The 115,343-nt window shown below is 61.8% G+C and carries 89 protein-coding genes, 1 tRNA gene and 2 rRNA genes (2 of these 92 only partly in view); 46 read left to right on the forward strand and 46 right to left on the reverse strand.

The window, feature by feature from the left end:
• From R3F07_04990 to R3F07_05005, 4 genes are all read left to right on the forward strand, one after another.
• A 23S ribosomal RNA gene (locus R3F07_04990) occupies nucleotides 1-44 on the forward strand (it extends 2,881 nt beyond the left edge of the window).
• 88 nt (nucleotides 45-132) lie between these two features.
• Nucleotides 133-248 (forward strand): 5S ribosomal RNA (gene rrf / locus R3F07_04995).
• A 164-nt stretch (nucleotides 249-412) separates the two neighbouring features.
• Complete coding sequence (locus R3F07_05000; protein ID MEZ5275716.1) at nucleotides 413-1,954, forward strand: glycosyltransferase family 39 protein; 1,542 nt, start codon at nucleotides 413-415, stop codon at nucleotides 1,952-1,954.
• 245 nt (nucleotides 1,955-2,199) lie between these two features.
• Nucleotides 2,200-3,039 carry an HDOD domain-containing protein gene (locus tag R3F07_05005; protein ID MEZ5275717.1) on the forward strand — a complete coding sequence of 280 codons (840 nt, stop codon included), beginning with the start codon at nucleotides 2,200-2,202 and terminating at the stop codon, nucleotides 3,037-3,039.
• Here R3F07_05005 and R3F07_05010 read toward each other — a convergent pair.
• The 3 genes from R3F07_05010 to R3F07_05020 are packed head-to-tail and all read right to left on the reverse strand — an operon-like array spanning nucleotide 3,029 to nucleotide 6,193.
• A complete protein-coding gene (locus R3F07_05010; protein ID MEZ5275718.1) occupies nucleotides 3,029-3,886 on the reverse strand; it encodes a carbohydrate ABC transporter permease in 858 nt (285 codons plus the stop codon). The two genes, R3F07_05005 and R3F07_05010, sit on opposite strands and share 11 nt — an antisense overlap.
• 22 nt (nucleotides 3,887-3,908) lie before the next feature.
• On the reverse strand, nucleotides 3,909-4,799 hold the full coding sequence (locus tag R3F07_05015; protein MEZ5275719.1) for a sugar ABC transporter permease: 891 nt from the start codon (nucleotides 4,797-4,799) through the stop codon (nucleotides 3,909-3,911).
• Nucleotides 4,799-6,193 carry an extracellular solute-binding protein gene (locus tag R3F07_05020; GenBank protein ID MEZ5275720.1) on the reverse strand — a complete coding sequence of 465 codons (1,395 nt, stop codon included), beginning with the start codon at nucleotides 6,191-6,193 and terminating at the stop codon, nucleotides 4,799-4,801. The genes R3F07_05015 and R3F07_05020 overlap by 1 nt, the downstream gene beginning before the upstream one ends.
• A gap of 158 nt (nucleotides 6,194-6,351) precedes the next feature.
• Here R3F07_05020 and R3F07_05025 point away from each other — a divergent pair, with 158 nt between their 5' ends.
• The 8 genes from R3F07_05025 to R3F07_05060 all read left to right on the forward strand — a co-directional run bounded on the left by R3F07_05025 (nucleotide 6,352) and on the right by R3F07_05060 (nucleotide 15,349).
• Entirely contained in the window at nucleotides 6,352-7,272 is a 921-nt protein-coding gene (locus R3F07_05025) for a hypothetical protein (protein ID MEZ5275721.1), read from the forward strand.
• An 87-nt stretch (nucleotides 7,273-7,359) separates the two neighbouring features.
• Nucleotides 7,360-8,727 (forward strand): sigma-54 dependent transcriptional regulator, encoded by a 1,368-nt coding sequence (locus tag R3F07_05030; protein MEZ5275722.1) that lies wholly within the window; start codon nucleotides 7,360-7,362, stop codon nucleotides 8,725-8,727.
• Between the two features lie 116 nt (nucleotides 8,728-8,843).
• Nucleotides 8,844-10,211: an ATP-binding protein gene (locus R3F07_05035; protein MEZ5275723.1), complete on the forward strand. Its 1,368-nt coding sequence runs from the start codon at nucleotides 8,844-8,846 to the stop codon at nucleotides 10,209-10,211.
• Between the two features lie 207 nt (nucleotides 10,212-10,418).
• Nucleotides 10,419-10,613 (forward strand): hypothetical protein, encoded by a 195-nt coding sequence (locus R3F07_05040; protein MEZ5275724.1) that lies wholly within the window; start codon nucleotides 10,419-10,421, stop codon nucleotides 10,611-10,613.
• Between the two features lie 186 nt (nucleotides 10,614-10,799).
• Nucleotides 10,800-11,507, forward strand: a complete 708-nt coding sequence (locus tag R3F07_05045; GenBank protein ID MEZ5275725.1) for an ABC transporter ATP-binding protein — start codon at nucleotides 10,800-10,802, stop codon at nucleotides 11,505-11,507.
• Nucleotides 11,504-13,966 (forward strand): ABC transporter permease, encoded by a 2,463-nt coding sequence (locus R3F07_05050; protein ID MEZ5275726.1) that lies wholly within the window; start codon nucleotides 11,504-11,506, stop codon nucleotides 13,964-13,966. The genes R3F07_05045 and R3F07_05050 overlap by 4 nt, the downstream gene beginning before the upstream one ends.
• A gap of 202 nt (nucleotides 13,967-14,168) precedes the next feature.
• On the forward strand, nucleotides 14,169-14,399 hold the full coding sequence (locus R3F07_05055; GenBank protein MEZ5275727.1) for an SWIB/MDM2 domain-containing protein: 231 nt from the start codon (nucleotides 14,169-14,171) through the stop codon (nucleotides 14,397-14,399).
• Nucleotides 14,400-14,461: 62 nt separating this feature from the next.
• A complete protein-coding gene (locus R3F07_05060; protein MEZ5275728.1) occupies nucleotides 14,462-15,349 on the forward strand; it encodes a tetratricopeptide repeat protein in 888 nt (295 codons plus the stop codon).
• Nucleotides 15,350-15,449: 100 nt separating this feature from the next.
• On the opposite strand, the gene R3F07_05065 is transcribed toward R3F07_05060, so the two are convergent.
• From R3F07_05065 to R3F07_05075, 3 genes are read right to left on the reverse strand one after another with little or no spacing between them, the layout of a single operon-like run.
• On the reverse strand, nucleotides 15,450-17,030 hold the full coding sequence (locus R3F07_05065) for a phospholipase D-like domain-containing protein (GenBank protein MEZ5275729.1): 1,581 nt from the start codon (nucleotides 17,028-17,030) through the stop codon (nucleotides 15,450-15,452).
• Complete coding sequence (locus R3F07_05070; GenBank protein MEZ5275730.1) at nucleotides 17,027-17,824, reverse strand: class I SAM-dependent methyltransferase; 798 nt, start codon at nucleotides 17,822-17,824, stop codon at nucleotides 17,027-17,029. The genes R3F07_05065 and R3F07_05070 overlap by 4 nt, the downstream gene beginning before the upstream one ends.
• Complete coding sequence (locus R3F07_05075) at nucleotides 17,821-18,576, reverse strand: single-stranded DNA-binding protein (protein ID MEZ5275731.1); 756 nt, start codon at nucleotides 18,574-18,576, stop codon at nucleotides 17,821-17,823. The genes R3F07_05070 and R3F07_05075 overlap by 4 nt, the downstream gene beginning before the upstream one ends.
• A 116-nt stretch (nucleotides 18,577-18,692) precedes the next feature.
• On the opposite strand from R3F07_05075, the gene R3F07_05080 reads away from it, so the two are divergent.
• The 4 genes from R3F07_05080 (at nucleotide 18,693) to R3F07_05095 (ending at nucleotide 23,606) form a co-directional block, all read left to right on the forward strand.
• Nucleotides 18,693-21,173, forward strand: coding sequence for a DEAD/DEAH box helicase (locus R3F07_05080; GenBank protein ID MEZ5275732.1), 2,481 nt, complete (start codon nucleotides 18,693-18,695; stop codon nucleotides 21,171-21,173).
• A gap of 155 nt (nucleotides 21,174-21,328) precedes the next feature.
• On the forward strand, nucleotides 21,329-22,189 hold the full coding sequence (gene modA, locus R3F07_05085) for a molybdate ABC transporter substrate-binding protein (protein ID MEZ5275733.1): 861 nt from the start codon (nucleotides 21,329-21,331) through the stop codon (nucleotides 22,187-22,189).
• Nucleotides 22,189-22,863: a molybdate ABC transporter permease subunit gene (gene modB / locus R3F07_05090; protein MEZ5275734.1), complete on the forward strand. Its 675-nt coding sequence runs from the start codon at nucleotides 22,189-22,191 to the stop codon at nucleotides 22,861-22,863. Before modA ends, modB begins: the two co-directional genes overlap by 1 nt.
• Nucleotides 22,860-23,606 (forward strand): ATP-binding cassette domain-containing protein, encoded by a 747-nt coding sequence (locus tag R3F07_05095; protein MEZ5275735.1) that lies wholly within the window; start codon nucleotides 22,860-22,862, stop codon nucleotides 23,604-23,606. Before modB ends, R3F07_05095 begins: the two co-directional genes overlap by 4 nt.
• Before the next feature lie 80 nt (nucleotides 23,607-23,686).
• Here R3F07_05095 and R3F07_05100 read toward each other — a convergent pair whose 3' ends face one another.
• The 3 genes from R3F07_05100 to mog form a co-directional block, all read right to left on the reverse strand.
• Nucleotides 23,687-25,786, reverse strand: coding sequence for a TonB-dependent receptor (locus R3F07_05100; GenBank protein MEZ5275736.1), 2,100 nt, complete (start codon nucleotides 25,784-25,786; stop codon nucleotides 23,687-23,689).
• 102 nt (nucleotides 25,787-25,888) lie between these two features.
• Nucleotides 25,889-26,215: a hypothetical protein gene (locus R3F07_05105; protein MEZ5275737.1), complete on the reverse strand. Its 327-nt coding sequence runs from the start codon at nucleotides 26,213-26,215 to the stop codon at nucleotides 25,889-25,891.
• A 61-nt stretch (nucleotides 26,216-26,276) separates the two neighbouring features.
• Nucleotides 26,277-26,813 carry a molybdopterin adenylyltransferase gene (gene mog / locus R3F07_05110; protein ID MEZ5275738.1) on the reverse strand — a complete coding sequence of 179 codons (537 nt, stop codon included), beginning with the start codon at nucleotides 26,811-26,813 and terminating at the stop codon, nucleotides 26,277-26,279.
• A gap of 77 nt (nucleotides 26,814-26,890) precedes the next feature.
• Between mog and R3F07_05115 the strand changes: the two genes are divergently transcribed.
• Both R3F07_05115 and R3F07_05120 read left to right on the forward strand, forming a co-directional pair.
• Nucleotides 26,891-27,328: a hypothetical protein gene (locus tag R3F07_05115; protein MEZ5275739.1), complete on the forward strand. Its 438-nt coding sequence runs from the start codon at nucleotides 26,891-26,893 to the stop codon at nucleotides 27,326-27,328.
• Nucleotides 27,329-27,373: 45 nt separating this feature from the next.
• On the forward strand, nucleotides 27,374-29,953 hold the full coding sequence (locus tag R3F07_05120; protein MEZ5275740.1) for a pitrilysin family protein: 2,580 nt from the start codon (nucleotides 27,374-27,376) through the stop codon (nucleotides 29,951-29,953).
• Here the strand turns inward: R3F07_05120 and R3F07_05125 are convergent.
• On the reverse strand, nucleotides 29,950-30,759 hold the full coding sequence (locus R3F07_05125) for a phytanoyl-CoA dioxygenase family protein (GenBank protein ID MEZ5275741.1): 810 nt from the start codon (nucleotides 30,757-30,759) through the stop codon (nucleotides 29,950-29,952). The two genes, R3F07_05120 and R3F07_05125, sit on opposite strands and share 4 nt — an antisense overlap.
• A 266-nt stretch (nucleotides 30,760-31,025) precedes the next feature.
• On the opposite strand from R3F07_05125, the gene R3F07_05130 reads away from it, so the two are divergent.
• Nucleotides 31,026-32,327, forward strand: coding sequence for a porin (locus tag R3F07_05130; protein MEZ5275742.1), 1,302 nt, complete (start codon nucleotides 31,026-31,028; stop codon nucleotides 32,325-32,327).
• Between the two features lie 2 nt (nucleotides 32,328-32,329).
• On the opposite strand, the gene R3F07_05135 is transcribed toward R3F07_05130, so the two are convergent.
• The 6 genes from R3F07_05135 to R3F07_05160 form a co-directional block, all read right to left on the reverse strand.
• Nucleotides 32,330-33,424, reverse strand: coding sequence for a hypothetical protein (locus R3F07_05135; GenBank protein ID MEZ5275743.1), 1,095 nt, complete (start codon nucleotides 33,422-33,424; stop codon nucleotides 32,330-32,332).
• Nucleotides 33,390-34,367, reverse strand: coding sequence for an ABC transporter ATP-binding protein (locus R3F07_05140; protein ID MEZ5275744.1), 978 nt, complete (start codon nucleotides 34,365-34,367; stop codon nucleotides 33,390-33,392). Before R3F07_05140 ends, R3F07_05135 begins: the two co-directional genes overlap by 35 nt.
• 18 nt (nucleotides 34,368-34,385) lie before the next feature.
• Complete coding sequence (locus R3F07_05145) at nucleotides 34,386-35,606, reverse strand: FtsX-like permease family protein (GenBank protein ID MEZ5275745.1); 1,221 nt, start codon at nucleotides 35,604-35,606, stop codon at nucleotides 34,386-34,388.
• Nucleotides 35,607-35,613: 7 nt separating this feature from the next.
• The gene (locus tag R3F07_05150) at nucleotides 35,614-36,858 is read right to left on the reverse strand and encodes an FtsX-like permease family protein (GenBank protein MEZ5275746.1); all 1,245 of its coding nucleotides are present in this window, start codon (nucleotides 36,856-36,858) and stop codon (nucleotides 35,614-35,616) included.
• Between the two features lie 9 nt (nucleotides 36,859-36,867).
• Nucleotides 36,868-37,647 (reverse strand): outer membrane lipoprotein-sorting protein, encoded by a 780-nt coding sequence (locus tag R3F07_05155; protein MEZ5275747.1) that lies wholly within the window; start codon nucleotides 37,645-37,647, stop codon nucleotides 36,868-36,870.
• 70 nt (nucleotides 37,648-37,717) lie between these two features.
• Nucleotides 37,718-38,977, reverse strand: coding sequence for a uroporphyrinogen decarboxylase family protein (locus R3F07_05160; protein ID MEZ5275748.1), 1,260 nt, complete (start codon nucleotides 38,975-38,977; stop codon nucleotides 37,718-37,720).
• 139 nt (nucleotides 38,978-39,116) lie between these two features.
• Here R3F07_05160 and R3F07_05165 point away from each other — a divergent pair, with 139 nt between their 5' ends.
• From R3F07_05165 to R3F07_05195, 7 genes are all read left to right on the forward strand, one after another.
• The gene (locus R3F07_05165) at nucleotides 39,117-40,211 is read left to right on the forward strand and encodes a M14 family metallopeptidase (GenBank protein ID MEZ5275749.1); all 1,095 of its coding nucleotides are present in this window, start codon (nucleotides 39,117-39,119) and stop codon (nucleotides 40,209-40,211) included.
• A gap of 7 nt (nucleotides 40,212-40,218) precedes the next feature.
• Complete coding sequence (locus tag R3F07_05170) at nucleotides 40,219-40,923, forward strand: hypothetical protein (GenBank protein ID MEZ5275750.1); 705 nt, start codon at nucleotides 40,219-40,221, stop codon at nucleotides 40,921-40,923.
• Nucleotides 40,924-41,300: 377 nt separating this feature from the next.
• The gene (locus R3F07_05175; protein ID MEZ5275751.1) at nucleotides 41,301-43,493 is read left to right on the forward strand and encodes a molybdopterin-dependent oxidoreductase; all 2,193 of its coding nucleotides are present in this window, start codon (nucleotides 41,301-41,303) and stop codon (nucleotides 43,491-43,493) included.
• A gap of 3 nt (nucleotides 43,494-43,496) precedes the next feature.
• Complete coding sequence (locus R3F07_05180) at nucleotides 43,497-44,036, forward strand: 4Fe-4S dicluster domain-containing protein (GenBank protein ID MEZ5275752.1); 540 nt, start codon at nucleotides 43,497-43,499, stop codon at nucleotides 44,034-44,036.
• Between the two features lie 39 nt (nucleotides 44,037-44,075).
• A complete protein-coding gene (gene nrfD / locus R3F07_05185) occupies nucleotides 44,076-45,086 on the forward strand; it encodes an NrfD/PsrC family molybdoenzyme membrane anchor subunit (protein MEZ5275753.1) in 1,011 nt (336 codons plus the stop codon).
• A 29-nt stretch (nucleotides 45,087-45,115) separates the two neighbouring features.
• Nucleotides 45,116-45,640 (forward strand): YeeE/YedE thiosulfate transporter family protein, encoded by a 525-nt coding sequence (locus R3F07_05190; protein ID MEZ5275754.1) that lies wholly within the window; start codon nucleotides 45,116-45,118, stop codon nucleotides 45,638-45,640.
• Nucleotides 45,637-46,905 (forward strand): YeeE/YedE thiosulfate transporter family protein, encoded by a 1,269-nt coding sequence (locus R3F07_05195; protein ID MEZ5275755.1) that lies wholly within the window; start codon nucleotides 45,637-45,639, stop codon nucleotides 46,903-46,905. The genes R3F07_05190 and R3F07_05195 overlap by 4 nt, the downstream gene beginning before the upstream one ends.
• A 92-nt stretch (nucleotides 46,906-46,997) precedes the next feature.
• On the opposite strand, the gene deoC is transcribed toward R3F07_05195, so the two are convergent.
• The 3 genes from deoC to R3F07_05210 all read right to left on the reverse strand — a co-directional run bounded on the left by deoC (nucleotide 46,998) and on the right by R3F07_05210 (nucleotide 49,998).
• A complete protein-coding gene (gene deoC, locus R3F07_05200) occupies nucleotides 46,998-47,747 on the reverse strand; it encodes a deoxyribose-phosphate aldolase (GenBank protein ID MEZ5275756.1) in 750 nt (249 codons plus the stop codon).
• A gap of 118 nt (nucleotides 47,748-47,865) precedes the next feature.
• Nucleotides 47,866-48,783, reverse strand: coding sequence for a sugar phosphate isomerase/epimerase (locus R3F07_05205; GenBank protein ID MEZ5275757.1), 918 nt, complete (start codon nucleotides 48,781-48,783; stop codon nucleotides 47,866-47,868).
• 42 nt (nucleotides 48,784-48,825) lie between these two features.
• Entirely contained in the window at nucleotides 48,826-49,998 is a 1,173-nt protein-coding gene (locus tag R3F07_05210) for a Gfo/Idh/MocA family oxidoreductase (protein ID MEZ5275758.1), read from the reverse strand.
• A gap of 207 nt (nucleotides 49,999-50,205) precedes the next feature.
• Between R3F07_05210 and R3F07_05215 the strand changes: the two genes are divergently transcribed.
• Nucleotides 50,206-51,084 carry a helix-turn-helix transcriptional regulator gene (locus R3F07_05215; GenBank protein ID MEZ5275759.1) on the forward strand — a complete coding sequence of 293 codons (879 nt, stop codon included), beginning with the start codon at nucleotides 50,206-50,208 and terminating at the stop codon, nucleotides 51,082-51,084.
• Between the two features lie 262 nt (nucleotides 51,085-51,346).
• Here the strand turns inward: R3F07_05215 and R3F07_05220 are convergent, their stop codons facing one another.
• Nucleotides 51,347-52,423, reverse strand: a complete 1,077-nt coding sequence (locus R3F07_05220; protein MEZ5275760.1) for an aldose epimerase family protein — start codon at nucleotides 52,421-52,423, stop codon at nucleotides 51,347-51,349.
• Between the two features lie 19 nt (nucleotides 52,424-52,442).
• On the reverse strand, nucleotides 52,443-54,395 hold the full coding sequence (locus R3F07_05225; protein MEZ5275761.1) for a sodium/solute symporter: 1,953 nt from the start codon (nucleotides 54,393-54,395) through the stop codon (nucleotides 52,443-52,445).
• 216 nt (nucleotides 54,396-54,611) lie between these two features.
• Between R3F07_05225 and R3F07_05230 the strand changes: the two genes are divergently transcribed.
• Together R3F07_05230 and R3F07_05235 are read left to right on the forward strand one after the other, a co-directional pair.
• Entirely contained in the window at nucleotides 54,612-55,835 is a 1,224-nt protein-coding gene (locus R3F07_05230; protein MEZ5275762.1) for a fumarylacetoacetate hydrolase family protein, read from the forward strand.
• On the forward strand, nucleotides 55,832-57,424 hold the full coding sequence (locus tag R3F07_05235) for an aldehyde dehydrogenase (NADP(+)) (protein MEZ5275763.1): 1,593 nt from the start codon (nucleotides 55,832-55,834) through the stop codon (nucleotides 57,422-57,424). The genes R3F07_05230 and R3F07_05235 overlap by 4 nt, the downstream gene beginning before the upstream one ends.
• 47 nt (nucleotides 57,425-57,471) lie before the next feature.
• Here the strand turns inward: R3F07_05235 and R3F07_05240 are convergent, their stop codons facing one another.
• The 6 genes from R3F07_05240 to R3F07_05265 form a co-directional block, all read right to left on the reverse strand.
• Entirely contained in the window at nucleotides 57,472-59,070 is a 1,599-nt protein-coding gene (locus tag R3F07_05240) for a sulfatase (GenBank protein ID MEZ5275764.1), read from the reverse strand.
• 139 nt (nucleotides 59,071-59,209) lie between these two features.
• Complete coding sequence (locus R3F07_05245) at nucleotides 59,210-60,688, reverse strand: glycosyl hydrolase family 28 protein (GenBank protein ID MEZ5275765.1); 1,479 nt, start codon at nucleotides 60,686-60,688, stop codon at nucleotides 59,210-59,212.
• 132 nt (nucleotides 60,689-60,820) lie between these two features.
• The gene (locus R3F07_05250; protein ID MEZ5275766.1) at nucleotides 60,821-62,560 is read right to left on the reverse strand and encodes a sodium/solute symporter; all 1,740 of its coding nucleotides are present in this window, start codon (nucleotides 62,558-62,560) and stop codon (nucleotides 60,821-60,823) included.
• Nucleotides 62,561-62,751: 191 nt separating this feature from the next.
• Nucleotides 62,752-63,591: a hypothetical protein gene (locus R3F07_05255; protein ID MEZ5275767.1), complete on the reverse strand. Its 840-nt coding sequence runs from the start codon at nucleotides 63,589-63,591 to the stop codon at nucleotides 62,752-62,754.
• A gap of 271 nt (nucleotides 63,592-63,862) precedes the next feature.
• Nucleotides 63,863-64,789 (reverse strand): aldo/keto reductase, encoded by a 927-nt coding sequence (locus R3F07_05260; protein MEZ5275768.1) that lies wholly within the window; start codon nucleotides 64,787-64,789, stop codon nucleotides 63,863-63,865.
• Between the two features lie 271 nt (nucleotides 64,790-65,060).
• Nucleotides 65,061-66,758 carry an FAD-dependent oxidoreductase gene (locus R3F07_05265; GenBank protein ID MEZ5275769.1) on the reverse strand — a complete coding sequence of 566 codons (1,698 nt, stop codon included), beginning with the start codon at nucleotides 66,756-66,758 and terminating at the stop codon, nucleotides 65,061-65,063.
• Nucleotides 66,759-66,940: 182 nt separating this feature from the next.
• Between R3F07_05265 and R3F07_05270 the strand changes: the two genes are divergently transcribed.
• Nucleotides 66,941-69,856, forward strand: a complete 2,916-nt coding sequence (locus R3F07_05270) for a dienelactone hydrolase family protein (GenBank protein ID MEZ5275770.1) — start codon at nucleotides 66,941-66,943, stop codon at nucleotides 69,854-69,856.
• 8 nt (nucleotides 69,857-69,864) lie between these two features.
• Here R3F07_05270 and R3F07_05275 read toward each other — a convergent pair whose 3' ends face one another.
• Entirely contained in the window at nucleotides 69,865-71,274 is a 1,410-nt protein-coding gene (locus tag R3F07_05275; GenBank protein MEZ5275771.1) for an OFA family MFS transporter, read from the reverse strand.
• Nucleotides 71,275-71,347: 73 nt separating this feature from the next.
• Nucleotides 71,348-72,649: a DcaP family trimeric outer membrane transporter gene (locus R3F07_05280; GenBank protein ID MEZ5275772.1), complete on the reverse strand. Its 1,302-nt coding sequence runs from the start codon at nucleotides 72,647-72,649 to the stop codon at nucleotides 71,348-71,350.
• 229 nt (nucleotides 72,650-72,878) lie between these two features.
• Between R3F07_05280 and R3F07_05285 the strand changes: the two genes are divergently transcribed.
• Entirely contained in the window at nucleotides 72,879-73,670 is a 792-nt protein-coding gene (locus tag R3F07_05285) for an SDR family NAD(P)-dependent oxidoreductase (GenBank protein ID MEZ5275773.1), read from the forward strand.
• A 16-nt stretch (nucleotides 73,671-73,686) separates the two neighbouring features.
• Here the strand turns inward: R3F07_05285 and eda are convergent, their stop codons facing one another.
• Entirely contained in the window at nucleotides 73,687-74,352 is a 666-nt protein-coding gene (gene eda, locus R3F07_05290) for a bifunctional 4-hydroxy-2-oxoglutarate aldolase/2-dehydro-3-deoxy-phosphogluconate aldolase (GenBank protein MEZ5275774.1), read from the reverse strand.
• A 176-nt stretch (nucleotides 74,353-74,528) separates the two neighbouring features.
• Between eda and R3F07_05295 the strand changes: the two genes are divergently transcribed.
• A complete protein-coding gene (locus R3F07_05295) occupies nucleotides 74,529-75,050 on the forward strand; it encodes a hypothetical protein (GenBank protein MEZ5275775.1) in 522 nt (173 codons plus the stop codon).
• Here R3F07_05295 and R3F07_05300 read toward each other — a convergent pair.
• Both R3F07_05300 and R3F07_05305 read right to left on the reverse strand, forming a co-directional pair.
• Nucleotides 75,044-76,168, reverse strand: a complete 1,125-nt coding sequence (locus R3F07_05300) for a uroporphyrinogen decarboxylase family protein (protein MEZ5275776.1) — start codon at nucleotides 76,166-76,168, stop codon at nucleotides 75,044-75,046. The genes R3F07_05295 and R3F07_05300 overlap by 7 nt on opposite strands.
• A gap of 88 nt (nucleotides 76,169-76,256) precedes the next feature.
• Complete coding sequence (locus R3F07_05305) at nucleotides 76,257-77,312, reverse strand: fatty acid desaturase (protein ID MEZ5275777.1); 1,056 nt, start codon at nucleotides 77,310-77,312, stop codon at nucleotides 76,257-76,259.
• Between the two features lie 89 nt (nucleotides 77,313-77,401).
• Between R3F07_05305 and R3F07_05310 the strand changes: the two genes are divergently transcribed.
• Nucleotides 77,402-79,522, forward strand: a complete 2,121-nt coding sequence (locus R3F07_05310; GenBank protein ID MEZ5275778.1) for a carbohydrate binding domain-containing protein — start codon at nucleotides 77,402-77,404, stop codon at nucleotides 79,520-79,522.
• An 80-nt stretch (nucleotides 79,523-79,602) separates the two neighbouring features.
• Here the strand turns inward: R3F07_05310 and R3F07_05315 are convergent, their stop codons facing one another.
• Complete coding sequence (locus R3F07_05315) at nucleotides 79,603-81,264, reverse strand: glycoside hydrolase family 43 protein (GenBank protein ID MEZ5275779.1); 1,662 nt, start codon at nucleotides 81,262-81,264, stop codon at nucleotides 79,603-79,605.
• 459 nt (nucleotides 81,265-81,723) lie between these two features.
• Between R3F07_05315 and R3F07_05320 the strand changes: the two genes are divergently transcribed.
• A complete protein-coding gene (locus R3F07_05320) occupies nucleotides 81,724-82,137 on the forward strand; it encodes a hypothetical protein (GenBank protein ID MEZ5275780.1) in 414 nt (137 codons plus the stop codon).
• Between the two features lie 55 nt (nucleotides 82,138-82,192).
• Here the strand turns inward: R3F07_05320 and R3F07_05325 are convergent, their stop codons facing one another.
• The 4 genes from R3F07_05325 to R3F07_05340 all read right to left on the reverse strand — a co-directional run bounded on the left by R3F07_05325 (nucleotide 82,193) and on the right by R3F07_05340 (nucleotide 90,302).
• Nucleotides 82,193-86,599: a glycoside hydrolase family 127 protein gene (locus tag R3F07_05325; protein ID MEZ5275781.1), complete on the reverse strand. Its 4,407-nt coding sequence runs from the start codon at nucleotides 86,597-86,599 to the stop codon at nucleotides 82,193-82,195.
• A 32-nt stretch (nucleotides 86,600-86,631) separates the two neighbouring features.
• Nucleotides 86,632-88,170: an alpha-L-arabinofuranosidase C-terminal domain-containing protein gene (locus R3F07_05330; protein MEZ5275782.1), complete on the reverse strand. Its 1,539-nt coding sequence runs from the start codon at nucleotides 88,168-88,170 to the stop codon at nucleotides 86,632-86,634.
• Nucleotides 88,171-88,231: 61 nt separating this feature from the next.
• Nucleotides 88,232-89,791, reverse strand: coding sequence for a carboxylesterase family protein (locus R3F07_05335; GenBank protein MEZ5275783.1), 1,560 nt, complete (start codon nucleotides 89,789-89,791; stop codon nucleotides 88,232-88,234).
• A 434-nt stretch (nucleotides 89,792-90,225) separates the two neighbouring features.
• Nucleotides 90,226-90,302, reverse strand: a tRNA-Met gene (locus R3F07_05340).
• 257 nt (nucleotides 90,303-90,559) lie between these two features.
• Here R3F07_05340 and rpsB point away from each other — a divergent pair.
• The 3 genes from rpsB to R3F07_05355 all read left to right on the forward strand — a co-directional run bounded on the left by rpsB (nucleotide 90,560) and on the right by R3F07_05355 (nucleotide 92,633).
• Complete coding sequence (gene rpsB / locus R3F07_05345; protein ID MEZ5275784.1) at nucleotides 90,560-91,534, forward strand: 30S ribosomal protein S2; 975 nt, start codon at nucleotides 90,560-90,562, stop codon at nucleotides 91,532-91,534.
• Nucleotides 91,535-91,559: 25 nt separating this feature from the next.
• Nucleotides 91,560-92,153 (forward strand): translation elongation factor Ts, encoded by a 594-nt coding sequence (tsf, locus tag R3F07_05350; GenBank protein MEZ5275785.1) that lies wholly within the window; start codon nucleotides 91,560-91,562, stop codon nucleotides 92,151-92,153.
• Nucleotides 92,154-92,231: 78 nt separating this feature from the next.
• A complete protein-coding gene (locus tag R3F07_05355) occupies nucleotides 92,232-92,633 on the forward strand; it encodes a DUF983 domain-containing protein (GenBank protein MEZ5275786.1) in 402 nt (133 codons plus the stop codon).
• Between the two features lie 301 nt (nucleotides 92,634-92,934).
• Here the strand turns inward: R3F07_05355 and R3F07_05360 are convergent, their stop codons facing one another.
• The 4 genes from R3F07_05360 to R3F07_05375 all read right to left on the reverse strand — a co-directional run bounded on the left by R3F07_05360 (nucleotide 92,935) and on the right by R3F07_05375 (nucleotide 97,202).
• Nucleotides 92,935-94,032: a hypothetical protein gene (locus R3F07_05360; protein ID MEZ5275787.1), complete on the reverse strand. Its 1,098-nt coding sequence runs from the start codon at nucleotides 94,030-94,032 to the stop codon at nucleotides 92,935-92,937.
• 196 nt (nucleotides 94,033-94,228) lie between these two features.
• Nucleotides 94,229-95,371 carry a uroporphyrinogen decarboxylase family protein gene (locus R3F07_05365; protein MEZ5275788.1) on the reverse strand — a complete coding sequence of 381 codons (1,143 nt, stop codon included), beginning with the start codon at nucleotides 95,369-95,371 and terminating at the stop codon, nucleotides 94,229-94,231.
• Between the two features lie 109 nt (nucleotides 95,372-95,480).
• Nucleotides 95,481-96,161, reverse strand: a complete 681-nt coding sequence (locus R3F07_05370; protein ID MEZ5275789.1) for an HAD family hydrolase — start codon at nucleotides 96,159-96,161, stop codon at nucleotides 95,481-95,483.
• 162 nt (nucleotides 96,162-96,323) lie between these two features.
• On the reverse strand, nucleotides 96,324-97,202 hold the full coding sequence (locus R3F07_05375) for a DMT family transporter (GenBank protein ID MEZ5275790.1): 879 nt from the start codon (nucleotides 97,200-97,202) through the stop codon (nucleotides 96,324-96,326).
• Nucleotides 97,203-97,572: 370 nt separating this feature from the next.
• On the opposite strand from R3F07_05375, the gene R3F07_05380 reads away from it, so the two are divergent.
• Entirely contained in the window at nucleotides 97,573-98,502 is a 930-nt protein-coding gene (locus R3F07_05380; protein MEZ5275791.1) for a dihydropteroate synthase, read from the forward strand.
• A gap of 72 nt (nucleotides 98,503-98,574) precedes the next feature.
• Here R3F07_05380 and R3F07_05385 read toward each other — a convergent pair whose 3' ends face one another.
• Genes R3F07_05385 through R3F07_05400 form a run of 4 tightly spaced genes read right to left on the reverse strand, consistent with a single transcriptional unit; the run spans nucleotide 98,575 to nucleotide 102,793 of the window.
• Entirely contained in the window at nucleotides 98,575-99,426 is an 852-nt protein-coding gene (locus tag R3F07_05385; protein ID MEZ5275792.1) for a carbohydrate ABC transporter permease, read from the reverse strand.
• Nucleotides 99,423-100,370 (reverse strand): sugar ABC transporter permease, encoded by a 948-nt coding sequence (locus R3F07_05390; protein ID MEZ5275793.1) that lies wholly within the window; start codon nucleotides 100,368-100,370, stop codon nucleotides 99,423-99,425. The genes R3F07_05385 and R3F07_05390 overlap by 4 nt, the downstream gene beginning before the upstream one ends.
• A gap of 18 nt (nucleotides 100,371-100,388) precedes the next feature.
• Nucleotides 100,389-101,981, reverse strand: coding sequence for an extracellular solute-binding protein (locus R3F07_05395; protein MEZ5275794.1), 1,593 nt, complete (start codon nucleotides 101,979-101,981; stop codon nucleotides 100,389-100,391).
• Nucleotides 101,978-102,793, reverse strand: a complete 816-nt coding sequence (locus R3F07_05400; protein ID MEZ5275795.1) for a tetratricopeptide repeat protein — start codon at nucleotides 102,791-102,793, stop codon at nucleotides 101,978-101,980. The genes R3F07_05395 and R3F07_05400 overlap by 4 nt, the downstream gene beginning before the upstream one ends.
• Nucleotides 102,794-103,213: 420 nt before the next feature.
• On the opposite strand from R3F07_05400, the gene R3F07_05405 reads away from it, so the two are divergent.
• From R3F07_05405 to R3F07_05425, 5 genes are all read left to right on the forward strand, one after another.
• Nucleotides 103,214-106,522, forward strand: coding sequence for an ABC transporter substrate-binding protein (locus R3F07_05405; protein ID MEZ5275796.1), 3,309 nt, complete (start codon nucleotides 103,214-103,216; stop codon nucleotides 106,520-106,522).
• Nucleotides 106,523-106,554: 32 nt separating this feature from the next.
• Nucleotides 106,555-107,715: an ABC transporter permease gene (locus R3F07_05410; protein MEZ5275797.1), complete on the forward strand. Its 1,161-nt coding sequence runs from the start codon at nucleotides 106,555-106,557 to the stop codon at nucleotides 107,713-107,715.
• A 115-nt stretch (nucleotides 107,716-107,830) separates the two neighbouring features.
• On the forward strand, nucleotides 107,831-108,874 hold the full coding sequence (locus R3F07_05415) for a hypothetical protein (protein MEZ5275798.1): 1,044 nt from the start codon (nucleotides 107,831-107,833) through the stop codon (nucleotides 108,872-108,874).
• A gap of 25 nt (nucleotides 108,875-108,899) precedes the next feature.
• Nucleotides 108,900-109,469 (forward strand): D-lyxose/D-mannose family sugar isomerase, encoded by a 570-nt coding sequence (locus R3F07_05420; protein ID MEZ5275799.1) that lies wholly within the window; start codon nucleotides 108,900-108,902, stop codon nucleotides 109,467-109,469.
• Nucleotides 109,466-110,509, forward strand: a complete 1,044-nt coding sequence (locus R3F07_05425) for a carbohydrate kinase family protein (protein ID MEZ5275800.1) — start codon at nucleotides 109,466-109,468, stop codon at nucleotides 110,507-110,509. The genes R3F07_05420 and R3F07_05425 overlap by 4 nt, the downstream gene beginning before the upstream one ends.
• Before the next feature lie 321 nt (nucleotides 110,510-110,830).
• Here the strand turns inward: R3F07_05425 and R3F07_05430 are convergent, their stop codons facing one another.
• On the reverse strand, nucleotides 110,831-111,079 hold the full coding sequence (locus R3F07_05430) for a hypothetical protein (protein MEZ5275801.1): 249 nt from the start codon (nucleotides 111,077-111,079) through the stop codon (nucleotides 110,831-110,833).
• Between the two features lie 152 nt (nucleotides 111,080-111,231).
• On the opposite strand from R3F07_05430, the gene R3F07_05435 reads away from it, so the two are divergent.
• The 3 genes from R3F07_05435 to R3F07_05445 all read left to right on the forward strand — a co-directional run.
• Nucleotides 111,232-112,314, forward strand: coding sequence for an ABC transporter ATP-binding protein (locus R3F07_05435; GenBank protein ID MEZ5275802.1), 1,083 nt, complete (start codon nucleotides 111,232-111,234; stop codon nucleotides 112,312-112,314).
• Nucleotides 112,315-112,547: 233 nt separating this feature from the next.
• Nucleotides 112,548-113,555 carry an ATP-binding cassette domain-containing protein gene (locus R3F07_05440; GenBank protein ID MEZ5275803.1) on the forward strand — a complete coding sequence of 336 codons (1,008 nt, stop codon included), beginning with the start codon at nucleotides 112,548-112,550 and terminating at the stop codon, nucleotides 113,553-113,555.
• A 12-nt stretch (nucleotides 113,556-113,567) separates the two neighbouring features.
• Nucleotides 113,568-115,343, forward strand: partial view of a YjhG/YagF family D-xylonate dehydratase gene (locus R3F07_05445; protein ID MEZ5275804.1) — the 5' portion only. The gene runs 204 nt beyond the window's last position; only the first 1,776 of its 1,980 coding nucleotides appear in the window; the start codon lies at nucleotides 113,568-113,570; its stop codon lies beyond the right edge, outside the window.

Genomic DNA, 115,343 nt, shown 5'->3' on the forward strand with positions numbered 1-115,343 from the left:
CGTATTGAGCTAACCAGTACTAATGACCCGAATGGTTTATTTTGCAGAAACGTTTTTCCGGGCGTTTGTTTCACCCCCTAAGTTCTTACCCTGAACTGATACTTTTCCCGACCCCGTGTCGGGATCCCAATTTCTGGTGACCATAAGCGAGGTGCCCCACCCGTTCCCATTCCGAACACGGCCGTGAAACCCTTAGCTGCCGATGGTAGTGAGACGCTAGGTCTTGTGAGAGTAGGTTGTCGCCAGGATCTATAGGCCCGGTTCTTCGAAAGAAGAACCGGGCCTTCTTTTTGGTGCAGCCCGGCAGGCCGTTTCATTACAGGGCGTCCTCGACCTTTTGTTCAAACGAGGGGAAACCCTTGACCTTCATCAGCCGAACGCCATCGGTGGAGGCTCGGGTGGTCCCGCGAGCATGAACACAAGATATTCAAGTGATCGATTCTTCTGGCAGGTGGTCTGGCTGACGCTCGGCCTCAAGGTCCTGCTGGCCTGGCTCCTGCCCATCACCGGGGACGAGGCCTACTTTGTGGTCTGGGGGAATCATCTCGACTACGGCTATTACGACCATCCCGGGATGACCGGCTGGTGGATCTGGGTGACGCTGTTGATCGACCAGAGTGTCCTGGTGGTGCGCTCGCCGGCGATCCTGGGGCCGATCCTGATGGCCTTGCTTATGCGCGGCTTCCTGCGGCGCATTGACCAGAAAACCGGGAATCTGGCGGCCGTCCTCTTCCTGCTTTCCCCGTTGAACGTGGTCAACGTACTCATGACCACGGACACACCGATTTTTGTCCTCTCCCTGGTTTCCGGCTGGTTTGTCTGGCGGGCGGAGCGGGGCGCGTCGAAGTGGAATTACCTCTGGGGAGGACTCTTTCTCGGGGCGGCCTTCTTCTCCAAGTACTTTGCCGTCCTGCTCGGACTTTCCTATGCGGTCTACCTCCTCTTCCGCCGGAAACCCAGGATCATCGAGCTGGGTCTCATCTTCCTCGGAGTGATTCCCTGGGCGGTGCTCAACATCACCTGGCTCTACTATCACTGCTGGACGAATATCATCTTCAATGTCTACAACCGGAATGAAAACGCCGGGTTCTCCCTGAACGGGGTGGGGCTTCTCGCGGCCAGCATTCTGATCCTGCTGGGTCCGGGCATCGTCGTCTTTCTCCTGCGAAGAGGCGCCGGAGTGGATCGGAAGCCGTGGCGGGAGGTCTGGAACCGGCTGAGGGAAACGAAGCTCGACCTCTTTGCCTTTTGCTTTGTGCTCCCTCAACTGGTTTTCCTGGCGGTTTCACTGGGCAAGATGGTGGGGCTGCACTGGTTGTTATCGTTCTACCCGTTCGTCTACCCGGTCCTGGCCCTGGCGTTCGGGACAAGTGGACTGGTGAGGCTGGTCCGTTGGACGGGCATCTATACTCTCGGCCTGACCGGCATCATCCTGCTTCTGCTCCTCGTGCCGAGGCATTGGGCGAAGTGGCACCAGTCCTATGATTCGATCGCCATGGGCAGCTGGCCGGATCGAGTCCTCTCCGCGGCCATCGACGCGGCGCCAGGGGCGCCCCTCGCCACAACCAGTTATGCCAAGTCGGCCCTGCTGGAGTTCCATGCCCGCGAACACGTCATGGTGATCGGTCCGAGTTACCTCCACGCCCGTGAGGACGACATGGTGACCGACTTCCGGCAACTCGAAGGCCAGAGCATTGCCATCGTCACTGCCGACCTGGACGAGGTGGATTCGTTCAAACCCTGGTTTGATCAGTCACAGGTGGTTCCGATCGAGGTGGAGGGGGCCCACTTTGTGGTCTTTGTCGGCGAAGGTTTCCGTTATGCCGATTACCGTGAACTGGTGCTTCGACCCGTGGCGGAGATGTACTACACGCTGCCGCCATGGTTGAAGCGTTTTTCCGGCTCCTGCTACTTCTGCGAGAAGTACGACCTCTGTCAGGACCCGGAACCGTAGATCGGAGCGGGCCGGACGGCGGCTGAGGGCGCGCGTCAATGACCGCTTCACGGTGCTTCGCATCGGGGTGCAAAGGCTCTCCTGCGGGTCATTCCCCGAAGACTCCAGGATGAGGCAGGGATTCTCCGCGGGGCATTCCCTCCATGCAGGGTCAGCGATCTGTGAAAACCCGTCTTCGAGTCACGGGGTGGTCGAGCTGCTTCCTGGTCATCCGATAGTCGTAGGATCACTGGCGCGACATCATCATGACCCGGCAACTCACCAGAGAAGGCATCCTGTTCGATATGGAGCGTCTGCCGGCCTCTCCCCAGCTCATTCCGCGACTGCAGCGGCTCGTCTTTGACGTGAACCTCAATCCCGATGATGTCCTGGATTCGATCAAGCTCGATCCCGGCCTGGCGGCGAAGATCCTCGGGGCCTGCAATTGCGCCGCCTTTGCTCCGGCCTGCCGCGTGGACAGCATTTCCGATGCGGTCACGCGCCTCGGCTTTGACGAGGTGTATCACCTGGTCAGCCTGTCTGTCCTGAAGGATGGGTTTCCCCGTTCTCTTCCGGCCTATCGGACGACGGCGGCTGCGATCTGGCATCAGTCATTGACGGCCGCCTTCCTGATGGAGGCGCTGGTCCGGGATGGGTCGGCCGAACCCAGTGTCGGCTACACCCTGGGACTCCTGCACCGGGTGGGTGCGTTCTTCATCGATGGTCACCTCAGGCGGCAGAAACAGACGGTCCGCTTCCAGATCGACGATCCGGCCTACCTGGAATGGGAGGAAAATGAAGTCGTCGGATTGAGCAGTGCGGAAGCCGGCAGTCTGGCCATGGAGGCCTGGGGGTTCCCGCCCTCACTTTACCAACCGGTCCGCTTCCAGGGCGATCCCGGGGGATGCCCCGATTTTCCTCTTTTGGCGGGAAAACTGAATCTTGCGGCCAATGTAGCCGCACTCCTCGAGCAGGGCGACCCGGGTCCGGGTGGCGTCCATCCCCTCGTAGCCCATCTCCTGCATTCCAGGGATGAGGCGCTCATGCGCCTGGTCGATGAGGTGCGCCGGAAAGTGGCCCGGGTGGAAGCGGCACTCAACCTTTGACCGCACCGCTGGTCAGGCCGGAGATGAACTCCTTCTGGAGGAGCAGGAAGATGAGCATGACCGGGGCGATGGAAACAAGGGTGCCGGCTGAGATCATCCCGTAATTGGTCTGGTAGAGCCCGCGCAGTTGCGCGATGGCCACGGAGAGCGGGAACTTGTCGGGATCCTGGAGGACGATCTGCGGACCGATATAGTTATTCCAGGCGCCGAGAAAAGTGATCATGAGAAAGGCGCCCATCATCGGGCGGACGATCGGCATGACCACGGAGAAGAAAATCCGAAACTCGCCGCATCCGTCGATCCGGGCTGCCTCGAGCAGTTCCTTGGGCACGGAATTGAGCATGGCCTGTCGGAAAAGAAAGAGGCCGAAGGCCGGTGCAATCGCCGGGAGGATGATCCCGGCGTAGGAATTGATCAGGCCGAGGTGATAGAGGAGCTGGTAACCGGGAGCGATCAGGAGCGGTCCCGGGATGATCAGGGCGGAGAGGACAAGGGCGGTGATGAAGGTGCGGCCCGGGAACTCGAATTTCGAGAGGGAATAGCCGCCCATCGCTCCGCAGATGGTGGCGAGAATGCTGATTGATGAGGCCAGGAAAATCGAATTCGTGATGTTCGTGGCGAAGTTCAGCTCGGTGAAGAGGCTGTGGAAATTCTCCAGCGTAAGGCGGTCCCAGGCCACCCCGAGAAAGCCCTCACCCATGGGCAGGAACATGAAGGTGAAGTAATCGGCCTGTGACTTGAGCGCACCGCAGATCAGCCAGAAAAAAGGAATGACCGTGATGATGGTGAAGAAAATCAGGGTCGCGTAGAGCAGGATGGTGGCGAGCTTCTTGGCGGAAATGGGCATGGGGAAAGAAAGAAGGTCGGGGTCAGTTCTCTTCCTGGCGACTCAATCGGCGCTGGACCATGGCGAGAAACACGAGGATCAGGGCAAGGACCCAGCCGATGGCGCTGGCGTAGCCCAGGTCGCCGGTCTGGAATCCGGTCTGGTAAAGATTCATCACGATGGTCAGTCCGGACCTCTCGGGGCCGGCGCCCTGGCCGAGCAGCAACCAGGGAAGCTCAAAGAGCTGGAAGGCGCCGATGATGGAAAGAAGCACGACAAAGCTGGCGATCGGTTTGATGGCGGGAAGGGTCACGTGGTAGAACTTCTGCCACGCGGTCGCTCCATCGATGGTGGCCGCCTCCTCCAATTGTTTGTCCACATTCTGCAGGGCGGCCAGGAAGTAGATCATGTTGAAGCCGACCCACATCCAGAGCGACGCCAGGATGATCGCCGGCATGACGAAGTGCGGATCCTGAATCCACGGGAAATCCAGATCAAATCCGATGAGGCGGTAGAGGATATTGTTCAGCAGACCGGTCCGTTTCTGGAAGATGACACCGAAGATGACGCCGACAAATACGGCGCCCACCAGGGCGGGCGAGAAGAAGACCAGCCGGAAGAACCCACGCCCTTTCATGTTTGGCCGGTTCAGCATCAGGGCAAGGCCGAGAGAGAGGGGCAGTTGCAGCAGGACGGAAGCCGCCGCAAAGATGACCGTGTTGCGGGTCGCGACCCAGAAGATGGGGTCGAGCATCAGGTTCTTGAAATTGTCGAAAAAGACGAATTCCGAATAGCCCGGACCGAATGTCTGCTGGGTGGCCAGTATGACCGACTGAAGCAGCGGGTAGATGACGAAAGTCCCGAAAACCAGGATGAAGGGCGCGAGGAAGACATAGGGAGCCCAAACGCTGTGTGTGCGGTAGTTTTTCGCCATCAGGATTCGTCCTTTTTCAGGAAGACGTCGCGATCGACCTGCCGCGCCACGTTCTCGTGGGCGATCTTGAGCAGTCGATGAGCCTCTGGAATCAGTGCTTCCGGGTCCGTGATTCCTGCATTGCCGGCATGCTGGATCAAGCGGCTGAAGGCGATGCCGACTTCGTCGGTCGCCAGCTCGAGAAATGGCGATGAGGAACGAATCGGGACATTCGGCGCCTGATTGACGAAGAGCCGGCCGTTGGGCTGGTTCGAGTAGAAGGGATCGGGTTGATCGTAGATCGGATCGTCCCAGATGGTCTTGACCGGAGAGATGATATTGGCGATCCGGAACAACCCGCGGGCAATTTCCCGGTCCGAGTAGAGCTTGACCGCGACCCGCAAGGCATCGTCCGGATGGGGATTTGATTTCGGAATGCCGATCATAGTCCCGCCCATCACCGTGGTTCGTCGGCCACCCTCTTCCCAGGCGGGCAAAGGCATCAGTTTCAGTTTGCCCGAGAGAACCTCCATGTAGGCCTTTTCGGATCCAGCCCTCCAGTCCGGCGTCAGCCAGGCCAGCACATAGCCGTCCATCTGCAATTTGCGTCCGGGACCATCATTCAGGGTCTTGTCTGCACTGAGCTTCCCGGGTCCGGCCGCCGCCCAGACCGCAAACTTGCTCAGCACGCGGGCGTTGAGTTCGGTATCCACCGTAATGTTGCCTTCAGTATCGAAGAGGTCACCCCCTGCCTGCATGATCAGTGGAACGATGATGCCGCCGTTGGTCTCGGGCATCTCGAGAACGAACTGGTCGGGCCGACCATCCCCGTTGAGGTCTTTCACCAGCGGCCGCATCGCCTCCATGAACTTGTCCCACGTGTCGAGTTCGTCCACGTTGATCCCGGCCGCTTCGACGATGTCCGAGCGGTAGGTCAGCAGGACCGGGTGGACGTCGTGAGGCAGGCCGAAGATGTGCCCCTGGGCGGTCCACCCGGAAAACGAGGGCTCATTGAACATCTCGTAGAGGCCGGTCTCGTGCAGGATGTCGGTCAGGTCGGTGAAGCCGACGGCCTCGATCGGCCCGCGCCATGCCTTCTTGGCGATGCCCGTATGAACCTCCAACAGGTCGGCGATCGGCGTGCCCGTGAAGAAACTCGACATCATCCGCCTTTCGAGCGCCTGACCTTCAAGGAGAAGCACGGTCACGTTCTCTTCCCCCGTCTCCCGCCAGTGATCGGTCACGGGCTTGTAGAGGTTGTAGTGCAAGTCGGCAAAGACCCAGAACTCCATCCCTTCGATCTCGGTTCCCTTCCGGTTCAGGACGATGAGTGTCGATACGACCGCGAGGACGGCGATGACAATGAATCCCGCGGAAAACCGGTCGGTGATCTTGTCGAGTTTGAAGGCGGACATGAAGGCAATCAGCTGGCGGGCGGAGGTATCGCGGGGTGAACGGGGCGGAGTTTGGAAACCGTCCGGGCGTAAGGCGAGTCTGAAAAATCGCCGGCCGGTCGAGTGGGTTTTTTCATTTTCCTTCCACCGACCGTCGATGCGGTGCATAACCAGGCACCATGAACGCGTCGCTCCCGATAGCCGTTTGCATCCTGGCGACGTTCCCGGCGGAGACGGGATTGACGATGGAAGCAGTCTGGAAGGAAACGGTGTGGAGGGGAGAGGCCGCCCATGAGGCGCGGACGGAGGAATGGCGTGCGATCGTCTCCTCCCACCGCGGCCGTCTTGTCCACTTTGGACCTGTCGAGGACGGATCCAATCTCCTCTACGAGAGTCCGGAGGCGGCGGCCCTCCTCCCGGGGGGTGATTTTCCGGAATGGGGTGGTCACCGTTTCTGGCTCGGCCCCCAGAAATCCTGGGAGTGGCCGCCGCATCCAGATTGGGAATACAGCCCGGCCGCGGAGGTCGTTGTCGAGGGAGAACGGCTCGTCGTGGTCATGCCACGCACGGACGATCACTATCCGAAGCTGACCCGCGAGTATTTTTGGAGCGGGGATCGACTCGGGTGCCTTGTTCGCTGGTCGGTCACGGATCGTCCCTATTATGCGATGCAGATCTTCGCGGTGCCTTCCTCGACCCGGGTGGAGGCTGAACCGGTGCCAACCGTCGACGTGCCCCTCGGGTTTGTCCGGGTGACCTGGGACTTCCCGGAACGACCCGCCGTCCTGCCTCCCGGTGCGGTGGCGGAACCGGGAGGATTGCTTGTTCTCAGGCCGGCGGGGGAATCGGTGAAACTGGGGTTCCCGCCACAGAAACTGCGGGGTGTCTCCGATCGATTCATTCTCCAGGTATCCCCGGCGGCAACGACCGGCCGGGTTATTCATCCACCGGATGCCGGGTTTCTCTCCCAGGTCTGGGTCTGTTCGGCGGGCGGAGCGGTGGTTGAGATCGAGCAGATCTCACCCTACCTGCTTCCGGATGGGGACGAGGCTTCGAGCCTGGTTTTTCTCGAAGGGATTCCGACGGAGGGTTCCTCCTGATTGCAACAGGCGTTTCCTGCGTTCTTGCCAATCGCCGCCCATCCTCGTTCTCTCGAATCTGCGTCACCATCCGGGATCAATCTTAAAATGGCAAAACCATCCCAACGCCCCTCCGTTCTTGTCGCGGACGACCAGGAAGATGTTCTCAAATCGCTTCGCCTCATGCTCAAGGCGGAAGGGTATGAGGTGGTTTGTGTGGAATCACCTTCCGAGGTCCTGCGGGCGTATCGTGACCGACCTTTTGATCTTCTCCTCCTCGATCTCAATTACACGCGGGACACCACCTCGGGCCAGGAGGGACTGGACCTCATACGGGAGATCCTGCAGATCGATGCGCAGGCGGCGGTCGTGGTCATGACGGCCTGGGCGACCATCGACCTTGCGGTTGAGGCGATGCGATTCGGAGCCCGCGATTTCATTCAGAAGCCCTGGGACAATGCCCGACTGCTGACCATTCTGCAGACCCAGCTTGCCCTGCGTCGCGCCATCACTCGGGGTGAGCGTCTGGAAAGTGAAAACCGTCTGCTGCGCGAACAGGCAGAGGCGCCCCTGCTTGCCCGTTCTCGAGCCATGCAGCCCGTTCTCGACATGGTGGAGCGGGTGGGGCCGTCCGACGCCAATGTACTCATCACCGGAGACAACGGCACCGGCAAGGGTGTCTTCGCCCGGGCGATGCACGCGGCTTCCGAGCGGGCGGATCGTCCGTTCATCACGGTCAATATGGGCGGGCTGTCGGCGGGCGTTTTCGAGAGCGAACTCTTCGGTCACGTCAAGGGCGCGTTTACCGACGCCAAAGCCGACCGGGCGGGTCGGTTTGAATTGGCCGACGGTGGCACCCTCTTCATGGACGAAATCGGAAATATCCCGATGGAGCAGCAGAGCAAGTTGCTGCGCCTGCTTGAGACGGGAGAATTCGAACGCGTCGGTTCGTCCCGGACACTCAGGGCCGATGTCCGGATCATCAGCGCGACGAATTCGGATTTGGAGAAGGCGGTCGAGGCGGGCACTTTCCGGCAGGACCTCCTCTATCGGTTGAATACGATCCACCTGCATCTGCCCCCGCTCCGCGAGAGAGGGGAGGACATCCGGCTGCTGGCGGAGGATTTCCTTAAGCGGCATCGCAAACGCTACTCCAAGCGGATCAGCGGGTTCGGGGCGGAGGCACTCAAGGTGATGCAGGAGTATGATTGGCCCGGCAATGTCAGGGAACTCGACCATGCAGTCGAGCGGGCCGTCCTTCTTTCTCGAGGATCCGAGATCCGGCCCGAAGACCTCAATCTGCAGCCCGCCCGGAGTCCATCGGCCAATCTCGACGAGATGAGCCTCGATGATCTGGAGCGCTACCTCATCCAACGAACCCTGACCCGCAACGGGGGAAACGCGACCCGGACGGCCGAAGCCCTCGGCTTGAGTCGCAGTGCATTCTACCGGCGCCTTCAGCGCCTCGGACTCTGATGAATTGCCGACTTGTTCCTCATTTAGGAGAGGGTTCACCCTCGATCAGGCGTGGCATCGGGCCACAAAGACTCTCCTGCAGATGTCCTTTGCCGACCCGCTCGCGGTCCATTGACATGAGCGAGGCCACCCTTGCAACCGGTCTCTCCGACCGCCGCCGCCGTCCGGTCTCCTTTGAAAAGAAGGTCTGGCGCATCGGTCTGCTCTGCGGACTTCCCGGAGTGGTGGCTGTCCTCATCCTCCTGCAGACCGGAGGTTTTTCCGGGAAGACGGTCTTCACCGTAATCTTTCTCATGACCGTCGCCTGGCTGGGGTCTGTCTACCTGCTCTTCAAGAGAGTGGTGCGGCCGATCCAGACAGCCGCCAATATGCTTTCGGCCATGCGGGAGGGGGATTTCTCCATGCAGGCCGGATCGGTCGATGAGGAGGACGCTCTTGGCCAGTTGATGGGCGAGATCAATTCCATCTCGAACCTGATGCGTGATCAGCGGCTGGGGGCGGTCGAGGCCGGTGCCCTGCTCAACAAGGTGGTTGAGGAAATCGATGTGGCCTTCTTCACTTTCGACCCGCAGGAGCGACTGAAATCGATCAATCCGGCGGGCGAGAAACTCCTGCTCAAGTCTGCCTCCCAGGTCGTCGGGATGAGTGCGACGGAACTTGGGCTCGAAGCGCTCCTGCATGGAGATATCCGGCGGCCGATCGAATTCGCCTTCCCGGCGCGATTCAGCCGCTGGGGCTTCAGTCGGGGCGGCTATCGGGATCATGGCATCCCGCAGACCCTGCTCCTGGTTGCCGATCTGAGCCAACCCTTGAGGGAGGAGGAAAGGATGGCCTGGAAGCGCCTCATCCGCGTCCTCGGGCATGAACTGAACAATTCTCTCGCTCCGATCAAGTCGCTTTCCACCACCCTGGCCGGAATCGCCCGGATGGACCCATTGCCTGAGGATTGGCGGACGGACATGGCGGAGGGACTCGAAGTGATCAGCGGGCGTTCGGAAAAGCTCAGTCGGTTCATGGAGGGTTATTCGCGAATCGCCCGACTGCCCCCGCCCAATCGCGAACGCCTCGTGGTCGGAGACTTTCTCCGACGGCTGGCCGCTCTGGAGACGCGGGCTCCGGTTGCCATCGTGGCCGGTCCCGATTGCGCGATAGAGGCGGACGCCGGCCAGCTGGAACAGTTGGTCATCAATCTGCTCAAGAATGCGGTTGAAGCCGTCTCGGAGACCAATGAAGGCGGTATCCGGATGGGCTGGACGGCGGACCGGGATGCCGTCGAAATCTGGATTGAGGATGATGGACCGGGAATTGCCAATCCCAGCAATCTCTTTACGCCGTTCTACAGCACGAAGAAAGGGGGGTCGGGAATCGGGCTTGCGCTGTCACGCCAGATTGCCGATGCCCACGACGGCACCCTCACCATCGCCAACCGGCAAGACGCGCGGGGTTGCCTGGCCCGCCTTCGCCTTCCCGTCCGGGCGGTCTGAAGGCAGGTTGCGAAACTGTCCCGATTTTGGGACGGAATCTGTCCGGATTTCGAGACAGTCGGGGGATGGGGGCGGATGCCGAGAGAGCGGTCGGAATTTTAAATATCAGCAGATCAAAGGATTGGGGGATCGGGTGTCGATCTGGTACGATCTCTGGTTAAGAAGAGTCAGTCGAGGGCGGACGACCGTCCCTCAATCAAGCTGATCATGAATGCTTCCGCCAACTGTCTCTTCGTCCCACCTGCCCTCACCCGGGTATCACTGTTCGGTTCGATGGCCCCGCACCTGCCGAGGGAGGTGATCGTGAATGATGCCGGAACGGTGGAGTCAAACCGGTCCGAAGAAGCAGCGGAAACCGAATCGGTCGAAGACTGTGAGTATTCCGTGTGGGACTGCTTCTGAACCGTGATTGAACAATTGAGCCCATTTCAAACCGGGGACGGTTCGCGCTTCGACTTTACGTCGGAGCGGACGAAAACTGCAGCTCCTTTGAGCTACGCCAGGAATAGGGGTCGACCCGACGGACCAGTCTGCTTGAATTCCGGTTCAACGAAGCGGACTTTCCCTACTTCCCGGAATGCAGATCCCATGAACAACGGTCCCTCTCCCCTGATTCGTCTCGAAGGCATCACCAAGGTTTTTGCGGTTGATTCGATCGAGACCCACGCCCTTTCCGGTATCCATCTGGAGGTGACAGACGGGGAGTTTCTCGCCATTGCCGGACCGTCGGGATGCGGCAAATCCACTCTCCTCGCCATCATCGGCCTCCTCGATTCGCCAAGCGCGGGGCGTTATCTGCTCAATGGGGACGATGTCTCCAACCTGAGCCTTGAACGGCGGGCCGGTATCCGCAATCGCGACGTCGGTTTCATCTTCCAGAGCTTCAACCTCATCGGTGACCTCTCGGTTTTCGAGAACGTTGAATTGCCGCTCATCTACCGCGGGATCAAGCCGGCGGAGCGGAGGGCGCGGGCCCTGGATGCGCTCGACCGGGTCCAGATGAGCCATCGCAAGAAGCACCTGCCCAGCCAGCTGTCCGGCGGACAACAACAGCGGGTGGCCGTGGCCCGCGCCCTGGCCGGCGACCCCCAGATCCTCCTGGCCGATGAGCCCACCGGCAATCTCGATTCGAAGAATGGCGACATCGTGATGGATCTGCTCCGGAAACTCAATGAGGATGGATCAACCATCTGCATGGTCACTCACGACGAACGGTATTCCCGTCTGGCCCGCCGGATCGTTCATCTTTTTGACGGGAAAATCGTCGATGAAACCCTGGGAGGAGGCCCGCGTTGACCGCCATCTTTGAGAACCTCCGCCAGGACCTGCAGTTCGGCTTCCGAATGATGGCCCGGCAGCCCGGCTTCACCGCCATGGCGGTCCTCGCCCTGGTCATCGGCATCGGTTTTGTCACCGCGCAGTTCATCGTCTTGAACGGCTTCTTTCTGCGGCCGTTGCCGTTTGATGAAAGCGACCGACTCCTCGCGGTGTCTCCGGCCGGAGGCAGCGACCTGGCACATCGGAACAATACGGAGTTGTTCGATCTGGATTCGTTTCTCCGGTTCCGGGAGAAGCAGACGGCGTTTGAGGGAATGATCGGCGGTTCTCTCGGAACCATCAATGTGAGCGACGGCACCTTTGCCCAGCGTTATGACGGGTCGTTCATCACCCACAATTTCGATGAAATTCTCAGGATCGGACCCGCTCTCGGTCGGGCCTTTGACGAAGCCGATGCCCGGTCCGGCGCCGAGCCGGTCATTCTGATCAGCCATGCTGCCTGGATTCGCGATTTTTCGGGCGATCCGGGGATCGTGGATCGTCCGGTCGTGATCAACAGCCGCCCCGGGCGAATCATCGGAGTGATGCCGGCCGGCTTCCATTTCCCGGAAAAGGAGGATGTCTGGATGGTCCTCACGGAAGATGCGCGGGCCTCGGACGCGAAGGGCCAACCAATGGTCAAGGCAATCGGGCGTCTTCGGGACGGCGTGTCCATGGATCAGGCCCAGGTAGACGTTGACGCAGCCTTCGTTTCGATGGCCGACAGTCTGCCGGATTACCTGGGTGAGGTGGATCACCTGGATCTGGAGTCTATTCAGGCTTCGATCATTGGAGCGACAACGGTGAAGACCCTCTGGGTCATGATGCTTGCGGTCGTCTTTATTCTGCTGATCGCCTGCGCCAACGTGGCCAACCTTCTGCTCGCCCGGTCGGCCGCCCGGGGCCGGGAACTGGCCATCCGCAGTGCCCTTGGAGCCACCCGCCGGCGGATCATCCTGCAGATGCTCAGTGAAAGCCTGGTGCTTTGCCTGCTCGGGGCTGCCGGTGGCGTCATTTTCTCGGTCTGGACCGTCGATTGGCTGGCGGGACTCATCCGAACCGCGCAATTGCCTTATTGGATCGACTTGTCCTTCGACGGGCGGATCCTCTTCTTCGTCTGTCTCGTGACGGTCGCCAGCGCCCTGATCTCCGGCTTTGTGCCGGCCTGGAAGGCGTCCAGTCTTGATGTGAATCTGATGCTCAAGGATGGTGGTCGGTCCATCTCCGGCCTTCATCTCGGGGTCTTCACCAAGTGTCTGATCATCGTGCAGGTCAGCCTGTCCTTCGCCCTCCTCATTCTGGCGGGACTCATGCTCCAGTCCGTCAATGTCCAGGCGAGGGCAGACCTGCCCTTCAAGCCCGGCGATGTTCTGGCCGCCCGTTTCGGACTCTTTGTCGGTGAGTATCCGAAAGATGAGGACGTCATTCGGTTCGCGGACAAACTGAGTGACCGCCTGTCGAATTACCGTGGAATCGCTGGAGCCTCCGTCACCACCCGCCAGGAATTCTCGCCGAGCCCGGAATGGCTTTTCCGCACCACCTCCATGGCGGATGATGATGAGGATTTCCCGGCCCGGGCGGACGCGATCCTCCCCGGATATTTCGGGGCGATCGGGACGGAGTTGGTGGCGGGGCGTGACTTTTCCGCCGAGGATACCGCGGCCTCCGAGGCGGTTGCCATCGTCAACGAATCATTCGCCCGGCTTCATTGGGCGGAAGGCCCGGTCCTCGGGCGACTGGTCGGAGTCAAACGGGAGGACGGCGAGGAGCATGTCTGGGCCAAGGTTGTCGGAGTGGCTCCCGATCTGCAGATGGAAGGGTTTCAGGCCGGGACCGGCGCCGGGGCGGGGACCGGGGCGGGTCTTTATCTGCCGCTGTCCCAGAAGCCCAGCCGCTTCATGACGGTGGTTCTTCGCGGCGGTTCAGGCATCGACTCCCGCTCCCTGGTTCCGATTCTTCAGCAGACTGTTCATGTCCTGGATCCCAATCTGCCGCTCTACTGGGTGAGGACACTTCAGGCATCCATTGACCTGAGTCTGACCGGGAACCGGATCATCACCACCATGTTCATCTGGTTCGGCCTGGCCGCCCTCTTCCTAGCCGCGATGGGCATCTTTGCCGTCGTCACCTTCTCCGTCAATCAGCGTCGGGTTGAGATCGGGATCCGGATGGCACTGGGTGCCCGGGTCTCCGACATCAAGGCGTTGGTGGTGCGTCAGGGGTTTGTCCAGCTCCTGGTCGGCCTGGGTCTGGGTTCCGTGGTTTCTGTTGCCCTGAGTTCGCTCCTGCGTTCTGCCTTGATTGGGATCCGATCGGACGATTCGGTCACCTACCTGCTCTCGATGGTCATTCTCACCCTGGTCTCCACCGCCGCCTGGATTCTTCCGGTTCGCAAAGCGGTCCGGGTCGATCCCATGATCGCCCTGCGCGATGAATAACGGTAGCCGCGGTGCCGGATTCGAGGTCTCCGCGGGCCGGAAGACGCGGTTGCCGGGATCCCCGGGAAACCATCCCGGGAGGTCTTTCGGTGTTTTTCCCGCGAAATTTGCATTGATTCCCCCCGGGGATGGGGTAAGACGGAGCCCTATGCCTAAGTCATCCTCTGCAAAACCTGCCAAGAAAAAGGCCAATGCCGCCTTTATGAAACCCGTTACCCCGGACGATAAGCTCGCTGCCATTGTTGGAAGCAAGCCGCTGCCTCGCACGGAGCTGACCAAGAAACTCTGGGATTATATCAAGAAGAACAACCTTCAGAATCCCAAGAAGAAGACCGAGATTGTCGCCGACGCGGCCCTCAAGGCTGTCTTCAACGGGAAGAAGTCGGTCACCATGTTCGAGATGACCAAACTGGTCTCCGGTCACGTCAGCTGATCCTTTTCCCAGATGGACTTTTTGAGCCCGCCGGTTTTCGGCGGGCTTTTTTTTGCCCTGCCATGAGCCGTCTGTCCGGAGTTATCTGTACTTTGGCTTTTGTCCTGGCCGCGGCTGCGGGCGAGGATCGCAGCGCGGATCATCCGCCCTGGACCGGAGACTGGCCGGCGGCGGTCGCGGCGGCGCGGCGTCAGGTATCTGTGGATACGGATGATTCCGGCGCGTGGCTCTCGCTCGGGCGGGTCCTCTTCGAGCAGGGCCGGCCGGAGGACCTGGACGAGGCGCTTTCCTGCCTGGAGCGGGCGGTCGAGTTGGAACCGGAACTCGCCGCCGCCTGGTTCTGGCTCGGACGGGCCGGAGGTCAGGCGGCGGGGGGCGGTGGAGTGCTCAACCGGATACGGCTGGCCGGAAAGGCCAGGGCCGCCTTCACCCGCGCGGCGGAACTTGAGCCCGACAGCTTCCAGTTCGTCTATGCGCTGGTACAATTCCACCTCCAGGCGCCGGCCATGGTGGGAGGCGATCGCCAGAAAGCCGCGGCACTGGCCGCGGGATTCAATCCCGGCCGGCCCGAGGAACGAGCTTTGCTCGTGGCGGCCGTGCGCCTGGCCGGCCGGGATTTCCCGGGACCGCTTGAGCAGCTCGATCAGGTCGGTCCCTTTGCCGATCGGTTGGTCGCGGAGACATGGCTGGTCCTCGCCGGTCAGCTCGGGACGGCGCTTCTCGATCGGGGTCGTTGGCTGGAGGCGGCCGAGGTCTGCCAGCGGGTAACCGGGCGGTCACCCGAAACCGCCTCCGGCTGGCTGGGCCTCGGGCGGGCCCTGGCCGGGCTGGACCACGCTGCGGAAGCCGAAGCCGCCTGTCGGCAATGCCTCGCTCTGGCCCCCGACGGCCCGCTGGCCGACGCAGCCAATGCCGTTCTCGCCGGATTGCGGGTCGAAGTCGGTGAGTGACCGATCGGAATGGAATGCGGCACTTCCGTTCTTCGCCCGTCCCGGTCACGCAGGTCTGGGCCGAGGCGCAACGCACGCTCGGGGAGGCGGCCGCCCCACACTAGAAGGTTCCGGCCCCCAGGGCTTCCTGGAATCGGTAGAGGGCGGTTTTCCAGAACCGGGTCACCCCGCCGATGGCCCAGATGTCGTAGTCGACCGTCGAAGGTTGTCCTGCATTGGTCCATCGACCGGCAAACCATCGACGGAATTCGTCGAGGGCGGGTCCCGGATTTTCGAGCAGGAGATCCGATTCGAGATTGAGATCGCCGAGATTGCGCCGGGTCCAGTTGGCGGAACCAAGCAGAAGGACCGGAGGACGACCGTCCGCTGGGATCACCGCCATGGCCTTGGGGTGAAACTGCTCGCCCCTCGTATCCGCCCAACGGATCTCAATCGGGTGGTCCCGGCCCAGCCTCATCAGCTCGGCCGCGACCGGACGATTGGGGATGCCGTTCTTTTCCCGCCCGAAGGCGTCGCGGTTGGCATCGAGTATCAAAAATATGGAGACATCTCTCCGGACGGCCGCCTTGAGCGCGTCGATCACCATCCGGTCGGAAAGGTAGAACATCGCGATTTCGATGCGGTCGCCGCTCCCGGCTCGCTCCAGCTGATCGACGACCGCTTCGCGAATCCGGCTCTCGGTCAGCCAGGTGGCCCGGGCTGTCGCCTCGTCGACCAGATAGTCGTCCCAGTCCATCAGGGTCCGTTTGAGGATCGCCGCCACCGTCGCATCCAGTCGTCCGGGTTCGTCCTCCAGCACGGTGCCCTCCCGGGCCGACCATCGGATGACCGAAAGCTCCGTTCCGAGCGCGGCCTGGGCAACCGGACCGGTCAATTGCACCGCCAGGTTGGAGTGGGCGGCACTCCCGTTGGCCGGATTCAGGCTTCCGGCGGTCAGTTCAATCCCTCTCTCAGCTGAACGTGTGACCAGGATCTTGCGGTGATTGGCCTTGAAGTAAAGAAGGTGTCCCATCTGGCGCAGGGAAATGGGGCCGAGATCGGGGTCGAAGGGATTGCCAATCCAGCGACGATCGAGAAGCCCGGTCGGAGTGAGCAGGGTCGAGAGGATCGGTCCGTAAAACCGGGCCGGTCTGGCGTAGAGAAAATTCGAATCGGCCAATCGGGTGAGGTCGGTGAAAACGACCGGGATGCCCGCTTCGGCCATCATGGCAAAGAATTCCGGCTCATCGTTGCCGTAGATGCGGTTGATCGGATCGGTCAGGACGACGATGGGCAGATCCGGATCCTCCAGCTTGCGCGCGATCAGAGCCGCCGCCAGCTCTTCGGCGAGATCACGGTGGTTTCCCCGGACGGCGCCTTCCCAGGGATTCCAGAGAAAGAAATCGGCGCAGATGAAGTCATCGGCCCGGGCGATCTGGTCGAGCAACGCATCAAAGATGGCATGGTCGAGGACCGATCCTTCCGCATCAGGCGGGTGGCTGGTCGAATCGATGAGGAGGTGGATCCGATCAGGCGGGCAGGGAAAGGATTCGGATCGGACGGCAAATCCCGCCGTCGGGGGGGTGGGGCCGGGTAGCAGATAGGGAAGGACGATCAGAAGAAGGAAAGCCGCTCCGATTCCGAAACGGAGCCTGCGTTTCCACCTGGGGAGCCCACCTTGTTGTTCTGTTTTCCGCGTCATCGTGTCTTTGGGGAAACCTTCCTGGATCCCGGCCGGGCTTCAAATGTCAGGTAAGTGGTGGAGGCGGTGGGTGGGGCGGGCGCAAAATCGCCGTAGATTTCGATCCGGTCGAAACCCGCAGCCGTGAGAAGCAACTTGAATTCCTCGAGCCCGAACCAGCGGATCTGATTCCGAACCAGAGTCTGATCCAACAGTTTGCCGTCCGGGTCGACGATCTCGTAGCGATTCCAGACGGTCAGTTCCTGATGGACCGGATCCACGGTCATCGATTCGTGGCAGAGCACGGTGCGTTCTTTGGCCAGAGGGGCGGTCGACCGCAGTTTCCAGGTCCGTTCGTCACCCGCCCGGATCGACTCCCAGGGCAGAAAGAGGGAAATGATCAGCCGGCCACGGCTGGTCAGATGGGTGCGGATTCGCCGCAGGGCGGCAAGGGATCCCTCGGTGGTCAGAAGGTGTTGGAAGGAGAACCCCGGGATGATGATCCGGTGGTAGCGTTCCGTCAGACTCAGTGCTTCGATGGTCTGTTGGTGAAGCCCGGCTGAAAGACCTTCGTTCTCCAGTTTCTCCCGGCAGAGGGCCAGCATGGTTTCCGATGCGTCGATTCCGTCGCCACGCCAGCCTTCCTTGAGCAATGGCAGGAGAATCCGTCCGGTCCCGCATCCCAATTCGAGCAGGCGGCCGGTCGGGGGTCCCAGAAGCCAGCTGAAGAAAGGCAGATCGTCGATCTCTTCGCTCCAGATGGCATCGTAAACCTCCGCGGCGAGTCCGCGGTAGTCTTGAAAGGGGCCGATCACGTCCAGACCCCCAATCCGATCAGGGAAGCCGTGGCTTGCCCCGCCCAATCCCGGTTGGCGGCCGGACTGGCCGGGCTGGGGTGGAGGATACGTCCGATCTTCACCTGATTGCCGAGAACCTCCCGAGCCCGATTCTCCGCAAAGGCACCGACGCCGATGACCCACTCGGGCTGGATGATTCCGATCAGCTCGCCGAGATGCCGATCGCAGATTCTTGTCAGGGCCTGTGACTCAGCGGCCGGCAGTTTGTCCGGAGTATGATTGCGGCCCGTCTCCTCGAGGAAGGCCAGCGGGCAGTAGTTGACTACGAAGTGATCGGAGAAGAACGCCTCGGGCGTTCGAAAGCGCTCGGCAAAGAGTCCCCAGAGTCGGCGGCCGCTCACTTCCGAGCGTTTGCAGGCGAGTCCCTCGATGCGTCGTTTCGGATGCTCGTTTTCGGGGGCTTTCGCGGAGGTGCGGATGCCCAGCCAGTCGCGGACTGTGGGAACTTCGCCGAAAGGGATACCCGTCTGGACCATGCCCCAGGGGCCCGGGTTCATGCCGAGGAAAACCGCCTTGATCGGACTCCGCAGGTAGCGCCGAAGATACTCGGCCTGGGCGTCCCACGCATACTCAAGCGGATTGTAGACGTGGGTGACCGGAGGCCCAAAAGTCATGGCCGCAAGGGCCTCACGCAGGCGCCGGGAGGCGGCCAGCGCCGCCTCCGCGGCGGGCGACTCCCCGGCCCCTGCTCCATCGGCGATTCGTGTCATCTTCCCTTTGTTAGGGGTTGTCCGGTTCGTTGTCGATCTTCCGAGACAGTCTCTCCGGGGACGGGAAATCGGTAGGAAAAGTTGCGCCGTTGGCCATCCCGGCTATCCCTCGGTCTGTGGACGGTTTTGGCGCGTTGGAGGTCAATCTCAAGATCCCCGATCTCTGGCAACAGGATGCGGTCCGGGCACTCAATCAGGGCTTCGATGTGGTGGTGGATGCGCCGACCGGTGCCGGAAAGACCTATATCTTCGAGTTGATGGTCGAGCAGGGCCTCCGGCGGCAGGCGGTCTTCACGGTGCCGACCCGCGCTCTGGCCAATGACAAACTCATCGAGTGGCGGAGCCGGGGATGGAATGTGGGCATCGCCACCGGTGATGTCGCCGAGAATCTCTCGGCGCCTGTGGTCGTGGCCACCCTCGAGACCCAACGATCGCGGTTCCTGCAGCGGGATGGTCCGGGGCTTCTTGTCATCGACGAATACCAGATGCTGGCCGATTCAGTGCGCGGAGTCAGTTACGAACTGGCCGTCGCCCTGGTCCCCGCCGAAACCCAATTGCTTCTCTTGAGCGGGAGCGTGGGCAATCCCGAGGATGTCGTCGGCTGGCTGAACCGGATCGGCCGAAAGGCTGTCCTTGTCTCCCATCGTGAGCGCCCCGTTCCCCTCGATGAGGTCCATCTCGACAGCCTTCACGAACGTGTGCCCGACTGGGTCCGGGGATTCTGGCCTCGACTGATCGCCCGTGGGCTCATGGCAGACCTCGGACCGATTCTGGTCTTCGCACCCCAGCGAAAGGCGGCGGAAAATCTCGCCCGGCATCTCGCGGCCGCCCTGCCGGTCACCGATCCCCTCATCCTGTCCCGGGAACAGAAATTGCTCGCCGGAGAGCGCATGGAGAAGCTCCTCCGCAGCCGGATCGCCTTTCATCACAGCGGACTGGGTTACCACCAACGCGCCGGGGTTCTGGAGCCGTTGGCCAAGGCCGGACAGCTTCGGGTGGTTGTCGCGACGACGGGCCTGGCCGCCGGCATCAATTTCTCGATGCGCTCAGTCCTTGTCACGGAAGTTGAATACACGGCCGGGCACCTCCAATGCCTGATCCGGCCCGATGAGCTTCTCCAGATGTTCGGCCGGGCGGGGCGACGCGGGCTCGACGAAATCGGCTATGTCCTGGTCGCTCCGGATCGACCGCGGCTGGCCGACGCCAGGCGGCTGGTCGTCCGCCGTCCGGCCACCCTCGAATGGCCCAGCCTCTTGGCCGTCATGAAATCCGCGGCGGTTCAGGGACGGGATCCCTTTCCCGCCGCGCGGGAGCTGGCGGGTCGCCTCTACACGGAGAATGTCCCGCTTCTCGGAATGGAGCACAGCGTCGAGACCGGTCCCATGCCCTGTGGTCTGCGGATTGATGCCCACCGCGCCCGGCATGCCAGACCCCTCGTGGTCGAGATGCTCGATTCAAAGGGAGTCTGGGTCGAGCGCCCTGAGCCGGAACCGGTTGAGCTGCGAAACGTGCTCAGACGCGTGGGGGATCGCTGGCGTCCAGCGCTGGGCGATCCGACCACCCTCGATGGAATCGGTCACGGCACCCTCTGCCGACTCGAGTCAGGGCGGGGACGCGCTTATGGGCGGCAACTGACGGTGGCGGTGCGCGTCGCTGGACAGGAGGGTCTTTTCCGGCTCTCCCGACCGGTTTTGCGGGCTCTTGCCCCGGACGAATCCGGAACACCGCGAACAGTTGGGACACCGCCGCGCCGGCGGGAGGCCCCGGAGGCGGACGTTCGGCAGATTGTGTTGAACGTCATCGCGACACTCTCCGGAGGAGGGCAGCTCTTCGACCTTGTCGAGCATTCGGGTCAATTGGTCGCGAGGGTCGGCTATGGTCACATCCGGGTCACGGCCTATCGCGACCCACATGAGTGTGGCCTGATCGATCCGCCCGATCGGAAGGCCTATCCCATCGAGTGCCAGCACTGTCTGGAGCGGCCGGTCTGTGAACATGAGCTGAATCCGCGGAGTTCCCCGGCCTCGGCCTGGAAGCGCCTCGGGTTGATTGACTCGGCGGGGCACCCGACCCGGCGCGGTGAGATTTTCAGCTATTTCCATCACGGAGAAGGTCTGGCGGTGGCGGCCGCGCTGGAGGATCCCGACTATCCCATCGACGAGATCATCTCCCATCTCGCGAACCTTCGGGCGGGTCACCGCTTCGAGGACCATGCCCGGACCAGTTCCCGCCTGGCCCGTGCCTGTCGGGATCGCTACGGGGAAGCGTCCTTTGAGGGCTACCTCCATCGAGGGTTGCCCATTCACTACGGTGATGGCGCGGCAGAAGTGCTCGCGGAAATTGCGGCCGGCGCTGGCAGAGGACTCTTCAGCGATGTCCTGCGCCCGGGCGACGTGGAACGCGCCCGCCTTGAGTGGTTCAGCCTCCTGCGCCATACCGTCCATGCGCCGGATCTCGCCTGGGATCGCTGGCGTTCCCTCAAGGCGGCAGCCACGCGGTTGATCGACCTGTCCGGAACCACCCTGGAAGTCATCCACCCTCCGCCCTTGACCCCCGCCCAGACAGGACGGGTCTCTCATCGGTTGCGCTTCCGATAGTGGAAGGAGTGCCCGGCAGGGAATCCTTCGGCGGCTGCATTGAGGCGCGGACCCTCTCCTGAGATTCCACCTTTCGAGATGCCTGCCTCGAAGCCCTTTTCCGAACCTGCGTTCCCGATGTTGCTCTCCCCACGGCTGCTCGCTTTGATCCCGATGTGACCCGCACCGATCAATTGGAGGAATTGAAACCGACGTTCTCCCCGCATCGGTTGCGGGCGATGGTGGCGGCCGGTCTCACGCTGCTCGTCGGGACCGTCTCTCTTCCGGCTGCCGAGTCATCCCATCGGCCGCTCCTCGTCTTTGCCGCCTCCAGTATGGCCGACGTTCTTTCGGAGATCGGACGGGATTTCGAGTCGGCTCATGACGTGAAGGTCCGCTTCAACTTTGCCGCATCCTCGATCCTGGCCCGCCAGATCGCATCGGGTGCGCCGGCCGACGTCTTCCTCTCGGCCGATGAAGCGAAGATGGACCAATTGGAGAGGCAAGAATGGCTGGTCGCCGGATCACGAATCCGTCTGCTGGGAAATCAACTCGTCCTGATCGCCCCTGTCGGGCAATCGCTGGTCGTGGATTCGTTTGCGGCTCTGGCCAGGCCGGAAGTGACCCGAATCGCCCTGGCCGATCCCCGCTCGGTGCCCGCCGGGATCTATGCGCGCGAGTATCTGGAGGACATCGGGCTCTGGGACGTCGTCGAATCGAAGGTGATTCCCCTGGCCAACGTGCGTGCGACCCTCTCCGCGGTCGAATCCGGAAATGTCGAAGCCGGGATGGTTTACCGGACCGACGCCGTCCGCTCCACACGGGTCCGGGTCTGTGCCGTCGTTCCCCTGACGGACGGACCGGTTATCGCCTACCCGGTGGCGCAGATCCGCCGTGACGTCCCTCATCCCATGGCAGGACTCTTTGTTGCCTCCCTTTTCGAGCCTTCGGCCGCCGGGGTTTTCCAGCGCCACGGTTTCCGCGTCCTGAACCCGCCGACCGCGCTGCCGTCCCCCCGAAAGGCGGAACTCCCCTGATGGACGTTGCGATTCTGACTGCGCTTCGCCTTTCCCTGGTGGTGGCCTTGTCGAGCACCGTCCTGATCCTGCCCATCGGACTGGCCCTGGGGTGGCTGATGGCGCGGCGGACCTGGCGGGGCAAAGTGGTGATCGAGACATTGGTCACCCTTCCCCTGGTGGTCCCTCCGGTCGCGACCGGGCTGATCCTCCTCTGGTTACTCGGCCGACAGGGTTTTCCCGGGGGGTGGCTTCATCAGACCTTCGGAGTCGATATCGTATTCACCCGTTACGCCGCGATCCTGGCCGCGGCGGTCATGGCCTTTCCGCTGCTCGTGCGCAGTTGCCGTTCCGCCTTTGCCGAAGTTGATCCCCGGCTTGAGCAGGTCGCCCAGACGCTCGGCGCAGGCTTCTGGCGGACGTTCTTCACCATCACCCTGCCATTGGCTTCGCGGGGCGTCCTCGCCGGGATCGTTCTCGCCTTCGCCCGCGCCCTCGGCGAGTTCGGCGCCACCGTGGTGGTGGCCGGCAACATCCCAGGTGAAACCGCCACCCTTTCGCTTTCCATCTACAGCCTGGTCGAATTGGGCCGCGATCGCGATGCCCTCATCCTGATGGGGTTCTCCGTCGCGCTGGCCTTTCTCGCCGTGGTCGGCAGCGAGATCATCCACCGCAGGAAAGGAGGACGGCCATGAAGCTGGAATTGACGGGCGTTGAGTATCCGCTTTATAACTACATATTGAAGCTGGATCTGGTCATCCGCGGCCGGGTGACCGCGGTATTTGGTCCCTCCGGGGCGGGCAAGACGACCGTTCTCGATCTGGTTGCCGGGTTGAAAACGCCGTCGGTTGGGCGCATCCGTCTCGGGGAGCGCCTTCTGACCGACATCGAAGCGGGCATCCGCATGCCGTCACGGCACCGCCGGATCGGGTATGTCGTCCAGGATGGCGCCCTGTTTCCCCATTTGCGGGTCAGGAGCAACCTCCTCTATGGACAGCCAGGATCGACATTGGGTCGCGGCAGTATCTTCGACTTCGATCATGTGGTCGAGGTCCTGGAATTGTCGGGGCTTCTCGATCGATCGATTGCCGGGCTCTCCGGCGGCGAACGTCAACGGGTGGCCCTGGGGCGAGCCCTGATCTCCCGTCCGGAACTCCTGCTCCTCGATGAACCCCTCGGCAGCCTCGACCGGAAATTGAAGGCGCGAATCATCCCTTACCTCATCCGGGTTCGCGACGAGTTTGCCGTTCCGATGCTCGTGGTGACTCATGCCCCCGACGAAGTCGCCGCACTCTGCGATCAGGTTGTCCTGATGGAGGCGGGGAGGGTGGTGGGTCATGGGAATCCGTCGACCTGGTTCGAGCCCGATCCTGAACCCGGCTGGCGACGGCGCGACGACACCGACATGGGTCGGCAGGCGGGGGGCTTTCCTGTTTGACGGAGTGTGGGGATCCATCCCCCACACTCTGTTGCATGGGCATCGGGGCGGGTTTATCCCGCATTTCATCCTTCCGGGTGTCAGAAGGCGATTCGGACTCCGCTGACGAGATTTCGACCGGGAAGCGTCACCTCATCTTTGAGGAAAGAGGTGCTGAGTCGGGCCTCTTGATCGGTCAGATTCGTGCCTCGGAGAAAGAGGGTCCACGTCGTTCCCGGGGCCTCAATCGCATAGGACAGGTAAGCGCTGACCAGGCTGTAGCTGTCGGTTGGGGCCTCGCCGGGCGCAGTTCTTTCCTGTTGGGCTGAGTAGCGGACCGAGGCACCGGCGGCAAAGCCGCCGGTGGCAAAATCGGCCCCCAGGCCGAAACGGAAGGGTGGGATTCGAGGGAGCGGTTGATCGCTGGTTTTGTCGGTCGCGTGAACGTAGTCGGTCGTCACCGTGAAATCGAGGCGGTAGTCCTCGGCATCATGAGCGTGGAGAACCGCTTCCAATTCGCCGCCGATGAAAGCTGCGTCGCGGCCGACGAACCGATAGACGGGCAGGTCGTCCCTGACCTCTCCGGTCTTCTCCTCAAAGATATAATCATCGAAGCGATTGGCAAAGACGGAGAGTTGGCCGGTGATCCATCCGGATCTCTTGCGAAGGACAAGGTCCGAAGACCAGGCCGTTTCCTTGCCGAGTCCGGGGTCGCCGATTTCGTAGGCGCCGGTGGCGGCATGAGGTCCGTCGGCCAAGAGTTCCTGCGCGTTCGGGAGACGTTCGGTTCGTGAAACGGAAAGGCCGATGGAATAGTCGGGAAGGAATCGCCAGACAATTCCGGCGGAAGCACTGAGCCCGCTGTTCTTGATCGAAGAGGCGCTTCCATCCGTCACGTCGATCGTCTGATCTTCGATCCTCAGCCCGATCTCGCCGGCCAGAGCATCGCTTGTATAGGATTCGACCGCGAACAGGGATCCTTTCCCGGTGAGGGTCGGAGGAAGAAATGCTTCGTCGCCGGCCGCGGCGAAATTGGTCCGGGCATATTCCAGGCCAAATGCACCGACGAAACCTTTGATCTCGGAATGGACAGCTTCGAGCCTTCCCTCGAACGCTTTGGAGGTGAAGCGGGTTCCAATCGCATCGCCCTCCAGTTCGACGTGCTCGTAGTCTCCGTAGCCGAGTCGCAGGGTTGCTTCCTCGAGCCATTCGATTGGTTTCTTCAAACCAGCCCGGGCCCGCAGACGCTGTTGTTGCAGGTCGATTCGGACCGCCTCCGCTCCGTCATCGGCCGGTTCTCCATCAACGGGCTCTCCGGTCGTGTCTTCGTCCCCGCTCTCATGTTCATGGCCACCGGGGATGCCGTAGAACGAATCGTATCGGGTGTAGGCGACTCCGGCATGTCCCTTGTCCCAGAAGGTCGATAGCCCGATGGTATGGTTTTCGGTCTTCACCGCGCTGTTGGGAAGGGTTCCGTCGAACGGCTCCTCATCGCTCGAATGGGCCTCTTCCTCATGAGCATACTCCGATTCGGGTGGCACGGGGATGCGGATATCGCCGGAATCCCGCTTCAAGCCCGAGGCATGCCAGCCGATTCGTTCGGTCCCGCCGGAGAACCGGCCGGCGGCAACCCACTCGCCGTTGTTGGAGCCGTAGCGACCCTCGATCTCTCCAGTGAAGGGCTTTTCCGGGGGGAGGTCCGGCAGCGAACCATCAACTGTATTCACGACACCGCCGAGAGCGGAACTGCCGAATCTCAAGGTGGCCGGGCCCCGGATGACCTCGATCCGTTCGGCAAAGACCGGCTCAATCGAGACGGCGTGGTCCGGGCTGATCACGGACGCATCAAACGTGCCAAGTCCATCGGAAAGGACGCGGATACGGTCGCCGCCCATTCCGCGGATGATCGGGCGGCTGCTACCGGGACCGAAGCTGGTTGCGCTGACTCCGGCCGTGCCATCCAGGGTCTCCCCGAGAGTGGATGCGGCCTGCCGGTGCAGGCGGTCGTCCCGGATCAGGAAGATCGGTTGTGCCAGGTCATCGGCCGAACGGGGTGAGGCAAACGGCGTCACCAGGACTGCCTCAAGCTCAATGGGTTCGTCACCGATCCCGGGCTCCGGGGCTTCGGCCTGCAGGCGAATGGTGGGGCGGAGAAAAAGCACCGAGGCCACCGCCCCGGCAAAGAAGGTGAATGATTTCATGGTACTGTCATTGGATAGTCGAAGAATCCGCGGGGGAGGGTCCCGCAGGAGGAGAACGCGCAAAGGACGGATTTTCATTCCGACCGACGCGGCATGTATCGATTATCCTATGACAGGTGGGCTCAGGGCCCAGGGAAGCCGGTGGGGAGGTGGCTTGAAATCGGGGGTCGGCGGGAGGGTTGCGAGGAATACAATCGCGAGCTCGACTGGATGAGGAGCCGGGTGCCACTGGGCCGGGTATTCGAAATGACCGTCCCGGATCAGGGTCAGCAGGCAGACATGGGGAACCGAGGCGTCCTCGTCGCAGTGAATTGCGTGGTGCAGGCCGGGGCTGGTGGCGATAAGCGAGACGAACAGGAGAACGGCGGCGAGCAAGCCGGCCACCGCGCCTTTCAAACCTGTCCTCGTCCCGATCCCCATTTTGACCATCCGCTGGAATTATACGAAAGGTGTCAAGGGGTCGAAAGTGGATCCGGCGATGAACAGGTCGTCACCCGTTTTTCGGACGAAAAATGGAAATCCGTTCGGGATCGGCCTCGAGAAAGGGTCCCCCGATCAGGTCGATGCAATAGGGAATGGCGGGGAAAACGGCTTCGAGGCATTCTCCGATGGCCTTGGGTTTGCCGGGGAGATTGACGATGAGGGCGCACCCGCGGACACCCGCAGTCTGGCGGGAGAGGATGGCGGTAGGCACGAAACGCAGGGAGGTCGCCCGCATCAGCTCGCCGAATCCGGGCAGCATCTTCTCGCAGACGTCGGCGGTGGCTTCCGGGGTCACGTCGCGGGTGGCGGGGCCGGTACCCCCGGTGGTGATGACCAGGCTGCAGCCCTCCTCATCGACGAGGCGGACCAGGCAGGCGGCGATCTCATCCCTTTCGTCGGGGACGATCTGATAGACGGTTTCAAACGGCGTCGTGAGGTAATCACGCAGGAGGGCGACGGCGGCCTTTCCGGGTATGTCCTCATAGATGCCGGCGCTGGCCCGGTCGGAGACGTTGATCACACCGATTTTGACTGGGTTTTTCATGGAAGGCGAGGGATCGGGCCTGGGGCGGCCTCAGGCATTGCAGAACCGGGGATTTGTGGTAAAGGAGGATCTACTGCATGGAGCAAAAGGAGTTCAGCGAGATCGTCGATTTGATTCGGAAGGAGGATGCGCGGTTTGACCGCCAGGCCTATTTCTTCCTGCGGGGTGCATTGGACCAGACCGTGACGAAAATGCGCAAGGCGGGGCTCCTTCTCGGACGCCGCAGCAACCATGTGGCCGGCCCGGAACTGCTCGAGGGAATTCGAGATTACGCCCTCGAGCAATACGGACCGATGGCCCTGACCCTGCTCCGGGCATGGAATATCGGATCCTGCGGAGATTTCGGGGAGATCGTTTTTAATCTGATCGACTATGGCGTGCTCAGCAAAACGGATGAGGATTCCCGGGAGGATTTTGCGGAGATCTTCGATTTTGATGAAGCTTTTGCCAAGCCGTTCAGGCCGGTTAAGCGCCGATTGCCGGACCCTCCGGTCCTCCCGGTGGAGTTGTCCTGAGACGACTCGTGACCGATCAACCGATTCTGTTGAGGTGCCCTTGTGATGAATGAAACGCCTTTGCATCCGACGAAGACTTCGCCGGTCACCCTCGAGAATCTCCTGAATGAGGCGGTTGATCGACGGGTTCTTGACAATGGGCTGGTGGCGATCGTCAAGCCGGACCACAGCAGTTCGGTGGCCAGTGTCCAGGTCTGGGTGCGCAGTGGGAGTATCCATGAGGGGCGCTGGATCGGAGGGGGGCTCTCGCATTTCCTCGAGCACATGCTCTTCAAGGGAACGGAGCGGCGGGCCGGCCGGGAGATTTCAGCCCTCGTTCAGGAGAATGGAGGCTATATCAATGCCTACACAACTTTCGATCGGACGGTCTACTATATCGATATCCCAAGCGAAGGCGTCGAGGTGGCCCTGGATGTTCTCGGCGATGCCGTTTTTCACTCAAGACTGCCCGAGGAAGAGGTGATTAAGGAAAAGGAGGTCATCCTCCGGGAAATCGACATGTATCAGGATGATCCCGATCATCTGCTTTCCCAGGCCCTCTTTGAGACGGCTTTCCGTGAACACCCTTACCGGCAGCCGATCATCGGACACCGGGATGTCTTCAGGCAGGTCAGTCGTGAAGACCTGGTGGCCTACTACCGGGAACGCTATGTGCCCAACAATGTCGTCGTGGTGGTGGTGGGCGATGTCGATCCGGAGGCGACCTTTGCCGGAATCGGCAAACACTTCGGCGGCCCTTCGCGGGCCCGGCTCGAACCGGTCTTTCTCCCGGCCGAGACCCCTCAACTCGCGCCCCGGCGTCGGGAATTGACCGGGGAGGTGGAAATCACCCGGGTCGCCCTGGCCTACCCGGTCCCCGGGCTTTCCCATCCCGATACGCCGGCGCTTGATCTTCTGGCGATGATCCTCGGACATGGCGACAGTTCGCTCCTCTGGCAGACCCTCCGGGAGCGGAAACGGCTCGTACATTCCGTCGGATCATCGAACTGGAATCCGGGTTCGTCCGGACTGTTCTATATCTCAATGATCTGCGAGGCGGACAAACGGGAGGCCGCGATCAAGGCAGTTCAGGATGTGATCGAAGGGGTGGCGAAGCGCGGCGTGACGAAATCGCTACTGGCCAAGGCCATCCGCCAGATTGAAGTGGGCGAGATCAACGTCCGCAAGACGATGAGCGGACAGGCTTCGCGGCTCGGGGTGGCGGAAGTGGTCGTCGGGGAACTGAATTTCGCACCCACCTACCTCAGGCGGCTGGCTGCGGTAACGGTGGCAGACCTGAAACGGGTGTGCCGGGAGAGACTTCGGCCCGGCGGATTGACCCGGGTGGTCATGAACCCGAAAGGCGTCCATGATGTGGAGGCGGCAGCCATTGTCCGTCGGTCGACGAATCCCGATTTTGAGGAGGTCCACCTGGCCAACGGCGTGCGCGTTCTTCTGAGGGAAAATCCGTCCCTGCCGAATCTTCACCTGAGGGTGGTAGGTCGGGCCGGCGGCTTCGTGGAGCAGCCGGAGCGGCGGGGGGTCACTCAGTTGATGAGCTCCCTCATGACGCGGGACACGGCCAAGCGGTCGGCGGCGGAAGTGGCGGGTCTGATCGAGTCGGCCGGCGGTTCTTTCCGCGAGTTCGCCGGCGACAACAGCTTTGGCCTTTCCTGCGATGTACTCCCGGAGGACGAAGTCCTCGCTTTGAGCCTGCTGGCCGAGGGCCTGTGCTCGCCCGCCTTCAAGTCAAACACGGTAAAGCGCGAACGCGAGGCCCAGCTCGCGGGCATCCGGGAGGCCAATGACGATATTGTCCACGCCTCGCGCTACCGGCTTCGGGACCTGTTCTTCGGGGACCACCCGTTGGGGGTGGGAAGCGACGGACGGATCGAAACGGTGGCACGGTTGCGTCCGGCGGATCTCGAAGCCCATCGCCGCAGGCTGGTGGTGGGCGGAAATCTGGTCGTCGCCGTTTCCGGTGTTTTTGAACGCAATACGTTGCTTCAACGGGTGGAGGATGCGTTTGGCGCGATTTCGGCCGGCGAGTTGGATGTCCCGGCACGGGAAGAGATACTCCCGGCGGTATCCGGCAGCCACTTGATGGCGCAGGCCCGCGAGCAGGTCATCGTGCATCACGGTTTTCCAGGACCGGGGCTGCTCTCGGATGATTTCATGGCAAGCGAGGTTCTCGATGAAGTTTTCAGCGGAATGGCCAGTCAGCTCTTCGAACGAGTCAGGGAAGAAAAGGGATTGGCCTATTTTGTCCGCTCGGGCCGGGTGCTGGCCATGCATGAGGGGATGTTCTCTTTTGTGGCAGGCACCAGCCCGCAAGGTTACCGTCAGGTTATCGACGAACTCGAACGTGAGGTCGATCGGGCCTGCTCCGGCGGGCTGACCGAAGTGGAGCTTATTCGCAGCCGGACGCGATTGAAGGCGGGGCGCCGGATGTCCGTCCAGACGAATTCGGCCTGTGCCGTCCAGGCGGCGTTGAACGCGATCTATGGCCTGCCAATCAACGACTGGCGTCATTACGACTCCAAGGTCGACGCGGTCACCCTCGCGGATCTTCAGGCCTTCGCCTGCCGGCGGTTTCTGCGGAACAAGAGGATCGAACTGCTGGCCGGAGCAGTCGCGGAAGCTTAACCCCCCACGCCGGCCTCTTCCTTGCTGATGGGCTTGAAGTCGGGACGGGCGAACCGCTGGGTTGGAACCGGGCCGACAGGGTTGAGTCTGTGACGGTCTACCCCGCGACACAGGTAGGTCTTGAAGTTCGGGTTGACCGAAAGGTCGTTTTTGACGTGGGTGCCGCTGTAGCGGATGGTCAGACCGGCTCTTCGCCGGGATGACGGGTTGGCCGGAGAGCCGTGGATGGCACGGTCGTCGTGGAGCGAGGCCTCCCCGGCCTTGAGCTTGAATTGGACCGCCGCGTCCTCGCGAACGGATCCGCCTTCGAGCTCCAGGGTGAGCACGGAATCGGTCTGGGTGGAGCGCTGGTGCTTGATCAAACCCATTTTGTGGGAACCCGGGACGATCTTCATCCCTCCGTTGACCTCGTCGACGTCGTCAAACGCGAGCCAGACCGTGACGGTGTTCATGGGCTCCATCGGCCAATAGTAGGCATCCTGGTGCCAGCCAACCGTTTCCTTGGAGTGGGGCGGCTTGATGAAGAAGTTGCTGGCCCAGAGATAGAAATCCGGGCCGAGGATACCTTCGACCAGGTCGAGTATCTTCGGGTTCATGCAGATCTCGTAGAGATAGAGGCTGGTCTCATGCCATTCGCGGATGTCCTTGGCCGTTTCTCCGTGATGCAGGAGGGCCAGCAGCTGAGGGAGCTCGGCATTGTAACGCTTCATCTCCTCGGCGGTGTAAATGGGAGGCAGGCCGATGAGGTAGCCGTTTTCGTGGTAGAACCGGATTTGTTCCGGAGTGAGGCGGTAGGGAGTGGTCATGGGTCTGGGGAAGCAAATGAGAAGATTTTCAGGGACGATGGATGGGATCCGCTGCCTTTTCAAGTAACCAGTTGGTTACCTTCCGGACCGGATTCCCTGCCCCGGGCGGGGACGGGCGCGGGCCAATTTGGGCTTGTTACCTGAATTTTTCCAATGTCACTCAGATTTAACCTTTCTGTAACATTTGGGCTGCTTCCTGGGTTGAGTCCGGGAAATCGCGGCAGCAGCCTGCAGCCTTCATCACGCAAACCGAAACCCGTCGCACCATGATCTTCAATAATGTCCGCTGGATGGCGTTGGCCCTGGCCGCCGTCCTCCCCACCGCCGCGTTTGCGGCCAGTGAAACGTCCGTCCTGGTCAGTATTCTTGTCCGCAAGGGTATCCTGACCGAAGCGGAGGCAAAGGAAGTCGTCGCGGAAATGTCCGCAATGACCGGCGCCGCGGCGCCGGACGCGATTCCGGTGGCCGAGGCAACCCCTGACGTGGTGGGGACCCCGGTTCCGGAGGCCAAACCGGCCAAGAAGGAGCCGGTCTACGTGGCCGCGGCCAGCAAGATTGCCACTGGCTTCAAGCTGGGCGGCCGTCTCCAGGTGCAGTATGCCGGGCTGGATACCGATATTGACGGAACCGATAATGATCCTGCACAGACCCGCCATTTCTTTCTGCGTCGGGTCTATCTGGGCACCTCGGTCGACTTCGGGGAGCAGTGGAGCGCGAAGGTGACCTATGATTTCGCGAGCGCGGGCTTTGACGCAGCCTATATTCGTTTTGAGGCAGACGACCAGAACCTCTTCGATTTCGGTCTGCGGAAGGTGAACTTCGCTTACGAGGAAACCCTCTCGAGCGGGAGCATCCCGGCAATCGAACGGTCGGGTCTGACCCGTTACTTTGTGGAGACCAATAACGGCCGGCGTCTGGGTGCGGGCAGTTACCGGATCGGCGCCTTCTATGAGGGTGAATCCGGAAATCTCTTTTACGGCGCGTCGGTGACGAATCCGGAGCGCCCCATCAATGCGGCCGACGCTGCCGCTCAGGGCGACGTCTTCAACAACGGTCTGGCCTTCTGGGCCAACGGCGGCATCAAGACCAAATATGAAGGAGGATCGGCGATCTTCGGGGCGGCTTTTGGCTATATGAAGGATCAGGGCGCGGTGGTCGGGACCGGGCGGGATCTCACTGTCGGGTCGATCTACACCGACGCCAAGATGGGTGGACTCCGTCTGATAGCGGAAGTGCTGGCGGCTGACGACGGAGTCGGCAACCCCTGGGGCTACTCGCTCCAGCCGATCTTCGCGATCACACCGACACTCGAGGGCGTCGTCCGGCTCAGCTATGTGGACTCCGATGGACGCGGCATCCGACTGTCCGATGGGGTGCGCTCGGCACCCGGCGGCGGCACCATGGACAAGCTCTACGAAGGCTATCTCGGAGCCAACTGGTTCATCATGGGCAATGACCTGAAACTTCAGGGCGGTCTGGTCGTTGGCCGTAGTATGGACGGGCTTGATGGATCCGATGCCGAAGCCACCACATTCGGCCTCCGTTCCCAACTCCAGGTCAATTTCTGACCTCAGAAATTCCAGGTACCCCAGCAATAGGCTGAAGTCGGCCCCCGGGTTGTTCCCGGAAGGCCGGCCGGGCTGAATCCGCCGAATTCGGTGCCGTCTCCCCCGATGGGGATATCCAGCCCGAAGGTGAGCTGGAACTGCTGGCTGGCGTCCCAGACGACGCGGGGTTGCAGCAGGGCCGAGGGGTCCTCGAGGTTCGTGATGGCGCTGATGTAGAAATTGACGAGGGGGTGCCACTCAATCTGGGCGGAAATCACTCCGTAGTTCGAGCCCAGGACAAAGAGACTTCCGCGGGCCATCGCGGTCAGGACGAAGGGATCCTCAAGCGCCGCCGCGTAATCCTCTTCTCCCAGGCCGTTGTGGTAGTATTCGAAGAAGCCATAGATGTTCTTCCCGGCCCAGGCCCAGGAATACTGAAGGTTGGCCACCAGTGCGAAATAGTCCGCGGTTTCAGGCCCGAAGTCGGATTCGATCCGATTCCAGGTCGCGTCAATCCGCCAGGTTGTGCCGCCGGCAAGGCCGGAAAGGCCCGCCCCGATGACCGGTTGACCATAGTGCCACGCCGCGAGAGCAAAGACCTCTGCGTCGCCGAGAATGGTCTGGTATTGGCCGGCCACGGATGTCTGGTCGGCCGCGACTGAACCGGAAGCCGGATCCCGGCGGGCCACCCCGAGGATTTGAATCCCTCCGGTATCCCTCGGCAGATCAAGGAAGATCATGTCGTCGCCCGTCTTGAAATCGCGAGCGATGTCACTGGGGGCGAAGGGATTGAAGAGATCAAACGGATTGAAGGCGAGTCCGCCTCCCCAGGTGACGGCCTGGCGGCCGATCCGGACGGTTCCCCAAGAAGGGGACAGGGTAAGGGCAAGCCGGTCGATCCGGGCCGTGGTCAGATGGCGATTGCCTTCGGCGAGTGTCCAGGTCAGGTCGAAGAGCCGGCGGTCATCGCTGGTTGACGAGATTCCGTTGCCGCCCCCGAAACCGTCGGCCCCTCCTTCGAATCCGGCCGCGAGCATCCGTTCACGGGTATCGCCGAGCGTGGTGGTCAGATCGACCTCGAAGTCAAGGATCACGGGCTCGGATACCGCCGTGGTCATCCATCGGGCGGTCCCCCCCAGGTCGGCCAGGGCGCTGTCTCCGTAGGCACTCCAGAAGGAATCGTTGGCGACCCGCCCGATACGGGCTTCGGCCTTGGCGTAGAAGCCGGATTCCCAGGTGACAGGCGGAGCCCCCAGGAGGGGCCGACCGAGGATGCCGGTTAGGATCGCTCCCGCCACCAGAAGGCAGGCTCGGCCCGATTGTCCCCGAATTGGTGGGATCCCGTTCACTTCGGGCGTTCGTCGGCCACCACCCGGCCATCGCGCAGGCGAATGATTCTCCGGGCGCATTCATGACGAGTTCGTCGTGGGTGGCAAAAACGAAGGTTACGTCATGGCTCCGATTGAGATGAAGCATCAGGTCAAGCAACTCCTTCGCGGTTTCCGAATCGAGGTTCGCCGTCGGCTCATCGGCGAGCACGATGGTGGGGTGGCTTACGATGGCCCGGGCCACCGCGACCCGTTGCTGCTGGCCTCCGGACATCTCCGCCGGTCGCCGGTCGTGCAGTCCCTCCAACCCCACCTCATCGAGGATCCGCTTCGCCCGCTCGTGCCGTTCGGACCGGGTGACACCCTGGAGCAGCATGATGTACTCGACATTCTCGAGAGCGGAGAGGACCGGAATGAGGTTGTAGGCCTGGAAGACGAAGCCGATATCCTTGAGACGGATACGAGTGACTGCTGCCGGGCTCAGTTGGTCGAGACGGCGTCCGGAGAGATCGATCTGCCCGGAATCCGGCGTATCCAGTCCTCCAATCACGTTGAGCAGGGTGGTCTTGCCCGAACCCGATGGTCCGACCAGGGCGGCGAATTCGCCACGGGCAAATGACAGGCTGACCCCGTCGAGGGCTTTGACCCTGATCTTGCCCTGCAGGTAGCTTTTTGAGATGTCCGTGACCTCGACGGTTCCGGAGAGCGGTTGAGGGGCCGGGTGTGGTGTCATCGTCTTTCGGAGAATCGTTCAGAACCGGGTCATGGCGTCGACCGGGGAGATGCGGCCTGCCTTGATCGCGGGGTAGAGGCTGACCAGCAGGCCGAGGGTGACGACCATTGAGCCGGCAAGGGCGTAGTCGAAGAGGTGATCCCGGGGGTAGATGACGCGGGAAACCCCGAAGTACTCCGAACCGGCGGCGAAGGCGGAAAAATCGATGCCGGTTTGGCTGAGCAGGGCGATCGAAGCGGCGCCCAGGGCGATGCCGAATCCCAGTCCGACAACGAGAAGCATGGCGGTCTCCAGAATGACGCCCCGGATGATGCCACCCGGAGTCACGCCGAGGGCCCGGACAAGGCCAAACTCCCGGATCCGTTCAAAGACCGCCATCAGGATGGTATTGACCAGGCCGAAAGCCATCGCGATGAAGACAACCAGGTTCCAAATCAGGGAATAGACATTCATACTGTCGAGATAGACGCCGATGAAGGGAACCAACTCGCGCCAGGTCAGAATCCGGAACCCGGATTCCGGAAGCTCTGCCCTGAGGGCCCGGGCGGTGTTTTCCGCCTCTCCGGCCAGCGGCAGGACAATACTGAACTCGGTGACGTCGCCGTTGATGGCGAGCATGGCCTGAACGGTCGGCCGCAGGGCAAAGACGAACTGCTTCTCGGTCATCTCCATCTGGGCGCGAAACACGCCCACGATGGTGAAGGCCTGCGATTCGATTTCTCCGGTCGCATTCTGGGCGTCGATCACCAGTCGATGGCCGACGCGTGCCTCAAGGCGATCGGCGAGCGCCTTCCCGATCAGAATCCCATGGGGCGCCCCTGCGAGGTTACTACCCTCGATCGGAGCGGTGCCGATGAAGGAAAGGCCGGCTTCCCGGGCCGGATCGATCCCGACGAGGGTGATGCCGCCGGTGTGCCGCGCGCTGCGGATGACGGCCGCCGACCGGACCCGGCTGGTCCAGCGACTTCCGGCCGGCAGGATCTCCCGCAGGGCGCGGCTGACCGGGTCCGTTTCATGTATCCTGTAATCAATGACGGGGTTCTCGAAGTAGCCGGGAGCCTGCACCTGAAGGTGACCGGTAAGATTCACGATGTTCGACTGCACCATGTCTTCGACCATGCCGCGCATGAAGGCACTGAAGAAGACCATCGACCACACCCCAACGGCGACAGCGGAGAGGATGACGAGGGTGCGGCGGGAATTTCGCCAGAGATTGCGCCAAGCGATCAGGGTATTCATGGCGGCGTTACGCGGTGTGGATGGCCTCGACCGGGCGCAGGCGCCGGATCTTCAGGACCGGGAGCAGGGCGGCGAGAAGGGTGACCACCAGGACCACGGAGGGTCCAAGGGTGGCGGTGACGGGCGAGAGCTCGGGATAGGCTCGCGGGGGAAGTCCGTATTGGACCATGTAGGCGGCCGCTTCCTCTCCGAAATCGATGCCGACCCGGGCGAAGTAGAGGGTGATGATTGAACCGAGGGCGATACCCGTGAGGACTCCGGCCAGGGTGAGAAGTCCGGACTCGAGCATGAGCACCCGGACGAGGCGCCACGGGGTCGTGCCGATCGCCATCATGACGCCGAACTCCCGGGTCCTTTCGTAGACCGCCATGATGAAGGTGTTCAGGATGCTGAAAGCGACGACAAGAACCAGGATCAGGTACATGACACCGCCGATCAGCATATCGAGCTCGATTCCCTCGAGCAGTCCCGGCAACAGCTCCCGCCAGGTCAGGGTGACCAGAGGGTGCTCTTTGGTCCCGAGGCCGGAGACTTTCCCCTCGATCTCCCGGGCCGGTTCGGCCAGCCACCAGAGACTGTCCGACCGGATAAGGATACGATGAACTGCGCCCTCCATTCGAAAGACTTCGTCGAAGAAGGCACGGCCGACATAGAGGGTGGATCGATCCACCTCCGGCTGACCGGTTTCAAACAGGCCTTGGATGACGACGTCTCCGGCGGCAATCGACCCATCGCGGGCCGAGCCGAGAAGAGTGACCGTGTCGCCGGCCCCGATGCCGAGATTGCGGGCGAGGAGTCCACCGATGACGGCCCGATCGAATTCCTCAGGTTTCAGGAAGGTGCCCTCCCGGACTGTGTCGGCCACGGTCGTGACCCTCGACTCCGTCTCGGGATCGATGCCGATGACCATCGCACCCAAGGCGTGGTCCTTGCCGGCGAGAAGGGAAAATCCTTCCGAACGGACCGTCGTGGCACGCACCCGCGGGTTTCCGTCCAGGGAGTGGATGACGGCTTCCGGGTCGGGGATGACCAGCCAGACCTGCGGATCATCCCGGTAGTCGTCGGCGAGAATCTGCAGGTAACCGGTGCCGCCATTGACCGAGGCGCGGATCATCAATTGGTACTGGTTGGCTGCAAGTGAGAGCATGAAGACCAGAATGGCCGATGCAAAGACCACCGCGCTGATCGAGAGCATCGACCGGCGCCGGTTGCGCCAGAGGTTCCTCCAGGCCAGCTGCAGATCGTTCCTCATGGCCGTCAATCAGCGGCGCGGATTCCGGAGAAACGTCTCCGTGAATACCCGGTCGGGCAAGCTCTCGAGGAACTGAAGCGAACGGTATTCGATGCGGGTGTAGCGGGTCGCGTCGTTCGCCTGGACCATGGTGAGAATCCGGGGCAGCAGACGGCCGCCGAGGATCTCCAGTTGCGACATTTCCAGCGTCTTGACCAGCTCTCCGTCCTGGTCGAAAAACGTCTCACGGAGCATGATCTTGTCCTCCCTGATGAGAACGACCTGCTTGCCCCAGACCACCGGTGCCCCGGGCTTTGGTGTGAGAAGAACCTCGTAGACCGTCAAGCCGCTCTCGGTGGTAGTCCCGGTCAGTTCATGCGTGTAGTCGACGAGGATGCTGTCGGTCTTGGCAAGATCATGATTGGTGAAATCGGACCCCATCCAGGATTGACTCATGAGGGAGGGGGGCAGCTTGATCACGCGGTTGACCCGCGGGTTGAAGGTCCACATCTGCTCGCCTTTCTTCAGCGTCCCGTTTCCCCGGTCGCGGGCGGGATCCGTGATCACAATGACACTGTCATCGTCGCCCCGGGTCCAGGCTTCCAGGGTCTGGGAACGTTCCCATTCCGGACGATGAATGGTCATTTCCATGACGGCCTCGGATGCTTCGCCGCGGTAATAGCGGAACGATTCGCGGATCAATTCGGTTGCGTCGGGCTCACCGGCCCGAACGCTCAAGACGCCGGTGGCGACGGACAAGACACCGACCAGAACGACCCCCGCGCGTCCCGCATGCAACCGTGGTTTCATGATCGTTCCGACTCTAGCCCGGAAATCCGTCCGGGTGAAGAGGAAACGGTTCCTGCTGCAGGCGTTGCCGTCAGTTCCGGAGGGCGTCGAAGAGCGCGATGATGTTCGCGGGCGGCACGTTGGCCTGGATATTGTGGATCGGAGCGGCCACGAGGCCTCCGTTGCGCCCGAGAATCCCGATGTTTTTCCGGGTTTCCTCCGCCACTTCTTCGGGAGTCCCGTCGGTCAGGGTGGACTGGCCGTCACAGGTGCCACCCCAGAAGATGATCCGGTCACCGAATCGACGTTTGAGGGATGCCGGATCCATGCCGGCGGCCGAGGTTTGAACGGGATTGATGATGTCCACCCCCATTTCGATGATCGAATCGAGGAGAGGTTCGATGGCCCCATCGGAATGGAGCATGACTTTCCAGGGCGTGTGGGCATGGATCCAGTCGAGGCCGCGCTTGTAGGCCGGCAGGAGTTTCTCCCGGAACATCGACGTGGAGAGAAAGGGAGAGGACTGGGTTCCGAAATCATCGCAGATCTGGATGATCTGGACCCGATCGCCCACCGCCTGCCGGAAGCGAGCAAGGTTCTCCAGCCAGACGTCGGTCAGGATGCCGAAGAGGTCGGTCACATAATCGTCCTCGGAGGCGAAGGTGATCATCCATTCCTCGAATCCACCCTGGCCGATTCCGTTGAAGAGTTCATAGGGAGGACCCATCGGGGCGATGATCGCCTGTTCGGTTCGGGTGAAGAGGCGTTGCGATTCCGCCCGGTAGTGTTCGAGAACCGGATCGGAAATCAGTGAAGGACGCCAGGTGGAAAGGTCGGGATGAGTGGCTCCGGGGTATTTCTCGAAACGGTCGAAATACCAGGCACCGGATGGCATGGCCGCGATGACCTCCCGGCTTCGTCGGAGAACGAATCCGCCGTGGCCATCCGGTTCCGGATGAAAACCGCCGGGGATTCCAACCTCGAGTCCACCCGGAAGAATCCACGATTTCCAGTCGCGGTTCTCGATTCCGAACGCAACCGCCGGACGATGCAGGCCGACACAGTCGGCCCCGAATCGATGCGCCACTTCCGGTTCGATTTCGGCCAGCATCTGGTAAGTGTCGAACACGCGGGGCGGAGGGTTCGCGGGTAGGCCGAGTGCCTGGCGCAGAAGGGCGTAGGCCCAGATCGAGATTCCGGACTGGCGGGTGCCGCCGAAGTCGACGGGAAGTCGGTCGACCGGTTGCCGGTTCAGAGTGGCGAGGATGCGTTCGCGGGAAGTCATGCCGAGTCCCCAATCCTGGCCACGGACAAGGTCCCGGGCAAGAACCCGCTTGGATCGCTGTCGCACAGTCGTAGATCAAGTTTGTAACATAATAGGTTACAAACCTAATCGTTCCGGGGCCGGTCGTCCTGACAGGTTGCTCCACGGCGCCAACCGGTTCTTTTCGACTTTATGCTTCGTTCCCGGGGGATCATCATCGGGGATCATGTCTGATCTCCGAGTATCCGGATTGTTCGTCGTCTGGGGAGCGATTGTGCTGACCGCGGCGGCTCAGGAAGAGTCTTTTGCCCCGGCAGTGCTGCCTCCGATCGTCCCGTGGTCGGGTTCAAGCGAGGCCCTCGTGGTTGGTGCGGATCATCCCTGGGTCACTCCCTCGGAATTGACGGATCTGGCGGATTCGCCCGACTACGCGGAGACTCTGGCTTACCTCGAGCGTTTGTGCCACGCATCGGATCGGCTCGAGCTGGAGGTCTTTGGCCGGACAGGCGAGGGGCGTGATCTTTATGTGGTGATTGCGCGATCGGAGGATCAGAGTGAGGACAGGCCGATCGTCCTCGCCCAGGCGGGGATCCATTCCGGAGAGATCGATGGAAAGGATGCCGGACTCATGCTCCTTCGGGATATGGCGGTTGGCGGGAAGGGAGAGATTCTGGAGAAGGTGGATTTTCTTTTTGTTCCGGTCTTCAACCTCGATGGGCATGAACGACGTTCCCTCTACAACCGTCCCAACCAGCGGGGGCCCATTCACCAGGGCTGGCGGACCACGGCGCGCAATCTGAATCTGAACCGGGATTATCTGAAGGCGGACAGTCCGGAGATGCGGGCGATGTTGGGGTTGATCCGTGAATGGGAGCCGGACCTTTATCTCGATCTTCACGTCACCGACGGGATCGATTATCAGTATGACATCACCTTCGGCTATAACGGCTATGACGGGAATCCCGCCTGGTCGCCCCGCATCGGAGCCTGGCTGGATGAGATCCTGCGTCCCGAGGCAACCAAAGCGCTGCTCGATGGAGGCCATATTCCGGGCCGACTGGTCTTTGCTGCCGACGATCGCGATCCCGCCAAGGGAATCGGGTTGGGGTCGACCATGCCGCGGTTCTCCGACGGCTACGGCGATCTCCGGCACCTGCCAACGATCCTGGTCGAGAATCACTCGCTCAAGCCCTACCGTCAGCGGGTTCTCGGCACCTACGTTTTTCTGGAAGGCGTCCTGCGCTGCGTCGGCGAGAACGCGGCGTCCTTGAAGGCGGCCATCGCAGCTGACCGGGAGGCGCGGGTGGAAGCCGCACTTTGAGTGGAAGATGAATGAAGAGGGGCGGTTGGTTGATTTTCTCGGGATGGAATACGAGGAATTCCCTTCCGAGGTGTCTGGTGAAGAAGAGATACGTTGGTTGGGGCAGCCGGTCATCTACCGGGATTATCCGATGCAGACGGGGGCGGTCGGAGCGACTATCGAACGGCCGATCGCGTATTGGGTTCCGGCGGCTTGGTCCGAAGTGATTGAACGGCTGAGGTTGCATGGGGTGGAGATGGAGGCGATCCCGGAGCCCGCCACGCAGCTGGTCAGTCGGCTGCGGTTGGTGGACCCCAAGGTCGCCTCGGTGCCCTACGAGGGATGCTACCGGATGTCGGCGGGGTTCGAGGTCGAGCGGCGGGAAGAGACCTTTCCGAAAGGAACTTTTCGGATTCCGACCGATCAACCTTTGGGTGACCTCGTGGTGGTGGCCCTTGAGCCGACGAGTCCGGCCTCGTTTTTCGCCTGGGGATTTTTCCCGGAGATTCTCCAGCAGACAGAATATATCGAGGGTTATGTCATGGATCCCCTGGCCGAGCGGATGATGGCGGAGGATCCCGACCTTCGCGAGGCGTTTTCCCGGGCCCTGGAGGAGGATCCGGAACTTGCGGGCAATCGTGATGCGCGGCTGCGCTGGTTCTATGCGCGGACGCCCTATTTTGATGATCGGTACCTGCTCTATCCAGTGGCGATTGAGGGACGGTTGGACTGATAGGATTTGGGGGACTCGGGTGGGGCGGGTCGGGGCGCAACCGCTTTGCTCAAGGCAGTAGAAGGAACTCATCCACGAGATTACGCGGGATAAAGCATCCGCGCGAGCCCGCGGTGCCCCGGAAACCTGTCCCTGCGCCTGGAGCAGGCCTTCCCATCCGGGAGAAAGTGTGGACAAGCCACGCCCAAACATTCGAGTTCCTCCCGCCTCAGCCGGGGCGGGAGTCGCCGCACTGTTTGGCGGTGCCTGAGGAAGTCCGGTTGCTTCAGCCTATTCAATATTCTAATGTAAAATTGCTTTCAATATTAGTTGACTAAATGCGTAGATGCTCATGTATTGGCTTCAACCGGACGATCTGGATCTGGATTTCCCAACTCATGAACACTCTCTCGCGACGCCGCTTTCTCCGAATATCCGCTGCCACCATTGCGGCTGCGGGGGCTGCGGGCACTCTCCCGACCCGCGGCTTTGGGCGGTCGGCAAAGACCGGTGGATCCGGAGTGGAGACCATCCCGACCTTCTGTGACATCTGTTTCTGGAAATGCGGGGCAATCGCCTATCGTCGGGACGGCAAGCTCTGGAAAGTAGAGGGCAATCCCGATGACCCCCTCAGTCGCGGCCGGCTTTGTCCGCGTGGCACGGGCGGGGTAGGGGCTCACACCGACCCGGATCGCCTTCGGGCACCAATGATCCGCACCCGGGAGCGGGGCGAGGAGAAGTGGAAGGAAGTGACCTGGGGAGAGGCCCTGGATTACATCGCCGAACGAATGAATCGGATCAAGGCCGACTATGGCCCGGAATCGATGGCGCTGTTCAGCCATGGGATTGGAGGCACCTTTTTCAAGCACACCTTGAAGGCTTATGGCACGCCGAACATCACGGCCCCGTCCTTCGCGCAGTGCCGGGGGCCGCGCGAAGTCGGGTTTCGTCTGACTTACGGGGATGATGTCGGATCGCCGGAGCGGACCGATATCGCCAACGCGAAATGCCTGGTCCTGATCGGTTCGCATCTGGGTGAGAACATGCACAACACCCAGGTTCAGGAGTTCGCCGAAGCGGTGGGCAAGGGAAGCAGGATCATCGTGGTGGATCCCCGTTTTTCGGTCGCCGCGAGCAAGGCGAGTCATTACCTGCCGATCAAGCCGGGCACGGATCTGGCCCTCCTTCTGGCCTGGATGCAGGTGATCGTCGAGGAGAAGCTTTACGACCGTGACTATGTCGAAGCTCACGGCTTTGGCTTCGAGGCATTCGCCGCATCCATCCGCAATTATTCACCGGAGTGGGCCTATCCGGAAACCGGGATTGAACCGGAAGCGATCCGGGAAACGGCCCGCGAGATGGCGCGGTTTCGTCCGGCCACCCTGGTCCATCCGGGGCGGCACGTGAACTGGAACGGCGACGACGCCCAGCGGAGTCGGGCCATTGCGCTGCTCAACGCCCTGCTCGGCAGCTGGGGGAGAAAGGGCGGATTCTACCAGCAGGTCGGCATGGAGGTGCCATCGTATCCGTATCCGGAATACCCAAAGTCAATCCGGGGAAAGGTCGACAATCCGGATCACCGCTATCCGTTTGCCCATGAAACCCTGACCACGGGCATTCGGGAGGCGACCCTGACCGGCGAACCCTATCCGATCAAAGGCTGGATGGTTTACGCGACCAATCTGCTCAAATCCCTCCCAAACCAGGAGGAGACGATCGCGGCGATCCAAAAGCTGGATCTTCTTGTGGTGGTCGATGTGATTCCGAGCGAGATCGCGGGCTGGGCGGACGTGGTCCTGCCCGAATCCATTTACCTCGAACGACACGATGAGTTGAACGTGGAATGGTTCCGGGAGCCGTTTGTGGCCCTCCGCCAACCGGTGGTGGATTCACCCAACGATCAGAAGCCCAACTGGTGGATCGCGCGGACCCTTGCGGAGAAGCTTGGCCTGTCCGATTACTATCCGTGGAAGACGATAGAGGAGTACCTGCGCTGGCGGGTGGAGGCGGCCGGACTGGATTTCGAGACCCTCCGGACCAAGGGCCTGATCAAGGGACCCCGTCAGCCCATCTACTACGAGGAAGGGGTCGAACCGGAATTCGCCACTCCTTCGGGCAAGATCGAATTCTATTCGCTTCAGCTTGAGCAGGCGGGCTTTGATCCAGTTCCCCGTTACACGCCGCCGGAATCAGGACCTCCGGGTTCTTTCCGTCTGCTCTATGGCCGGGCCCCGGTCCATTCCTTCAGCCGGACCCAATCCAATCCGCTCCTGATGGAGGCGATGTCGGAGAATGAAGTCTGGCTGAATGCGCGGGTGGCCGGCCGATACGGATTGAAGAGCGGGGATCGTGTCCGCCTGCGCAATCAGGACGGGGCGTTGAGCAACCCGATCCGCGTCAAGGCGACGCGCCGGATCCGTCCCGAATGTGTCTATATGGTGCATGGTTTCGGGCATACCTCGAAAGGTCTGCGGCGTGCTTTCGGCCGGGGGGCGAGTGACGCCGGCCTGACCTCAACCTACCGGATGGATCCCCTGATGGGGGCCACCGCGATGAACATGAATTTCGTAACCCTCGAGAAGGAGAGCTGAACGATGGCGCGCTACGGCATGGTCATTGATACCCGGCGGTGCGTCGGCTGCATGGATTGTGTGATCGCCTGCAAGACCGAGCACGGCACGCCGGAGGGCTACAACCGTGATTGGATCACCCAGACGGTGACCGGTGAGAGCCCGAATCTGCGGATGGAGATCCGGACGGAGCGCTGCAATCACTGTGCGAATCCTCCTTGTGTCTCCTGTTGCCCGACCGGGGCGAGCCACGTCCATGCCCGGGGAGGCGTGGTCCTGGTGACCAAGGACATGTGCATCGGCTGCAAGGCCTGTCTGGCGGCCTGCCCCTATGACGCCCGCTTTATTCATCCGGATGGTTATGCCGACAAATGCACCTTCTGCATCAACCGGGTGGAAAAGGGCCTCGACCCTGCCTGTGTCGCGGTCTGTCCGACCCGCTGCATGCACTTCGGGGATCTTGATGATCCCGAGAGCGAAGTGAGCCGGCTGCTGGGGGCGCGGGCGAATCATTCCCTCATTCCGGAGGCAGGAACCCGGCCCTCCATCTTCTACCTGACCTGATCCGCCATGATGGAATACACGTCGACGCGAGCGAATCCGATGATTGACCCCGCCTTTCATGTCTGGGGCTGGGAGATTCCGGTTTATCTCTTCCTGGGCGGGCTGGTGGCGGGTCTGATGATTCTCTCCGGCTACCATCTGGTCCGGGCGCAATGGGATCGGGAGGACGACCGGGGCCATTATGTGACGGCGCCGGTTCTCAGCCTCATCCTGCTCTCGCTCGGCATGCTGACCCTTTTCCTTGACCTTGAGCACAAACTCCATGTCTGGCGTCTTTACCTGACCTTTGAAGTGGCGTCGCCCATGTCCTGGGGCTCGTGGATCCTGCTCTTCGTTTATCCCGCCCTGATCGCTTCGACCCTGCTGACCCTTCCCCAAGCGATGCCAAGGCTGGCAGGAACTTTTCCGTTGGTCACCCATGTATCCGCCTGGTTGAGACGGCCGCGGATGCTCCAGGCAATCGGCTTTGCCAACGTGACCCTGGGCATCCTCCTCGGGATTTACACGGGGATCCTGCTCAGCGGTCTCGGGGCGCGGCCTCTCTGGAGCAGTGCCCTGCTGGGGCCGCTCTTCCTCTTTTCCGGCCTCTCGACCGGCGCGGCGACTCTCCATGCGCTTTCCCATCTTTCGCGCCGGGGACCCGCCGGCAACGAGTTCACCGACGCGGTCATGTCTGCCCTCGTGCATTGGCTGAGGCCGCCGGATGATGCGCCGGATGCACCGGACAAGCTGGCTCATGCGGACAACAGCTTTCTCACGGTGGAGTTGTTCATCCTGATTCTCTTCCTGATCGGTCTGGTCACCGCATCCGAGGTTCATCTGCGCGCGGCCCGGCTTCTCCTGACCGGCCCCTATGCGGCTGTCTTCTGGGTCTTCGTCATCGGAATGGGGATCCTCCTGCCCCTCATCCTCCAATTCCTCCAGGCCCAGCACAGGATCCGTTCGACCATCGTGCCGGCTCTCCTCGTCATCATGGGAGGATTGGTGCTCCGCTTCGTCATGGTCTATGCCGGGCAGGCAAGCCATTGGGTGGAGGCCTTCGCCCGTTGATCGACCAGGGTCCAACCTGACGCGTTTTCATGAAATCATCGACTAGACAACCGTACTGGAATCCATATCTCGCGGGATTTGTCCTGGGGCTTGTCCTGCTTGCCGCCTTTGTCGTCATGGGGCGCGGGTTGGGCGCATCCGGAGCGTTCAGCACGGCGGTGGCGACCTCGGTCAATGCCATCGCCCCGGAACACGCCGGGGGCAATGCCTTCTACGCCCGATATCTTGGGAACGGGGAAACCAGTCCGATGAAAGACTGGCTCGTCTTTGAAGTGCTTGGCGTTCTCGTCGGCGGCTTTCTCTCGGCCGCCCTGTCCAGCCGGTTGGCCCTGACCATCGAGAAGGGACCCCGGATTACCGCCGGGTCGCGTCTGGTCCTCGCTTTGATCGGTGGCGCACTCATGGGGATCGGATCCAAGCTCGCCCTCGGTTGTACCAGTGGACAGGCCCTTTCCGGGGGGGCACTGCTCAATCTCGGCAGTTGGGCATTCATGATGTTCGTTTTCGGCGGGGCCTACGGGCTGGCCTGGTTCTTGAGGAGGCAATGGCTATGATGGCACCTTTCTACAAGTTCGGCGCTTTCGGGGATGAGGTCAGCTTGATCGTGGCCTTTGTCATCGGAATCGGCTTTGGCTTTGTCCTTGAGCGGGCGGGTTTCGGCAGTGCCCGAAAACTGGCGGCCCAGTTCTATTTCCGCGACATGGCCGTGCTCAAAGTAATGTTTACCGCGATCGTCACGGCGATGGTCGGTGTCTACCTGCTGGCGCGGAGTGGTTATCTGGACCTGTCGCTGGTCTACCTGACACCGACCTACCTCGTTCCCCAGATTGTGGGGGGGATCATACTCGGAGTTGGATTTGTCATCGGCGGCTATTGTCCGGGCACTTCGGTTGTTTCGGCCGGAACCGGTCGGGTGGACGGTATGGTCTATCTGGTCGGTGTGGTCGGCGGACTTCTGGCCTACGCCGAGATTTATCCGATGATCGCGGAATGGACGCAATCGACCGATCTGGGACAGATCACCTTGCCGGCTTTCTTTGACCTTTCCTATGGCCTGGTTGTCGCCGCGGTGGTCGTCATGGCGGTCATTGCCTTCGTCGCCTCGGAGATGGCCGAGCGCCGCCTGGGCGGAGTGGAGTTGTCGGGCGGATCCCTGATCGGACATCCCTGGAAGATGACCCCGGCGCGTGGATTGATGGCGGGGTTGCTTGGGCTGGCATTCGTTGCGTTCTTCGCGGGCGACCCGTATCGGGGCAGTCGGGCCGTTCTGGATACCAAGCAGCTGGCGATGACGGTGAGTGGGCGGCAGGATCACTTCACGGTGGACGATCTGGCGGACCGGATCATCCGTGGTGAGAACAACTATGTCCTGCTTGATCTGCGGGATGCCGAGAGCTTCAATCGCTACCATATCCCGACGGCCCGGAATCTCCCGCTGTCCGAGTGGGAACCGGATCTGCTCCCTCGAAACGAGTCGATAGTTCTCTATTCCGATGGAGGTATCCATGCGGCCCAGGCCTGGTTTCTCATGCGGGCCCAGGGCTATCCTTCGGTCTATATCCTGCTGGGTGGACTGGATGCCTGGATGGAAGAGGTCCTTTACCCGACGGAACCGGCGGATCCCAGTCCGGAGGCGGCCCGGGAATTCGCGCGGAGGGCGGAGATGTCCCGCTATTTCGGGGGCACGCCGCGAACTGCGTCGGGTGAATCCGGAGAATCCGGCGGTCCGACGTTGCCGGAACTGGCGCCCCCGGTCATGCCGGTCGCCCCGGCCGGTGCGGTCCAGCCGGCAAAGAGAAAGAAGCGCGAAGGTTGCTGATCATTTCCGCATGGGGATTCGGGGCGGGAAGCTGAATTTCATGGTACCCCGCCTGAATTGCCCAAGGTATGCGATTCACAACTACCGGAAGATCAACGGCTGGAGGCCACGGTTGGTTGGCCGGGATGTTCCGGAAAGCCCCGGTTGCGAGCTTCCTGCAATAGCGTTTCAGTCGCCGTGGCGCCAATGCGGGTGACGCCGAACGATCGGACCTTGAGCATGTCATCAAGCGTGCGAATACCACCAGCCGCCTTGATCTGGACCTTCTCGGCGCAACTGGCGCGCATCAGCTTCAGATGGTGATCGGTCGCACCCTTGTAGTTGTAGTCGCCATTTGCCTGTTTGACGAAGCCGTAGCCGGTGGAAGTCTTCACAAACGCCACGCCGATCTCGGAACAGATCCTGCAGAGTTCGACGATGTGCTCGTCCATGAGGTAGTCGTTCTCGAAGATGACCTTGAGGATCGCGCCACGAGCGCCGCAGGCCTCATTTACCGCACGAATATCGGCGGCGACATAATCGAAGTTTCCGCCCAGCGCGCGTCCGACGTTCACCACCATGTCGATCTCCTTCGCCCCTTCGACCATGGCCAGTTCAGCTTCCTGAACCTTGATCGAGGTGTGGTTGTTGCCATGCGGAAACCCAATGACCGAGCAGACCAGCACGTTCGTGCCGGCCAGCAATTCCGCCGCTCGCGGCACATAGTAGGGCTTTACACAGACCGTGGCGACGTCGTGGTGCGCGGCCAATGCGCATCCGGCGTCGAGCAGGGCATCCGTCATGGTCGGATGCAGCAGTGAATGATCGATCATCTTGGCCAGTTCGTGGATGGTGGTATTCATGGATGTGGGAAGACTTGGGCTGGGCCTGAAAGGATCTCTGGATCGGTTTCACAGCATGGTTTCGCGGAGAAAGCGTGCGCCCCGGTGATGGACGAGGGCTGGTCGGAGTTGGCCGGGTTCATGATCCGATAAATTGACGGAGGAAGCGACCGCTCTGTCTGAGGGCGGCTTTGCGGGTGTCGAGGCTGGCCTCGTAGGCGCGGTCTTCGACCTCGATGCAGACCGCGCCGTCGTAGCCGGTATCTCCGAGGACGGAGAAGAAGCGGCCCCAGTCGATCTCGCCCAGGCCCGGAAGCTTAGGGCAGTGGTATTCAAGGGGCGTGGCGAGGATGCCGACTTCGTCAAGCCGGTCACGGTCGACGCGCACATCCTTGGCGTGGATGTGGAAGAGCTTCGAGGCGAATTCCTTGAGCGGTTTGATCGGGTCCATCTGCTGCCAGACGAGATGGGATGGGTCGTAGTTGAGGCCGAAATGTTCGCTGGGGATCCGTGAGAACATCTCCCTCCAGGCGGCCGGGGAAACGGCCAGATTCTTTCCGCCGGGGTATTCGTCGGAGCTGAAGAACATCGGACAGTTCTCGATGCCGATTCGGACGTCGCATTCCTCTGCAAAACGGACCAGGTCGGGCCAACGGCGATCGAAAAGCTCCCAGTTTGCGGCCTGGGAAAGTCCGGGGTCGCGTCCGACAAATGTATTGATCTGATTGATACCAAGGAGGACGGCGGCATCGATGACCTTCCTGAGGTGGGCGATGTAGACGGCGGCCTCGGCGTCGTCCGCGACCAGCGGATTCGGGTAGTAGCCGAGAGCGGAGATCCCGATGCCGTGTTCCGTGGTCAGCTTCCGGACTTTGTCGGCTTCGGATTTGTCGAAGTCGGAGACGTCGATGTGGGTGACGCCGGCATAGCGGCGCTCGGCCTTGCCGGCCGGCCAGCACATGGGCTCGATCGTGTCGAAACCGTTGTCGGCGGCGAAGCGGAGGACCTCCTCCAGTCTGAGTTCGGGAAGGATGGCGGATACGAATCCAAGTTTCATGGTAAGGAGTGAAGACGGAGGGCGCGGTGGAGAGGCAGTCGCTTATTGGGGAACATTGACCCACCGTTCGGTCCGGTGGCTTTCGGCGATCGCCTGGCAGAGAAGGAGTTCCCGATGGCCGTCGGTGAAATCGGCATAGAGTCGGTCAGGCGAAGATTGGCCGGTTGCGATGTCGGCGTAGATGGCCTTGTAGAGCTGCTTGAAGGAATCGGGGAAGCCTTCGTTGTGGCCACCGGGATAGTCGGCGAAACAACGGGCCGAGGCATCGAGGAAGGCGGGGTCCTTGAGGAAACGCTGATTGGGTTCGTCCCGGGAGCCGATCCAGAGCTCGTTGGGCAATTCACTGTCCCAGGCCAGGGCACGTCGGGATCCGGCGATTTCAAAGTGGATGGAGTTCTTGCGGCCGGCGGTGACCTGGGAAACATGGAGACAACCTCGGGAACCGCCCTTGAAACGGAGCAGGATGGTCCCGTGGTCCTCGGTCGTGACCGGGAAGTCTTCCGATGCGGCAGCAGGCCGGCGGGATTTCCCCGTGAAGGTCTCGCTCGATTGTTCGGTCGGGCGCCGGCGGACCGGATGGACCGTTCGTAGGTCCGCGAAAACGGACTCGATTTCCAGCCCTGTGATGAAACCAATCAGGTCGAGCCAATGGGTGCCGACATCGCCGACGGCGCGGAGTACGCCACCTTCCTCGGCCATGACCCGCCAGTTGAAATCGGTCGGGTAGAGCAGCCAGTCCTGGGAATAGCCCCCGCGAAGATGGAGGACGTCACCGATTTCACCGGACCGGACCAGGGCGCGGGCGTGGACGACCAGTGGATAGAAGCGGATATTGTAATTGACCGCACAGATCAGGCCGGGATGGGCTGCGGCCGCACGGGCGAGTTCAGCTGTCTCGGCCGTGTTCATGGCCAGGGGCTTTTCGCAGATCACGTGTCGGCCGGCCTTCAGGCAGGCAAGAACCTGTTGGAAGTGAACGCGATTGGGGGAGGCGAGGTGAACAACCGAGACGGCCGGATCGGCAAGGAGATCGTCGAGGTCGCGGTAGGCGCGGGGCAGGCCGACGGATTGGGCGGCGGTCCGTGATTTTTCCTCGGACGAACCGAGAATCCCGGTGATGGGGATGCCGAGGCGGCGGAGGGCTTCGACGTGAACGGGACCGATGAATCCGGTGCCGACGACGGCCGCGGCGGGTTTGGGGTTTGGGGAAGGCATGGGATCTCCGGCAGGGTAACGGATTCTCCGGGGAATTGGAATGTCCCGGCAGGCAAAAACCTATCGATTCCTGCAAAGAACATTGAATGCACGGGGACTGCCGGACAACCCGATTCGCCGGTTTCATCGGTGGTAGTGGCGGGATCATGCGATTTGGTGTCCATTCTCCCGCTTGTCTTTTTCTGCTTCACGTGGCAGATCCCCCCGGTGATCACTCATCTCGTCAAGGATCGTTTCGGACGGCCTCTCTCGCGGGAAGTCCCGGTGCGGTTGCGACCTGTTTTCGAGGATTTTCACCTTCTGAGGATGGGCGGTGACTATGAGTATCCCCGACACCGCCACACCAACCACGAAGTCATTCTGGTGGAATCCGGACCCTATCGCTGTGAACTGAACGGTTCGGAACTGGAGCTGCGGCACGGGGAGGCGCTCATCATCAAGCCGGGAGACTGGCACCAGGATCATCTCCGGAACGGTCAACGTCATTATGTCGTTCATTTCCGACTCGAGACAACCGGGGCGGGTCAGGCGCCGCCGCTCTTTCTTCCGGAGGTGCACCCGAGCCGGCAGATCGTGGGCGGCAACCACATCGCCAACGCAGCACTGCTTGATGAACTGAAGCTGGAGGCGGAGGCGCAGAAGGATCATGCCGGTGCGATCCAGGACTGTCTGCTCGAGGCCTTCTTCTGGCGATTGGTCCGGGCGCTCGACCCGAAGGCGCTCAGCAGTCAGATCCGGCGCCTGCACCGGGAGGAAGCAACGAGGGAGGCGCTCATGCTGGCCATCGACCGGCTGAGTGAAGGGCCGGCCTCGATCGGTGTTCTGGCCGCCGCGATGAACATGAGTGTCCGGAAACTGAATACCATCTGCCATGCCTTCCTCAGGAGGACGCCGGCGCGGGCCCTGCTGGAGGCCCGCCTCCAGCGGGCCGAGGATCTGATCCGCTACCAGGGCCTGTCGATCAAGGAAGCCAGTGACTCCCTGGGCTTCGCCAACCCATTCCACTTCTCCCGCATTTACCGCAGGTTGAGGGGCTCATCCCCATCAATCCTGAAAAGGCAGCAACGTCGAACGGCACCAAGTTAGGGGGTATTCAGGAGGGATCACGAGATGTAGCCGCGGCAGTCTCTTGCCGCGTATCCACGTTGACACGCCCCAAGAGACTGGGTTCGGCAGGCTCACCACAGGTGGGGCGACTACACCAGACAAATACACCAACAAGAAATGCCAGTTCTGAGCCAAAGAATCTGCCTATCTTAGTGCCATTCGGGTCAATCGTGAATCGTGCCAGGCCACGCCCGGCCCGGGAAATAAGCAGGGCCTGCCTTCGAAGGGGGGCAAAGCGGAATTATCGCACTGAAAACCGGTATTCCGTGGTCGAACGACAGGTCTTGCCGGGTTCGAGGATGATGCTCGGGAATTCCGGTTGATTCGGTGAGTCGGGAAAGTGCTGGGTCTCCAGGCAGAAGGCGCTCCACTTCGGGTAAGGCTTCCCGGCTTTTCCGATGAGGGTGCCGTCGAGGAAATTGCCGGTATAGAACTGAACGCCGGGTTCGGTCGTCCAGGTCTCCATGATCCGACCGGACTCGGGCTCGGTGACGGTGGCGGCAAGGATCGGTTCGTCGGGATCGGTGGCGTCGATCACGAAGTTGTGATCGAAACCGCTCCCCAACCCAATCTGTTCGTCGGAGCTCCCGATGTCCCGGCCGATTGGTTTCGTGGTGGAGAAATCGAACGCCGTCCCGGCCACGGGCCGGAACTCACCGGTCGGGATCATTCCGGGGGCGACCGGCGTGTAGCGACTGGCCCGGATCATCGCCAGGTGATCGAGGATGGTGCCGTCGCCTTCTCCCTTCAGGTTGAAGTAGGAGTGGTTGGTCAGGTTGACCGGGGTGGGTTTGTCGCCCGTCGCCAGATAATCGATACGGAGAGTGTTTGTATCGGTCAGGGTGTAGGTGACGTAGCACTCGAGATTCCCCGGATAGCCCTCCTCGCCGTCCGGACTCAGATAGCGGAGACGAAGGGCGGGACCGCCGTCGACAAGGCTGGCGTCGGCCTCCCAGAGTCGCTTGTCGAATCCCCGCCTCCCGCCATGCAGATGGCATGGGATCTGTTGGGGGTTGTCGTTGGTGACCAGGTTGTAAGTCTCACCACCGAGGTCGAAGCGCCCGCCGGCGATCCGGTTGCCGACCCGGCCGATGATGGCGCCGAAGTAGGGCGAACCGGCGAGGTAGGGAGTGAGGGAATCGAAGCCGAGGACGACATCCGCGGCGACACCCCGGCGGTCGGGGACGAACAGATGGGTGACGATGCCGCCGTAGTTGGTGATCCGGACCTCCATCCCATGGGCATTGCGCAGGGTGAAGAGGCGGGCGGTCTGGCCTTCAGGGGTCGGGCCGAAGTCGGTCTGGGTGATCGGATTCATGATTTGAGCCAACCGTATCCTACCAGAACAACCAGTAGAGGGCGAGGGTGGCTACGACGACGACCCCGCCCCAGAGCTTGGCCGATTTCGAACTCTCCAAAGCGATGATGTCGGTGACGGGCATGACGACCGGCTGCTTCATCGGATTGATCAGCCGGATGAGGGTGAGGACGAGGAGGACGATGCCGAAGCAGATGGCCATCCGGTTGAGGAAGGCAATCTGCGGGGCGAAGATCTTCAGTCCCCCATAAAGAACAATATTGAGGGCAATCCCGACCCACCCGACGTAACGCGGAGCCTTGTGGACGAGGAAGCCGAAGATGAAGACCGAGAGGATGCCGGGGCTTATGAAACCCTGGAATTCCTGGATGAAGGTGAAGATGCCGCCGAAATGCGGGCTGCCCAGGGACGGGGCGATCAGGCAGGCGATGAGGACAAAGACGACAACGAAGACACGGCCGGATGTCACCAGCTGGTACTGGGTGGCGTTCTTCTTGACCTTGGTGAAGATGTCCATCGTCGCGATGGTCGAAGCGGAGTTGAGCATCGAGGCGAGCGAGGAGACGACGGCCCCGAAGATGGCGGCGAGGACAAACCAGGTGATGCCCGGCTTGAGCAGGTTCTTCAGGAGGGTCGGGAAAGCCGCGTCGTAGTCGTAGCCGATCAGCCGGGTGGCTGAGGGAATCTTTGCGGTTGCGGCCGGCTGCATGGCAGTCTGGTTGGCGGCAAAGAGCAGATCGGGATCAGGGGAGAGGTCGACGGGCACCGCACTTCCGGTCACCCCGGCGTTGTGGGCGACGATCCGTCCGGCCAACTCAGGGTTGAGCTCGGCAAAGTTCTCCGAAAAGGGAAAGACCTTCTGGGGAGCGCTGGCAAACTCTGCGAGAATCCGTTCGTTCTTGATGTCGGCCTGGCTCTTCAGGTCGCCGTTGAAAAGGTTGAAGGCAAGGATCCCGGGAATGACGACGACGAATGGAATGAGCAGTTTGAGGGCGGCCGCAAAAATGATGCCCTTCTGGCCCTCGGCCAGTGATTTTGAGCCGAGGGTTCGCTGCATGATATATTGGTTGAGTCCCCAGTAGAAGAAATTGGGGATCCAGAGGCCGACCAGAAGGGCCGTCCAGGGGATCTCCGGGTCGTCCTTGGGACGGACCATGTGAATCTTGCCGCCGGAACCATTGGGTCCGCTGACCGCGATGGCTTCCTTGTCGACGCCGTCGTTGAGCAATTTGAAGCGGCTCCAGGCGCCGGCGGCCTCGAGATCCTGAACGGTGGCCGACGAATTCTCGACCTTGGTCAGGAAGAGCTCCTCGGCGGGCTTGGATCCGAGTTCCTGGAAGGCCAGGAACATGACGAGAGCGCCTCCGGCGATGAGCGATGACCCCCAGACGAGGTCGGTCCAGGCGCAGGCCTTGAGGCCACCGATGAAGACGTAGACTGCGGCGCAGGTCCCGATCAGCCAGCAGCCGACCGTGATATTGCCGAGGTCGAGGCCGAGCAGGGACGTGTCCTGGAAGAAGACGCTGACAACCTTGGCCCCCGAAAAAATGACGGAAGCGGTCGGGACGCCGACAAGGATGACGAGGGTCGCCACGGCCATGATGAAGCGCGAGAAGGGTCCGTAGCGGTATTCAAGAAATTCGGGAATCGTGTAGATCCCGCAACGCAGGAGTTTGGGAAGAAAGAGAAAGGCCACCACGACCAGGGTGATCGCCGCCATCCACTCGTAGGAGGCGATGGCCATCCCCAGCCAGTCGGCGGCCTTGCCGGACATGCCGACGAATTGTTCAGTGGAGATATTGGCGGCGATCAGCGAAAAGCCCACCAGCCACCAGGTCAGGCCGCGGCCGGCGAGAAAGTAGTCGCTGGCACCGTGTTCGCTCTTCAATTCCTCCTTGCGGCTTTGCCAGATACCGAGGGTGATCACGCCGACAACGGCAACGACAAAGAGGATGACATCGAGTGTGCTCATGGAGGGATTTGATGGGGGTTGGAGGGCGCGGAATTCTGCCGGATGTGCGCTCGGGCGGTCAATCCCTGAACAGGAGATGGCGGGAGTGATGGGCCGGCTATTGGGGATCGATTGAGGATGGGTGGGTTTGGCGTATGGATCGAACGCGCCCTGAAGACTTGCCTCAAGCGCCGGTGACGGCGCATGCTTTCGGTCTTCGCTTCAATCCCTCTACCGATGAGCCTTCACACTTTCAGGACGGTTACGGAATTCGTCTCAACCGCGGTTGTTCCGGACCAGGGTCGAACCGGGACCTGGGTCGGTCGGGTCTGGGTTCCGGCCGCCATGGCGGCGGATGGGCTGGCCGGTCCCCGGGTGGTGGTCTTGCGCGAAGGTCGGATCTGGACGACAGGCCACCAGACCATGGCCGCGTTGATCAATGACACCGCAACAGAGGGGCTTTCCGCAAGGGAGGGCGAATGCTTCGGCGATCTCGACGAGGTGCTGGAGAACAGCCTCTTTTTCAATCGGGTCAACCGGTTGCAGGACGAGAATCGTGTCGTCCTGCTTGCCCCCAACGATATTCTGGCGACGAAGGCCTGCGGAGTGACCTTTGTCCGCAGCCTTCTCGAGCGGGTCATTGAGGAAAAGGCCCGCGGTGATGCCTCGCGGGCCGGGGAGATTCGGGCCATGATTCTGGATACGCTGGGCGACGACCTTTCCAGGGTGATTCCGGGCTCGCCGGAGACGGACGTTCTCAAGGAACGCCTGATCAGGGCCGGTATCTGGTCGCAGTATCTGGAAGTCGGCATCGGCAAGGATGCGGAGGTCTTCACCAAGCACCAGCCGATGGCCTCTGTCACCTACGGGAACCAGATCGGGGTGTTGCCGGATTCCAAATGGAACAATCCTGAGCCCGAGATCGTTCTGGCGGTCTCCAATCGCGGGGTGATCCGGGGAGCCACTCTCGGCAACGACGTCAACCTGCGTGATTATGAGGGCCGCAGCGCCCTCCTGCTCGGAGAGGCCAAGGACCAGAACGGGTCGTGTTCGATCGGGCCATTCATCCGCCTCTTCGACGAGACCTTCGGTCTGGACGCAATCACCCGGATGGAAGTGGAATTGCAGATTGTCGGAGAGGACGGATTTTCCACAGGCGGGCGCAACCGGATGAGCGAAATCAGCCGTTCGCCGGAGGCACTGGTCGCCCAGGCGATCGGTCGCCACCACCAGTATCCGGACGGCCTCGTCCTTTTCCTCGGCACCATGTTTGCCCCGACGGCGGACCGTGGCGGGGCCGGCGAGGGTTTCACCCACCATGTCGGTGACCGGGTGGAGATTTCAACCGAATCCCTTGGCAAGCTGGTCAATTGGGTCAACCATACCGACGCCATTCCCCGATGGGAATACGGGGTTACGGAACTGATCAACTATCTGGTCAAAACCAAGACGAAATCATGAACCTGACAGGCCTTTCAATCATCGGAGCGGGACGCGGTGCGACCGGCGGCGAAGTCTTCCATGGCATAAACCCGGCATCCGGCGAAACCCTGCCGACCGAATTCCACAGTGCGAACGGGGCCGAAGTGGACCGGGCCGCCCGTCTCGCCGAGAACGCGTTCGATGGCTATTCCGCTCTGACCGGCAAAGAGAGGGCGGCCTTCCTCCGGCAGATTGCCGTGAATATCGAGAACGCCGGCGATGCCATCCAGGCGCGGGGGACACTCGAGACGGGACTTCCGGCCGCGCGTCTGGCCGGGGAGACCGGGCGGACGACCGGGCAGTTGCGGCTCTTTGCCGACCTGCTCGAGGAAGGCTCCTGGGTCGATGCCCGGATCGACCCCGCGCTGCCCGACCGCAAGCCCCTGCCCAGGTCCGACCTTCGCTTCATGCTGCGACCGGTCGGTCCGGTCGCCGTGTTTTGCGCGAGCAATTTTCCCCTGGCTTTCTCGGTGGCGGGCGGCGACACCACTTCCGCCCTGGCCGCGGGATGTCCGGTCATCGTCAAGGCCCATCATGCCCATCCGGGTACATCGGAGATCGTCGGCCTGGCCATCGCCGAAGCGGTCCGTAGCTGCGGCCTGCCCGAAGGCACGTTTTCCATGCTCTACGGATCGGGCCGGGTGGTCGGTCAGGCCCTGGTGAAGCATCCCTCCGTCAGGGCGGTGGGCTTCACCGGTTCGCGTTCGGGCGGCCGGGCGCTCTTTGACCTGGCGGCGGCCCGCCCGGAACCGATCCCGGTCTATGCCGAGATGAGCAGCATCAACCCGGTCTTTCTTTTGCCCTCGGCCCTGGCCGGGGATCCGGAGACGCTGGCGACCGGCCTGCATGGCTCCCTCACGCTCGGGGTCGGGCAGTTCTGCACCAATCCGGGATTGATTCTCACCGGGAAGGGCGGGGCATCCGAAGCGTTCCAGTTGGCCCTGGCCTCAAAGGTCAAGGCGACCGCCCCGGCCACCATGCTGCACCGGGGTATCCGCGATTCGTATACCGAAGGGGTCGGCCGGAAGTCGTCAAACGACCGGGTGAAGCCGGTTGCGCTGGGCGAATGTGACGGAGGAGCCGGCGGCAGTGACGTGATGCCGGCCGTCTTTGCGACGGATGCGGCCGCCTATCTGGAGGACCCTTCATTGGGTGAGGAGGTCTTCGGGCCGTCGACTCTCATTGTTGAGAGTTCCGGCATGGATGAGATGATCCGGATCGCCGAGGGACTTGAAGGGCACCTGACTGCCTCTGTCTTCGGGTCGCCGGAGGAACTGGCGGCGAGCGGTCGATTGCTCGCGGTTCTGCAGAGGAAGGTCGGCCGGTTGATCTTCAATCAGTTTCCCACCGGGGTCGAGGTATGCCACTCCATGGTTCATGGGGGACCGTATCCCGCCACAACCGACGGGCGGTCCACTTCGGTCGGCACCGCCGCGATATTCCGTTTTACCCGACCGGTCTGCTACCAGAATTTTCCACAGGATGCGCTTCCGGCGGAGTTGCAGGATGGTAACCCGCTGGGAATCATGCGGACGGTCAACGGTGAGCGGGTAAGGGGGGAAGTGTGAGGAGCGCTTAGGGATCGAGGCGTAAAGCCTCTCCTACCTATGGATGCTCAGGGCAATGCCGCGGAATAACCCTCCACCAACAGGCGCTGGTGCTGGCGGATCTGTTCCTGGTAGAGGGGGTCGTCGATCCGGTTGATCTGTTCCCAGGGGTCGATGGAGAGATCGTAGAACTCGCGTTGAGCTGGCGGGGTTTCTCCGGGCAGGCGGGTGTCCGAACGCCACTCCGAGTAGCGGAAGTCACGGGTCCGGACCGACCGTCCGAGTCCGCCGATGCCGATCATGGAAAAGGCCGCCTTCTTCCACGGTCGATCGGGCACGTCGAGCAGAGGAAGGAAGCTGGTCCCTTCGAAGAGGGGTGATTTCCTGATGCCCCAGAAGTCGCAGAGGGTGGGCACGACATCGACCAGCTCGACGATCGCGTCGGAGGATTGTCCATTGGCCGGGGCTCCGGGAACCCGGACGATGAGGGGAACCCTTGTGGATTGTTCAAAGAGGGCGTACTTGCTCCAGAGGCCGTGCTCGCCGAGCTGAAAACCGTGGTCGGCAAAGAAGACGACGATGGTCCGGTCGGCCAGACCGTTGGTCTCAAGTGCATTCAGGATGATGCCAATCTGGTGGTCGACGTAGGTGGAGCAGGCGTAGTAGGCGGCGATGGCCAGCCTTTCCCTCTCCGGGGTGGGCCCGTATTCTGGATACAGCCCGTTGAAGATGTCATAGTTGCGGCCGTTCCGTTTCGCGACGGCCGGGATGCCCTCGTCGAGGGAGGCGGGAGCCGGGGTCAGGGCCATTTTGTCCGGGTCGTAAAGATCGGTGTATTTCTTTGGTGCAAGCAACGGCGTATGGGGCGCGTAGAGCCCCACGGAAAGAAAGAAGGGCGTCTCATTCCGTGCGTAACCCTCGATCAGGCCGGCCACGCTGCGGGATATGCGTCCGTCTTCCATCCATTCCTCGGGCAGGCCCGAGTCGCCGAGTTGCTCGGCGTGGAGTTGCTGGAACGGTTTGCGCAGTTCCCAATTGTCGGGGGCGCCGGCGGCGAGGCGGGTGTTGCGGTCCTCGAGCAATTGGACCAGACGGGAGGAGACGGCAGGGTCCGGCAGGAAACGAACCTCGTCCTCTGGGTGAACCGGGGCGCCCTCGGGCGTGGGGGTGAGGTGGATCTCGCCGTCGAAATGATGCGGACGGTCGTAGGAATGGGTGTATTCCAGATAATCATAGCCCCGGGCGAAGCGTTCGGCATCGGTCCATTTGTGGACAATCTTGCCGACGGTGGCGGTGTGGACGCCTTCCCGCTGGCGCAGGATTTCCGCCATATTGGGGGCCCCTTCGGGAACGAAGTCATCCATGTCGTCACCGTTGCCGAAAACACGGGAAGAATCCGGCCGCAGGCCGGTCACAAACGACGAGCGCGACGGATTGCAGACCGGGGCCTGGCAGTAGGCGCGGTCGAAACGGAGTCCATTCGCGGCGAGCCGGTCGATATTGGGCGTCTGAACAACGGTGTTGCCGTAGGTGCCGATAGCATCGGCCGACCAATCCTCGACCACGATCATGAGGATGTTCATCTCCCGGGTGTCCGGCAGGTCCGGACGGGCGGCGAGAGTGGAGGCGGTGACGAGCAGGATAGGGATGAAGAGGTAATCTCTCATTGTCGTGCGGGGATTCGTTTGTCGTGGAAGCTGCAGTCACGGCAGTCTCTTGCCATATCCGAAGGTTGATGTTCCACGGGAATTCGGGTCGTCTGCAGGGGGGGGAGCAACGAGGATGGATTATGCGAAACGGGTGGTGTCATTCAAAAATAACATTCCGGATGAATGGGTTGGTTTCGATGTCCGTTTGCCCGAAGCCTTGCAGCAGAACTCCGTTCATGGTGACCTGACGGAAGATCAGGTTGGCGAAGGAGCCGACATCATTCAGGCCAAGGATGCGGATGCCGACATCGGCGGGATCGGCATTGATCCGAATGTTCTCGAGAAGGAGATTGCGAACTCCGCCGCCCCCGGCGCCCCAGACTCCTGCCGGGTTGATTTCGAGTGAGAGGAAGCGGTCGTGATGGATGCGGATGTTGCGGATGGTCACGTTGGTGACGAAGACGGAGCCGCCGTGTTTGGAGGCGAGAAAGCCCTTGTTGGTCGCCCCGATGCTCTCGCAGTCCTCGATCAGGACATTGTCGCAGGTTTGCGCTCCGTTCCAGGTCAACATGATGTCCCCGCCGTTCTTCTGGCCCCAGAAGATCGTATCCCGAACATGGATATCGCGAACGATGGTCCCGGTGATGCGTTGGGTCTGATCCTCGAGCGTTTTGACCTCTCGGTCTTCGGAATCGTAGAGGCCGGTGATGCAGACGCGGTCATCGCTGCCGGCGATGAAGCAGTCCTCGAGCAGGACGTTGCGGCTGTAAAGGTGGACTCCGTCGTTGTTGTTCTCGCCGAAGCCGAGGAGTTTGAGGTTGCGGATGACGATGTCGTCGCAATTGGCCACCTCGAGCTGATAGCTCGGACTGTTGATGACGGCGTAACCCTCGAAGCGGAGATTGCGGCAATCGCGGAAGAAGGCGCCCATCGCGTCGCCGAACCACTCGGCCTGGAGAGGGTCTTCGCGGCGTGCGTGGGGTCGAAAGGCCTGGGCGAAAAGACCGTTGCCGATGATGCGGATGCCATCCTTGCCGACGCAGTGCAGCGTGGCAGTGACAACGGCACCACCGGAGAGGTGGAGGGTCTTGATCCCGTCGACGAACGGGTCCCAGGCCCGGCCAAAATCATGGACGCCGGGACCGAGGGAGAGCACGGTGGGGTCATCGGGGTCGATCTTCTCCTCCGGGGGGGCTTCTGCGCTGATGATGAACCAGTTCTCGCCGAGTTCCTCGAGTTCGGCCGTCAGGAGGAATTTCGCCGGTTGGTCGAGCGTGATCCGGAGGGTGGTCGGGGAGGTTTGCTCGACCTTCCGGACCAGGGGTTTGATCGAGAACGATGTTATCGGCCGGGCCGTGGTGATTTCGACGACGGCCTCCGCATGGGCGAAGGCAAAGCTGACATAGGAGCCTCCTTTGCGGGCGAACCCGTATTTGTTGAACTCAAGCTCGAAACCGCGGTAGACAAAAGTGTCCCGGCCGTTGACCGAGAGGTCGAAGAGGGGTGACTCTTCGAGGCCTTCGACCGTGCTGAGATCGCCCGGGGAGGGATGGATGATGAGAAGCGGCTCGTCCTCGGCCCGGCCGGGGGTCAGGGCTGCGAGGGTGAGCATCAATGCGAAATGCAGATAGTTCATCGGTTGGGTGGGCGGATCGAAAGATGGGAACGATGTCGCAACGCCGCTGGGTCGGCGCTCGGGTCGGTCATGAGGGCGCCTCGACACAGCGAAGTGGCTATAATCTGAAGGCGTGAATCCATCGGATGTTTTTCAGAGGACGACGCTGAAGAGGAAGACGAAGAAGAACATCCCGGCGAGGGCGATGGCCCACCAGAGGGTGACACTGTTCCACCAATGGGTGCCCAGGCCTCCCTTGAAATCCATCTTCTTCCAGTTGAAGGTGAGATCATCGCTGACCTTTTCCGGACTCGGGGGCGGTGTGATCAGGGCCGAAGCAGTGCAGACGATCATGCAGACGGCCCAGACGAGCATGCCCTGATTGGCAAAGGGCATCATCCAGTCAGGGAGCGCACCGCCGAATTCGAGGATCTTCAGGGTGATGGCGAAGGCGAAGGCGACGATGCTGGCCAGCAGGGCGTCGAATCCGCTGACCCGCCGCCAGAGCGATCCGAGAAGGAAGGTGGCGGAGAAAGGCGGAGCGAAAAAGACGTAGAGCATCTGGATCCAGACGAAGAGATTCATCTTCTGGACGGTGGCCAGGAGGATGGCCACGCCAATGGAGAGGAGAAGGATGACAATGCCGGCGAGGCGGCCGACGATGACCTCCTGCCGCTCGGTCGCCTTCGGATTGATGAACATCCTGTAAACGTCGAGAGTGAAGACCGTCGAGGTGGAGTTGAGGACGGAACAGACGGTCGACTGGATGGCGCCGAAAAGGGCGGCGACGAGGATACCGACGAGGAAGACCGGAACCAGTTCCTTGATCATGAGGACGTAGGTTCGGTTGGCCTGATCACTCATTACCGCCCAATCGCCGCTCATCAGGAAGTCCGGTTTCATGGCGAAGAAGATCAGACCCGGGACGACGACAAAGAAGGGCAGCAGGAGCTTGAGGAAGCTGGCGAAGACCATGCCCATGCGCGCGTGGTACATGTCCTTTGCGGCAAGAACCTTCTGGATCATGTGCTGGTTGATCACGGTGTACCAGAGTCCGATGTAGAAGAAGCTGAAGACCCAATGGGTCCAGGGGGTGGCGTAGTGGTTGATCGGTTGGAGCAGGGTCAGTCGGTCATAACTCTCGGTCGGCCCGGCCCCCTTGAAGATATTGGAGGCGTTTGCACTGATCCATTGGGCGGCCCATTCGACCTTGCCCTGATTGATCTCAATCGTGTTGATGGCGCCCGCGATCAGGCCGTCGCCATGCCCCATGTGGATGAGGCCGAGGACGGTGACGCTGAGCCCGCCGAAGACCATGATGCCAATGGTCAGGACGTCCATCAGGGCGATCGATTTGAGTCCGCCCCAGATGGCCCAGAAGCCCGAAAGAATCGCGATGACCACGATGGCGAGGATCTCGTTCATCCCGAAGAATTCGGTCAGGACGAAGGCGCCGCCGTAAATGACCGGTCCGAGGAAGGCGACCACATTGACGAGGAGAGTGACGCCGGCGAAGACATTGCGCATCGGCCGGTTGAAGCGCTTCTCAAGGAACTCCGGAGCGGTGTAGACCCTGGAACTGAAGAGGTAGGGGATGAAGAGCCAGATCAGGAAGGTAAAGGCGATGACCGTGCTCCACTCCCCGGTGGCGACACAGAGTCCGTAGATGACGGCGGCCCCGATCAGCCCGATGAAGTGCTCCGTCGATATGTTGGCGGCGATATAGGAGCTGCCGACCACGTACCAAGGGAGGGACCGGCCGGCGAGGAAGTAGTCGGCCGCGCTCTTTCCTTTCTTTCGGCCGGCAAAGTAGCCGATGAGGCTGAGGCAGAGGAAATAGCCGAAGAAGGCGACGTAATCGAGGAAGTGGAGGACGGAGGCGGGTTTGTCCATCGGTCTGGTGAGGGGTTCTGGGCAGCGCCGGGATGCGCCGTGGAAATCGCGATCCTAGACCGCAACCGGTCCTCGGCAAGCAAGGGGCCGGCTCCTCTTGTTGGACAGTCAAGCTAGTGGACCCGCAACGAAGATCTGTCTGACGGGGGTGCGGGTGACTCAACTCAACCCGCAGGAGACGATCCGCTGATTCAGAACCGCCCGCTCAATGACAGGGCGACGATGGGGGCGGGGTCGAAGTCGGACCGGGCAAGCCTGTTGCCCGTGGAGTTCTCCAACTCGATGGATCCGCCAAAGAGAAATCCGCCGTAAAGGTCGAGGGTCAGATTTTCTGAGAGCGGACGGGTGGCCCGGACAAAGAAGGGCACGCTGTTGTGTTCACCAATTCCGTTGGGAACCGGACCGTCATCCGCGAGGCGGAAGCGGAACGAACGGTAGGCCCCGCCGATGCCGAATTCCCAGGTATCTGTCTTGTAGGCGACTTCCAGACCGGCGGGACCGGCCGGTCCCGGGCGAAACGGGTTCTGCAGGGTCCAGCCGGGCGCGAACTCCCAACGGATGGCGAGAAAGGGAAATCCACGGGTGTCCTCCAAACCGGTGAAGAGACCCGCACCAAGCCCGATCGTCAGGGTCTGGCTGACTTCCCGCGTAAAGGAGAACACTGCACCGAAGGTGAGAGAGTCGCTGAAGGAAGCTGAGGACTCTCCGGATGCAGTGATCGAGGGTGCGATCATCAACTGCCAGTCGTCACCGAGGGGAGAGCCATAGTAACCTGCGAGGGTCAGGGTGTTGACCGTGTCCCAGGGCCCCGTTTGTCCGAGACCGGTCGTTCCTCCGAAGTCGTAAATGTCGGCCGTGTAGCCGAGGCTTCCACCGGCCGAACGACCCTCTCCGAGGCTGCGGAGAAGATCGAACTTGAGTCCGGCACTGGTCAGGCCGATGTCGCCACCCTCATCGAGGTCGGCGGCGAACTGGTGGATGGCCACGCCTTCCAGCCGGCTGAAGGTGGTTCCAGCCGGTAGTTTCCCCACCGGTTGGGCTTGGATTGCGCTGGCACCCAGGAGGGTGAAAAGGACGGCCGCCGCTCCTGCTATTCTAAAAGATCGAGGCGTGCAGCTCTGTGAATGGAAAAGTGAGATCATTGGCAAAGTGTGAGTGTCGGGTTTTACGCCCGAACCGGGGATGGAGATGCCGGGGCGCCGGGTCGAGACAAACAGTCCTGGCCGGCGCATCGGTGTTCCAGCGGGACTTCGGAGTTGGATTCGGTGTCGGGCTGGATGACCGCGTACGCCTGACGACGATTCAACGACGTGCCCGGACCGGCTGCGCAGCCCCGGGAATGGCCCGCTGGATCAGCCGGACCACGTCATCAAGTTGTCCGCGGCTTTCGAATCCGATGGTGAAGGCGTCGACACAATGCAGGCCGAGCGCAAAACGAAGACAGGCCGCCCTGTGCTCGGCCAATTTGCCGTTGCCGAGAATCTTCATTCCGAGAACCGCCTTTTTCGCCTGCTTCATCCGTTCGAGCACCACGACGACCCGATCCGGCCCCGCATCCATGTTGAGCCCCCCCGGGTTGATCCGGGCCAGATCAACCTCCACCCACGCCTCGTCGACGGTCGCCTCGAGGGCACTGAAGGTATGACACGAGACGCCCTTGAGTCCGACGATTCCCTCGGCCTGGGCCTCGGATATCACGTCCATGACCCCGCGCATCTGCCCGGGCCAGGTGGGCGAGGTCATGCAGTGGAGCAGCAGAATATCGATGTGATCGGTTCCCAGTTCCTGGCGAAAGCGGTCGAGATCCCGCCGCATTGCCTCCGGGGTCTCTGCCACGGTCTTGGTCAGGATGACAATCTTGTCGCGGGGAACCTGTTTGAGGGCTTTTCCCACATGGGGATGCGAGCCGTATTGGTCGGCCGTCTCCCAAAAGTTCAGATTGTGCTGATGGAAAGCGTGGAGGTAGAGATCGCTCAAACCCTTCAGCCCCAGTTTGCGGGTTTGTTCCGAGGATCCCAACCATCCGTCGGTCCCGGAGCCGACGGCAAGGCGGCTGACCGAGAGCTGACGTCCTTTCGGGCCGATCGGGATGCGGTCGTCGGCCCGGCAGGGGCCCCGCGCTTCGGCTGCCGTGGCGGCTCTGGCGAGAAGCTCCGGCGAAGCACCGTCCGGAAAGAGATTACGGGCCTGCTCGGCAAAGAAAGCGGCCACTCTTGAGAGGGTGGTCATGGCAAAGTAACTTGGGGATCGACGCGGAATTGGCAACTGAATCGGAGAGATGGGCACAGGCATCACCGATTTCGACCGGGTTCCGGCGATTCACGGAACAACCGCAGCTTTTTCCCGTCGGGAAGGCGCCGTTGCCGGTCCTCCCCAATGCTGTCCCCAGGAATGGAAGTCGGAGAGGAAGGCGGTTTGTAACGTATTACGTTACAAACCGGATCGTAGGCTCCACTTTCTGGAACCTTCCGAACGGGGAACGGTTGTCCTCAGGTGTCCGTCAGGGGGCGGGTGGCTTGAACGGGGTTCGCGGATCGAAGTGTGCCCGGATGCCGCCGGAGTAGGTGGTGACATCGTATCCGTTTTGTTGGAGGATCCGTGCTCCGAAATAGGCCGTCTTGCCCAGGGCGCACACGGTGACGACCGGTCGGTTTCGATCGATCTCATTGAGCCGTCCGCGGAGCATGGCGAGCGGGATATTGATGACGGTCCTGTCGGGAATGGGATAACCCTTGACCAGGACAGGTGGGCGCAAGTCGAGGATCTGGGTGCTTTTGTCTTCCGGCAGGGTGTCGGTCATGGTGACGAGACCATCATCGGCGTTGGTGGCCGTGAAGCCGGCCAGATTGACGATGTCCTTGGCGGCGCCGAAAGGAGGCGCGTAGGCCAGCTCGAGGTGGCAGAGATCATCGATGGTAAGACCTCCGGCGATGGCGGTGGCGAGGACATCGAGTCGCTTGTCGACGTCCTCGAAGCCGGTGACCTGTCCGCCGAGAATCCGTCGGTTCTCCGGATTCCAGAGGAGCTTGAGGGTGAGTGGTTTTGCTCCGGGAAAGTAGCCGGCATGGTGCTGATCACCTACCGTGACGGTGTGATAGGGCAGTCCGGCCGCGTTCAGTCGTTTTTCGGTCCATCCGGTAAGACCGGCGGCCACTTCGAAGACCCGGACAATGGCGGTCCCGAGTGATCCGGGATAGGGACGCGCGCGGCTGCCGAGAAAGATATGATCGGCCACGACTCGACCCTGACGGTTGGCCGGGCCGCCGAGTGGGACCACGACCGGGGTTCCGGTGATGAGGTCCTCGGTCTCGACCGCGTCTCCGGCGGCGTAGACCGAAGGAGCCGATGTCTGCATGAAGGCATTGACCCGGATATGTCCGCGAGGGCTGACGTCGAGCCCGGCCCGGGTGGCCAATCCGGTATCGGGTCGGACGCCGATCCCCAGAATGACCAGATCGGTTGAAATGCGGCGGCCCGATCTCAGGAGACAGCCGAGTTTGCCTGATAGGTCCGCTTCGAAGGCGGCGATGGGGTCGGCGAGGGCGAGGTCGATCCCGTTGCGCCGGAGTTCGTCCTCCATCAAGAGGGTCATCGGTCGGTCGAGAGGCGGGAGAACCTGGTCGCACATTTCTACCAGGGTGACCTCCTTGCCGATCCGCTTGAGCTGTTCGGCCATTTCGAGTCCGATAAACCCTGCACCAATCACCGTGACATGAGAGGCAGTCGATGCCTTCAGTTTGACCCGATCCATGTCTTCGAGCGATCGGAGCGTCAGGATACGAGGGTCGTCGATGCCCGGCAGATTCGGGCGGATGGGGGAGGCGCCGGTGGCGAGCAGGAGATGGTCGTAGGGGATGATCTCGGCTTTTCCAGTCGCAAGGTGCGTTGCCTCGAGTGTCTTCGTCTTGAGGTCGATCCGGGTCGCCTCGGTCCGGACCCGGACATCGATATTGAGCAGGGCCTTGAGCGTCTGGGGGGTCTGGACGGCGAGGGCAGCGCGGTCGGGGATTTCGCCTCCGATGAAGTAGGGCAGGCCACAATTGGCGAAAGAGACATCGGGTCCGCGTTCGATCAGGATGATCTCGGCCGACTCAGCGAGTCGACGTGCACGGGCGGCGGCGGAAGCACCGGCGGCCACACCGCCCACAATGACGAAGCGGATGGGTCGATCCGGGGTGGAAGTAGAATTTGTGATCATTTTCAGTTTGGTTTATTAGAAAAGATAAATGCGCATATGCGTATTAACAAGAATAAATTGAGCCACGCCATCAGGAGTGACAGGCTCGGATCGGCCGATAGCCATCGGTTATCTTGACCCTCCGGTCGGCGACTGGATAGCGTTCCAGCCTATCCGGATGGCGGATTTGCGTCATCACCTCCATGACCCAACCGATCGATCGTCTCCGCAGTGAACCCGAGCCCATCCACAGTTCCTGGGACGATCTTCTGGAAGGCGTGGAGACCCCTGGAGACTGGCGGGCTCGCAAGGCCATCCTGCACCGCCTTTATCTAGAGCTCATCCGCGACGACCGGAAACCTGTGAAGCCGCCGCTGGACCTGCGGGTTCACGAGGTCGTCGATGTGGAGGGGCTCTACGAGCGCCGCCTGATCAGCTACGCGGTGGAGAAGGATGAGCGGGCGCATGCATTCCTGGCCATTCCCCATGGGCTCACGGCACCCGGGCCGGCAGTGGTTTCGCTGCACGGCACTTATGCGCGCGGCAAGGAACGCGAGGCCGGGCTGGAAGAGAACCCGGAGAAGGCTTTCCTTGATCAACTGGCCCGGCGCGGCTACGTGGTGATCGCACCGGATCATTTCGTGGCGGGCGAGCGCATCCCGCCCGAGGGCCCCTACGATACGGCGCGGTTTTATCAGAAGCATCCCGAGTGGACGGCAGTGGGCAAGGCGGCCTTTGAGCATGCCATCGCGATCGATGTACTGGAGACGCTTGGCGAAGTGGACGCTGCGCGCATCGGGGTGCTCGGTCATTCGCTCGGAGGACATGGGGCCTATTTCCTGGCGGCTTATGACGAGCGGGTGCGCGTGGCCGTGTCCAATTCCGGCTGTGCTCCCTTTCGTCAGAACAGCAGGGTCGAGGCGTGGGCGCGGGACCATTTCTATATCTATTTTAAGCCGATGCGCGCCGGGTTGTTGCAGGGCAGACTGCCACCGATCGACATGCATGAGATCATGGCGTTGATCGCGCCGCGGCCCTTTCTCGACCTGTCCGCGCTGAACGATCTGATCGCCGGAGACGACCCGCAACTCGCGGGTTGGACCTACCGGCAACGAGTGTTGATGCTGATGAAGGTCATGGATGTCTACGAACTTGAAGAGGCCGCGGCCAACTTCGCGTTCTATGCCCATGGTCAGGGACATGCGGCGCCCCACGAAGCCCGGCAGCTTATTTGCGGATGGCTCGACAAGCACCTGAAGGATCCTGCCGCGACAGGTGCGAGCCTGGTCCGGGACAGCCGCTTCGCCGACCTCGGTCTGGCCTCTGCGGTTTCCGAGAGTCGCGGGGTGGCTGCGCTGCGTGATTCTTCGGGTCGCCAGCTTGTCCTCACCCTGCTGCTCGATCTCAGTCCACTGGGATCGCTGCTGGTCACGGAGGTCGAGTCGGGTGAGACGGAGCAGGTTTTCTTTCCCGAGAGCACGCGATCGGATATCTGGGCCGAGTGGGCCCCTTATGCCTCAATGTTGAGTGGGAACGGGCGCTTCTACACCTTCGCCGGCAAGACTCTTCTGGAGTTCGATCCGGACCTGCGGGAGTTCACCTTTCACGGTGTGCCGGCGGCGGGCGAGTCCTGTTATGTGGAGACCGCCATGGTGGACGGTCCGGATGGCCGGATCTATGCCGCGAGTCACCCCAACGCGCGACTGGTATCATTTGACCCGGCGACCCGGGAACTCCGGGATCATGGTCAGCTGGACCCGGCCGAGCATTACCCGAACAGTCTCGCGTCAGATGCCGACGGTTGGATCTATGCCGGGATCGGTTCGGCGCGTTGGAACTTCGTCGCCTATCATACGGATTCCGGCGAGACGCGGTCGCTCCTTTCCGAGGCGGAGCGGGGTCAGGGAACGGCGGTGGTCCGGGCGGGGGTCGACGGCGTGGTCTATGGAGAAGCCGACGGGCGACGTTTTCGTCTGGCGGATGGAGGAATCCGGGAAGTTGATCCGGAACAGGTTCCCGGAACGTTGCCGATCCGCGCCGGTCGTTTCCAGAACACGGTGGCAGTACTTCCGGACGGACGACGCGCCATCTGCCAATTGCCCGAACGTCGTCTGCTGATCGAAGGGACCGACGGTGATGGCACTCTCGAAATCGAACTCATGTTCCGTTCGGGCGGCGCAGTCGTCACGACCCTGGGAGTGGGACCGGATGGGAAGATCTACGGAAGCACCGCACACCCCATGCATTTCTTCCGCTATGACCCGGTGGCGCGCGAGGTTTGCGACCTCGGGGCAATCAAGGCGATCGGAGGCGGGAACATCTGTGCCTTGGCCGCGCAGGGTCGGCACCTGGTCGGCCCTGCCTATCCGTGGGGAGATTTCTATCTCCACGACCCCGACAGGCCATTTGTGCCCGAAGACTCGGTTGAGCCCAATCCTCGAGTGCTGGCGCGGTTTGAGCGGCACATCTCGCGGCCACGGACCTGCCTCGCCCATCCCGATGGCGTGCATGTGGTATCCGCGGGTTTCATGGACTACGGGCAGGTCGGCGGCGGGCTGGGTATTGTCAATCTGGAGACCGGCAAAAAGACTCTCCTGACTCACGAACAGGTCGTCCCACGGCACAGCACGCATACGCTCAAGGCTCTGCCCTCGGGCGATCTCGTGGGGGGAACCAGCGTTCATGCGCCGGGCGGAGGCCATGCGACCGAGCCGGAGGGGCTGCTCTACCTCATGGATTGGGCGAGACGCGAGGTGGTCTTTCGGACCGTGCCCGTCCCGGGTGCGCCCGAGGTCTTCAGCCTCGAGGTGGGCGCGGACGGCAGGGTATGCGGACTCGCCACTGGTTCGCAGTTTTTCGTCTTTGATCCGGTTGCCCGAAAGGTGACGGAGCGGCAGGACCTCTCCGCTCTCGGCGAGTTGGTGAGACCGGCCCTGGCTCGAGGTCCTGACGGGGTGATTTACGGAGTGCTCAGCAGGACCGTGTTCCGGGTGGAGCCATCGGACCACCGGATCACCGTCATCGCGGAGTCTCCGGTGCCGATCACGGCCGGTCTCGCGGTTCTGGGCGGGAAGATCTATTTCTCATCCCGGGGGAGCCTCTGGAGTTGCCGGTTGTAGGAGGCCTCTCAACCTCTCCGGGACCCGACCGGGCTCAAGTCCGCGGTCGGCCGATCGCTTCCCGGGTGGCTGATGATTTCGGCGATCTCGAGGTCGCGGGTCCGGGCGAGACCCCAGACGACGACTGCACATCCGGCGGCGAGAAAGCAGAGGGTTCCGGCAAAGACGAAGGCGACCACGTAGCTCTTGGTGGCGTCGAAAAGAACACCGCCGACGACGGGACCGAGGATGCCGGCGACACCGTAGGCGGTGAAGATCCAGCCGTAGTTGATGCCAAAATGCTTTGAACCGAAGTAATCCGAGGTGGCCGACGGGAAGAGGGCGAAATTCCCACCGAAATTCAGGCCAACCCAGGCCGAGGCCAGAAAGATGGTCAGGGGCGAACGGGCACTGACCAGGATCATGAAGGCCATGCCCTGGGCCAGGTACATCATCATCATGGCACGGGGGCGATCGATGAGATCGCTGATCTTGCCCCAGAAGATACGACCGAGGGCATTGAAGATGGCGAGGATGCCGACCGGCTCGACGAAGCGGCCGAATCCGCCCATCCATTCGGGAGCGAATGACTGACCGTGAAGGATGCCGGTCATCATCGGTTTCCACTGGCCGATGGCCATCAGTCCGGAGGTGGCCCCGAAGATGAAGGTCAGCCAGAGCATGCAGGCCAGCGGGGTGTTCAACATGGCCGGCCAGTCGACGTCGCGTCCGGGCTTTTCATTGGCCTTGGCCGGAGTCCATCCTTCCGGACGATAGCCCTCGGGCGGATTGCGCAGGAGCATCGCCCCGAGGAGGACGGCGACGAGGCAAACCACACCGTGGAGGATGAAGAAGGCCTTCCATCCAATCCCGAAACCCGAACCCTGGCTGATTCCGAGACCGACGAGAACGATCTGGGAGAGTCCGATGGCCTCGCCGGTTTCAGCCGGTGGGAGGACGAGGGCGGAGGCGGGTCCGGCAAAAACCAGCGCGCCGGCACCGAATCCGGCGACGGCCAGGCCGCTGATCAGACCCTTCTTGTCGGGAAACCATTTGATGGCGGCGGAGATCGGGCAGACGTAAGCCATGCCGATGCCGGCCCCGCCGATGATCCCGTAGGTCAGGTAGAGAGCCCAGGGACGGTCGCCATTGACGAGAAGGGCGCCGAGAAGGAAGGACAGCCCGAGGAGGATGCCGCCGATCGTGGCGACTTTACGGGGGCCGATCCGGTCCTGCAGCTTGCCGGCCGGGATCATCATCAGGGCAAAGGTCGCCAGAGCGGTCGAGAAGGCCCACTGGGTGGTGGTGCGGTCCCATCCGAACTCGTTCTCAAGGGGTCGGACGAAGACGCTGAAAGCGTAGACAGTGCCGAGGATGACCTGCACGATGAGGGCTCCGACAATGACGGTCCAGCGCTTGGATTGTGATTTCGTTGTCATGACTGATCGGGTTTTGGGCTGTCGCTGAGGTTTGGTTTCTCCGAGGGTCGTTTCAGGCGTGGGTCGCCGGTGTTCACCAGACAAAGACAAGGGAACTCTGGATACGGTAGCCATCTTCCGGACCGTCACTCCAGGTCGTCTCCACCAGGGTTCCTTCGAGGATGGCCGAGAGTTCCGGCGTGAAGGCATAGATCGCGTTGCCGAACAGGGACGTGCTCTTCTGGAAGAATTCGTCATCGACGAGGTCGTCGTTGTCGGGATCGTCGATGCCATAGCCGACGTGCACTCGGACGGCGGCGGCGGCCTGGAGACCGAGCTGAAGGAAACCGCCCCGGGTGTGGATGGGTTCGCCTCTCAGGTTGAAGGCCCCGTTGCGGTGAAGGAATTCGGCCCCGATGCCCTTGCCGGAATAGATCTCCCCGTTCAGGGTGAGGGCTTTCCAGGGAATGGAGAACTCGGCGGAGAGCAGATCGGGGGTCACGGACCGGCCTTCGACATCGCCATTGCGGACCGCTCCGCCAATCGCCAGGGTTGCGTTCTTCTTGTCGTCAAGCAAACGGCCCTGCAGGCGGAGGCCTGCGGCCACCCAGGGCATGACGAGATCGCAGCTCAACCCGTGTTCGATGTCTTCCTCGTCGCGGCACCGGAAAGTGGATACGAAACCGCTGAAATCCTCACCGAACTGCTGGGTGGCGGTGATCTGCGGGATCCGTCCCCAGAGGTTTCCATTGTAGCCCATGATGGTGAAATTGGTCGTCGACGGATTGGCGGTCGCGATAGGCAGCCAGTCCTGTCCCACCCGGACCGAGGTCTGGCCATTGGTCAGGTCCACGTAGGCCAGACGGATGCGCAGGCTGCCGCTGCCGCTGCTTGGAGCGCTGCCGTAGAAGTCGGTTTCGACTTTGGCGGCGGTCTTCCAGTCTCCGAAAGCCGGGCCGTCAACGGCGATGCCCAGACGGGTTTCCCGCGCGGTGAAGGTGGACTGGGCATCACCGTCGGCATTCCTGGGGATGTAGAGGATGTACTCATCCGACCCGAAATTGTTCGAGTCGTAGATGGCATCGAACTTGACCTTCCCGTAGAAGCGCAAAGGGAACTTCGAAGTGGCGGCGGGAGCCGACGCTCCGGCTGGCGGCGGCAATGCCGGGGGAGGAGAACCGAGGGAAGCGGGAGCAGTTGCCGATGCTTCCCTTTCCTTCATCGTGGTCAGCTCTTCCTGGAGGGCGGTCATCTGGATGTGCATCTCCGCCATCCGGGCCTGCAATTCGACGAGCCGGGCTTCCATCTCCTCCATGGAGGGCGCGGCGTTGGATAGTGGGGCCGAGGCCATCAGGGCCAGCACCAGGACCGGGAAGGGAATGCTCCGGTTCTTCATGGATCAGATCAATGTCCTCCTGAATTACGCGAACTTATACTAATTCGGAGTAACATTAGATAATATTAGTTGTGCGTTTGCAAAAATCAATGGTTCAATTCATGTTTTTCATTTCTTCGATTGAAGACGTTCGATTCGCGCTCCGGGAGCATGAGTCGCTCTGGACAGGCGGGATGGTTGGTGATCAGCGTCTCTGGATCGACTCCTCCACGATTCCATTTCCACTTCGATGAACTCCTCCTCAGATACATTGCGCGGGAAAGTTGCCCTGGTGACGGGCGCCGGCTCGGGGATTGGCGCCGCAGCGGCCATCGCGCTGGGCGCCGCCGGGGTCCGGGTGGCGGCCCTGAGTCGAACCGGATCAGAGGTTGATCGGACGGTCAGTCAGGTGCAGGAGGCGGGTGGTGAAGGACTGGCGCTGGTCGGTGATGTGTCCTCGGCGGATGCCATGCGCGGGGTCATTGCAGCAATCGAAGCCCGTTGGGGCCGGCTCGACATCGTGGTGGCCAATGCCGGGATCAACGGGGTCTGGGCGCCGGTCGAGGAAATCACTCCGGAGGAATGGGATCAGACGATGGCGATCAATCTGCGGGGCACCTTCCTGACCGTCCGGGAAAGCGTCCCCCTGCTGAAGAAGCAGGGAGGCTCCATCATCATTGTATCCTCTATCCAGGGAAACCGGTCTTTCAGTGTGACCGGCGCATCCGCCTATGCGACTTCCAAGGCCGCCCAGGTGGCCTTCGGCCGGATGATCGCGTTTGAGTTGGCGGCGAGCGGGATCCGGGTGAACACGATCTGCCCGGGTGCGATCCACACCGAGATCAGCCGCAACTCCGTGAGCCGCAATCTGGACAAAATCAGCGTGAAGCGGACCTCATCAAACCGGGGTATTCCGCTGACCCAGGGGATCGGAGGCGAACCCCGCCAGGTTGCGGACACGATCGTCTTTCTCGCTTCCGACGCCTCCTCCCATACCACTGGGACCGAGGTGTATATCGACGGGGGCCAATCGCTCCAGTAGCGTCCCGACGCACTCCCTATTTGCGGGCGCGGATCTCTTTGACCACCCCGGAGGCGGCCCGGGCGTTGGACTCAATTGCGGCCCAATTCTCGGCCTTGATGAGGTCGCGTGGAGCCAGCCAGGAGCCGCCCAGTCCGGCGATGAGTGCACTCTCCAGGTAGGACGCCATATTCTTGAGGCTGAGGCCGCCAAGAGGGATGTACTTGAGGCCGAGGTGCTGGTAGGGCGCGGCCATCGATTTGAGGGTGTTCATTCCGCCGAACGGTTCGGCCGGGAAGTACTTGAGCAGGCGGCAGCCCAATTCCAGTGCGGACTCGATATCGGTCGGGGTCGCGATCCCCGGGGCGAAAGGCATGCCTGCCGCGATCGCCGCCTCCATCACCCTGCGATTGAATCCGGGGGCCACGGCGAACGCGGCACCGGCGCGGGCCACCTCGGCGATCTGGTCGGGGCGGATGACGGTGCCGACGCCGGCCAACATCTCGGGCACTTCGGATCGGATGGCGCGGGTCGCCTCGATCGCGGCCGGGGTGCGCAGGGTGAGTTCCATCGCCGAGATTCCACCGGCCAGGAGGGCTTTGGCGACGGGGACGGCGTGCTTGACCTCGTCAATGACGAGAACCGCGACGACGCCGCTGGCTTCGACCTTTTTCTGGAGTTCAATCGGGAAGGGAGGATTCATGACAGGTTTCCGGGTTGTTACGGGCTGGGAGAGAGGTGAATCGGAAGGAAAACAATGAACAGGAAAATGCTTGAGGCGCCACGACAAAACATGAATGACGGGAGGAATTTCCGGTTGGGTTGACGCTTCGAAAGGGTCAATGCAGAGTGTGGGGAAACCTTAAGCCACTTCCATTCATGATGAAGTCATTGAAGCTTGTATTCGCGTTGATCCTTATGGCCATCGCCTGCGCCACTCCTGGTCGGGCCCGAATCGGCGAAACGACCGACGAGGTGCTGGCCCACTATGGGGATCCGATTTCGACCGAGATTTACCGGGGGAGCCATGGTGGTGAGATCATGCAGGAAATCCGTTTCGAGGTGGATGGGGTCACGGTTGTGGTGACAATGGTCGAGGACAAGTGCGTCCGGGTTTACTACACTCAGCCTGAGCCGTTTTCCGATTTCATGATCCGTGCGTTGATGGAAACCAATTCCGGTGGCCGCCGGGGCAAGCTGACCAAGTACATGTCGGGCAGCGAAGTGGAGATGAAGACGTGGACGACGATCGACCGGAAGGAGCCCGAAATCACCGGCAAGGTGTTATCCGGGACGATCGAAGGCGATGTCATCGGGGGCACCCTCGAAGTGATCACTCTGGACTATATCAGGGCCGAGGCACTGCTCAACATGACGGGGAAGCGGCCGGTCGATCAATAGACTCCGTAGCGCAGGCAGGCCCTGAAATAAGCTTCCACATTTTCGCGCGGCGTGCCTTCGCGGAAACTGTCGGAGCTGCCGATGATGAATCCGCCGCCGGGTTTACCGATTTCCATCGCCTGGCGGACTGTCCGCTCGATCAGAGCCGGTGAGCCGTCTTTGACCACATGGAGAAGGTCGACATAGCCTTTGATTGTCGTCCTGCCGCCGATCGATTGTTTGGCCGAGGCCAATGGAAAGTCACCGGTCGGGGGCGGGGTGCAGGTTTCCAGAATATCGATGCCGGTCGAGGCGATCATCTCCATGGAATCCTTCAGTCTCCCGTCGTCGTAATAGTCGTAGAATCCGCCAAGTTCGTGGGTGAGCTCGACCTGCTCCCGGATCTGTGGGACGAAGACCTCCTCGAAGATGGCCGGTGACCATCCGGAAGAGAGCGAGTTGAAGAACCAGGTGCCGAAAATGAACTCGGCGCCTCCTTCCAGGGTTGCACGGATCTGTTCGAGGCAGCGCTGCCGGAAGAGACGGAACAATTCGTCAAACAGGCTCCGATCGTCGTAATAATCCATCATCAGGTCCTGCATATCGCGGGCGCAGCCGGCATGATAATCGAGAGGACTGTTGATCGTGACCATGATGACGCCGCGATCGCCGATCTCCTTCCTCGCCTGATCGAGGTGGTCGAAGTTGCGGTTGATCGGCGGCAGCAGGTAGCGCAGGGCGGGCAGATCGGCGCGAGACTTGACCAGATGCTCGGTCCGGAACGGATTGGGTGAGACGCCGAATTTCCCCCCGGCGGGTGGAACCAGGGTCCGGTCGGAGAGGACGCCGGCGGGCGTCCGGAAGGTCCTCTCAATAACGGTAAGTTCCCCCTCCATCGACTTGCTCTGGTCGACGGAGACCCCCGGGAGGTCGTAGGCATCCGGGCACGAGTCCAGGTAGTTGGGCGTGCCCTGGGGAATGATGAACATCGGGTCCATATCCGGGCAGGCCCTCAGGTGGGTGGCCAGGCTGTCGTCGCCGTGCTCGGATCTCAGCCAGGCCCAGATCCGTGGGGAGACGGGGACCCGGTCCGGCTCCTCATGTCGGATGGTGGTGAGGATACGTTCTCGCCCGTTCATGGATGCGTTCATGGTGTGGGAGGGCGCCATCCATGGTGCGCCCGTTCAGTGCCGGTTGGAAGCCTCAAAGGGTCCGATCCGTCGCCTATTAAGTGGCCTGTTCGGCGCGATCAGGAAGCGGGGGTATGTATTGGTAGTCCGGATCCCTTTTCTGTCGGAATTGGATGTCGGCGATTCCCTTCCAGGTGGCCACAATGCCTTTGGGCGTGGGCGGAAGGTCGTGGCGGATCGTCCGGTGCAGGCGCCCCAGTTTGTAGCAGGGAACCGCCGCGAACATATGGTGCTCGATATGGAAGTTCATGTGCCAGTAGAGGAACTGGACGACCGGGTTGAGCGTGAAGGTGCGGCAGCAGAGCCGGAAATCGCCGACGTTGTCCTGGAGGCCGATGTGCTGGGTGTTGTTGCAGAGGAAGAAGAGCCATCCTCCGTAGAAGGGGGCGAGGGTGACGAGCACCGGTATCATCCAGAGTTTGAATACGATGGAGAGAACGAGGATGAGGCCGTGTCCGAGCAGCAGGCCCCGCGCCCAGCGGACCGGGACCTTCCGACCCTCCGGATCGGAAGCCGGAAAGAGTTTCAACTCCCACTCGCCTTCGAAGCGGCCCCGGGCGATGCGCACGACATACTTGAGGGTCCACCAGAAGCCGCGCAGGTTGATGAAGCCGTTGAGGAAGAAATCCCGGACCATCACCTTGAGGGGCAGAACCACCTCGAGGTCGTCGGGAGGGTGCAGGGTGTAGCGGTGGTGGCGGGCGTGACTCGCCTCGAACATGTGGAAATTGATCCAGCCGAGGAAGGAGAAGACCCGGTCGAAAAAGGCGTTGAGCGCGCGGGTCCGGAAAACGGTGCCATGACCGAGTTCGTGGACCGCGTTGATCTGGAAGGCGAAGACGGTGCCGTGCAGAAAGACCAGGGCCACCGTCAGCCCGACCGGCCAGTGACTGGCGGAGTAAAACGCAAGGGACCCGGTCAGGGCAAGCACGCCAAGATAACCGAGTGTCTGGAACCATCCGCGGAGATCGCTCCGCTCGTGAAGCTCCTTCAGCAGGCCGGTCTCGATCGGAGTCCGGTACCAGGAGACGGGAGCGGGCCGGGGCCCGGAGGCTGCCTGTTCGGTGGCGACATTCTTCAGGTCATTGCTCATACGGGTCGTTCTGAGGTTCTGCTCAGTTTCTGTTCCCGATACGCCTTCGGAGCGATGGAGGCAAGATTTTGATCAATGGCCGCCGCGGATTGCGCCCGGTCTTCCGGACGGCGACCAACCCGGACGAAATCGACCTCCGGATTGACCTTCCGGCAGGTGTTGCGTTGGGTATCGCCATGATGGATTTCCGATGGGTGATTCCTGTTTTCGTGGGGATTGTGTCCGTCCGGCTCTGTTCGGCGGCGAACCTGGTCACGAATGGGGATTTTGAGGGCGGCATGTCCGGCTGGAACAATCTCAGCGGGGGAACAGCGGTGGCGGCTTATGCGCTGGAAACCGCGGCTCCCTATGCCGGCGCGAATTCGCTCAAGGTGATCTTGAGCCAGGCCGGGGCCAATCCCTGGGATGCCCAGACGCTCGGCCCGACGCTGGATCTGTCTGTCGGACAGACCTACACCCTGGAGTTCAAGGCGAGGGCCGCGGCGGCCGGATCGACCGCCCGCATGGTCCTCCAGAACAACAGCTACCTCTCGAAGGATTTCGTGCTGACCGAAGCCTGGGCGAATTATTCCTGGACATTCGCCGCCCAGGAGACGGCGCCGCAGCTGAAAATGCATCATTTTGATCCCGGGACCTACTGGTTCGACAACCTGGCGTTGGAGGGTGATACGTCGGAGAACGACCCGGTCACGCTGAGGATCGTGCCGGAAAAGAGACACCAGATGATGGTCGGTTTCGGTGGGGCATTGACCTGGTACAGTGAACGGGTGCTTTCCAGCCCGCACAAGGCGGAGTTGGCGGCGCTTCTTTTCGAGGAACTCGGGGGCGACATCATCCGTTTCAAGAACTGGTATTACCCGGACGGCTATCCCGCGACGACCGACCCCGAACAGATCGGGAGCGAACGGTCCGACTTCCTCGCAACCAGGGAGTTTTTCCAGCTTGCCCGCGCGGCAGACCCCGAGGTCAAGGTCCTGCTCAGTTCGTGGAGCCCGCCGGCCGGGCTCAAGAGCAACGGCAGCCAGCGGGAGGGAACCCTGAAGAAGGAGGACGGAGTTTTCGTCTACGATGCATTGGCCCAGTACTGGGTCGACTCGCTCGACCATATCGGGTTTGAGCCGGACTATATCAGCATCCAGAACGAGCCGGGATTCATCACGCCTGATTGGGATACCTGTGCCTGGCGGCCTTGGGAGACCGAAGATTACCCGAGCTACACCATCGCGTTCGACCGGGTCTACGACCGGATCAAGGACCGGGAGAATCCGCCGCTGATGATCGGGCCGGAAGTGGAAAACGTGGGTTGGGTGTCATGGGGAAGCAATACCTTCGAGGAGTTCACGGCTCCGTTGAAGGGCAAGGATCACCTCGCCGCCTACGCCTATCACCTCTACAACTTTTCCAGCGCTGCCTCGATGGAGGGACACGGAGAGCTCAACGCGATCCGGACAGATTACGCGGACAAGCCGAACTTCATGACGGAGTTCTCCAAGAGCAGTATGGATTGGCTGGATACGGCGTTGGCCATCCACCATTCGGTGACCGAGGCGAACGCCGCCGCCTATATTTATTGGGAGCTGGTCTGGGATGCCGGTTCGCCGTCGGCGGCGATCGGCTTGACCGCCGGTGGCGATTATTCGGTCGGACCCCATTACTACACGATCAAGCATTACTCGAAATTCATCGATCAGGGTTTCCAGCGCCTCGAATTGACCGGACAATCGGCTCTCTGTCGGGCGACGGCCTACGTGAGTCCGGACGGTAAGCGGGTCGTGGTGGTCGCCCTCAATCGTGGTTCCGGGAGTCAGTCGGTCAGTTGGGATCTGCCCTCCCTGTCGGTGGTGTCGGCAAGTGCCTACCAGTCGACGGACAGCACGTTTTTCCAGGAACTTGCATCGGTTGACACGGCCGACACGGTTGTTCTGCCGGCGCGTTCCCTGACCACTTTCGTCATCGATCTGGATCAATCGATCAACGCGGGTCTTCCGGTTGCGGTGCTCGATTATTCTCTTCGCGGGGGAGTCGCCCGTTTCGAAATCGAGTCGGTGGCGGGGGGTGAGGCGGAGTTGTGGAGGAACCGTTCGCTTTCGCAGGAAGGATGGGCGGTGGTCGAGAAGCCGGAGTATCGTTTCGGTCAGACGACCACGACCATCCTGGACACCCAGGCCTCGGATTTTCCGCTCTTCTACAAGGTCACCAGCGCGCGCTAGGGCTTCCTGCAAATCTCGACCGACCCGGTTGTCTTCAGGTGTTCACGCCAGCCCGGACGGCGCATTCGAGGGATGAGTCATCAGGGGAGATGAGAGGGTCGATCTGATTGAGCGAAGAGACCGAGGAGCACACCGATGAAGTCGTATGAGGTGCCGACGCTCAGGAGGCGGGCATCAAAGGTGTCGCCGACTTGTCTCCAGGTGAGGCCCCGGTCGGTCGAAAATGTGAAGACGTAGGCTTCATCGTCGCCGGTCAGACGCAGAACAATCTCTGCCCCGGGTGTGGTCTCAAAGGTGTCGCCGACTTGACTCCAGGTGATCGCTGCGGTTTCGGTCGGGCCGCCGACGGCTTCCACGAAGATCTCGTAGGTGTCTGCGGCTGCCGAAGGGCGGCGGACGCCGAAGTTGTAGTGGTGTGTTTCGTTGTGGTAGGCGGAAAGGCCGGCGGTGACACCGGATTCGGCGGGCAGGCGCAGGGTGGTTTCCGCGGTGAAGCGGTTGTGCTGGAGGCGGCGACCGATGAAGGTCGGGTTGTGGCGATCCCGCAGGGACTCGGGACGCGGGGTGAGGCGAAGGGTGCCGTCAACGAGCGACCACCAGGATTCGAGCGGCGCCCGCAGGAAGAGCCAGGGGTCGCCCAGTTCGGCGCGATCGAATTCATCGCGCCAGGTGAAGTTTCCGGTGAGGGGAAACGCGGGGGCGAGGACCTCCGGACTGCCGGCGGGTTCGCGAAGGCCGGCACCGAGCGGGCCCTCTTCGACGAAAGGCACGGGAAGGCCGGGCTCGAGGATGACAGGCCAGTCGTTCATCCAGGTGACGGGCAGGAGGAAGGTCTGGCGCCCGGTGTTGTAGTGGTTATCAAGATACGGCGTGCAGCCGAGGAAAACCGTCCACCATCGGTTGTCCGGGCCGATGGTCAGGTCGGCGTGACCGGTGCAGGTGACCGGGTGTGGGCGGTCGGCCGGAAGATCACGCTGGGTCAAGATGGGATGATCGGTGAAGGGCGTGTAGGGTCCGTCGGGTTCCGGGCTGCGGAAGACGACCTGGGAATGGTTGACGGAGGTTCCACCCTCGGCGCAGGTCAGGTAATACCAGTCGCCGTGCCGGTAGATATGCGGGCCCTCGATCCAGACCGGTTTTGTGCTCAGGTCGACCCCGCCGTTGATGATGATCTTGCGGGGACCGCTGGGGCGCCGGGCGGCCACGTCCCATTCCTGGATCCAGATGGCGCGGTGTCCGTCGTAGAGCGGCCGGTTGTCCGGCGGTGGGCCGTTGTTGACGAGCCAGGCGCGTCCGGTCGACTCGTCGAAGAAGAGGGAGGGATCGATCCCGTCGAAATCCAGCCAGATGGGATCGGACCAGGGTCCGGCGGGATCCCCGGCCGTGACGAAAAAGTTGCCGCCGGCATCGATGAAGGTGCAGACGATGTAGAAGAGGCCGTCGTGAAAGCTGATGGCCGGGGCGAAGATGCCGCGGGTGAGGCCCAGTCCATCGTAGGGCAGCTGGTCGGGCCTGCTGATGGCGTTGCCGAGCTGAGTCCAGTTGACCAGGTCCCGGCTGTGGAAAACCGGGATGCCGGGAAAATGGGCGAACGATGAGTTTATCAGGTAGTAATCATCGCCGACCCGGCAGATGCTGGGATCGGGATAGTAGCCGGCCAGGATCGGATTGCGGAATTCGCCGGGCCGGAGGGGCGTCGCGAAAACTTCATCGCGGCCGGTGTATTTGAAGGATTCAAACACCACCGGTTCGGCAGGGCGTAGATCGGTCGAAGTCAAAGCGAGCGTCAGTGCGCAGAAGATAATTGAACGTGTCAATGTTAACGAGGGTTGGCGGTGGGAGGTTGGTCGATCAACCGGGTGCGGGTTTCGAGACGTCGGCGTGTACTCAAGTCATTCGAACGCCGTTGAAAACAGCGAAATGAGGACGCGGCGAAAAGCAAACAGGCTCGTTCAGTCTTGGTCGGTCTGTTCCAGGATGGAATGGAGTCGGGAGTCGGCGGCGATGCGTCGCTGTTCTCTTGACTTATCGGGTGAAGACACGTTCCATTCCCGAAATGGAAACGCCAGGGCGACCCTTTGATTCCCACCGGGCCGCAACATTCTCACGATCTGCTGCGAACACCGAGCCGAGAATGGAGAGCTCCGAGGTCTGCTTGCCTGCCTGGAGATCCGCTATGCGGGGGCAGGGTGGAACGGATCGTGACCGACCAGGGGTGGAAAGCATGGGGCGGGAAAATCGGCGGATGGGAAAGTCACGACTACGACGACGGGGCCTGGCCGGCAGCGATCGATTTGGGAGGTTCGGGCGATCAGCCATGGGGATTGGTCCATTCGCCGGACATGAACCTGCATGGACCGCAGTCGGCGGGCATTGAGGGTGAACTCCGCGTCACCTACGTTCCCCACGCCGGGCCGATCATTCAGCGAAACCTGGGAGCCCTGTCGTCCTGGCACTTCTCCCGGTTCGATCCGGCCACCGGGCACGAGGAGAGGGTCGGCCCGATTGTCGCCGATGCGGATGGCAACTGGTGCTGTCCTCCGCCTGTCCGGGGTGACCACGACTGGATCGTATTGCTGGAGAGGGTTCAGGACCCCGCGGATCAGAGAGGGTGATCCGGACTTTGCGGTTGTGACGGAATCCGCGTGAGGAAGGAAGAACCGGCCGGCGTCAGGGGGAAACGCGGATGAGGCGCACTTCGTAAATCGGCGGCACGCGCGGGGAGTCTTCGGCGGGACGGAACGTGAGACGCAGAACGCCCTGTGGTGCCGCATGGAGCAGGTCGGCGGGCACCGCAAGGGTGTCGGTGACGAAGCGTTCACCCCGATTGCCGGGCACGGCGACGGTGCCGACAAGGGTTCCGTTGATTTCGACGGTATAGCTTTCGGCGCGCCAGGCCTGGCCCCAGTGGGTAAGCTGGAGCTGCAGGTCGGATTCGTCGCGGGCGGTCAGCTCGTAACTGAACCAGTCGTTGGCGGCCCGGAAGGATCGGCCGAATTCATGGCCGGCCCAGGAGTCGCCGGTGGTGAAACCATGCTCCACCTCGGGCTGTTGCTCGCCGGGCGTGACCAGGTCGACGGTGCGGGCTTCCAGTGCAAGTCGGACGGCTTCGACGGTTTCCAGGTCAGCCACGACCTCTTCGTAGGCCGCGGGCGAGACGAGGCGCCAATACATCATGTAGCGCGCGTCGTGGACGCCGAAGAAGGGTTCGAGTTCGACTTGGTCGAATGAATCGGGGCGGATGAGACCGGCGGCGGTGAAGTGCAAAGGTTTACCGGGGACAGGGTGAATGCCTCTGGCCAGTTCGAGCGGGTTGCCCACGAACATGGGAGCGGCGTCGAGCGGTTCGAAGGCGCCGGACGCGGCCTGCCCCATGCGGGAATCATCGGCGATCAGGCCGGCGAGGTCCCCGGTTCCGGTCCTGGCGGCAAGAAGGATGGGGCCGTGCAGAACGGCGGCGTAGTCGGAGCCGTCGGGCAGGCGCTCGACGCGCGTCGACATCGGTAAAGCCGCGGTGATGCGATCACCGTTGTGCCACTCGCGCGTGATGGTGGCGTAGGAGGAGGGCGAGGAACGGACCTCAACGGGCTCGCCATTCAGGGTGACCGAGAATTGGCCGGCGGGCACCCAGGCCGGATGGCGCAAGTGAAGGGCAAAAGATCGCGGGGCGTCCAGCGAAAGGGTGATGGTGGTGATTTCCTCTTCGGGGAACCGGGTCTCCTGGCGCAGACCGAGGTCGAGATCTCGTGCGTTGAGCTCCGAGGCGATGAAGAGGTTCACATACACGCCGCCATCGCGATCGCTCGCGTAGATGAAGCGGCCGTATTTGCCGTGATTTTCGATGCCGGTGCCGACGCAACACCAGAAGCATTGCTCGGGTTGGGAGTAGACGCGGTAGTGACGGGGGCGGATGGGCGTGAAATAGACCATTCCCCCATGCCGTGGGTGTTGGGTGGAGAGGATGTGGTTGTAGAGGGCCCGTTCATAGTAATCGGCATACCGGACGTCGCCGCCGCGCCGGTAGAGCGCCTCGGTCAGACGCAGCATGTTGTAGGTATTGCAGGACTCCGGACCCTCGCGGGACTCGACCATGGTCGAGAAATCGTCGATCGCGTTGAAGTGTTCGCGCACGCTGTTGCCGCCGAAGGCCACGCTGCGGCGACGCACGACGGTGTCCCAGAAGAAGGCGGCCGCGTCGTCCCAGGTCGGGTCGCCGCCGAGCTCGGCCACGCGTGCGTAGCCGATGACTTTGGGGATCTGGGTGTTGGCGTGTTTGCCGGTGAGGGTGTCTTCCTGCTTGAGCAGGGGATCCAGAATGGCGTGGTGGGTGAAGCGCTGGGCAAGGCGCAGGTACTTTTCGTCGCCGGTGATGGCGAAAACATCGGCCAGGGTTTCCGTCATGCCTCCGTGCTCGGTGCCCAGCATGATCTGGATGTCTTTATCGGAGAGGCCCGCGAGGAGGTCGCCGCACCAGTCGGTCAACCGGATGAGAATATCGCGGGCCTGGGCGTTGCGGCCGATCACCCAGGCATCACGCAGGCCGGCGAAGGTCTTGTGCAGGTTGTACCAGGGCACCCAGGCGCCCCCGAGGCTGAAGCTCTGGGCTTCGAAGCCGCCCGCAGCCACCTTGTCCCAGACCTCTCCGGAATGGGGAACGGCCCCGACGTAGCCGTTGCCATTGGCGGCCTGGCAGATCGCGAGTTCGGCCACGCAGTAGTCCAGTCGGCTCTTCATTTCTGCGTCACCTGTGGCGGCCCACATCTGTGCGAGGCCTGTCAGGTAGTGGCCGAGGGTGTGGCCGTCGAGGCCGATACTTTCCCAATTGCCGTATTTGGGTGCCCGCGGTTCGAGGCCGGCTTCGAGGCGGAAGCCGGCGAGGAGACGATCCGGGTCGAGCGTGAGGAGGTAGGCTTTGTCGAGGTCCTGGGCGTGTTTGAAGGGGCCCTCGAGCAGCCGGACATCAGTGAGATCAAAATAGCTGAGCTCGGTCTGGACCGGGGCGGGTTCCCTGACTTCGTAGAGGAAAGTCGCGCCGCCCTTTCGGTCGGGCGCAGCGCCGGGAGAGTCGGCCGAGGCGAGGCCGCCGACGGCGGACGAGGCGGTGAGGAAACGGTTCGTGGCGAGGGAGAGCAGCATGGCATCGCCCTGGAGCATGTGCTGCCACTGGAAGACGGAGCGGGTGGCGTCGAGGTCTGCCTGGAGCTTGACGTCGGCGATGGCCCCAATTCCGCTCACGGTCACGTAGCCGGAGCCGTCGTTTGCTTTGAGAGCGACGCGTCCGAGACCGCGGTCAATCACGTGGAACCAAGCGGCGGAGGAATGGGCCGCGTCGCTCCCTGCGGGGAAGAGCCGGAGGCGACCATGCCAGGTGGTCAGGACGGAGTCGTCAGCGCGGCTGGTCAGGCGGATCGACTGACCAATGGGAATCGTGCGAACGGCGCGGGGTTCGTGGACCGCAAAGGAATCGAAGTCGAGGTGGCCGCCGGGGGTGCCGGCGTCGTTGAAGCTGAACAGACCATAACGCACACCCTGAAAGGTCTTGAGCTGGAAGATGAGAGTGAAGGGATCACCGACGGGTGTGAAGACCTCGCCATCGACGCTGTAACTGAAAACAGCCTGCTCGGTGTCGAAGTCGCAGTGGGCACGCAGCCAGATGCGGCCGGCCTTGACGGGTGCGCTGAAACGCTCGCCCCCGTTCTGGTCGACTCGGCGGAGGACAAGGTTACCGTCGGACCTCCTGCTGAGGCCGAGCCAGGCGTAGGGGTAGTTGAGGAGAACGAGGCCTCCGTGGTCGCCGGGGGCCATGCCGGCGGGATCAACAATGGTCGTGACGGTGGACTCGGGGCCGATGGCGCGTTGGGTGAGGGTGTTGCGGGCGGTCCAGAAATCATCGGCGGGCAGGGCGTGCAGGCGGAGGTGACCGGATCGCTCGGAGAGCGACCAGGCCTCATCGACGGGCACATGGTTCCACTGCCATACCCGGGCCAAGGCGGGACCGGAGAAATCATCATCTCGTTGGAAGGGCGCGTGCGGTTGGGAGGCACGTCCGGTGTTCGGCTTCACCCAGGTTCGGGGCGTGCGGAGCAGATTGCCGGGCAGACCAAACCAGGGCCAGTCGTCCTTCCAGGTCACCGGAGAAAGCGCGGTGAGCCGGCCGACTGCATTCTGATCGGTCATGGAGAAGCCCCACCATTCTCCGGTTGGGGTGTCGACGATGCCGCCCTGGTGCATGGGGATGGCGCCCATCTGCGTTGGTCGGGGTGGATGCACGGTGAACGTGCCGAATCCGCCCCAGCCCATGCCCTCGAGTCGATGGCCACTGCCGGTGCCGAATGTTTCCTGCGCGCTGATTGTGGCGACCTCGTAGGGGCCCTCGATGCGATCCGCCCGCGCACAGGCCATGTAGCCGACGGGATCATAGTTGGAACTGGTGATAGTGTAGCGGCCCTTGATCTTGTAGAAGTGCACGCCCTCGCCGATGCCGGCGTCTTCCGGAATGATGAGGCGCTCGGTGCCTTCCACAATATCGAGCAGATCGTCGGTGAGCCGGGCCAGGCGGATGCCGCGGTAGCCCCAGATCACATAGGCAGCGCCGTCGTCGTCGAAGAGCACGGAAAGATCGTGGAGAGAAACCCGCATGGACTCGTGCGTCCAGGGACCGGCCGGATCGGTGGCGCGAAAGTGCTGGGTCTTCTGGCCGTTGACGTTGGAGAAGATGTGAAAGACGCCGTCATAGTGGCGGAAGGTCGGGGCCCAGATGCCCTTGCCATAGATGTCTCCGCCTTCTTCCAGGCGGTACTCGGGACCCAGATCGAGTTTGTCGAAGGCGTAGGTGAGGAATTCCCAGTTGACCAGATCCCGGGAGCGGAGGATGGGCAACCCCGGCATGGTATGCATCGTCGTGCCGGTGAGGTAGTAATCCTCGCCGACGCGGATGAGATCCGGATCGGAGAACTCGTCGTAGAAGAGCGGATTGGTGTAGGTGCCGTTGCCGTTGTCGGCCATCCATGTTTCCGAGCGGATGGGACCGGCCGCGAGAGTGTTGAGGCTGGCGAACACGAGAAGAAGGCGTGACATTTTTCCGGACGGCTCAGCAGCGCGGCGGGCGGCTACCGGCCGGCCACGCCGACCACGATCTGGGTGAAGGAATGGGCGGGAAAGGCGTAGTGGATGGACGAGCCATCGGTCTTGATTTCCGATTCGACCGGCCGGTAGGAATCGCGATCGGCGTAGGTGTAGGGTCGATTGTCCGTTTCGTCCCGGTTGATCGTGCTGACGCTGGCGGTGGCGGCGAAAGGAGCGGCGATGCTGAGGATGTCGGTTTCGATGGATTCTTCCTTGTGGCGGTTGATCACATTGATGACGACCCGGCCGGTGTCGGCGTTGTAGACTGAGGAGACGTCAAGGTAGGGTATGGCGGTGTAGAAATCATCGACGCCAAAGGTATCGCAGACGACGGCGGTCTGCAGCGCAGCGCCATGGGCGCGGGTGGAGAAGGCTTTGAAGGCGAAAAAAGTCGGAGTCTTGTAGGTCGCGTCGGTCTCCGGGTCGCGGGCGAGGATGGACGTGAGCAGTGTGTAGTTGGCCATCTTGATATAATCCGCGTTGCGGATGAAGGCATTGAAGAACTGCGCGAGCGCGAGGGTCGAGAGGTGGCCTCCGCGGAAGGGCGGCGCCCACTCATCGAAGGAAATGTACATGGGCGTCTTCTTCCCGGTGGTCGAGACTGCCTTGATCTGGCCGACGGTGATATCGATCTTCTCCTGGAGATCGACGGCGCGTTCGCCGACGAAGGTGTAGTAGTCGTCGGAATTGTCCCAGTAGCGGTGCAGGGAGATGTAGTCGGCGACATCGTTGAGTTCCTTGATCACGGTCCAGTTCCAGTCGATCCACGCCAAGGTGTCCTTGTAGTTGGAAGAGCCGTTGGCGATGAAGGTCAGCTTGGTGCCGGGGGAACTGCGCTCCATTGCCCGGGCAGTCACCCGGGCCAGCTTGATGTAGTCCTCGGCATTCTTGTAGCCGATGATCCAGGGTTCGCCGTCAACCTCGTTGCCCAGGCACCAGTATTTGATGCCGAAGGGCTCGGGATGGCCGTACTCGGCTCGCTTGTCGGCCCAATAGCTTCCGACGGGGGCATTGCAGTATTCCACCCAGTAACGGGCGTCGTCGACGCCCCCGGTGCCGAGATTGATGCAGGCGACATTCTCGGTGCCAAGCAGGGCGTTGAGCTGGACCCACTCATCCGTGCCGACGAGGTTGGGCTCGATCACCCCCCAGGCCAGCTCGCGGCGTTTGGGTCGCTGGCTCTTCGGGCCGATGCCGTCGCGCCAGTCGTAACTGGAAGTGAAGTTGCCTCCCGGCCAGCGCATATTCGTGAGTTTGAGTTCGCGGGCAGCCTCCAGCATGCCGGTGCGCCAGCCGTTCTCGTCGGCATCGGGCGCCTCCGGGGCGTAGAGAGGTCCATAAAGTGTGTTGAACTTCAGGTCGGGGCGATTGATTCCGATCGGTTCCATGAAGACGCCGTAGATCCGTGGATCGACCTGATCGATCACGTTGTCGAGGTCGAAGGAGATGCGCGCTGTCCCGGCGAAAACGCCGAGCGGCAGCAGAAAGAGGACGGAGGTGAAGAGGAGTTCTTGGGTTTTCATGGGTTATGGAGACTGGGGTTGGACAACTGGGGGGGAGAAATCAAATGCGTGCCAATGCAGGTTATTGGGCCCAGGCCGCGCCTTCCGGAGTGCGGCGCCAGGCGAAATACTCATCGAGAACCCGGAGGGAGTCTTCGCGGGGAACGGGTCCGGGTGATGCGGTATTGTGGAAGATCATGACTTGCGGTGATTCGTTGGTGAACTCGGGCCAGACGGGCAGGCCCGGGCCGTTGGGGTCGCCGCGCTTTGCGAAGTTGGTCCAGTAGGTGGCCACGGTCTCCGAAATGGCGCGGTCGCCGTCGGTCAGGTTGGGATCGCCGGAATCGAGCGTCTGGAAGACGTAGGGCACGTCGACGCCATGAGGCATACCGTGATCAGCGGCGGGGGATTCCGGATCGTGTTCCGCGTGCTGGTCGAAGTAATAGAGGAAGACCCGGGAGTTTCCGGTTTGGGCCTGGAGGCGGGCCCAGCTCCACGAATGCCAGCCAAAGGCGGCGTCGCCGATGAGGTTGCGGGCGGTCCTTCCGACGCGGTCGCCATCGGGCGGGTAGGCGGCCAGGAGTCTATCGGCGAAGGGACCGTAGCGCCTGTGGACATTCGAGATGTATTCTCCCGCGTTCCGGTCTCGAGAGAAGAACAACCCTTCATCGGAATTGTAACCGATGAGGATATCGACGTCGTGGTAGTCTCCCGCCTTGTAGAGCACAAACTGGTCGCCCGGGATGATCCATCCGTCGACGACCGGCCAGGCCGCGCCGCTGCCGAAGCCTGCGGGAAGTTGACCGGGCGGCAGCTGGCGCAGCGCGGCGAGGGAATCGACTCCGGCGCTTTGCGCGTAGCCAACGCCGGCTTGCTCGGCGTCAGCCAGCTCGCGCATGTTCTCGCCCGGGTAGGTCGTTTCGCGCGAAGGCCCGAACGATCCGCCGCTCTGCGAGATGGCGCCCCGGAAGAGGCCGCGGGCCACGGGAGAAGCGCAAAGCATGCTGATCGAGATGCCGCCGCAGGATTCGCCGAAAACGGTCACCTTGTCCGGATCGCCGCCGAAGGCAGCGATGTTGCGCTGGACCCATTCCAGACCGGCGATCTGGTCCAACAGGCCGTAATTGCCGGAAACCCCCTCGGGCGATTCGGCGCTCAACTCGGGATGGGCGAGGAAACCGAGAGAGCCGACGCGGTAGTTGATGCTGACCAGGACGACGCCTTTGCGCGCGAGGTGCTCGCCATTGTGGACCGGCGTGGAGGTGGAGCCGAAGGAGAAACCGCCCCCGTAGATCCAGACCAGAACCGGCAGCTTATCTTCCGGGGAGCGGGCGGGAGTCCAGATATTGAGATAAAGGCAGTCTTCGCTGACGTTTCCGGTGCCGTCGCCCTGGTAGGGGTCGGGGGCAAACTCCGTGGCCGGACGAACGCCGTCCCACGGGACGGGGGGTTGGGGAGGCCGCCAGCGCAGGTCACCAACGGGTGGGGCCGCAAACGGGATCCCGCGAAAAACGGTGAGGCCGTCTTCGGAAACGCCCTGAACGAGTCCGTACTGGGTCATGACGGGTTCGGGCTGAGCTGCGAAGACCATGTCGGCGGCAAGGAACATGAGTGGAAGGGGAAAGAGGACCTTCAAATTCATCGGAACGGGGTGGCTCTGTCGAACAGGGGTTACGGGGTAAAATCGGGACTCGGAACGATGGTAACCATGTCGGGCTGAATCGGGCGGCGAAAGCATAGACTTGGCCTAGCGTTTGTCCGGGTTACGCCATTTTTGGACCATCGGGATCGGTCCTCATCCCGATCATCCCAACAGCGGCCGGGAGCCGCAGCCATCCTGAAAACGCTTTGTCCGATCACACTCCGAGTGGCGTGGGCTTGTATGTTGCTGACATCCAGACTGTAGAGCACGACAACCCGAAAGATTCGCTCATGGCCTTCATGGGTGCAGGGCTTGGATTGTTCTGCTTCGCTATGCTCGCGAGTGTCGTCGCTTCGCTCCTCGGTAGGACCAGGGTTCAACTCCAAGCCCTGGAAAATGGCGAAGGCCGGTCTCCTTGCGGAAACCGGCCTTCATGGGTGCAGGGCTTGGATTTGAACCAAGGACCTTCAGGTTATGAGCCTGACGAGCTACCAGACTGCTCCACCCTGCAATTTGTGGGAAGGCGAGAAATTGCCGGGGATGGGGTTCCTGTCAAGATTCGATCTGGATTATTTCCGGGAAATCTGCGGCCTCCACCCGGGAATCTCTGCTTTCGGGCTTGCTTTCAGTCTGTCGGGACCTACCTGTTATCCCTTTTCCCTCGATGCCGGGGGATTCCCGAAACCAGATAACTGAAACCTGTCCGTAAACTGAAAACTTAAGGCTGCACCCTTCGCAGACCTGTGCCTTCACCGGCATTCCCGCACCATGAACGTTACATTGAAAGACCTGCTCGACGCGGGTGTCCATTTCGGACACCAGACCAAACGATGGAATCCCCGTTCCAAGGGATTTGTCTTCGATCACCGCCAGGGGATCTCGATCATCGATCTGACGATCACCCACGAGGCGCTCGAAAAAGCCTGCAAGTTCGTCGAGAACAAGGTCGCCGAGGGGGGCAATGTCCTTCTGGTCGGCACCAAGCGCCAGGCTCAGGAGATCATCCGTGAGGCCGCGGCCATGACCAATATGCCCTTCTGCGCAAACCGCTGGATGGGCGGCACCCTGACCAATTTCCAGACCATCAAGCGAAGCATCGCCAAGTACAAGCGCTATCAGGAGATGGAGACGAGCGGTGCGATGGCCAAGCTCCCGAAGAAGGAGGAGTCGGCCATCAAGCGGGAAATGGCCCGGATGAATCGGAATTTCGAAGGGCTGGTCGATATGCCGGACATGCCTTCGATCATGTTCGTGGTGGACGTCAATTACGAGGATATCGCGGTGGCCGAAGCCAATCGGATCAAGGTTCCGGTGGTGGCGATCGTCGACACGAACTCCGATCCGACACCGGTCGACTACCCGATCCCGGGCAATGATGACGCCGTCAAGTCGATCCGTATCGTCGTCGAGTGTCTTGTTGAGGCCATTCAGGCCGGTCTTTCCCAGCGTGAATCGCGCCGGGTCAGCGCGGGCATGCAGGATGTGCGCAACCTGACGGTCCAGCAGTTTGCGGTCGGCACGGTCCCGGCCGGTCAGCGCGAGTTGATTCGCCCGAGCGAGGCTGCGGCATCGGTCGAGGAGGATGAGACGGCCGAGGCGGAGGATGAGATTGCGGTCATTGAAGAGCCGGATGACGTCGTCGATTTCGAGGAGGAAGAGGTTGTCGTGGCAAAGAAGCCCAAGGCGGTGAAGCCGAAGAAGGTCATCGACGAGGACGAAGTGGAAGCCGACGAAAAGGCGTGATCTTTCGGGATACGGGATTGAATCTATGAGCAATGTTGTAACAGCACAAATGGTCAGTGCCTTGCGCGAACGGACCGGCGCGGGCCTGATGGATTGCAAGCGTGCGCTGACCGAGTCCGGTGGCGATGCCGATCAGGCAGAGACCCTCCTGCGCAAGCGTGGAGTTGCCCAGGCGGCCAAGAAGGCGGGTCGGGCCACCAGCGAAGGTCTGGTTGAGAGCTATATCCACCTCGGCGGCAAGGTCGGAGTCCTCATCGAGGTGAATTGCGAGACCGATTTCGTGGCCAAGACCGATGATTTCAAGGCACTCTGCCGGGATCTCTGCCTGCAGATCGCGGCGGCCAATCCGACGGCGGTGAGCCGCGACCAGGTTTCGCCCGAACTGGTGGCCAAGGAGAAGGAGATCGCCGAGGCCCAGGTGGCCGGCAAACCACCCGCCGCCATCCAGAAGATCGTGGAAGGCAAGATGGACAAGTTCTACTCGACGGTCTGCCTGCTTGATCAGCCCTTCGTGAAAAACCCGGATCAGACCATTCAGGATCTGCTGACCGCGATGATCCAGAAAGTGGGCGAGAATATCGTGGTCAGCCGCTTCACCCGCTACCAGGTGGGCGAATAACCCCGGAAGTCGCCGGAGGGTTCGGTCAGATATGGATTTGAAGGCGGTGGAGGACCTATCCACCGCCTTTTTCGTGCGATGAAGGTTTCGCGTTGGCAGATCATCTCCCGTGGCTTGCGCAACCGGTGCCCGAACTGCGGCCGGGTCTCGCTTTTCCGCCGGATGTTCGAGGTGCATCATGACTGTCCCGCCTGCGGGATGTCCCTTGAGCGGGGCGAAGGCTTCTTCCTCGGGTCGATGTCGATCAATTACGGGATCACCGTCTTCGGCGTCCTGACCCCGATCCTGGTTCTTTATCTGGTAGGGGTATTCCCGGGTCTGGTCGCCGCCGTACTCGCGGTGGTTGGCGCGGTTCTCTTCCCCGTCCTCTTCTACCGCAGCTCGAGGAGCTGGTGGCTGATGGCCTACTTCTTCTTCCTCCCGCATCATCTGCCGGCCAATGCCCGGGAGCTTTCCGGCGGCGAAGACGAGAATATCTAGTATGGTGTCCGACAAATAGGCCAGGCAGGGGCGAGGGGAACTCGCCGAAGATGGGAGAGGGGAGACGGCAGACGGAAAAACAAACCGTAGCATACTACAGTTTGTTTTTGTTCTCAAACCCTACGGTCTATGCTACCTTTGGTTTCGAAAGAGATATACCCAGCCCTTCGACGGCGGGTCCGGAGGCCCTCGCCCTACCGTTGACATAGCATACATGGTAGGGCTGGACGTCCCTGGCCAGCCGCAATCGCATCATACAGGAAGGACTCCGCAGAAGAGACTTGCCCGGCCAACACATTTGCTACGTTTTGTTTCTCCGGGCGGCCCGGGTGATTTCACCGATCAGGTCGTCCGCCTCCTTTTCCGAGGCCATTTCCTCCCCGATGGTCAGCCAGACGCCGGCGCTGCCGAGGTGACCGGCCATCTCGATCGCATCGCGGGCGGTTTCGCAGATGACCTGGGCTGCATGACCCGAGGCAAGGATGTGGCGGTAGGTCTCGGTCCAGCGGGTGACCGGGCCGGCGCCCGCGCCGTAGACCCACTGAATGGCCTGAATCCGGTCGATCGAGAGGATGAGGTCGAGATGACGGAGCGCATCGGGACCGTCCAGATGGAAGAGGGACCGTTCGGTGAAGGCGATCTCCTTGTGGATGGTGGGCAGGATATGGTTGGCGGCCATCTCCCCGGAAACCAGGGCGAGGAAATCGCAACTGGAGACATAGGCCGGACCTGCGTGCCAGAGGGGACACCAGGTGGTCGAGCCCTGGCCGGCCTGCTCAAGAATCCCGTAGACCCGCCGGAAGGCCCGGTCGTAGGCGTCGGCGGCGTGGAGGCCTGCCCGATGAACCTCGTCGGGTGCGTCGACCAGATCGAGACAGACTCCCTCGGGGCCGCGAACCGCGGCAAGGATATCGTAGGCGCCATGAAGGTCGGGCAGGCCGGTCAGGTAGCGCCCCCGCCCCTGCTCGAGGCAAAGCCGCATGCGTTGCTCAATGGTCTGCCAGAACGGATTGTCGAAATCGGGCTCGGTTTCCAGAAAGTCGGTCCATGCTTCAGGTGAATCGTAACGACGATGGGACCAGGAAGTGTTTTCACCGAATTCCAGATCGCAGCCGAACAGTGTCGCGGTGAGATCGGGTCCGACGTTGGGATGGTGCACCGGAAATGTCTCGGCCACCCAGGGACGGCAGGAAATCCGGGCATCGGCGAGAGCCAGGGTGTATTCCGAATTCATCCATCTCTCCACAAGACTGGAGGGGGCCGGGGGGAGAACGGGTTCACGGTCGGATCGAACGCCAACGGATACGATCGGGCGTCCGCGGTTCTGGCAGAGCCACCAGGATTCGTAGCGTGCGGCAGCCTCTTCGAAGTCGGGCTTGAGGGAGAGGGTGAGGGGCATGGGGGAAGCGGTCAGAGGTCGGTGGTCAGAGGACAGAGGAGGAATTTCTTGGGGAGGGGATGAACACCCGCTGCGCTTGAGGTAACCAGGGTGAGGAAGGGGGACGAGAGGCCAGGGGCAAGGAGTCAGGACAGAGTGGGACGGAGGACTGTGGGGAAGCGGTCAGAGGCCGGAGATCGGAGGGGCAGAGGGCGTGTCAGGGGGATGCGAGGGTGGCGAGGGAGACTTCCATCGGCCGGAGATGGGTGTCCCGACCCCAGATGTGGCGGGCGCGGTCGAGGTAGTGGAGGTAATTGCGCAGGGAGACGTCGGGTGGAACGCGGTGGTCGGGTAGGGGGATGAAACCGCCCGCCTCCACCAGCGGGGTCAGGCGTCGGATTTCGGCGTCGATCTCGGCGGTGGAGCGGGCGAGGATATGCTTGTCGAAGCCGCCGATGAGGAGAAGGTCGTTCCCGTATTCGCGGCGCAGGGCGACGGGGTCGGCCCCCCAGGTGCCGACTTCGATCGGGAACATGGCGTTGACACCGGCCTCCATCCAGTGGGGGATGAGGGCATCGATCTTCCCGTCGCAGTCGACCCAGATGATGTCGATCCCGTGGCGGTGGAGCAGATCGGTGATGCGGCGGTAGTGGGGAACGATGAATCTCCGGAAATGGGTCGGGCTGAGGAGGGGACCATTGTTGAAGCACATGTCCTCCCAGAAGTGGGCGCAGTCGAAGATCCCGCCCGTGGCGAGGATGCGTTCGAGGGTGCCATAGATGCAATCCGCCACCGTCGTGACCATCTCCTCGAAAAAGGCGGGATCGTCGTAGACCACGTAGGAGACGTTTTCCACCCCCATCCAGTCGCGGATCCGGCCAAACAGGCTGCCGCAGAAGAGCCCGAGGACGGTTTCACGGGCGGGGTCGCGCCAGGACCGGGCGCGGGTTTCGAGATCCGCGGGAAAGCGATCGGGATGCGCGGGATCAAGCCTCGGCTTGTAGTGCTTCTCCCATGACTCGCGATCGACGAGAAGGTGTTCGAGATGCTGGGGGATCGAGCCCATGAACTTGCCCTTGAGCACCCGGACACCGTCGATCTGCTGGACGACCTCGTTCTCTCCCCGGTCTTCAAGGACCTCGTAGGGAAACCAGGGGCAGAGCTCGGGATTGATCCCGGAACTCGGTTCGTAGTTGTCCATGCCGAAAGCCCGGTCGGTGTTGGTCTTGTCGACCCATTCGGGAAGTCCCTGCTCCCTCCAGATGACGAGGGTTTCATCCCAGAAGCCGAAGTCGCTGATGGGCGACCGGTCGCGATCCTGATACCGCAGAGTGGCCAGAAAGCGTTCGCGCTCAGTCATGTCTGGGATTAGCTTGGCTAACCTCGGGGGCTGCGTCGATGACGAAGACTAATCCTGGAGAGCGGATTGCTCGGATCCGTTCGGAGTGGGGAAGGGAACCGGGCGTGTCTCAATCCAGTCCCAGAAACTGATAGAAGGGCCGGGGATTCCGGAAATCGCGCAGGATGAGGTCGGGGTTGTGCGCGAGAAGGCGTTCGGCGCTGAACTGGCCGGTGGCGACGGCAACCGTGGCCGCGCCGATCGCCTTGCCGCACTCGATGTCGTAGGGGGTGTCGCCGACCACCACGACGTCCGCACCGGAGAATCCGAAATCGTGAAACTCGCTCGCCCGGCGCAGGGCATGGGGGCCAAGTTCGTTGCGGATGGCACTGTCGTCGGCAAAGGCTCCGTAGGGGAAATAATGCCAGACATCGAAGTGTTCGAGTTTGATCTGCGCCCCTCTGGCAATGTTGCCGGTAAGGAGCCCCTGGGCGACCCCATCCGATCCGGCCAGACGCTCGAGGACTTCGGTGACCCCGGGCAGGGTGACGGCGGGACCGTTGTGCAGTTCCTCGCCTAGAAAACCGAGGTAGGCCTCGAAAAAACGGTGGATATTGTCGTGCGTGTTTTCGATGGAGTGGAGGGCGAAGATCTGTTCGGCGATGTAGCGGTCGGTCCGGCCGGCGAGTTCAACCCTCTCGAGCGGCCCCTCGATGGAGAATTCGGACTTGAGGGCGCGGATGAGGGCGCGTTCACCGGCGCGAGCCGAAGTGATGAGGGTGCCGTCGATATCCCAGAGAATGAGGCGCATGGATTGAAGACTGGAGAGAGTAATTTCGGAATGGAGAATAGTAGATCGGAAATTGGGATATGCAAAGAACGGATGAATCCAAGATGGTGGCGATGGGAACGAACCGGATCGGGTTCAGCCTTTTCATTCGTTGATTCCTCGCAGTTTTCCCGGTTCCTGATTTCAGGTGGCCCGGGCGGCGGCGAGCCGCGGTCGGGCTCTCGCGGTGACGAGGCAGGCGGCGAGGATGAGTCCGGCCCCGACCAGTTCGATCGCAGTGAAGGTCTCGCCGAAGAAGAGGTAGCCTCCCAGGGCGATGAGAGGCGGCAGGAGCAATTGCATGATGGAGCCCTGGGCCACGGGCAGATCCCGGTAGGCCTGGGTCATGGAGAGCTGGCCAAACGCGGCAAGCAGCCCGGATGTGACCAGCAGGGCGATGACGAGTCCCGAAAGGGGGACCCCGTGCAGGGCGGTGGGACCGGCGGAAAGGAGGATGCCATAGAAGCATTGAGCCCCGAATATGGTGGAGCTGTTTTCCTTCTGGTGGAGTCGGCGGATGCAGACAACGACGGCACCGGCTACGATCGCCCCGATGATTCCAAGAGTCTCGAATTTATCGGGTGCGTGAAGGTCGGTGATCCCGGTGAGAAGCGCCAGCCCGATCATGGACAGGACAAGGCTGACGACGACTCGCCCGGTCAGCTTTTCGCGCAGGAAGACGCCGGCCATGACGGCGCCGAAGACGACGTAGGTATTCGAGATGAAGGTGGCCCGGCCGGCTCCCAGTTCGACGATGGTCAGGTAGAAGATCCAGACGCCGACGCCACCTAGGACGCCACGGAGGATCAGCAGGGGGTTCGAGATCATGTGCCGGGGATGGAATCCCCCCCGCCGATAGAAGAAGGCGTAAAGGACGGCGAATCCGGCCAGAAAACGGAAGGTCGAGACAATCCAGGCATTGACGGAACCGAGGTCGCCGATGGCCCGGATGAGCAGGGTGTTCCCGGCAAAGAGGACAACCGAGAGCAGCATCAGGACGACGGCACCCCGGGTGGAGGGCATCGTCGTTTCGGATGCGGTCGTTGATGTGGTCGTGGTCATCATGCAAAAAGCCGCGCCAGTTGGGACTGGGCGCGGCTTCGGAATCAGGAGGTTGGATCTATCTCTCAACAAGACCATCCATGCCGGAGTGCGCCGCGAGACCCCGGGCGAATCTTTCGCCAGGTCGTCGGGGCGATCGGAAGGATCGTGTGCGCTGCGGATGAGAGGGTCATAGGAACGGATCAAAACGAGGGATGGGCTCTGCGTCCAGTTCGTAATCCACCCATTGGAATGCGCGCGATTTGGCGTGCATCAGGCCGTGAGGGAGATTTGATTCGAAGGCGCTCATCTTCGTCGTCCGCAAACCCCCGTCCCCTGCCTGTCGACCGTCATGTCATCCGTCCCCAGAATCACCGTCATCGGAGAATTGATCAACAACGCCTACGCCCGCGCCAAGAAGGCCTGGCTGGCCCGGGATGTGGTGGGCTACCAGGGCCTGGCCCGATTGCAGGACGAGGGAGGCGCCGAGATCATCAACCTGAACATTGATGGCACCCAGAGCCTCAGTGTGCGTTTTGAGGAGATGGCGGCGTTTCTCCCGGTGGTCATTCCGGCCATCCAGGAAGTCAGCGATATCGCCCTCAGTTTTGACAATCCCGACATTGCCTACCACCAGGTCGCTCTCAAGGCCTTCGACCGCTCCCGTTCCCGGGCCAAGCCGGTCCTGAACTCCCTGGCGGCCTCGCGGCAGAATCTGGACGGCCTGATCGGGTTGATCCGCGATCATGACATGCGCTGCATCGTCATGGCGTCGGAGCGCTTCCTGCCCGGGGGAGGCAGCGGCCAGTCGATGACGGCGGAGGAGGCTCATGAAACCATCCGGATTTTCGTGGATCGGCTGGTATCCGAGGCGGGCCGGACGACCGATGACATCATCATCGACCCGGGTCTGGCGCCGGTCGGCGCGGACACCTACGGATTGACCACGATCGGGCTGGATGCGATGCGGCTCTGTTCGGCGGATCCGCATCTGAAGGGCCTGCATTTCTCGGTCGGTCTGTCGAACTTCGCCTGGGGAACACCGAAAGGCCTGCGTGACAAGCTGGAGCGCGCCTATCTGACGGTGGCCGGCCGGGTCGGACTCGATATGGCCCTGGCCAATGTGGAGCGCAATGCGCAGCCCCTGCCGGAGGATGATCCCATGGTGGCGAAACTTGAGGAAATCCTCGCCCTGGGCCGAAGGCAGGAAGGTGAGACGGTGGAGGATGCGGGCTACCGTCAGGCCGAAGCGATCATGGACCTCTGTGCGGAATACCGGTAAGGGCGGGCGACGGCTGCATCGGGATCGTCCGCCTGGTGCGAAAGGTCCTCGGTTCTCCGGCCCGTCTTCAGGCTATCCCTTGATCGCGCCGGCGGACAGGCCGCGGACGAAGAGTTTCATGGTGAAGAGGAAGATGATGATCAGGGGGATGGAGGCGATGAAGAAGGCCGCCATGATCTTGCCCCACTGTTTCACGTATTCCCCGTCGAGATAGATGAGGCCGACGCCGAGGGTGAAGAGCTCCTTGTCGCGCAGGATGATGAGAGGGAGGAGGAAATCGTTCCAGTTCTGGAGGAAGGCGAGGATGGCGAGGGTGCCGATGATCGGGCCGGACATCGGGATCACGATATTGATGATCTGCTGGAAGTGAGAGGCCCCGTCCATCTCGGCCGCTTCGAAGAGGTCCTTGGGCAGGTCCTCGATGAAGTTGCGCAGGACAAAAAGGTTGAAGACCTGGCCGCCGGAAATGCCGACGATGATGAGGGCCCAGAGGGTGTTGAGCAGGCTGAGGCTCTTTAGAAGGGAGAAAAGGGGCACGATGTTGGCCACACCCGGCATGAGCATGAGCACGATGAAAGCCGACCAGAGAACGGTTGCGAACGGCATCTTGTAGCGGGCGAAGAAATAGGCCGCCATGATGGCGAGGAAGAGCATGCAGACCGTGGTGGTGACGGCGACAAAGACGGTATTGGCGATATAGGGTCCGATCAGCTGGATTCCGTAGGTCCAATTTGACCAGACCCAGGTCGACGGATTGGTCGGAAACCACGGGTTGAGGTTGAAGGTGGTGTTGTCCTTGAAGCTGATCTGCACCATCATGTAGAAGGGCAGCAGCTCGATCGCGAGGACGGCCAGAATGACGAGGTGCTTGGGCCAATCCTTCTGTTTGTGGCTGCCCACGGTCCTGATGGTTTCACTGCTCATTTGTCGACCCTCACGTACTTGTTCTGGATATAGGTCAGCGAGAGGATGAAGACGAAAAGGATCATCCCGATGGCGCAGGCGTAGCCGAATTCTCCCGCGATAAAGGCCCGGTTGTACATCCATAAACCGGGCACCATCCCTCTTCCACCGGGTCCCCCGGAATCCCCGAGCAGCAGAAGCATCAGTCCGTAGCCCTGGATCGTCCCGATGACCAGGAGGATGAGCATGAGACGGATCTGGGTGAGGATGAGGGGAAATTCGATATGGATGAATTTCTGGAACGGGGAAACACCGTCAAGGTCGGCCGCCTCGTAGACTTCGGTCCCGATCGACTGAAGCCCGGCGAGGTAGATGAGAACGCCGACCGCACCGATCCAGGGGAATCCCCAGATGATCAGCGAGGGGATGATCAGGCGGGGCTCGCTCAACCAGGCGATGGGGATGCCTTCAAGGAAGAGGTTCCAGCCGAAGAATCCGTCCATGCTGACGAGGAGGGTCTTGATTCCGGTGAAGTCGAGGACCTTGTTGAGGACACCGAGATTGGGGTCGAAGAAGAATTTCCAGATGAAGAGGACAACGAGCCCCGGCACGATCATCGGAACGACGAGCAGCACCCGATACCAGTATTGCCAGCGGTCGCTCTTCAGGCGGTGGACCATGACCGCGATGAAGATCGACGGGATCATCTTGAAGACATTGGCCACGATCAGGACGAAGACGGTGATGAAGGAGTTCCAGAGAACCGTATCCCCGAGGGCCCGACGGAAATTGTCCCAGCCGATCAGTTGTTTGGTGTCTCCCCCCGACCAGTCGAAGAAGCTGTGGTAGACGGCGCTGACCGCGGGGAAATACGAAAAGGTCGTCACCAGGATGATCGACGGGACGACGAAGAGGTAGAGTTTCCACTCTTTGAGCGCCTTGCGGGTGGAGATGGATTGGGCCATGGGTGGGGTAGGGTCTGGCTATTTCTGCAGAAAACGGAGCTCCTGTTCAATCCTGTAGGTTTCGCCTTCCTGGCCATTCTGGGCTTCGAGGACTTCAGTCAGCTTGGCGGCATAATCGGTCGTTCGGTCCCCCAGCCGGTCGAGGGAGCGGAGCGCGGCAATGGTGGTGTCCTGACGGATGGTGTTGTGCTTGTTGTTTTTCACCCTCAGGTCGAGGTCTTCGCGAATCGCCTCGGGGAGGCGGGAGGTCATCGTCCGGATATAGCTCTCGACCCCGTCGCGGCGTTCGAGCAGGGAGATGGCATTCTCGTAGAGTCCCTTGGTGTTGGCCCCGATATCGTTGAACTTGAGGAAGAAGCCCCTCAACTCCCCGTCGATCACGGGCATGAACGGCTCGATCAGGGGATCGGGAGTCACTCCGATGATGGCCGGAAGCCATCCGCTTTCATCCGCGTAGACCTGATTGCCGGGTTGGGAAGTCAGGTACTGGAGGAAATCCAGGGCGACCTCAAAATGAGGCGATTGCCGGACGATGCCGAACGATCCTTCGGTGCTGGTATCACCCTCACTGGCGCGGCCCAGGGTGAAGCGGCCGTAGGTCGGATGGTCCCTGGAGGGAAGGGGGACGGCGAAAACCCCGATCTCAAACGGGGCCTGCGAGCGCAGGCTGGTGGCGTCCCAACTGCCCGAAACGATCATGACGGCACGATTCTGGACAAAGTAGAAGGCCGCGTCCTCCCGGCCCAGTTGGGAGAAGCCCGGGGTCATGAATCCTGCGACTTCGTGGGAGAGTTCGACCGCGCTGCGGATGGCCGGTGTCTCCATCGACCATTCTCCCTTCAGATACGGAATGACGACATCGACATTGCCGGTGTTCAGGACGTGGACTGGATCGAGCGAAAGTCTCAACTTCTGAGTCTGCCCCTCAAAAAGCTTATCCATCAACTGGGGGCCGTTGAACTTGGACGAGGCGATCGGCAGGATACCGCGGCCCGTATCCCGGGCAAAGTCCCGGATCTTTTCGCAGGCCAGCCGGAAGTCTTCGTAGGTTTCCGGAACCGGGGCGTCGCCAAGGATTTCCTGCCAGAGAGTCTTGTTGTAGTAGACCCGGACGGTGAACATGGCGGTCGAGATCATGTAGTAGTCGAGCAGGTTCTGATTGTACTTGCTGTTCAGTCCGTCGATGAAGGTGTCCCGCCAGGGAATCCCCTCGAGTTCCGTGCCCACGTTGAACGGGTTGGGGCGTTCCAGCCACGGGGTCAGCGGGGTGAAAAACCGGGCGAGGATTTCGTCATTGTTGCCGAAACCGATGGCGAAGATATCGGGGGCCGTCCCGCCGATGAGCTGGGTGCGGTAGTACTGGGCGTAGGTCCTTTCGGGGATGGCCAACTGCTCGACGCGAATCCCGGGATGTGCCTCCATGTACCTTCGGGCGACCTCGTCGAAAGCATCCCGCAGACCGGACTCGAGCTGCCAATGGGCAAAACGGATGGTGATGGTACCGGGCTGCGTTTCCTCCGTATTGCGGTTGAAGACCCGGACGAGGGCGACAATGAAACAGGCGGCGAGGAGGGCGAACCCGATGGTATTGAGAGTACGCTCGCGATTCATGGTGCCGCCTCCAGTTCGCGGACCTTCCGGGTGATGGTGTAGGTGCGCAGATCGCGTGGAAACTCGGCGAGAAATCGCTGGAAATAATCGAGGGCAATTTCGGTTTGCCCGAGGGCCAGGGCAATCTCGCCGATCCGGACGAAGACATCTCCACGCAGGTTGCGTTTGCTGATCCCGAGGTCGCCGGCGGCGATCAGGTGCCGGAGGGACTGTTCGAGATCGCCGGCATACCGTTCGCTTCCGTCGGCGAGGAAGAGATGAAGATCCTTGGCGGGACCGGGCAGGGTGATCAACGGGACGATCCCTTCGATCTCGGTCAGGCGGGTCAGGCGGATCTCGGGTGTCGGGGCGGTCCCCAGATAAACCAGTGCCCATTTGACGCCGGCAAACTGTCCGAAGAGGTGGTCGGGATGATCGTCGAGAAGATTCCGGAAGATCCGGATGGCGGCCTCCGGATCGGGCGTCAGGTTGTGGATCTGGGCAATGCGCCCGAGGTAGTAGCGGCTGAGAATGCCGATCTCATCGGCGGCCTCATCTTTTTGGAGTCCGTCGAGAATGGATCGGGCCCGGCTGACATTGGCCTCGGTGCGGGGCTGCAGGTTGAGGAGGGTGAGGGCTTCACCGACGAGGCGTTCACGTCTCAGGGCGGGATCAACCCCAACCTCGGTGCGAAAAACTTGATGGGCATCCGCGTAAAGAAGGAGAACCGCATCCCTCCAGGCGCTCACCAACGACTCGGGCTGGCCCTGGCCACGCACCGAAAACGCAAGGGGAAGCGCGAGGAGCAGCGTGATTGGAAGGGCGGAGCGCATGGAGCGGGGCTGGACGCGGAGGGGGGTGAGATCAACCGTCGCCGCAGGGCCTGCGGTCAAGCCTAATCCGAACGAGCGTGGTCTGGGAGGACCGGATGCTTTCCGAAGAGACCTCCAAGGGCCGGACAGACTGCATGGTGGAGGCACCTGGCTGATTGACGCTTGAGGGCTGTTGGTCGCCGATTCCGTCTGCACGGTGTCTCTCGAGGGCTTGCCCCACCTTTCAATTTGATGGATTCGGCCGGGGTTGCCGCGGACCGGCTTGGACTTGCCCTGAAGGCAAAGCGGCCTACCTTCGGGATCGGTTTTTCTTGAGATGACAGTCTGCCCCGCGATCGAATTCATGGAACCCCGCCGTCCCTCCGGCCCCGTACAGATGGGCGCTCCCGGGTGGCTGGACGATGAAACCGGAGGTAATTCTTGAGGGCGCGGCTTGCGCTTCGAGCCGCCGGAAGGGTCCTGGCGCTGCTCTTCGGATCCCTGGTCTTTGTCATGGCCGTGTTTTACGCAGCGGCCGGCCTTCTGCGGCCAAAGGTTGGTTCTGAGCCGACCATCTTCGATCCCGCGGAGGTCGGGGCGGCCGAGCGGGCTCGTGATGTATCCATTATTCATGACGAGTTGCCGGTCGTGACGGTCGACGTCGACTACGCTGCGGGATCGGCCGCACCGTGGTATCCCAGGGGTGAGCCTTCCCTTCTGGCGCCGCTGGTGGAGCAGGGACGACTGCCCCCGGTGGCTGAGCGGGTCGGTCCCGAGCCGCTGGTCATGCGCGGAGTGGATGGTCCGGGCACCTACGGGGGCACCTGGTTCCGGGTCGCCAGTTCGGTCGCGGATGTGAGCATCATCAATTGGCGCCTGGCCGGAGCGACTTTGGTCCGATGGTCCCCTCTGGGCTATCCGATCCGTCCACATGTGGCCCGATCCTACGAGATCTCGGATGATTTTCGGGAATTCACCTTCCACCTGAGGCGCGGTATGCGCTGGTCGGACGGGCATCCTCTGACGGTGGACGACATTCTCTATTCAGTTGAGGACGACCAGATTCTCCTGGGCGCGCGGCCTTATTGGCTGGAGGTGGGGGGGACAACCGGGCGGGTGGAGAAGATCGATGACCTGACCGTACGCTATGTTTTTGAGAAGCCCAATGCGCTCTTCCTCGAGACGCTCTGCAATCAGGTGAATTTCGCACTGCCAAGACACTATCTGGAGCCCTTCCATCCGGTGTTGGGAGATCCCGAGCTCATCGAACGGTCGATGAAGGCGCTTCAACTGGCCAGCCCGCGCGCGCTCTATGGGCGGATGAAGGACAACTTCAATCCGGAATGTCCCCGGCTCTGGCCTTGGGTCTATCGCGCCCATACGCCCAATCCCCCCTTCGGTTTTGTCAGAAATCCCTACTTCTTCGCGGTCGACGAAACGGGCAATCAGTTGCCCTACCTGGACCGGATTCTCTTTGAGGTGAAACCGCAGAACATGATCGGACTGGACGCGTCCCAGGGACGGTTGACCTTCCAGACCCGCAATATCAATTACGACGACTACACCCAGTTGATGTCGGAGCGGGAGGCCAATGGTTACGATGTGCTGCACTGGTTTTCGGCGACCCGATCGTCATTTACCATTTTTCCCAACCTGAACCGTCGGATCGACCCCGATCGGCCGGAGACGGGCAAGAAGCACACCCTCCTCAATACCCTGGCTTTCCGACAGGCCCTTTCCCTGGCCATCAACCGGGCCGACATCATCGACTCCGATTTCAACGGGCAGACGGAACCTTCCCAACTGGCTCCGGGACCGGAGTCGCCCTTCCATCATCCGGATCTGATGCGCAGCTTCATCGAATACGACCCGGAGCGGGCCAATCAACTGCTCGACTCGCTCGGCCTGGTTGAGCGCGACGGTGAAGGATTTCGCCGCTTTGCGGACGGCTCCCGCATGGTTTTCTTCGTCTACGTGACCGAGTACACCGGAAGCGGCCCCGCCCAGTTGATGATTGACGACTGGGCGAAGGTTGGGCTCCGGGTGGTTCTGAAGGACCGTGCCCGCACGCTCTGGCAGGCCGAGCAGACCGCGTTGGAGCACGATCTGACGGCATGGACCGGGGACGGCGAGTACTTCCCTCTGCTGGCGCCGCGCAATTTTGTGCCGATAGCCGTGCATTCCTTCTATGCGCCAGGATTCGGAGTCTGGCAGATGCAGGGCGGGCTCTGGGGCGATCCGGCGGCGGCCCGGCATCCGGGCGCGGTTGAACCCCCTCCGGGTCATCCTCTGCGGCGGGCGATGGAAGTTCTCGAGACGGCGCGGACCACCACGGGGCTGGCGGCCCAGGTGGAGATCTATCGTGAAATCCTCGATATCGCGGCGGCGAACTTATGGACTATCAGCGTCTGCACGCCGCCGCCCCAACTGGCCGTGGCGAGTCGGCACCTGCACAATGTGCCGCGCAATGTGGTCTTCGGGTCGCAGTTTGCCACTCCGGCCAACGGCGGGATCGAAACCTGGTATCTGGACAACCCCGGCGATACTCCGGAGACTCTCGATCGCATGAGGGAGACGGTGATGGAACCGGTGCTCGATCCGCGGATGAGCCTGCTGACTGCTGATTCCGAGGATGGGAGTGGCCGCCTGCTGAGGTGGTTCCTTCGTATCCTGATGTTCGGGATGTTTGCCGTCGTTCTCGCCCTCCTGATCCTGCGCCATCCCTTTGTCGGTCGGCGACTGATCATCATGGTGCCGACCCTGGGCGTCATCTCAATCGTGGTCTTTGTCATCATCCAGCTACCAAGGGGTGACTTCCTCACGGCGAGGATCCAGGAGCTGGAGATGATGGGCGATGATGGCGCGGTCCAGTCGGTCAAGGATCTGAAGACCCTCTTCCACACCGAGGAAGGCATGATCCTGCGCTATGCCCGCTGGCTGGGGCTGCCCTGGTTTTTGACCTGGCAGCCGGCGGACAAGGGCCTGATCCAGGGAGACCTGGGCCGTTCGATGGAGAACGGTCGGATCGTCAACGACATCGTGGGCGATCGGATCCTCCTCACGGTGGGTATCTCGTTCTTCACCATCCTCTTCACCTGGGCCATCGCGCTGCCCACGGGAATCTACTCGGCGGTTCGTCAGTATTCAATCGGGGACTACATCCTGACGTTCCTGGGCTTCATCGGAATGTGCGTGCCCGGATTTCTGCTCGCTCTGATCCTCATTCACCTTAGTTCGGAGTGGTTTGGACTCAAGATCTCGGGATTGTTCTCGGCCGAGTTTGCCGGGCAGGTGGGCTGGTCCTGGGCGAAGCTGACCGATCTGCTCAAGCATATCTGGGTGCCGGTCATCGTTCTCGGGGTCGGGGGTACCGCCGGGATGATCCGGGTGATGCGGGGCAATCTCCTGGACGAATTGCGCAAGCCCTATGTGACAACAGCGCGGGCAAAAGGGGTGCGGCCCCTCCGCTTGTTGCTCAAATACCCGGTGCGGCTGGCCCTCAATCCCTTCATTTCGGGGATCGGGGCGATCTTCCCCCAACTGGTGTCCGGCGGCGCCATTGTGGCGATGGTCCTCAGCCTTCCCACGGTCGGACCGCTCATGCTCTCCGCCCTGATGGCGCAGGACATGTACCTGGCCGGTTCGATGCTGATGGTCCTGAGCACCCTGGGGGTTTTCGGGACCCTGGTCAGCGATCTCCTTCTCCTGATGCTGGATCCGCGGATCCGGCTGGAAGGAGGTAGCCGATGAGCAGCGGTGATCGGGATAAAAGGGGTCATTGCTTGACTCTTGACAAGGAGGTTTGTCAAGAGTCAAGCAATGACCCCTTCATCCAGGGAGGGGGGCTGGATACGGCGGTTCTGACGCAATGGCAGTTGATCTGGATCCGGTTTGTGCGGCACCGGCTGGCGGTCTTCTCCCTGGGAATACTCGTGGTGCTTTACGCGACTGCGGTGCTGGCCGAATTCGTGGCGACGCAGCCGAAGGACCAGCGCAACCTGGCCTTCGCCTATGCGACCCCTCAGTTGCCGAAATTCAGCCTGGAACACGGATTCCATGTTCATCCCTTGATCCGCCAGATTGATCCCGTCACCTTCCGCCGGACTTATCACGAGGATCGGGAGACCGTCATCCGGTTGTCCTTTCTGGTGCGGGGAGAACCCTATCGGCTCTGGGGATTGATCCCGATGGAACACCGCTTCTTCGGCATCGTCCGGGAGCCGGGGGAGGCTGCTCCGGAGGGGGCGACCTTCTACTTTTTCGGGGCGGACCACAACGGGCGTGATCTCTTCAGCCGGGTGGTCTTCGGTTCGCGGATCAGTCTCTCCATCGGACTGGTCTCGATTGTGATCACCTTCATCCTCGGTCTGACCATCGGCGGAATCTCCGGCTATTTCGGAGGACGGGTGGACCTGATCATCCAGCGCGGGATTGAGATCATCAACGCATTCCCGCAGTTGCCGCTCTGGCTGGCCCTGGGGGCGATCCTGCCGGCAGACTGGCCGGGTCTGCGCGTCTATTTCGCGATCACAATAGTTCTCAGCCTGTTGGGTTGGACCGGGTTGGCCCGGGTTGTGCGGGGCAAGATCCTTTCGCTGAGAGAAGAAGACTATGCGGTCGCGGCAAGGCTGCTCGGCGCTTCTCATGCGCGGATTCTCTTCCGTCACCTCATTCCCGGATTCACCAGCCACATCATCGTGGTTCTGACCATGAGTGTGCCCGGAATGATTCTCGGTGAGACGGCCCTGAGTTTTCTCGGTCTCGGGTTGCGGCCTCCCATCGTGAGCTGGGGGGTCATGCTCCAGGATTGCATGAACATCCAGGCGGTGGCCCAGTATCCCTGGCTGCTCATGCCCGTCTTTCCGATTATCCTGTCGGTGCTCTGCTTCAATTTCCTGGGCGATGGTCTGCGGGACGCGTCCGACCCCTACGCGGCGAGGTGATTTGGCGTTGGCGATCGCCCGATCGGCGCGATGAAACGGGAAAAAGGGCTTCTTTGGCGCGGATTGGAACTTGGAGTCTGAGGAACTCTGTCTTTTGATCGTGGACGTCGATCCCATGCAGAAACGACTCGAGCGGAAACTGGAACGGATCCGGACCGGGAAGGCCACCCGGAAGGACTTCATCATTGCCGATGCAAAGGACGCGGACATGGCCTTTGGCATCACCGCGCCGGGCCTCGAACATTGTCGCTGCACGCACGGGTACAATGAATCAGAAGGCTGCTACAAGACACTCGACGATTATCTCCGACAGATCCGCGCGGTGATCGATCAGGATATCGTCGACATCATGCTCCTGTCGGCCTCCAACCTCGAACGCCTGGCCATGGATGAAGGGCGATTCAGCCGTTCCGCCATCACCCCGGCTGCCCGGGCCAACGACGCGACGGATGTGTGGGCGGTGAGGGGCGGCCGGTATCTGAGTCAGCCCTCGAGGGAATTCCGCAGTGCAACGATCGACCACATCAAGTACGGTCGGATCGAGTCGGGTTCCTTCAAGCCGGTGACGGGGGCTGATCTGGGCCTCTATTCCGTAACCTTCACGAACGAGCTGGAAGTCGACCACGAGTCCCTGCGTGCCTTTCAGGAGTTTCGGATCGAAGCGGAGGCCAAGCGGTTTCGTTACTTCCTCGAGGTCTTCAATCCGAATGTCGATCCGGGCATCGAACCGGCCCGGATAGGGGCGTTTCTCAATGATTCCATTGTCCGCTGTCTGGCAGGCGTGACGCGGGCCGGCCGGCCGCTGTTTCTCAAGATTCCCTACAACGGCCCGGGACCGCTCGAGGAACTGGTCGCCTACGACCCGGACATGATTGTGGGGATTCTCGGGGGCAGCGCGGGGACGACCCGTGATGCGTTTCAATTGATCCATGACGCCCAGAAGTACGGCGCCCGGGTCGCCCTGTTCGGTCGCAAGATCAATCTTTCCGAGCATCCGCTGGCCTTCATCGAACTGCTGCGACGGATCGTGGATGGGGAGGTGGGTCCGGTTGAGGCGGTCAAGGCCTATCACGCGGTTCTCGAGAAGCTGAAGATTCCGGCCCATCGCCCGATGGGGGAGGATTTGGAACTGACGACGAGCACGAGGAGTTACACCTGAACGCCGAAGGCGTTTTCCGACCGTCATGAAGAGATCAGAAATCAACCGTATCCATCGTGAAGCCGCCGCCGCGTTCAAGGCTCATGGCTGGGCTTTGCCTCCGGAACCCAGATGGGACATCACCGATTTCGGACTCGGGGAGTTCGACCGCCAGGGTCTCACCCTGGTCAACCTCTGTGAGGAGCCGGAATACTGCGAGAAGCTCATGTATGCCCGGGAGGGTCAGACGACCCCGGCTCACTGTCATAGGCAGAAAAAAGAGGACATCATTGCGCGGGCCGGCACCCTCGTCGTACGGGTCTGGCCGCGGCATCCGGATGAGTCTCCTTCCGGCGAGGCCTTCACGGTACAGGTCGACGGAAAGAAAACCGAGGTGGAAGCTGGAGGCCTGGTCCGGTTGGAGGCCGGATCCCGGGTGACCCTGGTCCCCGGGGTTTATCACGAGTTCTGGGCGGAGGGAGGTCCCTGTGTGATCGGCGAAGTGTCGACCGCCAACGACGATGCCCACGACAATTTCTTCGTCTCGACCGAGATCGGTCGTTTTCCCGGGATCGAGGAGGACGAGCCGGTCACGATTCGACTGGTCAGTGAATGATGGCGACCAACCTCAATGAATCGCGGTGCGGCGTCCTTGCCGCCGGCAATTGGATCGTGGATCGGGTCAAGATCATCGATCGATGGCCGCAACAGGACGCCCTGGCCATGATCACGGAGCAATCGGAGAGCAACGGAGGCTGCGCCTACAATATGCTGAAGGATCTCGCGCTCCTGGGCTGCGGATTTCCTCTCCATGCCTGTGGTCGGATCGGGGCGGATGCAGACGGCGCCGTCATCCTCGCAGATCTGGCGGCGCTGGGCATCGACAGCCGGGGGTTGATCCGCACCGACGATTTCCCCACCTCCTACACCGACGTGATGACGGTCGAGTCTTCCGGGCGACGGACCTTTTTCCATCAGAAAGGGGCAAACGCGGTCTTCAGCGAGGAAGACTGTGCGCTGCGGGAATTCCCCGCTCGGATTTTTCACCTCGGCTATTTCGGGCTGCTCGACCTGCTGGATGAAACCGGGGCGGACGGACGGAACGGTCATGAACATTTGCTGGCCCGGGCCAGCGAATTGGGATTTCTGACCAGCGCAGACCTGGTCACCGACGAGAGCCGGGCCTTTGACCGCCTGGTGGCTCCGGTCCTGCCGCATCTCGATTTCCTCTTTCTGAACGAGGTGGAAGGCGAATTGTTGAGCGGGATTTCCGCCCGGAATCCCGACGCTTCCGGCGGGATCAATGTGGAGAAACTGGAAGCGCAGGCGCGGCACGCGATCCAGGGCGGGGTTCGCCGGGCGGTTGTCGTTCATTGTGCCGAAGGCGTGGTGGGGGTGACCGCCGACGGTGTCGTTCATCGGCACGGTGCGGTCCGGGTCCCGGCGGGACGCATCCGCGGGGCGGCGGGGGCAGGAGACGCTCTCTCGGCCGGGGTTCTCCTTGGTGTTCACGAGAACTGGCCGCTGATCGAATGCCTGGAACTGGGGGTCTGCGCCGCGGCGCTTTCATTGGAAGCGTCCACCTGTTCGGCCGGCCTGCGTCCCTGGCGCGAATGCCTGGAGAATGGGCGTTCGCTCGGCTTTCGGGCTTTCTAGTGGGCAAACACGGATCAGATGATGGTTACCAGGTAATTCCGAGAACCTGCAAGAGAGGCTTTACGCCTCGTTCCAGAGCTGCCGGGACGAGAATCGAGGCGTAAAGCCTCTCCTACCAAACCCTCGGAGGGATACAAGAAGGGTCATTGCAAAAGGGGTCATTGCTTGACTCTTACAAGCTTCGTTGTCAAGAGTCAAGCAATGACCCCTTCGACAAGCCCCCTTCGACAAGCCGGGACCCGGATCCGAGTCGCTCGTGCCGTTGCCCGGGCAGGACTCAAGGTGCGTCGCATTCCGGCCTCCAGGTGCAAAAGAGAACGGTCAGACCGCGGTGCGGTTGTCGCTCTTGAAGTGGGCGTGTCTGCGGTTTTCGGCAAGTTGCCGCTGCGAGGCCTGTTCCGCGTGATTCTTGCGGGCGATCTGACGGATATGCCTGCCAGGTTGTCTCTCTTCAGCCTCTGCGGCGGCGGCGAAGAGCAGGAGAAGCTCGGCCGGAGCCGGAAGCCGTCGGGCGGGGAAACCGGTGTGACGGGTGAGCCAGACCAGGAGAGATGGAGGAAGGGAGGACATTCCGGATGCATTGGCAGGAGAGCATTGCCCGGCCGGATTGGCGAGTGGGATCTGGATCCGGCCGTGGAGCGTCCCCCCGGTTTCATCGGTTCGGACCGCTCCAGTTTTCCATTGTCTACGGGTGGCAGCGCTGTTTACTCGGTCTCTGCCTCATGACTGTCGAAATCGCGAACCCCGAAAACCAACCCGCGAACCCTCAGGCCGACTCCGGTGACCTCCTGCTTGAGGTGAAAGGTCTCAAGACCTATTTCTACACGGAAGAAGGCGAAATCCCGGCGGTGGACGGGGTCACCTTCAAACTGAAGCGCGGGCGCATTCTGGCCATTGTGGGCGAGAGCGGGTGCGGCAAGAGCGTGACCGCCTATTCGATCCTGCGTCTGATCCAGAAGCCGGGCAAGATCATGGACGGCTCGATCATCCTTCACCCGAAGAACCGGGCCCCGATCGACATCACGGCACTGGGGGAGAAGGATGAGACCCTTTATCATGTCCGGGGCGGTCTGATCAGCATGATCTTCCAGGAGCCGATGACGGCGCTCAGCCCCGTCCATACGATCGGCAATCAGATCATGGAAGCGATCCTCCTGCACCAGGAGGTGACCAAGGACGACGCCCGGCGATTGTCGATCGACATGCTGAAGAAGGTGGGCATCCCGGGTGCGGAAAAACGAATCGACCAGTATCCGCATGAGCTATCCGGTGGGATGCGGCAGAGGGCGGTCATCGCGATGGCCCTGGTCTGCAATCCGGAACTGCTCATCGCGGATGAACCGACGACTGCGCTCGACGTGACCATCCAGGCCCAGATTCTCGGTCTGATCAAGAAGCTGCAGGCGGAGATGGGCTGTTCCGTTCTCCTGATCACCCACGATTTAGGCGTGGTGGCACAAACCGCCGACGAGGTGGCCGTCATGTACCTGGGGCGGGTGGTGGAGCAGGGGGATATCCGCCGGGTGCTGAAGGCTCCGCGGCATCCCTATACGATGGGGCTCCTGAAATCGATTCCGGGATTGGCGGGCGAGCAGCGTCGGCTGTCATCGATCGAGGGCAGTGTCCCGTCCCTGAGTCGGATACCGAAAGGGTGTCCCTTTCACCCGCGTTGTCCCCAGGCGCGGCCCGGGATGTGCGATACCGGCGGGCCGCCGGAGCTGAAGCGGATCCGCAACCGGATGGTGGCCTGTGTCCGGGCCGAGGCGATCATGGAGGAATTCGGTGAGGAGGGCATCCCCCGCTGACCCGAATATACACCGGAATCGTGAGAAAGGAATCCATGAACTGCCCGATGAGAAACCCCATCCTGGCCTCGAGTATTGATTTCTCACAATTCCTCCCGCTGATACGCACGGATCGCTGCGCGCCCGTGAGGTGTTACGTCCTCCGCCTTGCGCTCCATCACATTTCGGCATCGTGAATCATCCGGGCCGACGCGCAGATCCGAAACCCACAATCTGAAATCTGAAACAAGAATATGGTAGCCGAAACGACTGAACCGCTTCTTCGGGTCCGGGGCCTGTGCAAGTACTTTCCGATCCGGAGCAAGGGCTTCTTCAAGAAGGTGGTCGGTCATGTCAGGGCGGTTGACAACATGAACTTCGACCTGATGCCCGGGGAGACCTTGGGCATCGTGGGGGAAAGCGGCTCGGGAAAGACAACGGCGGCGCGCACCATCCTGCGTGCGCTGCGTCCCACGTCGGGCTCGGTTGATTTCCGGCTGAACGGGCGCGAGATCAACCTATCCTCGCTCGGCGAGCACGAATTGCGTCCGCTGCGGCCCCATATGCAGATGATCTTCCAGGATCCCTTTTCCTCCCTCAACCCACGGATGACGGTGGGCGATATCGTGGGGGAGCCCCTGGTCATTCACCGGATGGCCAAAGGCAAGGCGCTGATCGACCGGGTCGAGGCCATGCTGTCCAAGGTCGGTCTCAAGCCGGAGCATCGTCAACGCTACCCGCATGCCTTTTCCGGCGGTCAGCGTCAACGCATCGGGATCGCCCGGGCGCTCATCATGGAGCCGAAGCTGGTTGTGGCGGACGAAGCGGTCTCGGCCCTTGATGTCTCTGTTCAGGCCCAGGTCATCAACCTGCTTCAGGATCTGCAGGAAGAGCTGAACCTGACCTATATCTTTGTCGCGCACGATCTGAGCGTGGTGAAGCATATCTGCGACCGGGTCGCGGTCATGTATGCCGGGAAGATCGTCGAGCTCGCCCCGACCGATGAGCTTTTTGCGGATCCCAAGCATCCCTATACCCGCGCCCTGCTTTCCGCCGTTCCCAGCCCGAATCCCGACGAAGCCATCAATTTCGATGTGGGTGGCGAGGTGGCGGATCCCGGCAATCTCCCGGCCGGCTGCAGTTTTCATCCGCGTTGCCCGGACTGCTTCAAGCCCTGCGACCAGATGGTTCCCTCCCTGGAGGAAGCCGGTCCGGGACGCTTTGTCTCCTGTCACCTCTACGGTGACAATGGTCGCGGTTGATTTCGAAGAGCCATGCCGGTTCCTGGTTTTCTCGCGTCGGATGACGACGCCGTCTACGAGTTGCGAACCACGGTCAGGGGACCCGAGGGTCGCCTGCCCCTGTCGCCCGGACAACTGGCGGGAGCGGCCAGCGGTGATCTCTTCGGCTGGACCCAGAACGTGGGGATGGGTTGGCGCCCGGAATGGCTTGGGCGCGAAGAATACCTGATCCTGAGCACCCAGGGCGGCATCCGCCGTCCGGACGGGAGCCCGGTCGCCCTGGGTTACCACACCGGGCACTGGGAAGTCGGCGTCCTGATGGAGGAAGCCGCCGCCACCTTTTCCGAGGCGGGAGCCATTCCCTTTGCCGCTTTCTGCAGTGATCCCTGCGATGGACGGACCAACGGCACGGACGGGATGCTCGACAGTCTCGCCTACCGCAATGACGCGGCCATCGTATTCAGAAGATTGATACGTTCGCTGCCCACCCGGAAGGGTGTCCTCGGAGTGGCCACCTGCGACAAGGGTCTGCCCGCCATGATGATGGCCCTGGCCGGCTGCGGTGATCTGCCGGCGGTGCTGGTTCCGGGCGGGGTCAGCCTGCTCAGTGAGGAGACGGAGGACCTGGGCAAGATCCAGACGATCGGGGCCCGCTTCGCCCATGGGGAGATTTCCCTCGATCATGCGGCCGAGATGGGTTGCCGGGCCTGTGGCTCACCGGGCGGGGGGTGTCAGTTTCTCGGGACGGCGGCGACCAGCCAGGTCGTGGCCGAGGCCCTCGGGATGGCCTTGCCCCACAGTGCGCTCTGTCCTTCCGGGACGAATGCCTGGAAGGATCTCGCCCGCCGTTCGAGCGAGGCGCTCATGGCCATGCACCGGGCTGGGGATGCGCTTGGGCGGATTCTCGACCGGCGCTCGATCCACAATGCCCTGATCGTTCATGCCGCCTTCGGGGGCTCGACCAATCTCATTCTCCATCTGCCGGCCATCGCGCATGCGGCCGGGATTGAACGTCCGACTGTGGCGGACTGGAGCCGGGCCAACCGCGACGTGCCGCGTCTGGCCGACATCATGCCGAACGGCCCTCATGGCTATGCCACGGTGCAGGCCTACCTGGCCGGGGGGGTTCCGGAGGTCATGCTGCACCTGCGGAGTCTCGGTCTGCTGGACTTGAGCGCACGCACGGTATCCGGATTGGACCTCGGTGAAGTCCTTGCCTGGTGGGAGGGCTCCGAGCGGCGTCGGCGGATGCGCGAAAAACTGGTCCAGCTGGACGGAATCGATCCGGATGCGGTTCTGATGAGTCCCGGACGGGCCCGGGCCGCCGGGTTGGGCAGCACGGTCACCTTCCCGTCAGGAAATCTTGCTCCGGAGGGTGCGGTCATCAAGAGCACGGCGATCGATCCAGCGCTGCTGGATGCGGACGAGGTGTTTCTGCACGAAGGTCCGGCGCGGGTTTTCGGGAGCGAACGCGAGGCGATCGCGGCGGTGAAGTCGCGTGGGACGGATGCCATTCGGGAGGGAGACGTCGTCATATTGGCCGGGGTGGGACCCATCGGGGCGGGCATGCCGGAAACCTACCAATTGACTTCGGCTCTGCGTTACCTGCCATTCGGTGGCCGGGTGGCCCTCCTGACCGATGCCCGTTTCTCCGGGGTCTCGACCGGAGCTTGTGTGGGGCATGTCAGCCCGGAGGCGCTGGCCGGTGGTCCGATTGGCAAGCTCCGGGACGGTGACCGGGTGCGTATCCGGATCGATTGTCGCAATCAGGTCGGGTCGATTGACCTGCTTCCCCCGGAAGGGGCGACG

This window comes from Opitutaceae bacterium (assembly GCA_041395105.1).
GTDB lineage: Bacteria > Verrucomicrobiota > Verrucomicrobiia > Opitutales > Opitutaceae > B12-G4.

Excerpts from the sequence above, each read along its gene's own strand:
- R3F07_05000 (MEZ5275716.1), top strand. The coding sequence starts at position 413 with ATGAACACAAGATATTCAAGTGATCGATTCTTCTGGCAGGTGGTCTGG.
- R3F07_05005 (MEZ5275717.1), top strand. The coding sequence starts at position 2,200 with ATGACCCGGCAACTCACCAGAGAAGGCATCCTGTTCGATATGGAGCGT.
- R3F07_05010 (MEZ5275718.1), bottom strand. The coding sequence starts at position 3,886 with ATGCCCATTTCCGCCAAGAAGCTCGCCACCATCCTGCTCTACGCGACC.
- R3F07_05015 (MEZ5275719.1), bottom strand. The coding sequence starts at position 4,799 with ATGGCGAAAAACTACCGCACACACAGCGTTTGGGCTCCCTATGTCTTC.
- R3F07_05020 (MEZ5275720.1), bottom strand. The coding sequence starts at position 6,193 with ATGTCCGCCTTCAAACTCGACAAGATCACCGACCGGTTTTCCGCGGGA.
- R3F07_05025 (MEZ5275721.1), top strand. The coding sequence starts at position 6,352 with ATGAACGCGTCGCTCCCGATAGCCGTTTGCATCCTGGCGACGTTCCCG.
- R3F07_05030 (MEZ5275722.1), top strand. The coding sequence starts at position 7,360 with ATGGCAAAACCATCCCAACGCCCCTCCGTTCTTGTCGCGGACGACCAG.
- R3F07_05035 (MEZ5275723.1), top strand. The coding sequence starts at position 8,844 with ATGAGCGAGGCCACCCTTGCAACCGGTCTCTCCGACCGCCGCCGCCGT.
- R3F07_05040 (MEZ5275724.1), top strand. The coding sequence starts at position 10,419 with ATGAATGCTTCCGCCAACTGTCTCTTCGTCCCACCTGCCCTCACCCGG.
- R3F07_05045 (MEZ5275725.1), top strand. The coding sequence starts at position 10,800 with ATGAACAACGGTCCCTCTCCCCTGATTCGTCTCGAAGGCATCACCAAG.
- R3F07_05055 (MEZ5275727.1), top strand. The coding sequence starts at position 14,169 with ATGAAACCCGTTACCCCGGACGATAAGCTCGCTGCCATTGTTGGAAGC.
- R3F07_05060 (MEZ5275728.1), top strand. The coding sequence starts at position 14,462 with ATGAGCCGTCTGTCCGGAGTTATCTGTACTTTGGCTTTTGTCCTGGCC.
- R3F07_05065 (MEZ5275729.1), bottom strand. The coding sequence starts at position 17,030 with ATGACGCGGAAAACAGAACAACAAGGTGGGCTCCCCAGGTGGAAACGC.
- R3F07_05075 (MEZ5275731.1), bottom strand. The coding sequence starts at position 18,576 with ATGACACGAATCGCCGATGGAGCAGGGGCCGGGGAGTCGCCCGCCGCG.
- modB (MEZ5275734.1), top strand. The coding sequence starts at position 22,189 with ATGGACGTTGCGATTCTGACTGCGCTTCGCCTTTCCCTGGTGGTGGCC.
- R3F07_05095 (MEZ5275735.1), top strand. The coding sequence starts at position 22,860 with ATGAAGCTGGAATTGACGGGCGTTGAGTATCCGCTTTATAACTACATA.
- R3F07_05100 (MEZ5275736.1), bottom strand. The coding sequence starts at position 25,786 with ATGAAATCATTCACCTTCTTTGCCGGGGCGGTGGCCTCGGTGCTTTTT.
- R3F07_05105 (MEZ5275737.1), bottom strand. The coding sequence starts at position 26,215 with ATGGTCAAAATGGGGATCGGGACGAGGACAGGTTTGAAAGGCGCGGTG.
- mog (MEZ5275738.1), bottom strand. The coding sequence starts at position 26,813 with ATGAAAAACCCAGTCAAAATCGGTGTGATCAACGTCTCCGACCGGGCC.
- R3F07_05115 (MEZ5275739.1), top strand. The coding sequence starts at position 26,891 with ATGGAGCAAAAGGAGTTCAGCGAGATCGTCGATTTGATTCGGAAGGAG.
- R3F07_05120 (MEZ5275740.1), top strand. The coding sequence starts at position 27,374 with ATGAATGAAACGCCTTTGCATCCGACGAAGACTTCGCCGGTCACCCTC.
- R3F07_05125 (MEZ5275741.1), bottom strand. The coding sequence starts at position 30,759 with ATGACCACTCCCTACCGCCTCACTCCGGAACAAATCCGGTTCTACCAC.
- R3F07_05130 (MEZ5275742.1), top strand. The coding sequence starts at position 31,026 with ATGATCTTCAATAATGTCCGCTGGATGGCGTTGGCCCTGGCCGCCGTC.
- R3F07_05135 (MEZ5275743.1), bottom strand. The coding sequence starts at position 33,424 with ATGACCACGGCGGTATCCGAGCCCGTGATCCTTGACTTCGAGGTCGAT.
- R3F07_05140 (MEZ5275744.1), bottom strand. The coding sequence starts at position 34,367 with ATGACACCACACCCGGCCCCTCAACCGCTCTCCGGAACCGTCGAGGTC.
- R3F07_05145 (MEZ5275745.1), bottom strand. The coding sequence starts at position 35,606 with ATGAATACCCTGATCGCTTGGCGCAATCTCTGGCGAAATTCCCGCCGC.
- R3F07_05150 (MEZ5275746.1), bottom strand. The coding sequence starts at position 36,858 with ATGAGGAACGATCTGCAGCTGGCCTGGAGGAACCTCTGGCGCAACCGG.
- R3F07_05155 (MEZ5275747.1), bottom strand. The coding sequence starts at position 37,647 with ATGAAACCACGGTTGCATGCGGGACGCGCGGGGGTCGTTCTGGTCGGT.
- R3F07_05165 (MEZ5275749.1), top strand. The coding sequence starts at position 39,117 with ATGTCTGATCTCCGAGTATCCGGATTGTTCGTCGTCTGGGGAGCGATT.
- R3F07_05170 (MEZ5275750.1), top strand. The coding sequence starts at position 40,219 with ATGAATGAAGAGGGGCGGTTGGTTGATTTTCTCGGGATGGAATACGAG.
- R3F07_05175 (MEZ5275751.1), top strand. The coding sequence starts at position 41,301 with ATGAACACTCTCTCGCGACGCCGCTTTCTCCGAATATCCGCTGCCACC.
- R3F07_05180 (MEZ5275752.1), top strand. The coding sequence starts at position 43,497 with ATGGCGCGCTACGGCATGGTCATTGATACCCGGCGGTGCGTCGGCTGC.
- nrfD (MEZ5275753.1), top strand. The coding sequence starts at position 44,076 with ATGATTGACCCCGCCTTTCATGTCTGGGGCTGGGAGATTCCGGTTTAT.
- R3F07_05190 (MEZ5275754.1), top strand. The coding sequence starts at position 45,116 with ATGAAATCATCGACTAGACAACCGTACTGGAATCCATATCTCGCGGGA.
- R3F07_05195 (MEZ5275755.1), top strand. The coding sequence starts at position 45,637 with ATGATGGCACCTTTCTACAAGTTCGGCGCTTTCGGGGATGAGGTCAGC.
- deoC (MEZ5275756.1), bottom strand. The coding sequence starts at position 47,747 with ATGAATACCACCATCCACGAACTGGCCAAGATGATCGATCATTCACTG.
- R3F07_05205 (MEZ5275757.1), bottom strand. The coding sequence starts at position 48,783 with ATGAAACTTGGATTCGTATCCGCCATCCTTCCCGAACTCAGACTGGAG.
- R3F07_05210 (MEZ5275758.1), bottom strand. The coding sequence starts at position 49,998 with ATGCCTTCCCCAAACCCCAAACCCGCCGCGGCCGTCGTCGGCACCGGA.
- R3F07_05220 (MEZ5275760.1), bottom strand. The coding sequence starts at position 52,423 with ATGAATCCGATCACCCAGACCGACTTCGGCCCGACCCCTGAAGGCCAG.
- R3F07_05225 (MEZ5275761.1), bottom strand. The coding sequence starts at position 54,395 with ATGAGCACACTCGATGTCATCCTCTTTGTCGTTGCCGTTGTCGGCGTG.
- R3F07_05230 (MEZ5275762.1), top strand. The coding sequence starts at position 54,612 with ATGAGCCTTCACACTTTCAGGACGGTTACGGAATTCGTCTCAACCGCG.
- R3F07_05235 (MEZ5275763.1), top strand. The coding sequence starts at position 55,832 with ATGAACCTGACAGGCCTTTCAATCATCGGAGCGGGACGCGGTGCGACC.
- R3F07_05240 (MEZ5275764.1), bottom strand. The coding sequence starts at position 59,070 with ATGAGAGATTACCTCTTCATCCCTATCCTGCTCGTCACCGCCTCCACT.
- R3F07_05245 (MEZ5275765.1), bottom strand. The coding sequence starts at position 60,688 with ATGAACTATCTGCATTTCGCATTGATGCTCACCCTCGCAGCCCTGACC.
- R3F07_05250 (MEZ5275766.1), bottom strand. The coding sequence starts at position 62,560 with ATGGACAAACCCGCCTCCGTCCTCCACTTCCTCGATTACGTCGCCTTC.
- R3F07_05260 (MEZ5275768.1), bottom strand. The coding sequence starts at position 64,789 with ATGACCACCCTCTCAAGAGTGGCCGCTTTCTTTGCCGAGCAGGCCCGT.
- R3F07_05265 (MEZ5275769.1), bottom strand. The coding sequence starts at position 66,758 with ATGATCACAAATTCTACTTCCACCCCGGATCGACCCATCCGCTTCGTC.
- R3F07_05270 (MEZ5275770.1), top strand. The coding sequence starts at position 66,941 with ATGACCCAACCGATCGATCGTCTCCGCAGTGAACCCGAGCCCATCCAC.
- R3F07_05275 (MEZ5275771.1), bottom strand. The coding sequence starts at position 71,274 with ATGACAACGAAATCACAATCCAAGCGCTGGACCGTCATTGTCGGAGCC.
- R3F07_05280 (MEZ5275772.1), bottom strand. The coding sequence starts at position 72,649 with ATGAAGAACCGGAGCATTCCCTTCCCGGTCCTGGTGCTGGCCCTGATG.
- R3F07_05285 (MEZ5275773.1), top strand. The coding sequence starts at position 72,879 with ATGAACTCCTCCTCAGATACATTGCGCGGGAAAGTTGCCCTGGTGACG.
- eda (MEZ5275774.1), bottom strand. The coding sequence starts at position 74,352 with ATGAATCCTCCCTTCCCGATTGAACTCCAGAAAAAGGTCGAAGCCAGC.
- R3F07_05295 (MEZ5275775.1), top strand. The coding sequence starts at position 74,529 with ATGATGAAGTCATTGAAGCTTGTATTCGCGTTGATCCTTATGGCCATC.
- R3F07_05300 (MEZ5275776.1), bottom strand. The coding sequence starts at position 76,168 with ATGAACGGGCGAGAACGTATCCTCACCACCATCCGACATGAGGAGCCG.
- R3F07_05305 (MEZ5275777.1), bottom strand. The coding sequence starts at position 77,312 with ATGAGCAATGACCTGAAGAATGTCGCCACCGAACAGGCAGCCTCCGGG.
- R3F07_05325 (MEZ5275781.1), bottom strand. The coding sequence starts at position 86,599 with ATGTCACGCCTTCTTCTCGTGTTCGCCAGCCTCAACACTCTCGCGGCC.
- R3F07_05330 (MEZ5275782.1), bottom strand. The coding sequence starts at position 88,170 with ATGAAAACCCAAGAACTCCTCTTCACCTCCGTCCTCTTTCTGCTGCCG.
- R3F07_05335 (MEZ5275783.1), bottom strand. The coding sequence starts at position 89,791 with ATGAATTTGAAGGTCCTCTTTCCCCTTCCACTCATGTTCCTTGCCGCC.
- rpsB (MEZ5275784.1), top strand. The coding sequence starts at position 90,560 with ATGAACGTTACATTGAAAGACCTGCTCGACGCGGGTGTCCATTTCGGA.
- tsf (MEZ5275785.1), top strand. The coding sequence starts at position 91,560 with ATGAGCAATGTTGTAACAGCACAAATGGTCAGTGCCTTGCGCGAACGG.
- R3F07_05355 (MEZ5275786.1), top strand. The coding sequence starts at position 92,232 with ATGAAGGTTTCGCGTTGGCAGATCATCTCCCGTGGCTTGCGCAACCGG.
- R3F07_05360 (MEZ5275787.1), bottom strand. The coding sequence starts at position 94,032 with ATGCCCCTCACCCTCTCCCTCAAGCCCGACTTCGAAGAGGCTGCCGCA.
- R3F07_05365 (MEZ5275788.1), bottom strand. The coding sequence starts at position 95,371 with ATGACTGAGCGCGAACGCTTTCTGGCCACTCTGCGGTATCAGGATCGC.
- R3F07_05370 (MEZ5275789.1), bottom strand. The coding sequence starts at position 96,161 with ATGCGCCTCATTCTCTGGGATATCGACGGCACCCTCATCACTTCGGCT.
- R3F07_05375 (MEZ5275790.1), bottom strand. The coding sequence starts at position 97,202 with ATGCCCTCCACCCGGGGTGCCGTCGTCCTGATGCTGCTCTCGGTTGTC.
- R3F07_05380 (MEZ5275791.1), top strand. The coding sequence starts at position 97,573 with ATGTCATCCGTCCCCAGAATCACCGTCATCGGAGAATTGATCAACAAC.
- R3F07_05385 (MEZ5275792.1), bottom strand. The coding sequence starts at position 99,426 with ATGAGCAGTGAAACCATCAGGACCGTGGGCAGCCACAAACAGAAGGAT.
- R3F07_05390 (MEZ5275793.1), bottom strand. The coding sequence starts at position 100,370 with ATGGCCCAATCCATCTCCACCCGCAAGGCGCTCAAAGAGTGGAAACTC.
- R3F07_05395 (MEZ5275794.1), bottom strand. The coding sequence starts at position 101,981 with ATGAATCGCGAGCGTACTCTCAATACCATCGGGTTCGCCCTCCTCGCC.
- R3F07_05400 (MEZ5275795.1), bottom strand. The coding sequence starts at position 102,793 with ATGCGCTCCGCCCTTCCAATCACGCTGCTCCTCGCGCTTCCCCTTGCG.
- R3F07_05415 (MEZ5275798.1), top strand. The coding sequence starts at position 107,831 with ATGCAGAAACGACTCGAGCGGAAACTGGAACGGATCCGGACCGGGAAG.
- R3F07_05420 (MEZ5275799.1), top strand. The coding sequence starts at position 108,900 with ATGAAGAGATCAGAAATCAACCGTATCCATCGTGAAGCCGCCGCCGCG.
- R3F07_05425 (MEZ5275800.1), top strand. The coding sequence starts at position 109,466 with ATGATGGCGACCAACCTCAATGAATCGCGGTGCGGCGTCCTTGCCGCC.
- R3F07_05430 (MEZ5275801.1), bottom strand. The coding sequence starts at position 111,079 with ATGTCCTCCCTTCCTCCATCTCTCCTGGTCTGGCTCACCCGTCACACC.
- R3F07_05435 (MEZ5275802.1), top strand. The coding sequence starts at position 111,232 with ATGACTGTCGAAATCGCGAACCCCGAAAACCAACCCGCGAACCCTCAG.
- R3F07_05440 (MEZ5275803.1), top strand. The coding sequence starts at position 112,548 with ATGGTAGCCGAAACGACTGAACCGCTTCTTCGGGTCCGGGGCCTGTGC.